This is a genomic window from Aquisalinus luteolus (assembly GCF_009712425.2).
Taxonomy (GTDB): Bacteria; Pseudomonadota; Alphaproteobacteria; order Caulobacterales; family Parvularculaceae; genus Aquisalinus; species Aquisalinus luteolus.
The window spans coordinates 280,260-392,196 of the sequence record NZ_VCJR02000002.1 but is presented as its reverse complement, the minus strand read 5'-3'; the positions used below and the strand labels follow the sequence as shown (position 1 = coordinate 392,196).

Sequence of the window (111,937 nt, the reverse complement as noted above, 5' to 3'; positions counted from 1 at the left end):
ACCTGATCGTCAGCGGCATGGCCTGTCGCTATAAGTTGATCGATTCCGGGTGCCGGCAGATCCTCGCGATCTTCCTGCCCGGTGATTTCTGCGACCTGCATGTGTTCATTCTCGATCACATGGATCACAGCATCAGCACGCTGACGGACTGCACAGTGGTCGACATGCCGCGCAGTGCCGTTTTCCAAATGCTCGAACGACCGGCGATAGCCAAGGCCCTGTGGTGGGCGACGCTTGTTGACGAGGCGGTTTTGCGGGAACGGCTGGTCGATATAGGCCGCCGTCCGGCGCGGGAGCGCATCTCGCACCTGCTCTGCGAAATCTATGTTCGCATGCAGGCCGTTGGTCTCGTGGATGGACAGTCATTCGACTTCCGGCTGACCCAGACCGACATTGCCGACGCGCTGGGCCTGACAAATGTGTCCGTGAACAAGGTCATCATGGAATTGCGGCGCGACGGCGTTCTCGAGGCCTCGAACGCCCATATCTCGGTCCTGAAACCGGACGCGCTGCAGGCGATCGGCAAGTTCTCCGACGATTATCTTCACCTGACCTGATCCCTGCGCGCGCAGCCTCGCCGCCTTGTCTCTGGTTACCCTCTTTCGTTTGTCCCTTTGCGTTTACGAGCGGCAGGCGGCATAAGGACAGGATTGAGCAGACGACCGATCCAGGACCATGAACGACAATCACCTGACCACGCCGCATGGCGGTGCCGTACATCATTGCTATTTCGACAGCGCGCTTCTGGCGGACAACCTGCTGGGTGACCCGGCCCGGCGGCGCATTGATGTGTTCGTGCCCGAAGGCCAAACCGGCGAGGGCCTGCCTCTGCTGGTCGACATCGTCGGCTATACCGCCGGCGGCCCAGCCCACACCAACTGGAAGAACTATGGCGAGACCGTGCCCGACCGCGCCGCCAGGCTGATCGCCGAGGGCAAGATGCCGCCCTGCGTCATCGCCTTCCCGGACTGCTTCACCAGGCTCGGCGGCAACCAGTATATCAACTCCGCCGCCATGGGGCCGTGGGACGATATTCTGCGCACAGAGATCGTGCCTTTCGTCGAGCAGAAATACGGCTGCGGCGGCGCGGGGCACCGCGGCATCTTCGGCAAGTCTTCCGGCGGCTATGGCTCCATCGTCCATGCGCTGCTGCACCCGGATTTCTGGGCGGCGGCGGCCTGCCATTCCGGCGACATGGCGTTCGAGCTGTGTTACCTGCCGGAATTTCCCAAGGTCGTCCGTGCCCTGCAGAAAACCGATGGCTCGATCCGCAAATGGCTGGAGGCTTTCTGGGCCGCGCCGAAGGTCAAGGGCGATGATTTCCATATCCTGATGAGCCTTGCCATGTGCGCAACCTATGACCCCGCGCCGGACCAGCCATACGGCGTACGCCTGCCGGTGACGATGGACACCTGCGAGGTGATCGAGGACCGCTGGGCCAACTGGCTCGCCTGGGACCCGGTGGTGATGGCACAGGGAAAAGCCGCCGGGCTGAAACAGCTGAAGGCATTGCATATCGAATGCGGGGATGTCGACCAGTATGACCTCGTCTATGGCGCGCGCCGCCTCGCCCGCGTGCTGGAGGCTGCCGGGGTCGAGCACAGCTATGCGGAGTTCCCGGACAATCACTCCTCCATCGACTATCGCATGGATGTGAGCCTGCCGCTTCTTGCAAAGGCCTTGTCGGCATGAGCGAAAGCGACACCACACACCGCATGATCCCGCCCGTCTCGGCCTATATCCGCACCCTGAACGAAAAGCGGATGATCGCCGAGGTCGTACGCGCCGCCCTGACCGTAGCGCGTGAGGTGATCGTGGTCGATTCCGGCTCGACCGACGGCACGATAGAGCTGGCGCGCGGGGCAGGCGCCACGGTCGTCCATCAGGACTGGCTCGGCAATGGCGGCCAGAAGCGCGTCGGCGAGGACAGGGCGCTCTATGACTGGGTGCTCGACATAGATGCCGACGAGGTAGTGACGCCCGAGTTCGCCGACGAGGTCGCCGCCCTGTTCGAAAAGGGCGAGCCGCCACACGCCGTCTACAACACGCCGCTTGTCAACGTGCCGCCGGTGGGCGCGCCATGGTATGGCTACGGACAATCGGTCCGCCACAAGCTCTACAACAAGACGAAGATCCGCATTCCCGACCACAAGGCGTGGGACCAGTTCAAGATCCCCTCGGACATGAAAATCGGCAAGCTGAAACATGCCATCCTGCATTATGCGTTCGACGGGGCGGAGCTTTTCATCACCAAGGTGAACAAGAACTCCTCCACCCGCGCCGAGCACGTCAAGGACAAGCCGCTGTTCTGGCTCTATATCCGCATCCTGCTGGGATTCTGGATCTATTTCGGCAAGCGCTATTTCGTCAACGGGTTGTGGCGCGGCGGGCTTTACGGCTTTGCTTTTGCGTTCATGTCAGGCTTCGGCAAATGGCTGCGCGACGTGAAGATGTATGAGCGCATCATGAAGGAGCGCGGGCAGTCGCTCTATACGGACGAAGAGCCGGACTGAAACTTTCTTTGTCAAAAATTCTTGACATGTCAAAAATCTTTGACCATATGGGTGGTGTAAGATATTTTTGACATGCCTTGCCACCCTTGCGTGGCTGGCCTTGAAGGGAGAGTTTTATGAGCCTGAATGAAAAATCCGCCCTCGCCATGGGGATATTGAGTATCGTTGTACTCGGATGGTTTGCCTCGATGATCGTGCCGCCCGTGATCGCTGGTGGCGGGGCGCCGGGCCCGGCGGAGTTGCCGCTGATCCTCGGCTCGGTCCTGTTCATTATCGCGTCTATCGTGATCCAGGCCGTGCTGCGCGGCTTTTCGCCGAAAGATGCCGCACGCGGCGAGGACGACCGGGACATGATGATCATGTACAAGGCCGGCGCCTATGCCGGGTCGTTCTTCGGCTTCGTCGTCGTGTGGGGACTGTTCCAGTATGCGACCACCGGCAATGCCGATGCCATGTTCGCCACCTGCCTGATTGGCCTGTTGGCGGCGACGGCGGCGAGTTTCGCCCTGCAGGTCGCGTTCTACCGGATGGCGCATTGATGGCGAAGCGACCGCCCATCACCAACAAGGTGCGGCAGCTGCGGGAGGCCCATGGCAATATGAGCCAGTCGGCCCTCGCAGATGCCATCGGCGTGACCCGCCAGACGGTGATCGCCATCGAACAGGGGCGCTATTCGCCGTCGCTGGAAAGCGCCTTCCGCATCTCCCGCACCTTCGGGGTCGGTGTGGAAGACGTGTTCGGCTGGGAGGGTTGATCTCTCAGTTAACGGACGAACAGGAACCCTGTAATCGACATTTAGCCGAGGACGAAGACCGCGCCTTCCCATCGTTCGATCTTGCGGCCGGCCCAGGCAAACAGGATAAGCGCCAGCACCGCGACCAGCATGATCCAGCCATCGGCCTGTCAAGAACCGGGCCTTTGTCGCAAAACGGCGCTCTGCGCATGTTCACGAAGAAAACATCTAACGGCAGCACCCGCCGGTCCGGGGATTGGCACCGCGCCAGAAATCCATCTTCGTACTGTCGATGTGTCAACCGAGAGGGCGGCGGCAAGTCTTGTTTGCCAACCACGCTCACCATACAGCTTTACCGCCGCATCACGCAGTTCGTTCGGCTTCATGGATGTACCTTATGACGGATTCGGAGAAACCATTGATGCGCGTCCATGGGCCATAGGATATGCCAGGCTCATATGAAGCGACATTGATCATGTAGGCTTTTGGCGCAACAGGATCGCACAGACCATCATGAGATTGCTCGTCGGTCACGACGATTATCCTGTCATACGGAACCCTGGCGTTGATGTCCTGCAATGCACCGCGCAAGTAGGTGCTGTAGTGCACTTGTGAGTTGATGATGGCGTCGACCCCGGCCATGCCCCGGCGCGGCGCAACCTCAACCAGTTTTCCAGAGAAGGTAAACACACGCAGATCGCCATGAACAATGGCACCGAGCGCCGCCGCAGCATCCAGGCGGGTCATGTCGGACCGCCGAGAAAGCGCGCACTCCATGGAAGCGGAAACGTCTACCAGCACGACCGTCTTGCCATCGAGGGGTGACATTTCTGCCATGGCCTCGGAAAGAGCTTGATCGAGATAAGGTTCGAACGCCGGAGCATGGCGTGCAGCCGCGACATAACGGAAGGGCAGCACGTGTTGCGCACCCCTTCGCGCAAGAATGGCATCGCGCACGAGGCCGGCATCAACACCAGCCTGGCTCATGTTTCGCAGATTGCGCAGCAAGGCCAGATAGCCAAGTTTGCCTTCTCTGAGCAGTCGCTCAAAGGTCTCGCGCTTGTCAGCCCCGGCCGACAGAGAAACCTCCCACGTGTCCGGACTGGCAAGCGTGCCATCTACCAGGCTGTTCCACACTGCTTGCTGGGCTGCATCCTTTGGTTTCGGGTGAACCAGAAACAGAATGTCGCGTAACTTCACAGCGCTGGCCCGATTGTATTTTGCAAGCTGGTATGCGTCGAACTTGACGAAAGTTTCGCGGAGGCCGCGCTTGATCTGTGCCGATATTGGCTGTTTGCCCTTGCGCCAGTAGATCGAAAGGAACTCGCCCATTTCATCTGCCCGCAGCATAACACGGGGCATGGTGTCGGCCAGAATGGACGTACCCCTGGCGGTTCGCGCAAGTGCGGACAACAGCATTAGCGGGGCATGACGCAAATTGAACCTGTCACGGGCTTCGATTGCCAGCGCGGCAACTTCGCTGGCGGGCCGCTCAAGGGCCAGCCGCTCTATCCTGTCGGCGATGTGCTCACCGGACTCATAAAACTGGTCTTCCCAGAGCAAGCAGGACAATACAGCGCGTCGCAACTGATCAGAATCAGCAACGTGATGTGCTTGCCCGCCTGCATGGGTTTTGCCCCGGAAACCGGGGGGAGTATTCAGCTTCACAAGTTTCTCCATCTAAGCCGAACACAACAGGAGCGCGGGGGAACAGGCGAACACGGAATATCGAGCGCTCTTCCGGACTGAGCTACCACCTGTGAAGGTGAACGGGATTCGAACCCGCGACCTCTCGCTCTCGAAGCGAAGTAACCGTACTCTACACCACCCGCAAAATTCCCGGTGCGTCAGGGAGAAATCGACACGGCGTGCTAATTTCCAGTGAACCAGCCGTCATCTTCACCATGACTGTCTGCGGAATACCGTGCAGAATGCACTGTTGTCAACATGAGCACTTCTCAGCGCACGAACAGGAAGCCGGTGAAGGCGGCATAACCGAGGACGAAGACCGCGCCTTCCCAGCGCTCTATCTTGCGGCCGGTCCAGGCAAACAGGATCAGCGCCAGCGACACTCCGAGCATGATCCAGCCATCGGCCTGCAGGATCATCGGCGGCACGGCCAGCGGATGGACCATCGCGGTGATGCCGAGGATCGCCAGCAGGTTGAAGATGTTCGATCCGATGACGTTGCCGATGGCGATGTCGGCTTCCTTTTTCAGCGCCGCGGTGACCGAGGTAACAAGCTCCGGCAGGGAGGTGCCGATGGCGACGATGGTCAGGCCGATGATGGTTTCGTCGACCCCCATGTCGGAGGCGATCTCGATGGCACCACGCACCAGCATGTTTGCGCCGGTCAGGATGCCAATGAGCCCGGCAAGGAAGAACAGGCTGGCCTTGAGATAGCCTTCAGGGGCAGCGGGAATTTCCTCCTCCAGCGAGGCGGCGCTTTCATCCGTCTTCCACGCAAGAAACATGAAGGCAAACAAGCCGATGACGAGCACGAGCCCGGCAATCCGCCCGATCTCGCCGGTGAAGAACAAAGCGAGCACCATGAGGGTCGCCAAGATCATGACGCTGCCATCGCGCTTGAGCGCCCGCAAATCCGTCGCCAGCGGAAAGATCAGCGCGGCACAGCCGACGATCAGCAGCACATTGGCGATGTTGGAGCCGACCACATTGCCGATGGCGATGCCGGGCGACCCGGCGAACGCGGCGTTGAGCGAGGTCAGCAGTTCGGGCAGCGACGTGCCGAAGCCGACCAGTGTCAGGCCGATCAGCATGGGCGACATACCAGCCCGCCGAGCGATGGCGACGGAACCGCGCACCAGCGCATCACCGCCGAAAATCAAAAGAACGAGGCCGACGGCAATAAGGATGAAACTGATCATGGGGTTCCTGGAATAATGGCCGGGGACACCACGCACCCCGACAAGGCGCTATATTGGATTGCTCAGGCGGTCAATGAAGGACCACGACCGGAATTATTTCGTTCTCCCGCCTTTTCAAACGCGGCTTTCGGGTCACACAATTGCGGCACTGCAGCACACCGGCTTGCCCGTGGCAGTTTCTGCCCCTAGGGTCTCGCGGTAATTGTCCAGTTTTATCAAGCCAGTCCAGTATAGAGAGTGCTGATGTTTTCATCGCTTCGTGCCGTCTTCGCCCTTCCCTTCATCATCGCTGCGGGGAGCCTGATTGCTCCGGCCAATGCCGAGATTGGCGACGGGGCGAAGAAATTCCGCCAGCTTGAAGACGACCTGATGCCGACGCCGAACGTCTATCGCGCAGCGACCGGCGAGCCGGGGCCGCAATACTGGCAGCAGAAGGTCGACTACGTGATCGACGTGACGCTGGACACGGAAAACAAGCGCATCCTTGGCGAGGAAGAGATTACCTACACCAACAACTCGCCGCACGCGCTGAAATGGATCTGGGTGCAGATGGACCAGAACCGTTTCACCGATGGCTCGGTCGCCCGGGAGAGCGAAACCTCGTCGACTGCCGGCCAGCGCTGGGACCCGTCGGGCGATGGCGACACCCTGTCCTTCTCGGCGCTCGCCCGCCAGCAGGCGCTGTCGGACAGAGATTTCGGTTTCAAGATCCAGTCGATTACCGCCCGAAACGGCAGCGATCTCGACTACAGCATCGTCGACACCCATATGCGCGTCGACCTGCCCCGGCCTCTCGCGCCCGGCCAGTCGACCGAGTTTACCATCGAATGGCAGCACGAGATCATCCAGGAAACGATCGTCGGCGGGCGCGGCGGCTATGAGCATTTCGAAGAGACGGATACCTATCAATATGCGCTGGCGCAGTGGTATCCGCGTGTCGCCGTCTTCTCCGACTATGAAGGCTGGCACACGAAGAACTTCCTCGGCCGCGGCGAGTTCCCGCTGGAATTCGGCGATTTCGATGTCTCAATCACCGTACCGTCGGACCATATCGTCTCGGCGACCGGCGTGCTGCAAAATCCGGGTCAGGTGCTGACAGCGACCCAGCGCGACCGGCTGGAAGAAGCGCGCACGGCGGACATCCCGGTCTTCATCGTGACGCCGGAAGAAGCAAAGGCGAACGAAGCCGAGGAAGCAAGCGACACCAAGACCTGGCGCTTCTCCGCCGACAATGTACGCGACTTCTCTTTCGCCTCCTCCAACAAGTATATCTGGGACGCGCAAGGCTATACCCAGGAGGGCGGGCCGGACGTGATGGCGATGTCGTTCTATCCGAACGAGGCAGAGCCGATCTGGTCGATGTATTCTACCGACGCCGTCATCCACACGATGGAAGTCTATTCCCGCTTCTCCTTCCCCTATCCCTACCCGACTGCGCAATCGGTCAATGCGTGGGAATCGGGCGGCATGGAATATCCGATGATCACCTTCAACGGATATCGTCCGACCAAGGATGAAAAGTCCGGCGAGATCACCTATTCCCGCCGCACGAAATATGGCCTGATCGGCGTGATCATCCACGAGATCGGCCATATCTACTTCCCGATGGTTGTCAATTCCGACGAACGCCAGTGGACATGGATGGATGAGGGGCTGAACTCTTTCCTCGACTATGTCGCCGCGATCGAGTGGGAAGAGAACTACCCGGCCTATGGCGACAACACCAATGTGCTCGACTACATCACCGGCTACATGACCTCAGAGGACCAGGTGCCGATCATGACCCAGTCGGACTCGGTGCTGAACCTCGGCCCCAATGCCTATTCCAAGCCGACGGCGGCGCTGATCGTGATGCGCGAGACGGTGATGGGCCGCGAGCTGTTCGACTTCGCCCTTCGTGAATACTCCCAGCGCTGGAAATTCAAGCGGCCTACGCCTTACGACTTCTTCCGCACCATGGAAGAAGCCTCCGGCGTCGATCTCGACTGGTTCTGGCGTGGCTGGTACTACTCCACCGATCACGTGGATATCGCGATAAAGTCAGTACGCGAATATCAGATCTCGTCGCAGGAGCCGGAAGTGGAATTCGCGCTCGACCGGATCGAGGCTGGCGAGAACGAGCCTGAACCGCTGATCCAGCGCCGCAACCGCGAGGAAGGCATGGAGACCTATGTCGAGCGCAATCCGCGCCTGCGCGATTTCTATAACGAGAACGACCGCTTCACGGTGACGAACAAGGACCGCAATACCTACCAGTCCTTCCGCGAAGGACTGGTAGACTGGGAGGTTGACGCGCTCGACCGGGCACTCGCCGACGGCACCTATGTGTACTTCATGGACTTCGCCAATATTGGCGGCCTCGTCATGCCGATCCCGCTGACGATCACCTATGCCGATGGCAGCGAGGAATACATGAAGATTCCGGCGGAGATCTGGCGCCGCGATGCCTCCAACGTCACCAAGTTGATGCTGTCCGACAGGCAGATCACGTCCATAGTGCTCGACAAGAACCACGAGATTGCCGATGCCGACCGCTCAAACAATGCGTTCCCGGCGACGATCTCCTCGTCGCGGATCGAGCTGTACAAGTCCAACCGCTCGCACAGCAACATGATGGCCGACATGCTGGTTGAACTGAAGGGGCAGGACAAGGATGCCGCCCAGACTGAAAGCGAGGGCAACGCCGTGCCATTGCAGCCGACGGGGAACTGATCCATGCGCATTGTTTCAGGATTCTTCCTTGTACTGATTGCCATTGCTGGGCTCACCGGCCCGGCGGCGGCGCATCGCCAGCCGACGACGGAGACGACCATCGCGCCGCTCGACGATGGCACGCTCGGTATCACCCACCGCTTCCATACACATGACGTGATCCGCATCCTGCTGGCCGACCCTGATATCGGCCAGCCGGACCCGACCGACCTCGAACACCAGGCGCGGTTCGCGCTTTATGTGGCAGAGCATTTCGAGATCGCCCGGCCGGGCGAGGACGGTCTGCAGGGCCAGCCGCTCAAGGCCGGCATTCTTGGCGCGGAGATGGCCGGTGATTATTTCTTTGTCTATCAGGAGCTGCTCTTGCCGGCGGAGGTCGACGCGCTGTGGTTCCGCTCTACCTTGCTCAGTGAACTGGGCGAACAGTGGAACTCTCGCCTGAACATCGAAACGGATAGTGGTAATGGCGATGGCGAGACAATCAGGTCGGCGAGTTTCAGCAGCCGCTCGAAATGGGAAAAGATTGAGTATTAGGGCCCTCCTGTTATCGACCGCCCTCGCTGCGTTTGCCGTGCCCGGCATGTCCGTGGCCGCGCAGGAGAACCAGCCCGGCGATGACGAGATCATCGTCATCACGACCGAGCGCAGAGGCACCCTGCTGGAAGAAACCCCCGCCGCCATTTCCACTTTCAACGACATCGACCGCATCGATGCCGATCACCCGTCTGAAATTCTCGCCCGCGTGCCGGGTGTGATGATCGACCGCAATTCGGGGCAGGAGAGCCTGACCGCGATCCGCTCGCCGGTGCTGACCGGCGGTGCGGGCGCCGGCTCCTTCCTCTACCTCGAAAACGGCGTGCCGATCTATGCGCCCGGCTTTGCCAATGTGAACGGTCTGTTTCAGACCAATACGATGCTGGCCGACAGGATAGAGGTGATCCGCGGACCATCAGGGGCGTTCTATGGCGCCAATGCGATCCATGGTGTAATCAACGTCCTGTCGCCGCACCCGTCCGCCAACGGACAGTTTGCCGAAGTCTCCCTGTCGGAATATCACCGCAAGGGCGAGACCGGGGTTTCCCGCATGACCCGGGGCAAGGGTTTCTTCATCGGCCTCGCCGTCCATGATGATTTCGGCTATCGCACCGATTCCGGCGTCGACCAGCAGGAGCTGGTGCTGCGACAGGTCGATGAGACCGGGCCATGGCGGCGCGACACGATCCTGACGGTGAACAACCTCAACCAGGAAACGGCGGGCTATATCGAGGGTGAGGACATCTACAAGGATCGTGAGGCAGCGCGGATCAACCCGAACCCGGAAGCCTTCCGCGACGTCAAGTCCATCCGCCTGCAGAGCACGTTCGAGCGCGACACCGATGACGGCATGGTCTCGATCACGCCCTATGCCCGCTGGAGCGACATGGACTTCAAGCAGCACTTCCTGCCATCGCAATCGCTGGAAGAAAACTCCCACTGGTCGCTCGGCGCACAGAGCGCCTTCTATGCCAATCCCGGAGAACGCTTCACCCTCACCTGGGGTCTCGATGCGGAGTACACCGAAGGCTGGCTGACAGAGGTGCAGGAAGCGCCGGACATCTTCTCCTACCGGCAGGGCGTGCATTACGACTATGACGTGACGGCGGTCAGCCTGTCGCCCTTCGCGCAGGCAGAGACGGCGCTGACCGAACGCCTGTCCCTGATCGCTGCGGCGCGGGCCGACTGGACGCGTTATGCCTATACCAACAACACCGAGGACGGCCTGTTCGGACGCAATTTGCGACCAGCCGACCGGACCGACGAGTTCCTGACCGTCAGTCCGAAATTCACCCTGCAGCGCCGGGGTGACGATAACCTCCTCTGGGCATCCTATTCGCGCGGGGCCCGCCCGCCGCAGACAAGCGATCTCTATCGTCTGCAGTCGAACGAAACCGTTGGCCTCGCCAAGGAAGAAACCATCGACAGCATCGAGGCAGGCTGGCGCGGCCAGCTGGGCGAGCGCATCAGCGCCACCGCCATCGCCTTCTGGATGGACAAGGACAATTACTATTTCCGCGATGCCGACGGCTTCAACGTCGCCGACGGCAAGACGAGGCATGTCGGCATAGAGGCGGAAGTGACGGCGCGTCTGTCCGAGACGCTGAGCCTGTCGGCCAATGGGACTATCGCGGAGCATACCTATCGCTTCGACCGGCCGGTGACGAGCCAGGTCAGCGAGGCGATCTCGAAAGGCGACGAGGTCGACACCGCACCGGGCACGATCGGCGGCGCACGGCTGTCATGGCAACCGGACATCCTGTCCGGCGTCTCCTCGGAACTGGAATGGGTCCATGTCGGGGAGTATTATCTCGATGCTGCCAACACCACCAAGTATGAAGGCCACGATATCTTTCATCTGCGGGCGCAGAAACAGTTCGGCTTCTTCACATTGCGCGGCACGGTGCGCAATATCCTCGATGAGGAATACGCCACCCGCGCCGATTACGCCTTCGGCAATTACCGCTATTTCCCCGATGAAGGTCGCACGCTGACGATTGCGCTGCGGCTGGAAAACTAGACGCCCAAGGGTCAATACCAATGGCTGAAGAGAAACCCGATTGCACGGGCGACCGCCGGGAAGACTGCCCCGACGATGAAGCCGGCAGCCGTCGCGCTGCATACGACAATGATCTGACATGTCGGCACGGGAATGTGCAATCCGCCGTATAGCACTACGATCACCATAGCCAAGAGACAGACGGGAATCGCGACGACACCCCCTTGGATAAGGCGCTTGAAGATTTCGAGCACCATGACCCGGCTGTCCCTAATCCCGCTTTGGACGGGCAAGCTCAAAGACAAGCCCGCCGATACCCGCCGCGACAAGCTGTAAGATATAGCCGGTCGTTCTCTGGGCAGAGGAAATCGGGATTTCATTGCCCGGCACGAAAACCTCCATCAGGAACAGCGCCAGCGCCAGCGACGCGACACCCGCAACGATATAGGCAATGGGCGAGAGGAACGGCAGCAGCGCCTTGACCAGTGAGGCGACGAAAAAGCCGATGGCGAACCCGGTCGCGATGACGATGCTGTAGAGCCACAGCCCGGCAAGGTCGCTTAGCGTCGTCTCCAGCCGCGTATCGAAGGTGATGGTGGCACCGAGGTCGGCAAGCTGGGCCAGCACCATCTGGGTCTGGAAGATGCTCGCAAACGCATAGGCAATGGCAGACGCCAGCACCCAGGCAAAGATATTTCCGAAAAACCGCATGACACCCCTTCCGTCACAAACGCGTCAGCAAGGCCGACAGGAACACTTATCGAATTCATAGAATATTGTGCCACGCCCCGCCAGCCTCTAGGGTGGGTCCGCTACGACATCATCACCGGAATATGATCAAGGGGATCCACCATGCGCTTTCTGACCGCCATCTCTGCCACCGCCCTCCTCTTCGGCCTGTCTTCCGGTCTGGCGCTCGGCACCGCGAATGCCCAATCCACGCTGATCGAGGACAATATCCCGGCGGCCCCGGTCAATTACGAACTGGAGGTCCTCGCCGAGGGTCTCAATACTGCCTATTCCATCGCCTTCCTGCCGGATGAGGGCGGGTTTGACGGCGACATGCTGGTGGTCGAGAAATCCGGCGCGCTGCGTGTCTTCCGCGACGATGAACTGCTGCCGGACCCGGTCGAGGGCATGGCGCCTGTGCACTTCAACAGCCAGGCCGGTTTCCTCGAAGTCGCCCTGCACCCGGATTTCGAGGAGAACAGCAAGATCTACCTCGTCTATGCCCATGGCGATGAAGATGCCAACGGCACGCGCCTTGCCATGGCGACCTTCGTGCCGACCGAAACCGGTGGCATGCTGGAAGACTATGAGGTGCTGTTCACCGCCGATCCGCTGAAAGCAGGCAGCGCCCATTATGGCGGCCGCATCGCCTTCCTGCCGGACGATACGCTGCTGCTGACCATCGGCGAAGGCTATACCCAGATGCAGCGGGCCCCCAAGCTGGACAACCATTTCGGCAAGATCATCCGCCTCAATCTCGATGGCTCGGTGCCACAGGATAATCCGTTCGTCGGACAGGACGATGCCAAGCCGGAAATCTGGTCCTATGGCCACCGCAACCCGCAGGGGCTGATCTATGATCCCGCCTCGGACACGGTCTATGAGCATGAGCACGGGCCGAAAGGCGGCGACGAGATCAACATCATCGAGCCGGGCAATCACTACGGCTGGCCGGTCATCACCTATGGCATCGACTATTCCGGTGCCACGATCTCCCCGTTCAAGGAAATGGACGGCATGGAGCAGCCGGTCATGTATTTCCTGCCGTCGATCGCCCCCTCGGGCTTCACCATGTATCGTGGCGACAAGTTTCCCGAATGGGATGGCGACCTGTTCATCGGCGCGCTGGCCCATGAGCATGTCCGCCGCATCGACATGGGCGAGGATGGCAGCTTCGGGAACCAGCAGGAACTGTTCACGGAACTGGGCGAGCGCATCCGTGACGTGCGCACCGGCCCGGACGGCTATCTCTACGTGCTGACGGACGGTTCCGACGGCAAGGTGATCCGCGTGAAACCGGCGCAGTAAGCCGGTTTCAGCACACCCTCGACCGGATTAGCGATCCGTAACTTCCCCCTGTCCTCAGGCTATTTGGGTTGCAAAACGCCCCGTGTTGGGCGAGACATTAACCTTCTGAAAAGGACAGGAGCGTCCGGAAACCTGACAGCACCGATCATCGCCGCCCGCAGGCCGCGGTGTTCCTGTGTCAGAGCTTTCCCGGCGCGAGGAAACAAACGGAGTTATTATGGTAACGGGTATCACTCAGCCGACCGGTCTTCCGAGCAAGCGTACCTTGCGGGCGATCCTTCTTGCAGGCGTCGCCACCAGCCTGCCTCTCTTTGCTATGGGCGCACAGGCACAGGAAGTCACGATCGACGATGATCGCACGACGCCGGTGGAAACTGCGACCGCAAGCAATGGCAATCCTGCCGATGTGACCATCGATACCGACGGCTCGATCACCCTCGACAATGGCGGCACCGCCGTAACCGTTAACTCCGACAATGACTTTACCCTGCAGGGCGACCTTGTCCTCGGCCATGTGGATGACGCGATCGGCGTTTTGATCGAGCCCGGCAATACTGGCGACATCATCATTGGCGGCCGCATCCTGATGGAGCGCACGGAAGCGCAGGAAGATGCCAACGCGGACGAGGAAGTTACCGACTATGCAGACGACCGCTACGGCGTTCTGCTGCAGGCAGGCGGCACGCATACCGGCGATATCAGCTTCAGCTCCACAGGTGCCATCAGGCTCTATGGCGACAATTCGGTCGGCATGGACCTCGCCGGTGGCCTTGACGGCAACCTGTCCATTGCCGGTGACTTTACCGTCGGCGGCGAGAATGCCGTCGGCCTGGCGATCCGCGACACCGTGACCGGCGATGTGACGATCAGCTCGTCCAGCATCAGCTTTGTCGGCGGCACGGGCGCCACCGGTTACCTGATCGAGGGCGATATCGAAGGCAGGCTGCTGCATGCTGGCAGCATCACAGTGACCGGCTATTTCGACAGCACGGTCGATTCCGAGGCCGATCCCGACAATAACAATGAAGAACAGGCCGCGCTCCAGGGCGGGTCTGCAATTGATCTTTCCGGCAATGTTGATGGCGGCTTCCTGATCCAGGGCCCCGTGCCAGTTGCCGACCGTCCCACGGATTATACAGCACCGGCGACGGCAAGCGTTCTCGTCGATGGCAGCGCCCCGGCGCTGTGGATTCATGGCGGCGCCGTGCTCGGTGAGCTTGATACGTCTGATTTCGGGGCCGGCTACGGCTCCTGGGGCTTCGTCAACCGCGGCAACATCACCGCTCGCGGGCTTTACTCCCAGGTGAATTCGACCGGTGCGCGGATCGAGGATGCGACCATCTTCGGCGGCGTGCGCAATGACGGTACCATCCGCGCTTCATCCTATAACGGCAATGCAACGGCCCTGCATCTCGGCAATATCACGCTCGACACGCTGCGCAACGCGGGCACGATCCAGGCAGTCTCCAATGCCGACGATGCGACACTCGGCACGGTCAATGCCACGGCGCTGCTTATCGACGCTGACGCAACAGTGCCCAGCCTGCGCAACGACCTGCGGATCGAATCCGCCGTCACCGCTGACAATGGCAATGCCATCGGCATCAACGATGAAAGCGGTACACTGACGGAAATATACAACACCGGCGGCATCTTCGCCACTGTCATAGACTTTGCCGACGACGATGGCGAAGACCCGACAGGCGAAGCCATCGCCATCGACGTGTCGGCGAACACGACCGGCGTCACCATCCGCAACACAGTGTCGGACACCTTTGACGAGGATACAGGCAATCGCGCCAATTTCGGGCAGGTTCGCGGCAACGTGCTGTTCGGCACCGGCAACAACAGCTATCTGGCAGAGTCGGGCGTGACCCAGGGGGATATCTTCTTCCAGGGTGGCGATGACACCGCCAGCTTCTCCCAGTCAGCCCACATGTTTGGCGATATCGATTTCGGCATGGGTGCGGACCTTTTCGATCTGGACGATGCCAACTTTGTCGGGAATGTCGAATTCGGCGGCGGCATGGATGTGATGAACATCCTCGGCGGCGGCTTCTTCAGCGGTGACGTGACGGATTCCGACGGCATGCTGGACATCACGGTTTCCGGCGGCTCGACATTCTATGAGACGGGTGCGGAAGACACCAGCATCAGCAACCTGTTCATCGGCTCTGCATCGACGCTTGGTATCGGTATCAGCGAGAACGGTGCCGGCGCGACCAGCTTCATCGTCAGCGATACGGCAACTCTGGAAGACGGCGCAACGATCCAGCCGGTCTTCATCGGCGGCGCGGTCGAGACAGTTACCGCAGAAATCATTATTGCCGACATCCTGAACGTGGACCCGACGCAGCTGGTCATCGGTGATGCCGAAGGCAACACACCTTACCTGTTCAACATCACATTCGATACGACAACTGATGCGACAGCCGGTACGGAAAGCCTGATCCTGAACGTACAGCGCCGCACGGCACAGGAGCTGGGCCTGCAGGAAGGTCTTGCACCCGCCTATGTCCCGACGCTGGAAGCACTGGCGACCGATGACAATCTCGGCCCGCTGGTCCTGAACTTCACCCAGGAAGCCGATTTCCGCGATGCGCTGAGCCAGTTGCTGGCCGGTCCGCTGGACGCACCGCTGGCTTATGCCCGTGCACAGAACAATTCTGTCACCTCGATCGTGACCCAGCGCCTCGACCTTGCGCGAAACGCTGGTGCCTATCCGCGTACGTTCTGGATCCAGGAAGAGACCTATTTCCTCAACCGTGAATCCGACGACGTTTCCAACGGCTTTGACGGCGGCGGCTTCTCGCTCGCTGCCGGTGTCGACGCCGGTCTCGACAATTATGTCGATGCCGTGGGCCTGTCGCTGAGCATTTCTTCGGCCAAATATGACGAGAAGAAAGGCGGCGACTTCCCGTTCGAACGCCTGACTTATGGTTTTGGTGCCTATGCAGCCTTCTCTACCGGTCCCGTCCAGCTCGATACAAGGGCCGAATACGCGATCACCAAGAGCGAGTCCGAACGCAACATCTCCATTGGCAGCGTCGATCGCACGGCCTTTGGCGAATGGGATGGCTCACAGATCGCCGCGAGCGCGCGTGTGCGCTACTCGGCCGAGGTGCTGGGCCTGACGACAGAGCCCTTCGTCAGCGCTGACTTCGTCAGCATCACCGAAGACGCCTATGAAGAAACAGGTGGCGGCAATGGCGTGAACCTCGCGGTCGAAGAGCGCACCTATGAGAGCCTGCGGGCCAATGTCGGCCTGCGCGTCGGCAAGGTCTTCGAGATGCGCCCGTCGATCTATGACACCGGCATTCCGGGCACGATCCACCCTCAATTCACCCTCGCCTGGTCGCAGGAGCTGAATGACGACCCTCTGACGGCGGATTACCGCTATCTTTCAGGTGGTGACGAATTCACGCTGTTCACCGACCCGGAAGAAGGGGCCGCTATCGTCGGTGCCGATGTCGCCTATGAGAACGAGTATGCCAAGCTGCATCTCGGCGTGTCGGGCACATTCGGGGACACGACCGAAGCGCTGATCCTGCGCGCCGGGGTCGGCCTGAAATGGTAGGCTGACAAATAAGGAGTACAAAAAAGCGGCCCCGGGACGGGCCGCTTTTTTTATGTCCAAAGCTGCAACACTCAGCTGAAGTCGATGGCGCGGCCGGCCTTTTCCCAGTCGCCATAGCGGGTCGCCTCGGCCCTGTCTGGGCCATCGACTTCCCTAGGCAAGTCTGCCCTTGCATCCATTGCCGCACGCCGGTCACGCGCCTCGCGCAGCGCAGCGATCTGGGTTTCGTTCAATTCGACACCATTGACGATCAGCGGGATACCATCCTCGGTCGTCGGCACCGGCATTTCTGTCTCGTCTTCCCCTGTCAGGGCCGGGTTTTCATCCTTGGCTCCGGTCATGGTTCAGGCCTCATATCCTTGTAATGCCGTGGGCTTTCCCTATCTCATATAGGTCTCAACCAATGGAGTGGAAAGCCATGAGTTCGGTATTGCGCACCGGCATCCTGATTGCTGCCATGACGGCGTTATTTGGCGTCATAGGCCTCTTGCTGGGCGGCAAGGCGGGCATGCTCATCGCCCTTGTCATCGCCGCTGGCATGAACGTGTTCAGCTATTGGAACGCCGACAAGATCGTGCTGAAAATGTACAATGCCCGCCGGATAGACCCGGAGACGGCGACAGGTCGCATACTGCGCTATGCCGAGATGACGTCTGAGCTTGCCCATAGGGCGGGTATGCCGCAGCCGAAAATCTATATAATCGAGAACGACCAGCCGAACGCATTCGCCACGGGCCGCAACCCGGACAACGCCGCCGTCGCCGCGACGACCGGCCTGCTCGCCATGCTCAGTGACGAGGAGATCGCCGGCGTGATGGCGCATGAGCTGGCCCATGTGAGAAACCGCGACACGCTGACCATGACAGTCACCGCGACGCTGGCCGGTGCGATCTCCATGCTTGCCAATTTCGCACTGTTCTTTGGCGGCGGGCGCGACCGGGGCGGCCTGATCGGCTCTATCGCGATCATGATCTTTGCGCCGCTGGCCGCCGGCCTGGTGCAGATGGCGATCAGCCGCACGCGCGAATATGAGGCGGACCGCATCGGCGCGGAGATTTGCGGCCAGCCGCTGTGGCTCGCCTCGGCGCTAGCCAAGATTTCCAACGGCGTTGCCCGCATTCCCAATCCGACGGCGGAGCGTTTTCCGGCTTCAGGCCAGATGATGATCATGAACCCGCTTTCGGGCAAGGGCGCGGACAATCTGTTCTCCACCCACCCGGGCACGCAGAACCGCATCGACCGGCTGGTCGAGCTCGCCCGCTCCATGGGACAGACACCGGCCTATAGCGAGGAAGCCCCGCAGACACAGCGCGGGCCATGGGGATAGTCGACGGGATAGTCGATCTGAAATGACTTGTCGGAAAGCCCGCCATTGTGCGGGCTTTTTTGAAGGGGATGGAACAATTGGCAGACATGCCTGTAAGGCAAAGTCTGCCTTGCAGGCACTTGGCGGAAAACTCTTAAGTGCACCATCGCGCATGTGTTAGAGATACTGGATGACCGCCTTCCGCCACACGCCCTATGACGGCACTGCCCTGCCCTTTACCATGGGTCTGGCGCCGTGTGCGGAGGAAGACTGGATCGAGCAGGATGATCACATGACCGATCACCTGCTGCAAAAAGATCGCTTGCTGACGCAGCGTCCCGCGGCCGTCTATCGAACGACCGACGGGATGCACACGGCGGAATCCGAACTGCTCGACCTGCTGAGGAAGCACCTGCCCCACACCTTTCCCCATCTCTATGAAAGCGATGGCGACATCATCACCATCAAGCCGATGGGCGTCACCTACACCGTCGCTGACTTCGCCGACGCACCCCTCGCCCTTGCCGGGCGGCTGGTGCAGGAGGATTTTTGTCTGATCCGTCCGCGCGATGACGGCACTCACGAACTTGCAGCCGCCTGCCTGGGCTTCCCGTCTTCCTGGCGACTGGCCGACAAGATCGGCAAACCACTGGAGGCCGTGCACGGACCGGTTCCGGATTACAAGGGCGACCTCGCACCACGCGTGAACCGGCTCTTCACGCGCCTGCCGGACAACCAGATACTCTGGCGCATGAACTGGTCGCTTGATGAAGGCAACGCCCTGCATCGCCCGCAACCACACAGCCATGATGCATGGCTCGATACCGGCGGCGATCCGCTCGACCACCTCAGCATACGGACAGAACGTCAGACCGTGCGCCGCCTGCCGCAAACCGGGCTTATTGTGTTCACGATCAAGATCGGCCTCGACCCGCTGGGCGCCCTCGCCCATCACCGTAACGCCGCAGCACTGGCTCAGGGGATGCATGATCAGCTGAACGCGATGACAGAGGCGCAAGCTGCCTACAAGGGCCTCGCCCGCGCCCGCCCCGTTATTCTCAAACGCCTTGCCGATATCGCTTCAGGCGGCCTAAGCTGACAATCAGTCGAGCCAAGGAGAGTTTCATGTCACTGCGTCGTTGCCTGCTAATCGTGGGGACACTCTGCTTCGGCTTTTCTGCCTGCACGGAAGACAAGGTACCCGATGAAGGCCGTATCGTCGGTGAGCAGCAGGCGCGTGCGGCTGCCGATATTCAGGGCGCTACCAAAGCGGAGCAACTGGACGCCGTCTTCACCCGCGCCATGGAAGAAAACGGCTTTATGGGCCATGTCATCGTTACGCATCATGGCGAATTGATGTTCGCCAAAGGCTATGGCTTTGCCGACATCGAAGCAGGGCTGGAGCATGGCATCGACGTGCCTTTCCCGATTGCATCGGTGACCAAGCAGTGGACAAGCGCTGTTGTGTTCCTGCTTGCCCAGAGGGGCGTCATCGATCTCGACAACACGGCAAACCAGTATCTGGGCGAGACCTGCCCCCTGCCTCAGGGCAGCGCGACACTGCGCCAGCTGATGTCCCATACCAGTGGCCTCGTACGGGATGACGAGTTCAACCGGGCGATTACCGACACCGGTATTCTATATGGTCCCGCCGCGCCCTTTGCCGCTTTCGTATGCTCCCTGCCGCAGTCCGATGACCCGGGTACGGAGTTTTATTACAAGAATACCGACACGATGGTGTTACAGGCCGTGCTTGAGCAGGTGACCGGCAAGCCCTTCGCCGAACTGCTGGCTGAGGAACTGCATGAGCCCCTTGGCATGACGGCGTCCGGCATGGTCGCTGCCGCTATACGACCCGACGGCATGATGGTCGGTTATGTGCGCGACGGCGAGACCTATGAGCGGGAGGACTATCCGCTCTATGTCACCGCTGCCGGTGGCGGTCTTTCGACCCCGCGCGACATGGCGATATGGAACAATGCGATCATCGAGGCGCCGCTCTTCGATTCGATCCGCGATGAGTGGCTGCGCGGCGATGGTGCCATCGGCTATGCTGGCGCCGGGCACTGGGTATTCCCCTATTCGACGGGCGAAGGCGAGTGGCTGATGACCGTGGAGCGGCAGGGCCATATCGGCGCGATCCACAATGCCAACATCGTGCGCCCACAGGACGGCTATACGTTCAACCTCGTCAGCAATGTCGGTGGCGTCGACATGAACAATATCTACAACCAGCGCGGCCTCGCCTATGAGACGATCCGTATCCTGCTCAGCGAGAACACGAGTACGCCGGAATAGGTAGCGAGGTTAGTGCGCCTCGTCCCAGTTCAGCCCGGCGCCGGTTTCGACCACCAGCGGGACGCTGATCTTCAGGACCGGATCGCACGCCGTCTCCATAACCTGCTTTACCAGTTCACGCGTGTCATTGGCCTGGTCCGCCGGACATTCAAAGATCAGTTCATCGTGGACTTGCAGCAGCATTCTTGCCGACAGCTTTGAACGCGCCAGCGCATACGGCATACGGATCATGGCGCGGCGGATGATGTCGGCGGCAGAGCCCTGGATCGGGGCATTGATCGCCTGGCGTTCGGCATAGGACCTCTGCGCCGGAATCTTCGCCTTGATGTTCGGCGTGTGCGTCTTGCGCCCGAACACGGTCTCGACATAGCCATGGGTCATGGCCGTCTTCTTGGTGTCGTCCATATACTGACGGATACCGGGGAATTTTTCGAAATAGGCGTCGATATAATCCTTGGCTTCACCGCGCGGAATACCGAGCTGGTTGGCAAGCCCGAAAGCGGAGATGCCATAGATGATCCCGAAATTGATCGCCTTGGCCTTGCGCCGGACCATCGGGTCCATCCCCGCGATCGGAACGCCGAACATTTCAGATGCTGTCATGGCATGAATGTCGACACCGTCGGAGAAGGCCTGCTTCAGCGAGGTGATGTCAGCGATATGAGCAAGTAGCCGCAGCTCGATCTGGCTGTAGTCGGCGGAGACAAGCACATTGCCCTCCTCGGCGATGAACGCCGTGCGGATCTTGCGACCATCTTCCGTCCGTATCGGGATGTTCTGCAGGTTCGGATCGTTGGAGGAAAGACGCCCCGTGGTGGTCGAGGCCAGCGAATAGCTGGTGTGGACCCGGCCGGTATCCTTGTTAAGGTCCTTTTGCAAAGCATCCGTATACGTGCCGACGAGCTTTGAAAGCTGCCGCCAGTTGACGATTTCGCGGGCGATCTCATAGCCCTGCGCGGCGAGATCATCGAGCACATCGGCGCTGGTCGACCACGCGCCGGTCTTGGTCTTCTTGCCGCCGGGCAGGCCCATCTGGCCGAACAGGATATCGGAAATCTGTTTTGGGCTGCCGAGGTTGAAGTCCTCCCCTGCCAGTTCGCGTGCCGCCGCCTCGTGCGCACCCATGCGCTGGTTGAACTCTGACGACAGGCGCGAGAGAACATCGCAATCGACCTTCACACCTTCGCGCTCCATTGCGGAAATTACGGCAGGCATCGGTCGCTCCAGCGTTGCATACAGCGTTGCCATCCGCTCACTGACGAGACGCGGCTTCAGCGCCTGCCACAGGCGGAAGGTGACATCGGCATCTTCGGCGGCGTATGGCGCAGCTTCCTTGATGACCAGCTGGTCGAACGTCTTCTGCTTCTTGCCAGTCCCGGCAATGTCGGTGAACTTGATACAGGTGTGACCAAGATGCTTGTCGGCCAGCTCGTCCATGCCGTGGCCGTTGATCCCGCAATCAAGCGCATAGGAGATCAGCATCGTGTCATCGATGGGCGCGACATCGATGCCATAGCGCGACAAGAGCAGCATGTCATATTTGAAGTTCTGGCCGATCTTCAGCACACTGGCATCTTCCAGCACCGGCTTGAGGATCGCCAGTGCATCCTCCAGCTTCATCTGCTTGCCAACATCTTCGTCATCGAAGGCCAGCCCTTCGCCGCCATGGGTCAGCGGCACGTAACAGGCTTCCCCGGGCCCGGTCGACAGACACACCCCGACGAGCCTTGCCGTCATGCAGTCAAGGCCGGTCGTTTCGGTATCAACGGCGAGATGGCCGCGTTCGCGAGTACGGGCCATCCATTCGCGCAGGCGTTCAGGCGAGAAGACGGTCTCGTAGGCATCCCGGTCGATGGGCTTTGTGTCCGGCGCAGGGGCCGCAGCGGGCGCGGACGGTTCAGGCACATCCGCGCCGGCCTGATCCGCCTTTGTACGCACCCGTTTCGTCAGTGTGGTGAATTCCATCTCCTCGAGGAATTCGATCAGCCGCGCATGGTCGAAGGGCGTAACGACGAAGTCGTCGATCTCAGCCTCGATAGGCACATTGCATTCCAGCGTGACGAGTTTCTTCGACAGCCTTGCATTGTCTGCATGCTCGATCAGACTTTCGCGGCGCTTGTTCTGCTTGATCGCCTCTGCATTCTCCAGCAGGTTTTCCAGCGTGCCGAATTCCTCCAGCAATTGCGCCGCCGTCTTCGGTCCGATGCCGGGCACGCCTGGCACGTTGTCGACGGAATCGCCGATCAGCGCCTGCATGTCGATCATCTTTTCCGGCCCGACACCAAATTTCTCGATCACCTCGTCGACACCGATGCGGCGAGACTTCATCGTGTCATACATGATCGTATGCTCACTGATCAGCTGCATCAGGTCCTTGTCGGAGGAGATGATAATCGTCTCCGCCTCAAGCTGCTCCGCCTGCCGTGCATAGGTGCAGATCAGGTCGTCTGCCTCATAGCCCTGCAGCTCGATACAGGGCAGGCCGAAGGCGCGCACCGCATCGCGGATCATCGCGAATTGCGGCTTCAGGTCATCAGGCGGCTCGTCGCGATTGGCCTTGTACTCAGTATACATCTCGTTGCGAAACGTCTCGGAGGAATGATCGAAGATCACCGCGAAATGGGTTGGCGTGCCCATCTCTTTCACCGCATCGTCATTCACGTCGGCGAGCAGCTTCCACAGCATGTTGCAGAAGCCGGAGACGGCGCCGACGGGCGCGCCATCGGACTTGCGGGTCAGCGGCGGCAGGGCGTGATAGGCACGGAAAATATAGGCAGACCCGTCGATCAGGTAGAGCCTGTCACCTTTTTTCAATGGAGCTTTCTGGGATGCCTGTTGCGGGGATTTGTCGGACATGGCTCTTGGTTTCCTCTGGTCAGACAGACATAGACGGCCCGGCCAGAAGTCGCAACAAGGCGGCAGGTGAAGGAAGCGAAAGGATCAGAGGTTCATCGGCTGGCGGTCGAACTTGCCGGCCTGATAGTCACGGATCGCCTCGTTGATCTCCTGATGGGTGTTCATCACGAAGGGCCCGTGGGCGACGACCGGCTCGCCGATCGGGTCGGCATGACCGAACAGGAAACGGCAATCGCTCTTGGCCGTCAGCGTCACATCGTCCCCATCGCCGTTGAATTCGACGAGATACCATTCCTTGATCTCGGTGCCCGCAACCTCCGCCGCACCGGAGACCAGATAGAAGAAGATGTTGCGTGCCGCCGGGGCTGGCAGGGTGATGCTCGCGCCCTCCTTCAACTCGACCCATGACATGAAGACGTCGGTAAGCGAGTCGACCGGGCCACTCTGGTCGCCAAACTCGCCCGAGACGAGATGCAGCGTACCCTCGCCATCGGCGACCTGAATCTTGGGGATGCCATCGGCCTGCACGCCGGTATAGCGCGGCTCGGTCATCTTCAGCTTCGACGGCAAATTGACCCAGAGCTGCAGGATTTCCATGTCCCCGCCCTCGCGCTTGAAGGCGGCGGGCGACAGTTCAGCATGGACAAGGCCCGAGCCCGCCGTCATCCACTGCACGCCGCCAGCCTCGATGATGCTTTCATGGCCGCCCGTATCGTGATGGGCGAGCGAGCCGTCGAGGATGAATGTCACCGTCTCGAACCCGCGATGGGGATGCGGGCCGAAGGGCAGGCCGTTATTGCCCGGGCGATAGGTCTGCGGCCCGTGATGGTTCAGGAACAGGAACGGGTCGACCTGCGAGACCTTCTGGCCCGGCAGCGGGCGGCGGGTGACGAGGTCCGCGATATCGTCGCGATAGGACGGATGCTGGCGGGCGATGGTGCGGGTCATTAGCCAAATCTTTCCTGTTGTCTTATCAACAAGATAGCCTGTGACAGCGGCTTTGCCACCTGCATGGAAGGGAATTGATTATTGCGTCTTTAAGACCTCAATACCGGCTGTAGACCAGATCGCCCGCACTGTTTATCCCGGCGCAAGCATCGTCCCCGTCAGGCACCCGCCCTGACAGGATTGCGCTCACGCCTGCAACGGCCAGTGACGTCCAGAGTGTCTCCCGGTCGAAATCTTCATAGGCATCAATGTCCCGGCCTGCGGCCCTCTCGAAGTCATCGGCCATGTTATTGGCGGCAATGACCGAGCCCGCCGTCGCGGCACATTCGATGCGTTGCGCCTGACGATAGTCATATCCGTAAGGCGACGCTGCGCACGCAGACAGGCAAAGAAGCCCTATGGCACTTGAAAGGGCAGTCCTGAAAATATCCATCATATCTCTCCCGCAGGGAAAGTATCATGGATATATGCAGACAGAAAGCATCGTATACAGATGAGTGAACGCTTACACCCTCATATGGGTGGTGGCCCTGGCTATCTGAGATCAATGAAGCACCCATCTATTACCCTTGTTGACCCGGCAAAATAGTCCGATCATCTTTCACAAGAGCTTTTACCGAAAAGGATTTTGGAGAGTGCGCAACCTGGAGAGGCAATTACTTCTGCTTCACCCTATGTGGATTTTAGGTTACGCAATAATCGCAAGCCTTTTTGCCGGACTGGTAGAATTGTCCTATCCGGAGTCACGAGGACTGGAACGCGACCTGATTTAACACCTGATTCTTTTCCCGATCTGGTGCTATCCATTCGTCTTTATTGATTATTTCTCGGTGAAGCTCAGAACACGATTAATCAACTCAGTATTCCTGGCGATCTTTGCGATGGGGATACTGACAGCAATCATCTCGCCAGTAGTTGTAGATCAGCATACGGCAGACCTGATCAAGCTCTTCGTGGATGTCATTGCTTCTGGAAGCTTCTTTGGCTTGGCCATCACCGCAGCATGTGTTCTGAATGCGCGAGAAACCGCCTCGCCAAACAACGTTGCCAGACAGGTTTTCTATTTTTTCTGCTTCGGCATGCCCTATGTCGGCGCTTTCGCCATCAGGCCGAAGATACTTTTACTCCTGGAAAATCCTGAATAGATCGAAATCACTCCGCTGCGATGGCGGCGCGGGTCGAAGGGCAGGCCTTCATGTTCAGCCTGTAAGGCTGCGGCCCGTTGTTGCGTAAAGAGAATGACGCCTAGCCGCAGGTAAGCCCGGCTGATTTTGCCTTCATATCCGGTTTCACATAAGCCGTTGCGGCGACAAGGTCCTCGACGACTATCATGCTGTGTTTCTCGTAATCCTCCTGATTAGCGCCATAGCGGTCGTAACCACGGACGGACTCGCGCAGGGTCTCGCTATCGGCGATCACGAACCGCACATTGCCGCCATCTTCCGCATTGCTGAATACCCTGTTCATCTCCGACCGCTCTACCGTGCCCAGAAGTGAAAAGGTCGCACTGTCCGGGCTGCCGCTATAAATCGGTACGTAAGGGGAGAGATAGTCATATTCTCCGTCATAGGTGACCTCCGCACCGAAGAGCGCGGTATATCGAAACCCCTTTGCTTCACCTTGCGATTCCGACCAGTCGATGGTCTCCTTACCTCTTTTCAACTGGGGCACGATTACATTGACGGTCTGCAGCCAAGGGTCACCAAAATCATCGGAATCATATCTGAAGGAAAAGATGACATTCATCTTGCTCTTTCCCTTGAGGGTCTTGAGTCCCTTTGGCAGGGCAACCTCGCGGATCGCATCGGCCTGCCAGTGGTCACGCCACGCGGTTATCGTCCATCCGTTTTTCTCGAAGGTCGCCTTGCAGGTATCGGGTGTGAAAAAACCCTGTGCATTGGCGGGGCCGGCACCCGACACAAGCATGACCGCCCCTGCCGCCAGAAGTTTTGTTGTCGCCAATGGCAAGAAGGTACAGATTTTACGCCGCATTTTTTCTCTCCCGTTTTGGGAAAGGATACGTCAAAACCATCCGCACGCAAACAGATAAATCGTTAGCCTGCATCCCCTGAACAGGGGAGATTCATTCCGCCGCGATGGCCGCGCTCGCCCTGCTGTCGAGAAATTCTTTCTCTGCCGCCTCGTCGTAATGCGCCTTGATGAAGCCGGCGAGTTTCGGCTGGATCTGTTCGCGCCATTTGGAGCCGTTGAAGACGCCGTAATGGCCGACGCCCGGCTGGACATAGTCGATCTTGTCATCCGCCGGAATGCCCGTACACAGATCATGGGCAGCCTGTGTCTGGCCGATGCCGGAAATGTCGTCGAGCTCACCCTCGACCGTCATCAGCGCGACATCGGTGATCAGCTCAGGACGCACGGTCTCGCCGTGATGCTTCAAGAGGCCTGTCGGCAGGCGGTATTCCTGGAACACGTCGCGGATCGTCTGCAGGTAGAACTCTTCCGTCATGTCGCATACGGACAGATACTCGTCATAGAACGTCTCGTGCTTGGACGTGCTCTCGCCATCGCCCTTCACCAGGTTCTCGAAATATTTGTAGTGCGCATCGACATGGCGTTCGGAGTTCATCGACATGAACGACATCAGCTGCAAAAAACCCGGATAGACGCGGCGCAGGAAGCCCGCATAGGGCGCAGGCACTGTCTGGATCATGTTCGACTCGAACCATTCGAAGGGCTGTTCCTCGGCCAGCAGGTTCGTCACCGTCGGCGATTTGCGTGCATCGATGGGGGAGCCCATGAAGGTCATGGTCGATGGCAGGTTCGGATCGTCATGGGCACTCATGTGAGAGATCGCAGCGAGAAGCGGCGGGCCCGGCTGGCAGACAGCCATGGTGTGCGCCTTCGGCCCGACAACGGCCATGAAGTCGATCAGGTAATCGATGAAATCGTTGAGGTCGAACCGCCCGGCGGCCAGCGGCACGTTGCGCGCATCGGCCCAGTCGGTGATATAGACATCATGCTCCAGCATCATCTGCAGCACCGTGCCGCGCAGCAGCGTCGCATAGTGGCCGGACATCGGCGCGACGATCATCACTCGCGGCTGGACCGGCGCTTCGTCAGCCTTGTTAGCCTTGGCCAGCGCTGCTTCATCGCGGCGGAAATGGATGAGATTGCCGAAGGCCTTGCGACGGACAACTTCGATCGTCACCGGCACGTCGACGCCATTGATCTCGACGGAGTCAAAACCCCATTCCGGCTTGCCATAGCGGCGCGTGACACTCTCGAACAGGTCGAGGGATGCAGCGGCGGTTCGGCCGATCCAGTTATTGCTGGCCGGGTTGAACGGCGATTTCCAGAATTGGGCGCTAATCTCGGCGGCTGCGCGGAAGGGTGTCAGCGCCGTATGGCCAAGTTCGTAGGCAGTATAGAGCATGAACCCTCACAAATCCGTTCCAGCCGATAATTCCGACCGGGAGACGGAGCCTATAATGAAATTCCTTAAAATCCAAGGTATCGTTATATTATTCAGATACCGCTATCATAAAGAACATTGTGCACCGCACAATGGTTCATGATATCCACAATTTTAAAACAGATGCAATATCCTTGGGGGTCATGGAGGTCTCCAGCGCCAGTACGGGCGTGCCTTCGTCGTCCAGCACATAGAACAGGTCCTGGTGGTTCATGGTATAGCCCATGGCCGAGTCTTCCAGTTCCACCTTCGCTGCATAGACTTTCATGCTTTTGCGGGCCTCTTCTGCGGCTTCCGGCGTGCCGGTCAGGCCCAGAATGCGGTCATCGAAAGCGAGATGGGCCTTCAGCACCTCCGGGGTGTCGCGCTCCGGATCGACGGTGATAAACAATGGCTGGACCTTGTCCGCATCACCGCCCATGGCATCGAGGCTGGCGGACATCACCGATAGCGCCGCGGGGCATACATCCGGGCAGCTGGCAAAGCCGTAATAGGCAAAGACGGGTTTGCCTTCGAACCGGTCATCGCTGGCTGGCTCGCCATTATGGTCAACCAGCTCGAATTCGCCCTCGAATGCCTCGGACAGCTCTATGACGCCCGGATTGCTCAGCGGGTCTTCCTGCGAACAGCCGCCGATCCCGGCAAGCATGACGACGGTGGCGGCAAGAAAGCCCAGCTTGCTGGTCTTCACGGGACGGGGTGGCAACATATCCGATTATCCTCGTTGACAATTTCTGCTCTATGTAGGGCCGGTATAGCCCCGTCGTAAGATGACGGGCATAAATTGACCACCCGCGCGGCCCATTTGCCGCAGCAAGCAGGAGTAATGGGAGCGCCATGGCGATCACGCCACCACCACAGCCAGTCAGCTATATGGGTCGTTACCTGCGCCTGCGCACGCTGACGAATTTGCGCTGGATGGGCGCGGCCGGGCAGATGGTGACGATCCTGATCGTCTATTTCTTCCTCGGCTTCCACCTGCCGCTCGGGTGGTGCCTCGCCGCCATCGCCGCCAGTCTGTGGCTGAACCTGTTCACCGTGTTGCGCACCGAGAGCGGGGCGACGCTGAGCCCGTTGGAAGCGGCGGGCCATCTTGCCTTCGACCTTGTCCAGCTGGCGACCGTTCTGTTCCTCACCGGTGGCCTGTCGAACCCGTTCGCGGTGCTGATCCTCGCGCCGGCGACGATTGCCGCGAGCGTGCTGCCGCGCAAGTTTGCATGGAGCCTGCTCGGCCTTGCCTTTGTCCTGATGAGCCTGCTTGCCCTGTTCCATCTCGACCTACCCTGGCGGGAGGGGACGGAGGTGGTGCTGCCCCGGCTTTACGCGATCGGCGTCTGGATCTCCCTCGTGATCGCGCTTGTCTTTCTTGCCATCTATGCCCGCCAGGTTGCGTCGGAACATTCGAAGATGACCAATGCCCTTGCCGCGACGCAGATGGTGCTGGCGCGCGAAGAACAGGTCTCCGCCCTTGGTGGGCTCGCCGCGGCCGCCGCCCATGAGCTGGGCACGCCGCTGGCCACGATCCAGCTGACGGCCAAGGAGATGGCGGCAGAGCTTGAAGATCACGAGCTGAAGGAAGACGCGATGCTGGTCGTCGCGCAAGCCCGCCGCTGCCGCGATATCCTGACCCGCCTTTCAGACGATGCCGCAGCCGGTGATGCCCGCCACGACAACATGTCCCTGCGCGCCCTGATCGAAGAGGCGGCGGCACCCTTCACCGAGTTCGGCGGGGTACAAATAGACCTTTCCCTGCGCGGACCCGACCCGGACCTGCCCGACATTGACGGGCTGAAGCGCCGGCCGGAGCTGATCTACGGCTTGCGCAACATCATCGAGAATGCAGTGAAATACGCGCAAGGCTCCGTCACGGTCGAAGCCCGCTGGACCGAACGCGACCTGTCCATTTATGTGCTCGACGATGGCGAGGGCTTCTCGTCGGAAATGCTGTCGCGGCTGGGCGAACCCTATCTCGCCCGGGGGTCAGAACGCCGCCACGCCGCCCGTCGGCAGGAGGGCAATGTGGAGCGGGACGGCCTCGGCCTTGGCTTTTTCATCGCCAAGACGCTGCTGGAGCGTACCGGCGCGCAGATCAGCCATGGCAATCGCCCGCGCCGCAACGAGGAAACCGCAGAGACTGCGCCAAAAGGCGCATGGGTGCGGCTGGACTGGCCGCTGGCAAATCTGAAAAATTCGCCTAAATCAGGCTCATAAGGTTTGCAGGAACAAGAAACGACCAATCATGAACGATACGCCACAGACCAGCGACACCCCGACAGACCCGGCAAAAAGCCTGTTGATCGTCGATGACGACATGCCCTTTCGCACGCGCCTTGGCCGGGCGATGGAAAAGCGCGGCTATGCCGTGACGCTGGCCGAGGGCGTGGAAGAGGCCAAGGCGATCCTGCGCAAGGAAGCCCCCGCCTTCGCCGTCGTTGATTTACGGCTGGAGGATGGTGACGGCATCGAGCTGGTCAACCTGATCCACGATATCCGCGAGGATTGCCGCGCCGTGATCCTGACCGGCTATGGCAACATCACCACCGCCGTTGCCGCGGTGAAGGCCGGTGCCATCGATTACCTCGCCAAGCCCGCCGATGCGGATGACGTTGAAAAGGCGCTGCTCGCCCCGCCGGGCCAGATGCCGGAGCCGCCGGAAAACCCGATGTCCGCCGACCGCGTGCGCTGGGAGCATATCCAGCGGGTCTACGAGCTGTGCGACCACAATGTCTCCGAAACCGCCCGCCGCCTCGGCATGCATCGCCGCACGCTGCAGCGCATTCTCGCCAAGCGCGCACCGCATTAGTCTTCAAACGACCTCAGCGTCGATAATCATGAAGGACGGCTCCCGGCTGAACTTCTTGTATTTGCGCGGGTCGATCTCCCGCAGTTCAGGTGCGGGCTCCACATCCTTTATTTGATTGAGCCTGAACCCGGCAGCGATCAGGGGGTTCATCATTTCGGCGAAGGATCGATAGTGATCGGGTACGGTCACGGGGTTTTCTGTGAAGCCCTTCCAGACTGCCTTGCAAAGATGAACGCCATAGGCCGTCGGCGGACCATACCATTCCCATGCGGCGGTCGGATGCTGAACGGAAAAGACGAGCCGTCCGCCTTTGACCAGCACTCTCCTGAATTCAGCCAGCGGCACCGACCAGTCGCGGATATAGTCGATGGCGAGGGATGAAACGATGAGATCGCAACATCTGCCCGGCAGAAAATCGAGCGGCTTGGCCATATCTGCCACATGCAACGCCACTTTGTCGCCGACACGCTTCCTGGCCTCGTTGATCATCGCCGGGCTAATATCGAATCCGACAACCTCCCCTGCCCCCTGATCAAGCAGATAGCGCAGCAGGAACCCCGGACCGCAGCCGGCGTCCAGAACTTTCAGTCCGCTGACATCCCCGATCTGCGCCCGCATGGCGGGATGTTCCATATGGCCGTTTTCTGCCTTGGTCGCGGCGATCGCCGAATAGGCGCTGGCCAGGGCTTCATAAGCCTCAAAAGCAACCGGCTGGTCGTCAGTACTCATGTCAGAACTCCGATTTCGGGGTTGTCGCTCTTTAGTCGCCTATTTCGGCGGCAGGGCCCCGACATAGTCAAGCGCCATCAGGGCGAGCGTTTTCAGCGGCCCGTCACGCGTTTCCTCGTTCAGGAAGATGAAACCGCCCATCTTGCGCCCGCCATGGATCATCGGCTCGGTCAGCGGCTCACCCAGCGCTTCTTCCTCTTGCTCCTTGCCAACGCGGAACATGAAGCGCCCGACGCCATCCTTGTCACGCCGCACCCCGCCCAGCATGTTGCCGTTCAGCATGTAACAAAGCCCGCCCATCATCGCCTTCTCACCCACGGCGACCGTCTCCGGCAGGGCAGACATGAACCGCCGCTCCATTTCCTCGTCCCGCGCCATTTTCGTCTCTCCCGATAGCGTTCTGCGCGATAGTGCTGCACGGCACGTGTCGCAGTTAATGAACTTTCCGTTAGGGTCAAACGGCCCGCTTGACGTGTGTCCCGCTATCCGCGTTCTATCTTTTTAGTTTTTATGACAGAGGTAACGCACAGCATGAAGAATATCCCTCTTCCCAAGCCCTTTTCGAGCATCCTGGCCGCCGCTGCCGCCAGCGTCGTCACCGCACTTCCGGCTTTCGCCCAGACGGATATCGAGCTCGATTATGAACAGTTCACCCTCGACAACGGCCTGACCGTCGTCGTCCACGAAGACCGCAAGGCGCCCGTCGTCGCGATGCAGGTCATGTATGGCGTCGGCTCCAAGGACGAGCCCGCAGGCAAGACCGGCTTCGCCCACCTGTTCGAGCACCTTATGTTCAACGGGTCGGAAAACTACGACAAGGATTTCTTCTTTGCGCTGAAGGAAATGGGCGCGACCCAGTATAACGGCACGACCAATACCGACCGCACGAACTATTACCAGACCGTGCCCGTCGGCGCGCTGGAACAGATCCTGTTCCTTGAGTCCGACCGCATGGGTCATTTGCTGGGCGCGGTGACGCAGGAAAAGCTCGATAACCAGATCGGCGTCGTCCAGAACGAGAAGCGCCAGCGCGAAGGCGCGCCGTTCGGCACCGTGTTCGAGAAGATCTTCGAGGGCGTCTACCCAGCCGACCACCCCTATCATCACTCCGTCATCGGATCGATGGAGGACCTGCAGGGCGCGTCGCTGGAAGACGTGAAGCAGTGGTTCCGTGATTATTATGGCGCTGCCAATGCCGTGCTGGTGCTTGCCGGTGATATCGACGCCGCAGAGGCCCGGCCGCTGGTCGAGAAATATTTCGGCGATATCGAGGCCGGCCCGCCGCTGACCAAGCCAGCCGTCAACGAAGTGCGCATGGACCGCATCAAGCGCGTGACCATGGTGGACCGTGTCGCCAAGCCGCGCGTCTATCGCGTCTGGCCCGCCCCGCGCACGGGCACGGCCGAATCTCCCATCCTCGACCTGATGACCCGCGCGGTCGGCTCCGGCAAGACATCGCGCCTCTATCGCGAGCTGGTCGATGAGCGCCAGGTCGCCAATGGCGTTTCGATGTTCTATTACGAGCAGCTTCTCTCCGGCATGGTCATCCTGTCGGTCGACGCGAAATCCGAGGAGGATCTCGACGAGATCAACGAGGTGATCGACGCCCAGCTGAACGAGTTCCTGCGCAAGGGTCCGACGGCTGATGAACTCGACCGTGCCAAGACGCTCTATGCCTCAAGCGAGATCCGCGGCCTTGAAGAAGTTGCCGGCAAGGCATCGACGCTTGCCCGTGGTGCGCTGTTCCTAGGCGATCCTGATTTCTACGTCGAGGAAAACCTCGACATGCTGATGGCTGCCTCGCCAGAGGATGTGCTGGATGTCAGCCGCAGCTGGATCACGCCTGCCTATTTCGAACTGACCGTACTGCCCTATCCGGAGTACGAAACCAGCGCGGGCGTCGACCGGTCCGCCGGCCTGCCGCCGCTAGGCACACCGGGCGAAGTCAGCTTCCCGGAGATCACGACATCGACCCTGTCTAACGGGATCGAAGTCGTCATCGCCCCGCGTCCGACCGTGCCGGTCGTGCAGCTTGCCCTGCAATTCGATGCGGGCTCTGCGACAGATGCGATCCCGCTGCCGGGCAATGACACCGGCCTGCCGGGTGTCTCCGAAGGCGTGATGACCCTGCTCGACGAGGGTACGGAAAATTACTCCGCACAGGAACTGGCAGAGATGGAAGAGAGCCTCGGCGCGATCCTCAACCTCTATAGCGGCGATGATGACAACCGCATCTACCTGTCGGCGCTGAAACAGAACCTCGACGACAGTCTCGACCTGATGGCCGAGGTGACGTTCAATGCGACCTTCCCGGAGGAAGAAGTCGAGAAGACGCGCAAGCGCCAGATCGATGGCGTGTTGCAGGAGCAGGCCGACGGCCAGTCGCTCGCCTTCCGCGCCTTCTACCCGGCGCTCTATGGCGAGGATCACCCCTATGCAAACCCGGCGACCATCGACGAGGCCGTCGCCGCGATCGAGGCGATCGACCGCGAAGACCTGATCGCCTGGCGCGATGCGTGGCTGCAGCCGGGCAATGCCAAGCTTTTCGTCACCGGCGACACGACGGCAGAGGAAATCCTGCCCAGGCTGGAAGCGACCTTCGGCAGCTGGCAGGCCAGCGGTTCGACGCTGGAAAAATCCCTGCCTGACGTTGCCGTGCCGTCATCGAGCCGCGTCATCGTCATCGACAAGCCGGCCTCGCAGCAATCGGTGATCATAGCCGGCATCCTGACCGACCCGACGGGTACGGACAATGACACCGCCATCGCAGCGATGAACGATGCCTTTGGCGGCAATTTCCTTGCCCGCCTGAACATGAACCTGCGCGAGGACAAGGGCTGGACCTATGGCGCCCGCTCGATCCTGCCGGACCAGGTCGGCCAGCGCCCGTTCATCCTCTATGCGCCTGTACAGACTGACCAGACCGGCCCGTCGATCCAGGAAATGCAGGCGGAAATGGCCGGCATTCTCGGCGACGAACCGGTCAGCCAGGAAGAGCTTGACCGCATAGTCGCAGACGAGGTTGGCAGCCTGCCCGGTGCATTCGAGGCGGCGGATACGGTCCTGTTCAGCATGATGAACAATGACCAGTATGGCCGCCCCTATGACTATGCGACCGGCCGTGCCGAACGCTTCCAGTCCCTGACAACGGAGCAGGTCACGGCCATGGCTGGCGACATCATCCAGCCGGATCGCCTGACATGGGTGATTGTTGGCGACTGGTCCGTCATTCAGGACCAGGTCGAGGCACTGAACCTCGGGCCGATCGAAATCAGATCGACCACATCCCGCTGATTTTTAAATCAGTATAAAGATGAGCATCGAAAGCGCCCCTGCATGGGGCGCTTTTTTCTTGTGACGCAGCTTAGGCAAAAAACGCGCGTTGATCACAAAACATAACAGGGGAGCTAGGCGGCAGCGTCCAGAAGAAAGTTCATTTCGGGGGAGAGAGTGAACCTCTTTACGCCGAAGCGTAAGGACGCTGCCATAGATATGATAATAGTCATGTAACTGTCGTGCTGGCAATAGCGAGCGCTCACTATTCCGCTCTTTTGCGATGAATTACGCGTGAGCGACCCAGCTCGCGATGCACATATTCCCTGTAGGGTGATCCCCATACGGATTGGGGCGGAAAGGTCGCCGAAGTCTTTACACCGTCAACCTGAATGCCGCCTGCCGGGCGAAGCTCAGCGTCATCGCCTTGCGGCGTGATCCGGCCAGCGTGCGGACCTCAGCATCGGCGATGATCGCCCCGCCATAGGCGTCGGCGACGATGCGCCCCTCCCCCTCCGGCAACAGCCCGGCAGGGAAGCGCGTGTCGGTGGCGAAGTAGAACTGGTCACAATATTCCAGATAGGAGGGCCACTTTGCATCCGCGGTGAAGTCTTCGCGGCAGGACTTCACCTCCACGATCACGATGCGCCCCTTTCGGCTGAGCCCGGCAAGGTCGGCACGGCGGCCATTTGGCAGTGTAAATTCCGGTACTAGGGCAAAGCCCATATCGGTCAACAGCCGGCTCGCCCCCCGCGTAATGGCCAGTGTCAGATCAGGGCGGGTACCATTTTGCACCGCAGCATCCGGTACGACATCTGCCGCAGCTGCCACCCAGTTGAATGAGGCAAGATCGTTCTTCATTTGTTCACTAAACAACGGGGCGCTGCCTTCGTCAAGCAGCCATGATCATGTCGCTTCGATTATCCCTGGAATTCGGGCAGGCGCACCGTCAGCCCGTCAAGATCGTCGCTGACCTTGATCTGGCAGGACAGGCGCGAATTGTCCTGACGCTCGGTTGCGAAATCGAGCATGGATTCTTCCATCGGGTCAGGATAACCGACCTTTTCCTGCCAGGCCGGGTCGACATAGACGTGACAGGTCGCGCAGGCACAGGCACCACCGCAATCGGCATCGATGCCCGGCACATTGTTCTTGATCGCCACTTCCATGACCGACAGGCCATTTTTCGCCTCGACCTCATGCGTGGTGCCATCATGTTCGATATAATGAATTTTCGCCATGGCGCTGTCTTGCCCTGTCTATGCGTGTCACTGAAACCGTCAAGGGAAGCACTTAGGGCCTCGCGCCCCATTTGCCAAGCGCGGGGTATTTCCTCAAGCCTTGTCGCATCACTCACGGGGCGATAAACAGAAGGCGATGTCAGCGCAAGTCTCCCCTTTTTCAGACAAGCCAGTGTCCGGTCCGTTCGAGGTCACCGGAGAAATGGCCATGACCTCTCTCGGCGCCAGTCTGGCTAGTTTGCTGTCATCCGGTGATGTCGTTCGGCTGGAAGGGCCACTCGGCGCCGGCAAGACGGTCTTCGCCCGCGGACTGATCCGCGCGCTGACGAGCGAAGGGGAAGAAGTGCCGAGCCCCACTTTCGCCCTCGTGCAGGTTTATGACACCAAAGCCGGCCCGCTATGGCATATGGATCTCTATCGTCTTGAAGATGAAGACGAGATCGTCGATCTGGGTTTTGAGGAAGCGCAGGACGATGCGATCTGCCTGATCGAGTGGCCCTCCAGGGCAGAGAGCTATATGCCTGACAACGCCCTGACCGTGAAGATTGCGGTCGATGCCAGCGACGCATCAAGACGGCAGGTGACGCTGACCGCCATCGCCGGGCACGAGGCGGCGTGGCGTGAGAGGCTGGCGACCATGGACGCAGGACAGGTGAAAGGATCCGAGTGACTGAACGCGACAATCTCGAAAAGGCATTCCTGGAACAGGCCGGCTGGCTCGCCGCCCATCGTGCGCCGATCACCGGCGACGCCTCGACGCGCAGCTATCAGCGCCTGACGCTCGGCGAGCGCAAGGCGATACTGATGAATGCGCCACCCGCTGCCGAGGGCGCTTCCTGCCCGCCCGACGCGACACCATCGCAGCGCGCCTCGCTCGGCTATAATGCGCAAGCCCGCCTTGCCGGACCGAACCTTCATGCATTTACAACGCTTGCCGGTATCCTGCGAGAAGCAGGCCTGCATGCGCCAGAGATATATGCCGCAGATGCCGATCACGGCTTTGCCCTGCTGGAAGACCTCGGCGATGATCTCTACGCCCGCGCCATCGACAAGGGCGCAGATGAGGGCACGCTCTATGCCCGCGCGGTCGACGTACTTTCTCATCTCCATGCAACACGCCTGCGCCAGCCGATTGCCGTTGACTATACATTGCTGGACTATGACGACACCGCGCTGATGGCCGAGGCGAACCTGCTGGTCGACTGGTACTGGCCCTGGCTGCGGGGAGAGAAAGCACCGGCAAGTGCGGTCGAGGCCTATCGCACCGCATGGACGCAAATGCTTTCCGGGCTCAGTACGCCGCACACGCTGGTGCTGCGCGACTATCATGCCGAGAACATTCTCTGGCTGACCGATGAAGGTGAAAGTCCGCTGCAGCGCGTCGGCCTGATCGATTTCCAGGACGGTCTTTACGGCCATGGCGCCTATGATCTCGTCTCCCTGACGGAAGATGCCCGCCGCGACGTCAGCGAGGAAACGGTGGCGATGATGCTGGCCCGTTATGCGGAGGGCCGGGAAAAAGCAGGCGATTTCGACAAGGCGGCGTTCGAGCGCGACTATGCGATCCTCGCGGCGCAGCGCAACGCCAAGATCCTCGGCGTCTTTGCGCGCCTCGTCGTGCGCGACGCCAAGAAGCGCTATGAGAGTTTCATGCCGCGCGTGCGCGGTCATTTCGCCCGCGACCTTGCCCGGCCTGAGGCGGCACCGCTGAAGGACTGGATCGCCGAACACATGCCGGAGCTGATATCGTCATGACACGGATTCATACCGCCATGGTGCTCGCCGCCGGTCTCGGCACCCGCATGCGCCCACTGACCGACAATTGCCCCAAGCCGCTCATTCCGGTCGCGGGCAAGCCGCTGATCGACTATGTGCTCGACCGCTTCTTCGCTGCAGGCGTGGAAAAGGCCGTCGTCAACGTGCACTATCTCGCCGAACAGCTGGAAGACCATCTCGACAAGCGCACCGTGCCGCGGACGATCATTTCCGACGAGCGCGCCGCGCCGATGGAGACGGGTGGCGCGCTGATCCAGGCCGCGCCCGTGTTGGGCACCGACCCGATCTATTGCACCAACACCGATGCGATCCTGCTAGACAGCGGCGAGGAAGAAGCCTGCTCCCGCCTTGCCAATGGGTGGCGCGACGACGAGATGGATGTGATGTTGCTTCTTTGCCCGGTCGAGCAGGCAAGCGGTTATGACGGCGATGGGGACTTCATCCTCGATGAAGAGGGCCGCGTGCATTGGCCAAGCCATGATCCGTCTGCGGTCAAATATGTGTTTACCGGGCTGCAGGTGATCCACCCGCGCCTGTTCGCCGAAGAAGCCCTGCGCAAGGTTTCCACCCGCGCGTTCTGGGACAAGGCGATGGCCGAGGGCCGCATGTTCGGCCTGATCCATGACGGGCCATGGATGCATGTCGGCGACCCGGAGGGCCTGAAACAGGCGGAAAAACGCCTGGCTCAAGGCAGTAATGACGAAAGGACCGTGCACTGATGGTGGTTCCAGCGCTGGACGAGCTCTGCGCGCGCAGCCCCGCGCTCTACACCATCGCGCCGACGCGATCCTTCCTCGACGGTCTCGCCGCTTATCTTCTCAAGCAGCATGAAGGCAATCCGGCAGGCCTTGCCGATGTCACGATCTTCCTGCCGACCCGCCGGGCCGGGCGATCGCTGGCTGAGGCCTTCCTTCGACAGGCAGGGCCGTCGCCTGCGGCGACATTGCTGCCAGTCATCAGGACCCTCGGCGATATCGGCGAAGATGACACGCTGCTTGCCGACCTGACCGTGCCCCAAGCCGATCTGCCGCCGCCGCTGACGCCAATTGAACGGCGGCTGACGCTGGCCCGTCTCGTTTTCCAGCGGCAGGCCGCAGAACAGGCCAATGGCGGCCCGGCACCATCATGGACCACGGCACTTGCCGCCGCTGACGAACTATCGCGACTGCTTGACTCTTTCTATACGGAGCAAGTCTCTTTCGACGCATTGGAAACGCTGGTGCCGGAGCGGTTCGCCCATCACTGGCAGCTGTCCATCGATTTTCTCAAGATCGTCACCGACCTCTGGCCTGCGCACCTTTCCGCGCATGGCCGCCTCGACCCGGCTGACTACCGCCGCCGCACCATCGATGCGCTTACCGCATTGTGGGACGGGGACGCGGGCGGCACAACGCCGTCGCATCCGGTCATCCTCGCTGGTTCCACCGGCTCCATGCCCGCCGTTGCACGGTTGATGAAAGTGATCGCCGCCATGCCGTCCGGCTGCGTCATCCTGCCAGGTCTCGACACACAGCTGGACGAAGCGGCCTGGACGGAGATCGAGGATCCGCACCCGCAGGCCGGCCTGAAATACCTGCTGGAACGGCACTTTACAGAGACGCCATGGTATGACGTGCCTGACTGGCCGGATGCCAATAATGGCAGTGAAAAAAGAGCTGACCGTCGAGCCCTCATCTCCCTCGCCCTGCGCCCGGCCGAGGCGACTGGCGACTGGCTGGAACGGCTAGAGGCCTTCCGCTCACGGACGGATATTGCCGATGCCCTTTCCGGCCTGTCACTGTGCGAGGCGATGGATGAAGAAGCAGAGGCGCAGGCCATCGCCATCGCCTTGCGCGAAGCGCTGGAGACAGAGAAAAAGACCGCCATTCTCGTCACGCCCGACCGCCCCCTCGCCCGCCGCGTCAGCGCCCGGCTCGCGCGCTGGGATATCGCGCTCGATGACTCCGCCGGTGTGCCTTTTGCCAACACCCCGCGCGGCAATTTCCTGCGCCTGACTGCTGCATGGCTGGAAGCCCCGCATGACCCGCAGGCATTGCTCGGCCTGTTGAAACACCCACTCGCCCGGGCGGGAATGGCGGCAGAAGAATACCTGCCTGCCGTCAGCGCCATCGACCGGGCCTTGCGCGGCCGACCGCCGGGGCGTGGGTTTGCCAGCCTGAAGGAGCGCCTGCGCAATGGTGCGGAGTGGGATGCGCTGTCTCGTGACGATGACGGCGAAGAGCGCGAGGCCGACCACTGGCCGGTGATCCGCCCGCTGATCGAAAGACTGGAAGAAATCGCCGCCCCTTTTGCCGAAGAACGCCTGCCGCTGCAGGAACGGATAAGCCGGCACATCGCTGCTGCCGAAGCACTGGCTGAGCGTCCAGACGAGCCGGGCACGGACATTCTCTGGGCCCGTGCCGATGGCGAGGCAGGCTCGCAGCTTCTCACCGCGTTGCACGAGCAGTCGGGGCTTTTGCCGGACAGCGAAAGCGCTGCCTATAGCGACATCTTTACCGCGCTGATCACAGGCACACCCGTGCGCCCGCAGGGCCAGGGCCATCCGCGCCTGCGCATCCTCGGCCCGCTGGAAGCTCGCCTGCAGCAGGCCGACCTCGTCATCCTTGGCGGCCTCAACGAAGGCATCTGGCCCGATGACAGTGAGACAGACCCGTTTCTCTCGCGACCCATGCGCCGCGAGCTCGGTCTGCCCTCCCCCGAACGCCAGATCGGCCTCGCCGCCCATGACTTTGCCCAGCTCGCCTGCGCCCCTGAAGTGCTGCTGACCCGCGCCCGCCGATCCGGGCGCGCCCCGGCCAAGCCATCGCGCTGGATCGTCCGCCTCAAGAACGTCCTGACCGCGACGAAGACACTGGAGAGTGTTGACGTCACTCACAAGCTGGAGGGCTGGAGCCATGCACTGGACGATGCGGGTTTGCCACAGCCTGCAACAGCACCGAAGCCTACGCCGCCGACAGACGCCCGACCAGACACGTTTTATGTCACTGCCATCGAAAAACTGTTGCGCGACCCCTACTCTATCTATGCCAAATATGTGCTCGGCCTGCGCAAGCTCTCGCCCCTGTCAGACGACCAGATGCTGGCGATGCGCGGGCGCTTCTATCACCACCTGTTCGCGCGGTTCGCCATTGAGCATTCTGACGGCATGCCTGGAAACCCCATTGCCATTCTCACCGCCTATGCCGATGAATTATTTGACAAGGCCGGGCTGGAGCCTGCCGTGCGCGCTTTCTGGCAGACGCGGATGGAGGATAGCTTCAACTGGTTCATTGGCTATCATGAAGAGCGCCTTAGCCAAGGCACACCGCTGATCATCGAGGGGCAGGGCGCAGCGAGCCTCGATATCGCAGGGCGCACCATGACCCTGAGGGCCCGCGCCGACCGGATCGATCAGCTGGCGGATGGATCGCTATTCATCCAGGACTACAAGACCGGCGAACCGCCGACCGATAGGCAGGCGGAGAAATTCTCCCCGCAACTGCAGCTGACCGGCCTGATCGCCGAGCGCGGCGGCTTTGGGCTGTCGCCCAAGGGCGAGCCACGCATCAGCGGCTATGCCTATGTGAAGGTGCTGAACCGTACTGCCCGCACGAAGGACACGATTGCCACGGGCGACGATGCCCGCGAAAAGCTGGAAGAGGCCGAAAGCGCGATCATCGAGCTGCTGACGCAATTCAATAATCCGGACCAGCCCTATCTGTCGCAGCCGCGCCCGTTCTATCGCGACGACTATGGCGATTATGACCACCTCGCCCGGCGCGGCGAATGGTCAACCGGGGGAGAGAGCGAATGAGCGAAACCCTCGACCAGCTCCTCGCCCGCACCACGGCGAGCCAGCGTAGCGCCGCAGCACCCGGCACTTCCGCCTGGGTGGCGGCCAATGCCGGTTCCGGCAAGACCAAGGTGCTGACCGACCGTGTCATGCGGTTGCTGCTGGCCGGTCATCAGCCCTCGAAGCTTTTGTGCATCACCTTCACCAAAGCGGCGGCGGCAGAGATGGCCGACCGCCTGTTCAAGCGCCTCGGCAGCTGGGCGCTGATGGATGATGCCAAGCTGCAGGAGGAATTGCAGAAGCTCGACGACGCACCGCGCACGGCGCAGGAGCTGTCCGAAGCCCGCAAGCTTTTTGCGCGAGCGCTGGAAACGCCGGGCGGGCTGAAGATCCAGACCATCCACTCCTTCTGCGAAAGCGTTCTGAAGCGCTTCCCGCTGGAGACCGGTATATCCCCCGGCTTTTCGGTCATGGAGGAGGCAGACGCGACCGCACTGATCGATACCATCATCGACACCCTCGCCGAACGGCTGTGGCGCGATGGCGGCGAAGAGCGCGACGATTTCCTGTTGCTTACCGACCGGCTGCAGGAAGAGGACATCCGCCGGCACATCTCCTTCCTCGCCAATCGCGGACGGGAGATCAGCGAGGCGATCCGTGTAGCTGGCGGGCTCGACGTATTCTTTGGTCAGCTGGCGGAGTATCTCGGCGTAGACCCTGAACAAGGTCGTGAAGTTATCCTGACCGGCCTCATGACAGCCTGTGAGGCATGGCACGGCTTCATCGATGCCAGCGTCGATGCCCTTGATGAAGGCGGCAAAGACGACAGGACTTCCTCAGCGAGCCTCCGGGCCATGCGCCACTGTACCGATGCCGAGACCCATTTCGAGGCAGCGAAAGCCTTCGCCTTCACCAAGGCAGGCGATCTGCGCAAACGCCTGACCAACAAGGCTGGTCAAAAGGCCGTGCCAGGGGTCGATAAAACCCTTCAGGACATCGCCGAAGCCATTCAGCAGGCATCCGAAACGCTGAAGGGCGTGGAGATTTTCCAGTCGACCCGCGCGCTCTATCGTCTCGCTTTGTTCGTATACGACGCCTATGAGGCGGACAAGGCGCGGCGCGGAATGCTCGACTTCGACGACCTTATCGCGCGCACGGCGGCCCTGTTCCATGACCGCGCCGCGACATGGGTGTTATACAAGCTCGATCAGGGCATCGACCATTTGCTTGTCGACGAGGCGCAGGACACGAGCGGCAGCCAGTGGAGCGTGATCGAGGGCCCGCTTCTGGAGTTCTTTGCCGGTGACGGCGCACGGGAAGACGAGCGCACCGTCTTCGTCGTTGGTGACGAGAAGCAGTCGATCTATTCCTTTCAGGGAGCCGATGTCGGCCTGTTCCAGTCGCAGCAATTGCGGCTCAACGAGATCATCACCACGGCGGAACGGCCTTTCAGCGTGCAGGAGCTGACCGTCTCCTTCCGCTCGACCGCGCCGGTGCTCGGTTTCGTCGACGAGCTGTTTACCGATGCACTGGCGGCAAGCGGGGTCAGCGAGCTTGCCCCCATGCGCCATCAGGCCGCGCGCATCGGCCATGCCGGCCATGTTGAGCTGTGGCCGCTGGTCCAGAAGAGCGACAGGCCAGAGATCAAGCCGTGGGATGTGCCGGTCGACACGCCGGGACAAGACGACCCCCCACAGGTTCTCGCACGGCACATCGCCCGCACAATCAAGGACTGGCTGGAAAAAGACGAGATGCTGGCAGCACGCGGACGGCCCGTGCGGCCAAGCGATGTCATGATCCTGTGCCAGAGCCGCGGGCGGGTGTTTCAGGAAATCGTCCGTGCCCTGGTCAATGAGGGTGTGCCGACCGCCGGGTCCGACCGGGTCAAGCTGATGGATCACATTGCCGCGCAGGACATGCGTTCGGCGACCCGCTTTGCCCTGCAGCAGACGGATGATCTCAGCCTCGCTGAAGTGCTGAAGAGCCCGCTGTTCGGCTTTAGCGAAGTCGACCTGTTCACCGTGGCTCATGGACGGGGGCGGCGCAGCCTGTGGCATGTGTTGCAGGACAAAGATGACGAGAAAAGCCGCGCGGCAGTCGAGCGCCTTAAAGAGGCGATCCATACAGGACGCAATCGCGGGCCATATGCCTTCTATACCCAGCTTCTGGAAACCGGCTCGCCATCCGGCTGGAAACGCTTCTATGCCCGGCTCGGCACCGGGGCCCGCGACGTGCTGCAGGAACTGCTTTCTGAAGCACTGAACTTCGAGAACGGCAATCCGCGCTCGCTGCAGGGCTTCCTTGCCCATCTGGAAGCGTTGGACACCGACCTGAAGAAGGAAATCGGTGGCGACGAAGACCTCGTCCGTATCATGACGGTTCATGGCGCCAAGGGGCTGGAGGCGCCAATCGTGTTCCTCGCCGATATGGGTTACGCCAATTATGCCAAGATTTCAGGCCCCGTACCGGCTGGCTCGCTGACGGGCACGGCGGCCACGACCGGATATGCCCCACAGCCGGGATGCTATTACCTGCTGCCATCAAAGGAAGGCGACAATGACGCCAGTGCGGCAGCCCGCGATCACGCCATTGCGCTGAGGGCGGAGGAATATCGCCGCCTGCTTTACGTCGCCGCCACGCGGGCCGAGGACCGGCTCTATCTTTGCGGCACACTGGGCGGCAATATCGGATTGGACAAGTTCCTCGCCAAGCCGGGGAATGAGTGCAGCTGGTATGCGCTCGCCGATGCCGCCTTCCGGCGCATGACGGACAACGGAACAGTTGCAGAGGGAGAAGAGAAGCCCTGGGGTGGGAGAACACTCATCTTCTCCTCCGACCAGCAAGAACAACCGAAAGACGAAGATCAACATACGGCCAAGCCTGCCGTGGCCTCGCCGGACTGGCTCAGCCGCCCGGCCAGGAAAGAACAGCCGCCGCGCATGATCAGCCCGTCTACCCTCGGCGGATCGCTCGAGAGGGACTCGGATGCCCCGGCTGAAGAGCCTGCGGCCTATACGCCCCTCGCCGCGCCCGATACCTCCGGCCTGACGCCATTTACCCGCGGCAATGCCCTGCACCTGCTGCTGGAGCGCCTGCCCGATGTGCCCCCGCCAGATCGCGAGGCCGCGGCCTCCCGCCTGCTCATCCGCAACTATCCCGACCTCTCCGCCCATTTCGAGGGCTGGGCGGCTGAGGCAATGGGTGTGCTCACTGACCCCGCTTTCGCGCCGGTCTTCGCTACCGGCTCTCGCGCCGAAGTACCGGTGATGGGCTCCATTGAAGGAGTAATCATCAGTGGACAGATCGACCGCCTCGCCATTGCCGGTGACCGTGTCCTGATTGTCGATTACAAGACCAACCGCCCGCCGCCGGAAAGGGTGGAGGATGCACCGCAGGCTTATGTCACGCAGCTTGCCGCCTATCGCCACCTTATGCAGGAAATCTATAAGGATCATCAGGTTGACTGCGCCCTGTTATGGACATGGGTGCCGCGCCTGATGCCGATCCCCGCGGAAATGCTGGATCACGCCCTTTTGCACAGCCTGAAACTGCCGGACACGGCGGAAAAGGCTTGAACGGGCCGTGGCACCGCTTATGTTAGCCATCTGACGCGCTGCCCGCAGGCGCGGGAGCACGAGAAAGGATTTAGTCATGGCGTTGAAAACCATAACCGACGACAGCTTCCAGGATGACGTGATCGATGCCGGCACACCGGTGCTGGTCGACTTCTGGGCCACCTGGTGCGGCCCGTGCCGCCAGATCGCCCCGGCCCTGGAAGAAATCGCCAAGGAATATGACGGCAAGATCACCGTCGCCAAGATCGATATCGACGACAACCCGGAAACCCCGGGCAAATACGGCGTGCGTGGCGTGCCGACCCTGATGATCTTCAAGGACGGCGAAGTCGCCGCCACGAGCGTCGGTGCCAAGCCGAAGGGCCAGTTGGTCCAGTGGATCAACGAGACGGTTGGCGTCAGCGCTTAAAGGCGTCGCCATCACAGAGAATACGAACCGGCCGCGGCACTGCCCGGCCGGTTTTTCTTTTGCCCGCTGTTACGATAGGCTGGGGCAAAAGGAGGCCGAAATGGCTATAGAGGAAACCCGCGAGGAGACTGCAGATCCAGCAGAGGAAAATGGCCGTATCGCCAGCTTTGCCGCCTTCTTCCCGTTTTACCTGCGCGAACATTCAGAGCCGACCTGCCGCCGCCTGCACTATATCGGCACCGGGCTGACGCTGATCGCCTATGCCGCCGCCGTGCTGGTCAATCCATGGTGGCTGCTCGCCGCGCCGCTGGCCGGTTACGGCTTTGCCTGGTTCGCCCACTTCAAATATGAGCGCAACAAGCCCGCCACCTTCAAATATCCGCTGTGGTCACTGATGAGCGATTACCGGATGTTCTTCCTGTGGGTGACAGGCAAGCTGGAACCGTATCTCGACGCGGCAGGCGTCCCAGCGGACAAGCGGTAGAGCCACTAATCACTGCCAGATGCAAAAAGCCCCGCCGAGGGACCGGCAGGGCTTTTGATCTCTTGTCTCTTTTAACCCTTACAGGGCGCGGGTGATCTTCTCGACCGAGAAGCACTCGATCGTGTCGCCCACTTTCAGGTCGTCATAGTTGGCAAAGCTCATGCCACATTCCTGACCGCCCGGGACTTCGTTGACGTCGTCCTTGAAGCGCTTCAGCTGCGACAGCTCGCCTTCGTGGATCACGACCTCGTCGCGGATGAGGCGGACCTTGGCACCGCGGCGGACCATGCCTTCCGTCACACGGCAACCGGCAACCTTGCCGACCTTCGACACGTTGAAGACTTCCAGGATTTCGGCATTGCCGAGGAAGGTCTCGCGCAGTTCCGGCTCGAGCATGCCAGACAGGGTACCCTTCAGGTCGTCGAGAAGGTCGTAGATGACCGAGTAATAGCGGATCTCCGTACCCGACTGTTCAGCGTGGTCGCGCGCCTGCTTGTTTGCGCGGACGTTGAAGCCGATGACCGGCGCGGAAGAGGCTTCCGCAAGGATGATATCGCTCTCTGAGATACCGCCGACACCGGAATGCAGCACGCGCACCCGGACCTCGTCATTGGCCATTTTCTCCAGCGCACCGATGATCGCCTCGACCGAACCCTGCACGTCGCCCTTCAGGACGATCGGCAGTTCCTTGATCTCGGAATCCTGCAGCTGTGCCATCATCTGCTCCAGCGAGGTGCCGGAGGATTTGGCATTGGTGCGTTCGCGGCGCTGGCGCTGGCGGAATTCGGCGATCTCGCGGGCGCGTGCCTCTGAATCGACGACCACGAACTGGTCGCCCGGTTCCGGCACGCCATTGAGGCCGAGCACCTCGACAGGCTCCGTCGGGCCGGCTTCCTTGACCTGCTGGCCTTTATCGTCGTTCAGTGCACGAACCTTGCCCCATTCTGCGCCGCAGACGAAGATGTCGCCGCGCTTGAGCGTGCCTTTCTGCACCAGAAGCGTCGCGACCGGGCCACGGCCCTTGTCGAGCTGCGCTTCGACCACGGCACCAGATGCCTCGCGGTCAGGGTTGGCTTTCAGGTCCAGAAGCTCTGCCTGCAGAAGGATTGCATCCTGCAGACCATCGAGGTTCAGCTTGTTCTTGGCCGATACTTCGACATCCTGGATGTCGCCGCCCATGCTTTCGACCTGGATTTCGTATTGCAGCAGGTCGGTGCGGACCTTTTGCGGATCGGCGTCCGCCTTGTCGATCTTGTTGATCGCGATGATGATCGGCACACCAGCCGCCTTGGCATGGCTGATCGCTTCCGCCGTCTGCGGCATGACCGAGTCATCGGCAGCAACGACGATGACGACGATATCCGTCACCTTCGCCCCGCGCGAGCGCATGGCGGTGAAAGCCGCGTGGCCCGGCGTGTCGAGGAAGGTGATGCGGTTGTGATCCTTGCCGACGGTGATCTGATAGGCGCCGATATGCTGGGTGATCCCGCCTGCCTCGCCGGCGACCACATCGGTCTGGCGCATGGCGTCGAGCAGCGACGTCTTGCCGTGGTCGACATGGCCCATGATGGTGACGACCGGCGGACGCGACTTCAGGGAACCCTCGTCATCCTTCGGCCCTTCAAGACCCTCTTCGACATCGGCCTCGGACACGCGCTTGTAGCTGTGGCCCAGCTCCTCGACGATCAGCTCTGCCGTATCGGCATCGAGCGTCGCGTTGGCGGTGACCATCTGGCCCTGCTTCATCAGTTCCTTGATCAGGTCGACCGCGCGCATGGACATGCGCTGCGCCAGTTCGGTGACGGTGATCGTTTCAGGAATAATGACTTCCCGGCGAACCTGCTGGCGGTCGCGGCCACGGGCCTGGCGGGCCTGCTTCTCGCGTTCGCGGGCACGCTTGACCGAAGCGAGCGAGCGCTGGCGCTCGTCGTCTTCCAGTGCATTGGCGATGGTCAGCTTGCCGCTGCGGCGCTTGGCTTCCTTCGGCTTGGACTCGCGCTTGCTGTCATCGGCAAATTCGCGCTTCTGCTTCAGGCGGCCGCCGAGCTTGGCCAGCGGGTTTTCGGCATCATCGGCAAATTCCTTGCCGGATTTCGCGTCACGGGTTTCCTTGCCCTTGTCACGAGCCTCTGCCTTGCCGGCATTCTTCTTGCGGCGCTCTTCTTCTTCCTGCTCGAGAGCAGCGGCGGCTTCGGCTTCTGCCTTGGCACGGGCTTCGGCTTCGACCTTGCGCTTTTCGTCCTCTTCAGCCTGGCGCTTGCGCTCGGCTTCCAGCTTGGCGCGCTCTTCGGCTTCACGCTTTTCGCGCTCGGCACGTTCTGCCTCCTCGCGTTCGCGTTTTTCCTGCTCGTTCTTGCGGGCAACGGCGAGGGCGGCAGCGCGGGCTCTCTTCTCATCTTCCGAGAGGGTACGCAGCACAGCACCTTTCTTGGCAGGTGCCTTTGCCTTCGGCTTTTCAGCCGGCTTCTCTTCCTTCGCCGGGGCCGCGTCGGCGGGTTTCGCCGTCGCGCCGGGTTTCGCCGGACCGAGGGTGCGGCGTTTCTTGGTCTCGACGACGACGGTCTTTGACCGGCCGTGGGAGAAGCTCTGCTTCACCGCACCGGTTTCCGTCTTGCGCAGCGTCAGGGGCTTGCGCTTTGATTTCGTCTCGTTGTCAGCTTCTTCGCTCATTCAGTCTCCAACTGCATATCAGCAGCCTTGGTAAATTCTTGTCACCGATCCGGCAGCGGCCTTTAATACTATCGGCGCCGCGCCAAATGCGCGGGTGAGGGCAACGACATAGCGCTACTGGCGCTCAGGGTCTACACCGGTGATGCCTATATTCTCTGCAACCGCCGCTTTTTTCAGGCCTCTTTGCCGCCATAGGCGACAAAGCGGGCCGCTTCCCGGCCAAATCGCCGGGCCATGCCGGGGTCTGTCAGGGCCATATGCACGATATTGGCCTCGCCCAGCGCCCCGTCCAGGTCGCTACCGGGAAAAGGATGCCAGACCGGCAGGGCCGGGTTCGCCACCTGACGGATCTTGTCCGTTCCGTCAGATGCAGCATCCGAAGCATGTATATAGGCGCTGGCGGCCCCTTTTTGAACCGCTGCACGGGTTTTTTCATAGCCGATCAGCAAGAACCCTGCCCGGCGGGCAAGGCCGAGAGCATTCAGCGCCCGGTCGGCGAGCGCGCCGGCAAGTGCCTCGACAAAGGCGTCCGGCCCGCCATCGGGCAATTTTGCCTGTGCCTTGAACGCCCGCGAGAACAGGCCCTTCTGGGCCGCTTTCAGCACCAGCGCCCTGTCCGCCGTCACCCAGGCACCACGCCCGGGCAGTTTTTCAGCCAGATCGGGCACGACAACGCCATCTGGCGAGAGCACAAAGCGGATCGCCGGATCATTGCCACCAAGAGACACGCCGCTGGCAATGCAGCGGCGGTCATTCTTGCGGGCTCGACCCTCGACCTGACCAGTTTCCCCAGAGGGTTCATGGTCAGGATCAGTTTGATCAGACGGTTTCAGCGGTGTCCTCGCCTTCTTCCTCTTCGCCTTCCGGGGTGTCCCAGCCGGCATCGATACGGGCACGGTTGATCAGCTCCTGGGCCTCGTCCGGCTTGACGCGGAAGCCTTCCAGCATGCCGTCATAATGCTTCTTCTCGCCATCGACACGCTCGGTCCAGCCGGTCAGGTCGTCGCTGGCACAGCCTGCGAGATCCTCGACGGACAGGACGCCCTCTTCGGCGAGCGCGATGATCATCTTCGCGGACAGGCCTTCGAAGTTCCACAGATCGTCGGCAACACCCATTTCGAGACGCTTCTCGTTGAGTGCTTCGGCTTCCTTCTCCAGATAGTCGTTGGCGCGGGCCTGAAGCTCCTCGGCGGTCTCCTCGTCGAAGCCTTCGATATCGGCAACCTCGTGCACGTCGACATAGGCGATCTCCTCGATGCGGGAGAAGCCTTCGGAAACCAGCAGACCGGCGATGATGTCGTCGACATCCAACGCTTCCATGAACAGCTCGGAGCGCTGCTGATACTCGGTCTGGCGCTTGGCGCTTTCTTCTTCCTCGGTCATGATGTCGATCTCGAAGCCGGAAAGCTGTGCGGCGAGACGCACATTCTGGCCACGACGACCGATGGCGAGCGACAGCTGCTCGTCGGGCACGACAACCTCGATACGCTCGGATTCTTCGTCCAGAACAACCTTGGCGACCTCTGCCGGGGCCAGCGCGTTGACGATGAAGGTCGCGACGTCATCAGACCACGGAACGATGTCGATCTTCTCGCCGCCCAGCTCGTTGACGACGGCCTGAACGCGTGAACCACGCATACCGACGCAGGCGCCGACAGGGTCGATGGAGCTATCGTTCGACATGACGCCGATCTTGGCGCGCGAGCCCGGATCGCGGGCGACGGCCTTGATCTCGATCACGCCATCATAGACTTCCGGCACTTCCTGTTCGAACAGCTTCGCCATGAATTGCGGATGGGTGCGCGACAGGAAGATCTGCGGACCGCGGACTTCGCGGCGGACATCGGCGATGTAGGCGCGCACGCGGTCGCCCTGGCGGATCGCCTCGCGCGGCAGTTGCTGGTCGCGGCGGATGATCGCCTCGGCGCGGCCAAGGTCGATGATGACATGACCGTATTCGATGCGCTTGACGACGCCGTTGACGATCTCACCAATGCGGTCCTTGTACTCATCATACTGACGGTCGCGCTCTGCATCGCGCACCTTCTGGGTGATGACCTGCTTGGCGCCCATGGCGGCCTGGCGACCGAACTCGATCGGCGGCAGCGGGTCGGACAGGAAGTCGCCGATTTCCGCTTCCGGGTTGCGAGCGCGGGCTTCTTCCAGCGTGATCTCGGCGGAGTCGTTCTCGACTTCCTCGACGACTTCCATCAGGCGCCACAGCTTGGTTTCGCCGGTCTTGGGATTGATCTCGGCACGGACATTCGTCTCGTGACCATAGCGCGAGCGGGCCGCGCGCGACAGCGCGTCTTCCATCGCCGCGATGACGATTTCCTTGTCGATCGTCTTCTCGCGGGCCACCGCTTCGGCGATCTGCACCAGTTCCAGCTTGTTATGGCTTACGGCCATGTCTCGTCTCCGTTTCCAGGTCTGTGAATATTCTAGTCGTCTTGATAGTTGTCGGGGACCTGCCCCGCCTTTTCAGCATCCTTGCCGGCCTTCAGGCTGGCGCGGATCAATTCGTCGGTCAGCACCAGCTTGGCCGCGCCGAGCATGGTAAAGGGGATAAGCGCCGTATCGTCTTCACCGTCGAGATCAATACAGATATTCTCCCCTTCCGTGCCGGCAAGCACGCCGCGATAGCGTTTCTGGCCCTCGATCGCTTCTTTCAGCTCGATCTTGGCCTCGAAGCCCTCCCAGTCGTCGAAATCCTTCATACGCGTCAGCGGCCGGTCGATACCGGGCGAGGAAACCTCGAGATCGTAATTGCCCTCGATCGGGTCGCTCTCGTCCAGCACCGGCGACAGGGCGCGGGACAGTTTCGCGCAGTCCTCTGCCGTCATCGTGCCGTCCGGGCGTTCGGCCATGACCTGCAGTGTCGGGTTCTTCGCGCCGGTCACGCGCACGCGCACGAGGTCGAAGCCTTCCTGCCTTGCAACAGGCTCGATCAGCGCGGTCAGTTTCTCGGTCAGAACGTCCATTAAAGTCCGGTTTCAGGTAACAAAAAAGCGGCCCTCGCGAGGCCGCTTCCGATTTTCTCGAAATGCAATTTCAATATTATGACACACCGGGAACCGGCTTGTCACCAAGAATCTGCTTCGCGCCTTTATACCAGCCTTTCAGCAGGCGTTGGGCCGGACGCTCGATGAGATAGGTCATGCCCGTGGCAAGCACCAGCGACACGGCAATCGCCGCGATGACACTAAGACCATAACCAACACCAGCCTGTTGCAGCGAATACATGATGCGAAAGCCAATCATCATGTGGACCAGATAAAGCGAATAGGAAATGGCACCGAGCCACAAGAGCGGCTTGATCGCGATAAAGCGCAGGCGGCCAGCGACCGCAAGGTAAAAGACGAGCCAGGACGCGCCCGTCAGCAATGCAAACCATGGCGCGAAAGCAAGAAAGTTCACCGCGAGCGACGCGCCGAGCAGATACGAAGTCTGTCGGTCTCCGTCACCGGTTGCCATGCGATAGAAGCAGATGCCGGCGAGGAAATAGTGCGTGAACGGCGCATTCATCGCCCAGTATAGTGCCATGGGCAGCTCGAAACCCGCTGCCTGATTGACCAGAAACACCACCTCAAGCGCCAGCCAGATGGCGCAGACCAGCCGCAGGCGGGCCAGCAGGCCCGTGACCGCGATCAGCGCCATCCAGCCATAGAATTGCAGCTCGAACAGCAAGGACCAGTAGACATGGTCGAGCGGCATGACACCGGCATAGCGCGGGACCATGGTCAGGTTACCGACCAGCTGGGTGATCGTGTGGTCCTGATCCGGCAGGGGCGCGATGAGACCGACCGTGAAAGTCAACGCCGCCGCCGCCCAGAACACGGGGAACAGGCGCGAGAACCGCGAAAAGGCAAAATCGGCAATCGGCTTGCCCGCCTCCTCCCGCCCGCGCAGGGAATTGAGAATGACGAAACCGGAGATCATGAAGAACAGGCAGACAGGTGCCGTGCCGATCAGGTCCCGCGTGACCGGCGCATCAGCAAAGGGCTGCCAGCCGAGCCCAAGCACCTCGCCATAGAATTTCGGGAATGCAATGAGGAAATGATAGAGCATCACCGCCGCAGCAGCGATGCCGCGCAGGGCATCGAGTTCTTCAAAACGGCTGCCAGGCTTCATGCGATCTCCCATTACGAGGACACGCTAGCCAGCCGGGCTTTCGATAAACTTAATGTCTTCTATTGCCTGACGAAGGTGAGATAGGTCGCCTCGCGGCCCTCGCGCAGGGCCTTAGCCTCATAGCGGGTCTGCGGCCAGTCGTCGGGGCGCTCGGTCCAGTCGTCTTTGGTCTCGGCCGTCCACCGGAACACCTCCCTGCCAGTCGCGTGGTTATGCATCTGCACCTGCATCAGCGCCCAGCGGATATAATCGGAAATATCAGAGGCTATGCGCATCTGGCTGCCGGGCTTCAGCAGGCGCGCGGCATGCCCCAACAAGAGCGGCGAGACGATGCGGCGCTTGTGGTGGCGCTTTTTCGGCCATGGGTCGGGATGCAGCACGAACAGCCGCGACAGGCAGCCCTCGGGCATCGCCTCCAGCAGCGGGCGGACATCGCCATGCAGGATGCGGACATTGGCAAGATCCTGTTCCTCGATCTGGGTCAGCAGCTTGGCGACACCATTGATGAAGGGCTCGGCGCCGATCATCTGAATGTCAGGGTGATGCTCCGCTTGCCAGGCGAGATGCTCGCCACCGCCAAAGCCGATCTCCAGCCAGGTCTCGCGTCTTTCGCCCTGCACCGCCGCCAAGCCATCGACGACATCGCCAGGCAAGATGGCGACCTTCGGCAACAGCCCGTCCATCAGCCGTTGCTGGCGTGGTTTCAGCGGCTTGTCCTGCTGGCGGCCATAAAGGCGGTAATCTGGATACTGATCGCTCATACGGACCTTCGCTTCGTCCCTTAAAAGATCGTTACACCGATAAACCAAGCGGTTACCAAATCTCGCTAGCATAAGGCAAGGCGGCGTTGAGTTTTCGCATATCTGGACTTTTACGGGGGCATATATGGCAGGAACGAAAACAGCATTTTGCGTCGGCGCGCTGGCGCTGGCGGTTTGCGCAACGGGTAACGCGATTGAGCCGCGACTGGCGGCCACGCCCGCCCAGCAGGGAAGTAGCCGCAATTTGACCATTGAAACCGTCAAGGCGAGTTCGGCGCAATTGACTGGCCAGATGATCGCGCCCTACCTGACTGAGTCCGCTGCAAAAGAATAAGGGCGGCACAGCGCACCGCCCTTTTCGAAGATCTGATTGACCCAACGTCTCAGAACGCGGATTTCAACGCATCGACGAGATCCGTTTTCTCCCAGGAAAACTCGCCATTTTCACCCGGCGTACGGCCGAAATGGCCATAGGCTGCCGAGGAGGCATAGATCGGGCGCGACAGCTGCAAGTGCTCGCGAATGCCGCGCGGTGAAAGGTTCATCACTTCAGGCAGGACTTTTTCCAGCTTCGCGACATCGACCTGCGCGGTGCCGAACGTATCGATAAAAATCGACAGCGGCTTTGAAATGCCGATCGCATAGGCGACCTGGATCAGGCATTTGCGCGCAAGTCCCGCTGCAACGACGTTCTTGGCCAGATAGCGGGTGGCATAGGCTGCCGAACGGTCGACCTTTGTCGGGTCCTTGCCGGAGAATGCACCACCGCCATGGGGCGCTGCGCCGCCATAGGTGTCGACGATGATCTTGCGGCCTGTCAGACCGGCATCACCATCGGGACCGCCGATGACGAACTTGCCCGTGGGATTGACGTAGAATTCTTCATCCGGGCACATCCAGCCTTCCGGCATGACATCCTTCACATACGGCGTCACCAGCGCACGCACATCGGCCTGTGAAAGGCCGTCGCGGTGCTGGGTCGACACGACGATGGAGGTAACGTCGACCGGCTTGCCGTTTTCATATTTCAGCGTGACCTGGCTTTTTGCATCAGGCTCGAACTCCGGCTGACGGCCTGAATGGCGGGCCTCGGCCAGCGCCTTCATGATCCGGTGGGAATAGGCGATCGGGGCCGGCATCAGCTCCGGCGTTTCATCGACGGCAAAACCGAACATGATGCCCTGGTCGCCGGCGCCTTCATCCTTCTCGCCTGCGGCGTCGACACCCTGGGCGATCTCTGCGGACTGACCGTGGACGTAGTTCTCGATATCCGCCTTGTCCCAGTGGAAGCCGTCTTGCTCATACCCGATCCGCTTGATGACCTGGCGGGCGACCTCGTTCATCTCTTCCTTAGAAACGTCGACGGCACAACGCGTTTCGCCAGCCAGCACGACCTTGTTGGTGGTCGTCAGCGTTTCGACAGCCACGCGGGCCGACGGGTCCTTGCCCAGGAACAGGTCAACGATAGCGTCGGAAATCTGGTCGGAAACCTTGTCCGGGTGGCCTTCGGAAACGCTTTCGGAGGTAAAGAGATAGGAACTGGTCATGCGCGGTCGGCCTTTCTTTCTGCAGCCATATAAAGAAAACTTTATATAGGTGTGGATAGAGAAAGACGACGGTAATGTCCATCACCCGCCCATGCAAATTTGCATGACGCCACAAAAAACGTCTTCGCAACCAAGGGAATGACTGATCAGTTTTCGCCTGCAGCAAGGGTTCGGACAAGATCGACGATCTTGCGTCGAACCTGCGGATCCTTGATTGAAGCGAAGGACTTGCAAAGCTGCACACCCTCAGGCGTGGAAAGCAGGTCCATGAACTCACTGCCCGAGGCCGCGGGAGCAGCGCTTTCTTCCCCCTCGGCAAAGCCGAGCCCCAACCCGGCCTCGTCACCGAAGTCGTCATAGAAGAACTGGACGGGCACACCGAGAATTTTGGATATATGGAACAGTCGGCTGGCACCGATACGGTTGACGCCCTTTTCGTATTTTTGGACTTGCTGGAATGTCAGGCCCAGCGCTTCACCCAGCTTGTCCTGGCTCATTCCGATCATCATGCGCCTCATCCTGACCCGGCTGCCAACGTGACAGTCGACTGGATGTGGTGATTTTCTGTTGGCATCGGCCATGATGCTGTCTTCCTATCGTAATGTTACTAACTGCCGCGAAACACTACGTGCGGCTCACTCACTTTAAATCATCTTAAGAGAAGCCTCGCCGATCAGGCGGATGGCTGTGAGCGGACGCCCACGTTATAAGATGTTATAACCCAAAGTGCAGTGATTGCTAGAAGAATAAAATACACAAAATCACTGGTATAATGATATATTGTGGGTGGAATAGCGCCCGGAAGCTGTGAATTAATCACACCCCGCTCGTATAACGGGAGTTTTTTGACAATTCTGCCATAGGGATCGATCATGGCCGATATGCCCGTATTGGCAGACCGTGCCATCGGCAGGCCAGATTCTATCGCCCTCAATCTGGAGATATCGAAATGCTGGCGGGGGCCATTACTGTCGCCATACCAGGCATCATTTGTGATCGTAACCAGAAAGTCCGGCCGGTCGCCTCGCGGATAAAGCCGCCCGGGAAAAATCGTCTCATAGCAGATGACCGGTGACATTCGCGCCAGACCAAGATCGATGGTTTCAGGCCCCGCCCCGGGTGTAAAAGGCTGGCCGATTGGCACGATATTGCCGACACCGGTCGCCTGCAGCAGCCCGGCCAATGGCACATACTCCCCGAATGGAGCCAGATGATGCTTGTCATAGGCCCGGCGCACAGACCAGGGCGTCTCGGATTCCATCTGGTCGATGGCAGGGGTCTCCTCCCCCGGCAGGGGCGAGCGCGACAGGATCAGCAGGCTGTTGAAATAGTCATAGAGATCAGGCCCCACCGCATCATAGCGTGTGCCGCCAGCCATCAGCACGGCATTGGCCGGCAGGCGGTCCTGCAGCACATCGAGGGCTGACGGGTCACGCTGGAAATAGGAATAGGCCGCGTTTTCCGGCCAGATGACGTAAAGCTGACCATCTTCTGGCGCTTGGGCCTCCACCCCGCCGGACAGGTTGAGATTGGCCCAGAAATTATCGACCCAGAGGTCGTAGTTTATCTTGTCGCGCTGGAGAATATTGGGCTGGACGATCTGCACCCTGATATTGTCGGCCATGCTGACATTGGCCCCGGCAAGGCGGATTGCCCCCGCAATGCAGATGACGAGGACCATACCAGCCGCCGCTGCCAGGGGCATGGGGCTGATCTTCGACGGCATCGCCTCGCGATCTGCGGGGACACAGGCGGCAGGCAATGCGGATGCAATCAGGATGATGAAACCGAGACCATAGGTGCCAATCCACGCTACCGGCTGGGACAAGACTGCGAGTCCTGCGAAGGCCTGACCCGTCAGGTTCCAGGGCAGACCGGTGAACAGGTGACCGCGAGCATACTCAGCGAGAGACCAGGCAATCGCCAGCACCAGCACGCGCGCCCAGCCGGCTTGCCAGAAACGCTTCGCAACCAGCAGCGTGAGGCCATAGAAAACCGAGATGAAGGCAGCGAGTCCGAAGACGCCGCCAAAGCCGAGCACGGACAGCATTATCAGATGCCCCGGCCCCTCGGCATGGACGATGAAGGAAAACGCCATCCAGTAGAGTGACAAGCAGAAATAGCCAAAGGCGAACCAACAGCCGGTCCAGAAGGCGACCTTGCCGGGCCGCTGGTGGCGCACGGCATTGTCCATCAGCCAAACGAGGCCGGAAAAGCCGGTGACGAGGAAAGGCAACACATAATAAGGCGCCATCGACGCGGCGGTCAGGAAGCCAAGTACGAACGCGACGCCATAACGCTGCCAGCCGGCCAGCGTCATGAACCAGTCATTGAGGGAAGTGAAACGGCGGATCATCAGGGTGATTTATTCCGCCAGAACGGTCCGGCCTGTCAAATGACAAAGACACCAGCCTTTTTTCAAAATAGGTCAGTAGACCTCGCCGCCTTCGCTGGTATCTGGCCCTTCCACCTCTTCCGGTGCCAGCTTGCGCAGGCGTACCTTGCGGATGCGGCGCGGATCGACGTCCAGTACCTCGAACTCGTAGCCGGCCGGGTGGCGGATGATCTCACCGCGCAGGGGCACGCGGCCCACGAGGGAGAAGACGATCCCGCCGACAGTGTCGACATCCTCGTCCTCGAGATCGAGCTTTACGCCCGCTTCCTCTTCCAGCTCATCGAGCGGCAGGCGGGTCGACAGCTCCCATACACCGTCGGAGACAGGGGTCATGTAGACCTCGTCTTCCTCGTCATGCTCATCGGCGATGTCGCCGACGATTTCCTCGATCAGGTCCTCGATGGTGACGAGACCATCCGTGCCGCCGAACTCGTCGATGACGAGCGCCATGTGGATGCGGCTCGCCTGCATGCGCAGGAGGAGATCCGTCACCGGCATGGATGGCGGCACATAGATCAGCTTGCGGGTCAGCGTATGCAGCACCGGCTCGTTCGCCGCCTGTGCCGCCTTTTCAGGGTCGGCGAGAATGCCGACGAGGTCGCGGATATGAACCATGCCGACGGGATCGTCGAGATCACCGCGATAGACCGGCAGGCGCGAATGGCCGGCTTCGGCAAAGGCATTGAGAAGATCGGAAAGCGACAGGTCGCGGTCGACGGCGACGATGTCGGCACGCGGGATCATCACGTCAGCGACTTCCTGGGAGTCGAAAGCGATGACCCGCTCGATCATGTCGCGGCGGTCCTGCGACAGGCCCGCCATGCCATTGCCATTGGCAAGGGCCTGGGCCAGCGCATCCTGTCTTTCGGGTTGTCCCAGCAGACCCCTGAGGCGCTGGAACAGCGCCGGTCTTTCCTCGGGTCTGTCTTCGGTCTTGTCGGCGATATTCAGATCACCGGACGCGCTGCCCTGTCGGGGTTCCGCGCTATCGGCCCCATCGGCCATCTCGTCGTCTCCTGAAATTGGCTCTTTGCCCTCATTCGGCATAAGGATCATCTATCCCCATGTCGGCTAACAAATCCGTTTCCATCTTTTCCATGACCAGGGCTTCTTCCTCGTCCTCGTGATCATAACCGAAAAGATGCAACACTCCGTGGAAAATGAGGTGGGCCGCGTGATCTTTCAAGGCCACCTTCTTCTCTTCGGCTTCACGATAACACGTCTCCCAGGCAAGCGCGATATCGCCGATATGGATCGGGCCCTCATTATCCATGACGTCTTCGTCAGACGGGAAAGACAGGACGTTTGTCGGCTTGTCCTTTCCCCGGAAGTCCCTGTTCAGGCGCTGCACAGCCTCGTCATTGGTGAACAGCAGCGCAACCGTGCCCTTGCAGAATGTCTCCGGGTCATGGGCCATGACCGTCTTGAAACACGCATCGACCACTGGTTCGATATCGCCCCAGTCGTCATGCTCGATGATCACGTCATGAACCAGATGAACCGGTTCTGCGGGCGGCGTCGCGTCAGGCATCGCTGTCTGCCTCGCTGGAGGAACCCGCTTCCGGGGCAGCTTTCGACTTACCCTTCGCGTCTTCTGCCTTGCCTTTTTCATAGGCTTTGCGCCGTGCACTATCGCGCTTGTCATAGGCGTTGACGATGCGCGCGACGAGTTCGTGGCGCACGACATCTTTGGCGGTAAACTTAGCGATGGAGACGCCCTTCACGCCTGACAGAAGCCCGATGGCATCGGCAAGGCCGGAGCGTTCGGAAGGCGGCAGGTCGGTCTGGCTCGGGTCGCCGGTGATGACCATGCGAGAGCCCTCACCGAGGCGGGTCAGGAACATCTTCATTTGCGCGACGGACGCGTTCTGCGCCTCGTCCAGGATCACCGCCGCGCGCGACAGGGTGCGACCGCGCATGAAGCCGAGCGGTGCGATCTCGATATCACCGGTCGCCATGCGCCTGTCGACGAAATCCGTATGCAGCACATCGTAAAGCGCATCATAAAGCGGGCGCAGGTAGGGGTCGACCTTCTCCTTCATGTCGCCGGGCAGGAAGCCGATGCGCTCGCCCGCTTCCAGCGCCGGGCGCGACAGGATGATGCGCTCGACATCGCCTTTTAGTAAGAGGTGCGCCGCCCAGGCAACGGCGAGATAGGTCTTGCCCGTACCCGCCGGGCCGACGCCGAAGACCAGTTCCTGCTCACGCAGCGCCTGCAGGTAGGCGCGCTGGGCCTGAGAGCGCGGCGCGATCGTGCGTTTCTGCAGCGACAGGGTGAAATCGGTCGGGACTTTTTCGACCACCGGATCGACGCTGGGGTTCGCCAGCCGCAGTGCCGCATCGACATCACCGGCAGAGATGGCAAAGCCTTCCTGCAGACGGCGATAGAGGCTCTCCAGTGCCGAATTGGCCCGGGCGCGGGCATCCTCGCCGCCGGTCAACACCAGGCGATTGCCCCGTGCATCGATCCGTAGACGGAGGGTCTTTTCGATCATCAGGAGGTGGGAATCATGCGGCCCGCACAGATCCTTGAACAATTGCACATTGTCGAAGGTCAGCACGTCACTGCCGCTATCGGCGATCTCGGCCCTTTTGACCGGCGCCTTGCCGGGTTTGCGTGCCATCAGGAGACCTTTTCTTCTGCGCCTTGCGCAGAATGTACCGGGAGAGAGCCCGTGAGCGAGTTCGCCTTGATGCCGGTGATGTCGAGCTCGACGATCCGCCCGACCAGATGGTCCGGCGCGAGGACGTGTACGGATTGCAGGTATGGCGAGCGGCCGACAAGCTGGCCTTCATTCCGGCCCTTCTTCTCCAGCAGCACGGCCAAGCGACGGCCGATCTGGGCGCGATTGAAATCGTTCTTCTGATCTTCCAGCAGGCGCTGCAGGCGGGCCAGCCGCTCTGTCTTCACGTCTTCAGCAACCTGTTTCGCCATGCCGGCCCCGGGCGTTCCCGGGCGGCGGGAATATTTGAAGGAGAAGGCCGAGCCGTATTTGACTTCCTCGACCAGGTCGAGGGTCGCCTGAAACTCTTTCTCGCCTTCGCCGGGAAAGCCGACGATGAAATCACCCGACAGGGCAATGTCAGGCCGGGCCTTCCGTATACGCTCGATCAGGCGGATATAATGCTCGCCCGTGTGGCCGCGGTTCATCGCCTTCAGTACCTTGTCCGCACCGGCCTGAACCGGCAGGTGCAGATAGGGCATCAGCTTTTCTTCCTCGCCCAGCGCGGCGATCAGACCATCATCCATGTCGCGCGGATGGGAGGTGGTGAAGCGAATACGCTCGATCCCGTCGATTTTTGCCAGATGGCGGCACAGCTCGCCAAGGCCCCATGTGCCCTTGCCCATGTGATCGTCACCGACGGGCGGTGCCGAGTGCCAGGCATTGACGTTCTGGCCCAGCAGCGTGACCTCGCGCAGGCCCTGAGCGGCGAGCGCACGCACTTCTGACGTGATCGCATCGACATTGCGGGACACTTCCGCGCCGCGCGTATACGGAACAACGCAGAAGGTGCAGAACTTGTCGCAGCCCTCCTGGATGGTGACGAAGGCGGAATAGCCGTCCGCCTTGCGGCCCACGGCCAGCGTGTCGAACTTGTCCTCGACCTCGAAGCCGGTCTCCAGCACCTCGCCCTTGTCGCGGGCAGCGCGGGCGATCATCTCCGGCAGCTTGTGATAGGCCTGCGGCCCGAAGACGAGATCGACCTGCGGCGCGCGGGCGGTGATCTCCCCGCCCTCTGCCTGGGCGACACAGCCGGCAACGGCGATCTTCATCTCACGGCCCTGGTCCTCCACCGCCTGCTTGTGCGCCTTCAGGCGGCCAAGTTCGGAATAGACCTTCTCTGCGGCCTTCTCGCGAATATGGCAGGTGTTGAGGATGACGAGGTCGGCATCGTCCGGCACATCGACAGCCTTGTAGCCAAGCGGCTGCAACAGCCCGGCCATGCGCTCTGAATCATAGACATTCATCTGGCAGCCCCAGGTCTTGATATAGACCTTGCGGGCGCCCTGCGGCGTCTCGTCGATGGTTTTTGTCTCTGTCATCCAGTCCCGATAATAGCAGTCAAATGAGCGCGGTTCTATGAGGCAGACGCACCGTAAATGCAAGGTTTTTCGGGCCAGGGGTTCCTGTCCGCACCGGTCAGGCGAAGCAAATTCTGCTTGTGGCCCCCTCCCAAAGGAGCGCGTTAACCGAATTCTCGCGATTTGCGGCGACCTTGTCGCAAAAACCATTTTGAACACCGGACAGCGCCTGTGACCACCCCAACTACGCCTTATCTGTGCGAGATCCGCATCCCGACCTTCAAAAGGCCGGACATGCTTGAGCGCGCCATCGGCCAGCTCGCCGACCAGACGGTTGTCAAGGACGGCATGTCACTGCATGTCGTCATCTTCGACGACTCCCCGGCGCAGGAAGGCCGCATGATCTTCCGCAAGCTCGAGGAGAGCCATCCCGGCCTGACCCTGTCCTATCGCCCGAACCGCGAAAATCTCGGCATTTCCCGCAATCTTGGCCAGTGTTTCCGCACGGAGGCCTATGAGCCGTCGGAATACGTGTTTTGCCTCGAGGACGACAATTCCGTCTTCCCCGGCTTCATTGCCGCCAATATCAAGCTGCTGGAGGATACCGGCACGGCGATCCTGATCCGCAACCAGTATATCGAGACGACGGATGACGAGATCGACCACACCCGCACGACCATGCCCGATGCGTGGGTGGACGGCGTGCTGGAACCGGTCGACCTGCTGACCTGCCTGTTCACCAATCTCGGCATTTCCAACGGCGCGCTGTTCTGGCGCAGCGATGCACAATCGGAACTGATGATCGGCGAGGATTGCTCAGACCCGGTGCTGATCGAATATCTCCGCCCCTTCGCGATCCGCGAGCCGGTCGCCTTCGCCAACACGCCGCTCGGTGCCTGGCGGGACAACGAAAAGGAAAGCTTCCGCATCATCGCCAACCGGATGCAGGACCGGCTGACCAATTATCGCGGCCTGAAGGCCATCAGCGCCCTGCGCCGCGAAGCCCTCGCCGTGATGGCGGACAATGATCGCGCCGCGCTGTTCGAGCGCTCGGCGGAGACCCGCTGGGGCACGATCGACCGCGCCTATGCCCATGCGCTGATCGCCGCCCGCCCGAGGGTGACCGGCATGACGACCCTCGCCCGCCACTGGGCCAAGGGCCTCGCCTGCCATGCCCTGCCAGCGGCAGAGATCGGCCAGCGCTCCGCCGGTATAGTGCGCGCCCAACTTGCGTGGCTTCAAAACCAGCACTGATCGGTTTTCCCGGTATCGCTCATCTTTTACTATTGACAATCATTCGCATTTGCATCATCTGGAAAGCATGATCGTTTGTGTTTGCCGCCGCCTCAATTCCGCGAAAGTGTCCGCCGCCATCTCCGGCGGGGCGCGCACGCCCGCCTGTGTGCTTGCTCATCACGGCGAAAGGTTTAATTGTGGACGCTGCCGGGAAACGATTGCCGACATGATCGGCGACAACCGCCCCGCCACAGAAACAGAACAACCGGTCCTCGCCGCCGCGGAATGATCCTGCGGCCGAGCGGCCCGACAGGAAAGAGGCTTTCCCATGAAAGGCGACGCCAAGGTCATCGAGTTCCTCAACAAGGCGCTCAAGAACGAACTGACCGCCATCAACCAGTATTTCCTCCACTCGCGCATGCTCAATGACTGGGGCGTCAGCGAGCTTGGCAAGAAGGAATATGAAGAATCTATCGAGGAAATGAATCACGCCGACTGGCTGATCGAGCGCATCCTGTTTCTCGAGGGCCTGCCCAATTTGCAGGACCTCGGCAAGCTGATGATCGGCGAGGACGTGAAGGAAATCCTCGAATGCGACCTGAAAATGGAGGAAAAGGCGATCCCGCTGCTGCGTGATGCCATGGAGCATGCCGAGACCGCCCGCGACTATGTCAGCCGCGACCTGTTCGGGAAGATCCTCCACAATGAGGAAGAACATGTCGACTGGCTGGAAACCCAGCTCGGCCTGATCGACCGCATCGGCATCGAGAACTACATCAAGCTGCAGTCGAAACCGAACGCGTCCAGCGCGGGGGCGTGACCGACTGCCCCGGCAAGCCGCCACTGGCTTCCCGACGTCTGGATATTCCCTGATTTTGTCAGACAAGGCCTGTAAGGCATAAAGTGCCTTACAGGCCTTGGTCGATTATCATTTCAGTGGACTGAGCAAGTCAAGGCCGCCCCTCCGGGGCGCCGCGCAGCGGTTACAGCCTTGACTGGCTCAGACCGCTGAAATACTCCCCGAGTCTTGTTCTTTCAGGCAGCATCGCCCTAAGTTGAGCGCAGCTATCCAAGGGGCAGGACCATGCTGGAAAACATCTCCGAGATCATGCGGCAGCTTGGCATGCCGGGCGCGCAGAACATCTATGTCGTCGCCGGCCTCGCGCTCGCCGCCATCGCCATCCTTGCGTTCCTGGCCAATTTCATCACCAGGCTGATCATCCACCGCATCGTCAAGACCGTGATCAAGGGCACGGCAACCACGCGCGATGATATCCTGCTGCGCCACCGCGTGTTCGAGCGGCTGTCCCAGCTTGCCCCGGCGCTGATCATCTACTGGCTGGCACCGCAGGCGCTGGCCGGCTTCCCGCAGGCTGCCGCCCTCATTGTCACGCTCAGCTTCATCTACATGGTCGTCATCGGCGTCCTGTTCCTTGACGGGCTGTTAAACGCAGGCCTTGAAATCTACCGCACCTTCCCGATGTCGCGGCAGATGCCGATCCGCTCCTTCGTGCAGGTCGGCAAGCTCCTGATCTATCTCGGCGGCTTCATTTCCGTCCTGTCGCTGCTGCTCGGCGAGAGCCCTGTGACCTTCCTTGCCGGTCTCGGTGCGCTCGCCGCTGTCTTCATGTTCGTGTTCAAGGACCCGATCCTCGGCTTCGTCGCCGGCATCCAGCTGTCGTCGAACCGCATGGTCGCCATAGGCGACTGGATCACCATGAAGAAATACGATCTCGACGGCGACGTGGAGGAGATCGCGCTGACCACGGTCAAGGTGCGCAATTTCGACAAGACGATCACCACCGTGCCGACGCAGGCGCTGATCAATGAAAGCTTCCGCAACTGGCGCGGCATGCAGGAGACAGGCGGGCGGCGCATCAAGCGATCGATCCATGTCGACCTGTCGACCATCCGTTTCCTGAGCGATGACGACATTGCCCGCCTGTCCAGGGTGCAACAGCTCAAACCCTATATCGAGGAAAAGACCCGCGAGCTTGCCACCCATAACGACAAGCACGGCATCGACCCGGCGAGCCTGATCAACGGCCGGCGCATGACCAATGTCGGCACCTTCCGCGCGTGGCTGGAATTCTATCTGAAGAACCACCCGATGATCTCGAAGGACCTGACCTTCCTCGTGCGCCAGCTGGAGCCGGTCGCGACCGGCCTGCCGATCGAGATCTATGTATTCACCACGACGACGATTTGGACCGAGTACGAATCAATCCAGGCCGACATCTTCGACCACATCCTCGCCGCCGCCCGCGAATTCGACCTGCGCATCTACCAGCAACCGTCAGGCGCTGATATTGCGGGGTTGAAAATAAGCCCCCAAGTGGGGGCTTAAATCACAACAAGTCTAGCTGAGCCGGAGGTTCTTTTGGAAAGGTATGTCCATTGAGCACCTCGCTAATCCTACCTTGGTTTATCCCAAAGTGAGCGGCGATATCATGCTGTGTCATATCTGTTTGGGCGTATAGCGCTTTGATTTGCCTAGCCATCTCTTTGGTGACCGGCGGGGACTTTCGCTTTTGTGGAAAAGACTCCATGTCTTGGCTCCATATTGACGTCCTTTCCGCCTTGTCAGCCAAAATGATATACCATAATGGTATATCAACCTTGCGGGGTTGTTTTGACCTAGCTTGCTGACGGTCAGGACAATGACTGATACAAGCTAGACAAAATTTCCACGGAAGCCGCGACAACGGCTCCGTGGTTTTTGCCTTGCCAAGCATGAATCGTGGATTCTCCCTGCGCCTCAATCACTAGTTTTCCCCACTAGTATTTTAGCCCCTTCACCCCACATCCGCTCCAGCCGGTTCCACCGGGTTCAGTTCACCCTCATAGTCCGGCACCGGGCGCTCCTCAGCTGCGGCATCTGTCGTTGCCGGGCCGTTCTCGGCGATGTCGTCGATCAGCCATTCCATTTCCTTGATCTCGCGGCGCTGGGCTTCGATGATCCCGTCGGCCAGTTCACGCACGCGCACATCGTCGATATTGGCCCGCTCGCTGGTCATGATCGCGATGGAATGGTGCGGGATCATCGCGCTCATATAAGAGCGGTCTTCGACAATCACCTGGCTGCGCACGAGATAAAGCGCCGCGACCAGCACCACCACGCTCCCGCCGAATATGCCGAGATTGATCTTTTTATCTGCATACATGCCGAGCATGAAGGACAGCATGACGATCGCCATCGCCGCGCCCATGACGAACGTCATGTAAAACCGCGTCTCGCTCCAGCGTACATGCTCCAGCGCGTAAGTGTTGAAATACATGAGGGCGAACATGACGACCATCGACGTGCCGATCATCGCCGCAAACCGCCAATAGTTTGACTTTCCGTCTTGCATCGCTGATCTCCTGATAGCTGTTTCACAAAGGGAAACGGTCAGGAGAGCCGGCCGGTTCCGCCAGGTCGGGATTCGCAGCGGAGAGACCTAGAGCTTTTTCAACTCGGTCTCGTTCAGGTCGATAGAGATTCTTGTACCGCTATCGCCGCTCTTCACATCGATATCGGCTTCTAGCATTTGCGTCAGCCCCCGTACGATACTGCCGCCGAGACCGGAGCTGTTCTCGCCGCTCGTGGTGTCAAGCTCACCTTCTTCATCCTCCGTACGCCCACGCTGCTCGGGTATCGATGCGGATTCCTCCGGCCAGTTGCTACCCTCGGGCAGGCCGGTACCGTCATCCTCAACGACCAGCCGCACGACATCATCATCAATCCGGCAAAACTGCACCTCTACCAGTCCCTTGTCGCGTCCCTTGAAAGCGTGTTCGAACGTATTGGCCAGAAGCTCCGTCAACAGAAGGCCGAGACGGCCGGAAACATCCACGGGAAGCTTCACCGCATCGCAGTCAAGTTTCATCCGTATATCCGGCCGTCCGCTGATGCTGCCGATCACGTTTGCGACGCGGCTGAGATAGGCGCCGGCATTGACCTGGTCCCCGTCATCATCGTCATTTGCCGAAAGCATCGATTCATAAAGCATCGCGAGCGCCTCGACCCGGTGAGCAAGGGCCTCGAAGGACTCCTTCGTCAGCTCCCGGCGCGACTGCAACCGGATCAGGCTGACGATCATCGACAGGTGATTCTTCACCCGGTGCTGCAGTTCCTTCAGCATTATGCCGGGTGGCGTCTCATGATCGGGCCGCTCCGATTCACCGCCGGTTCCCCCTTCACAGTCATCGACCGCTCGCTGGACAGCAAAAAAGGCGGTCAGCTTCCCGTGCTCATCCTCGACCGGCGTAATCAGCAGGTGGTTGCAGAATTCGCTGCCATCGGCCTTGTGATTGATCAGCCTGATCTCGATTTCCTCGCCGGCTTCCACCGCCTCACGGATACGCCGAACATCATCCTTATGCGTGGCATTGCCCTGCAGAAACCGGCAATTCCGACCAATCGCGAACTCCCGCGTATACTGGGTGATGCTGACAAACCCTCTGTTCACATAGACAATGGGATTGTCATCGAGCGTTGGATTGGTAATGACGATACCGATCTGCGCATCCTGCATGGCAGATTGTATCTTCTGCGGCGTCGCTTCGAACGCTATATTTTTATCCATTTTAAAATTTCCCGTACACGGTCGATCTGACCGCACTCTCCCGATGCACAGCTATAGTACGCATTCTTCAGGTGATTGCCATAAAGCATGACAAGAAGTGGCAAAAAAGACCGTCGGGATTGCGCCGATGTTATCGGGAGTTACACCTCAGCGGATCAGCCGCGTCACCAGCTCTGCGGTATAATCGACCATCGGGATGATGCGCGAGTAATTCAGCCGTGTGGGGCCGATGACGCCAAGCACGCCGACGATCTTCTGGTCCCTGTCCCGGTATGGGGCGACGATGACCGACGAGCCGGAGAGTGAGAATAACCGGTTTTCCGAGCCGATGAAGATGCGCACGCCCTCGCCTTCCTGCGCGGCCCTGACCAGCTCGATCACATCCTGCTGGCGCTCGAGGTCCTCGAACAGCATCCGTACACGGTCTATATCGTCGAGCGTTTCGGCGGCAAGCAGGTTCGCCTGCCCGCGCACGATCAGGTTCAGCCCATCGCCACCGCCCATTTCGGCGACGCCCTGGCGGACAAGGTCTGACGTCAGCTCGTCGAGGGCTGCGCGCTTGGCCTCGACCTCTTCCAGCACCATGCGACGGGCCTCGGCGAGCGAGCGCCCCTGCAGACGGCGGTTGAGGTAATTGCCCGCCTGTTCCAGCGCCGAAGGCGGCAGGCCGGCGGGCAGGTTGATGACGCGGTTCTCGACATCGCCATTATCGTGCACCAGCACGACCAGCGCCTTGTCGGGCGCTGTCTTGACGAATTCGATATGCTTCAGCGCGCTGTCGCTCTTGCCGGTCAGCACGAGGCCCGCCGTGCGCGTCAGGCCGGAGAGCCGCCCGGCGAGCTGGCCCAGCACCTCATCGGCGCGGGCGCCCGGCCCTGCCTGCTGCTCCAGCGCGCTCCTCTCCTCCGCCGTCAAATCGCCAATCTCCATCAGCCCGTCCACGAACATCCTGAGGCCCTGCTCGGTGGGCAGGCGCCCGGCGGAGATATGCGGCGCATGCAGCAGCCCCATATCGGTCAGGTCGGCCATGGTATTGCGGATGGTCGCGGCGGAAACCTGCAACCCGCCTTTCTGGGACAGGGTGCGCGAGCCGACCGGCTCGCCGCTTTCAAGATAGGATTCCACGATCTGGCGGAAGATTTCGCGGGTTCGGCTGTCGAGGGTGGTCAGAACGCTCATATCCTTGAAAATATTCACTTTGCGCCGCGACGCCAAGGCATATCGGCGCATTTTTCGCGCCTCATAATTCTGGGGGCGTGCAAACCAGTTTTTAAGCTAATCAGCTGTAGGTTGCGGCCATGAGAGCCGAAGAAAAGAACATTCTCTACAGGGCAAACCTTACCAGCGCGCCGATCTGGCTGATCGCCATGACGCTGGAATATTTCATTTTCGACCTTGCCGGGCATTCGCCGTGGTGGACCGCGTGGCTGGCCGCTTGCTATGGCGGCGTTGCCCTGCGCATGGGCATGTCCTGGCTGGGACTGAAGAAGAAAACCACGCTTGTCCACAGTTTGATGATCGGTTCGCTCGTCCTGTGCGGCAGCCTGTTTGCCCTGCCGGTGCTGTTCGTCCATCCGCTGTCCGACCCGCACATGATGTTCCTGATCGCGCTCGTCCTGTCGATCGCAACGTCCGGTGCCCACACGCTGGCGCTATCGCGCATCGGGCTCCTGTTCTGGGTCGTACCCTCCTTCGGTTCCTTCATCTTCCGCATGGCGACGATGCCGGTCGAGCTTTATCCCGCCTATACGATGGATCTGCGTGTTGCGATGATCATCGGCTGTGTGCTTTATGGCTCGCTTCTCATCCTGCTCGGCCTCGGCAGCGCCCGGCGCATCCGCCATACACAGGATCTGCAGGAATCGCTTAAACAGGCGAACCGCGAGAACCGCCGCCGCGCCCGCGAGGCAGAGGCTGCGACCAGCGCCAAGTCAGACTTCCTCGCCATGATGAGCCACGAGATCCGCACACCGCTCAATGGCGTGCTGGGCATGGCACAAGCGCTGAGCCAGGAGAATCTGGGCGAGCGCCAGCGCGACCAGGTCGAGACGATCATCGAGTCTGGCAAGTCGCTGATGGGCATCCTCAACGATGTGCTCGACATCTCCAAGATCGAAGCCGGCAAGATGGAAATCGACCGCGCCCATGGCGACCTGCACCAGACGCTCGGCTCGGTCCACAGCCTGTTCCAGCCGATTGCCCATGACCGCAAGATCGGCCTGACCCTGACGCTGGAAGACACGCTGCCGCAACATGCCCGTTTCGACCCTGTGCGTGTGCGCCAGTGCCTGACGAATTTGATGTCCAACGCGGTGAAGTTCACCCGAGAGGGCGAGGTCGCGATCACCGCGTGGGCCGAACCGGCAACGCCTGGCCTGCGCCTCGGCGAAGGCGCGGAAGCCATCGTGAAGGTTCAGGTGCGCGACACCGGCATCGGTATGGACGAAGAAGCAATGGAACGACTGTTCAAGACCTTCAGCCAGGCCGATGGCTCCACCACCCGCAATTTCGGCGGCACCGGCCTCGGCCTTGCCATCTCGCGGCGCCTGTCGCGCATGATGGGCGGCGACATCATCGCTGAAAGCAAGCCGGGCGAGGGGTCCATCTTTACACTGACCTTCACCGCAACCATTGAAGCGGCCGCCAACGACGCCGAGGATATGCAGGCGGAAACCGAAACGTCTGGCGGGGAGGCCCTGCGCGTTCTTGTCGTCGACGATATCGCCGTCAACCGGCAGGTCGTGCGCGTCTTCCTCGAACCCGCCGGCTATAGAGTGACGGAAGCAGCCGACGGCGCGGCGGCACTGGAATGCCTTGAGGGCGACAGCTTCGATGTCGTGCTGCTCGACATCCACATGCCGGTCATGGATGGCTATGAAACCATCGCCCGCATCCGCGCCAGTGACGCGTCATGGGCGACTATCCCCGTCATCGCCCTGACCGCCGATGCCATGGCCGGCGACCGGGAGAAATTGCTGGCCCGCGGCATGGATGCTTATGTCAGCAAGCCCATCGACCGGCGCGACCTGCTGCGCCAGCTCTCGGTCATGGAACGCAAATCCGGCCAGCAGAATCCCTCGCGACAGAAATTGACCGGTACTGCCTGACCCTCCCGGCATTGCCAGGGGCCTTTTCCGATCTCTCCCCCCTCGACATTACCGGGCTGGACGTCTACTTCCTGAACGCAACTGAAAATCATGTTCAACAGGGAGTCCTACCATGCGTCCATCCGGCCGGTCCTTCAACGAAATGCGCGAGGTCACCCTTGAGCCCGGCTATGCCAAGCACGCCGAGGGCTCCTGCCTCGTCAAGTTCGGCGACACGCATGTTCTGTGCACGGCGACATGGGATGAGTCGACACCGCCATGGATGCGCGGCGAGGGCAAGGGCTGGGTGACCGCCGAATATGGCATGCTGCCGCGCTCGACCCATTCGCGCATGAAGCGGGAGGCCAAGAATATCTCCCAGTCCGGCCGCACCCAGGAAATCCAGCGCCTGATCGGCCGGTCCTTGCGCGCTGTCGTCGACATGAAAAAGCTGGGCGAGCGCCAGATCCTCGTCGATTGCGACGTCATCCAGGCCGATGGCGGCACCCGCACCGCGTCGATCACCGGCGCCTATGTGGCGCTGAAACAGTGCCTCGACTGGGGCGTTGCGCAGGGGATCATCAAGGAAAGCCCGCTGACGGATTCCGTCGCCGCCATTTCCTGCGGCCTCGTCAATGGCGCGCCGGTCACCGACCTCGACTATGCCGAGGATTCCACCTGCCAGGCGGATGCGAACTTCGTGCTGACGGGCAAGGGCGGCATCGTCGAGATCCAGGGCACGGCAGAGGGCGACCCCTTCTCCGAGGAGCAGTTCACCGCGCTGCTGACGCTGGCCAAAAACGCCTGCATAGAGCTGAAGGCCAAGCAGGATGCGGCGCTGTAGGCACCCCTATCATACCACCGGCAACCTGCGTTATCGTGGCCAATCAACAAGCCAGCAGGGATAGCCGGTGCCGGAAAAACCAGAGGAAACACCTCCAGTCGTAAAGACGCCGCGCGAGCATCGCCGCGATGCGCGTCTGGAGAAATATCAGCGCAAGCACACTCATATCGTCGATGTGCTGATCCGCGAGCGGGCGGAGAAACTGTCGCGCTCCAAGCTGTGGCCGCTTTATCGCCTGTGCCTTAACCAGCTGCTGGACTATCCCAAGGCTGTAAGGATGGTGAACGAGGCGGGCGAGTATCGCGCCCGCGACGCCTTTGACTATGTCAGCGAAAAGCTCGACCTGAAGCTCGACATCACCGGGCTGGAAAATGTGCCAACCGAGGGCACGTTCATGATGGCGCTGAACCACCCGACCGGCATTGCCGACGGCATCGCCGTCTATGACGCCTTGAAAGGCATCAGGCCGGATGTCGCCTTCTTCGCCAATGCCGACGCGATCCGCCTCAACCAGAACCTGACCGAAATGCTGATCCCCGTCGAATGGGTGGAGAAGAAGAAGACCCGCGCAAAGTCGCGCGAGACGCTGAAGGCGACGACCGAGGCATTCAAGGCCGAGCGCGCCATCGTCATCTTCCCGTCAGGCCGCCTCGCCTATATGGACGAGAACAAGAAGCTGCAGGAACAGCCCTGGATGAGCACCGTCTCGGCCCTGCCGAAAAAATATCAGTGCCCGGTCATTCCGGCGCATCTGACCTCGCGCAACTCATGGCTCTATTACTGGTTCTGGCAGGTAAACACCGAGCTGCGCGACATGACCCTGTTCCATGAGCTCCTGAACAAGAAGGGCCAGACCTATCGCATGGTCATCGGCGAGCCGATCATGCCGGACCAACTGCCGGAAAATAATGACGAGGCAGCGGCACTGCTTCGTACTTATGTCAGTGGCCCGCTGGTAGACGGGGTGAGCTGGGAGACGTTCCGCAAGCAAAACGGCCCAATCCTATCCTGATACCTGACCCACTGGGTCTTAATGCTGGTGAAATTTCTTCTTGTTTTTTCTCTCCTTGCCGCAAAAACTTTTCTTCGGCGGTCCATCCGTCAGGGGAGTATTTTCAGGAGAGAGACATGACCCGATTTTCACACCGGCTCGCGCTGGCCGTATCCGCCTGCCTGTGCCTTTCAGTTTTGCCTGCCACGGCACAGCAAACTCGTCCCAACCTGCAGGACTTTGCGGGCGTTGAAGTCCAGAAAGCGGAAGAACAGCAGAATTTCGCGCCGCTTATACCGGTCGCCGAAGATCTTGCCCGCCAGCGCAATACGACATCCTGCTTTGCCGACAGGGCAGATATCCTCCTGCTCGCCGAAGGGCTGGCCATCTATTGCGATGGCGATGTCGCGGACGGCTCGGGCAGGTTGCTGGAATACGGTAAATTCGTACCCCAACTTTATATCCTGGAGAACGAGGCAAAGGGTGCGCTGTCCATCGACCGTGTCCTGGACATCGCCCAGGCCGCCAGCCTGCGCAACATGACCGGCGACAGGCAGCTTGGCGAATCCCGCTTCCTCGTTCAGGGCATTGCCCCGAATGGCAGCACAGCATGTCCGGGATGGGCCGCGCCAGTCACCCTTGCTCGCGGTGACACGCAATGCCGCACACTGACCATGGCACAAAGCTGGGCGATGCCTCCGATACCGAAACAGGCCGTGGAGTTGCCACCGGCAACGGTTCGGTTCGAGGTACAGGAATCCAGGTCACGCCCACCGCTGCAATGTAAGCGAGCTGGGTGTTAGACCAATGAGTGGGCAGGCAGGGCTCCCCTGCCTGCATCATTTTACCATCAAGCGATATCAGTCCTGCCTGATGGTGCCGCCACCGATGATGGAACGGTCGATGGATGGATTACCGCGATAGGTGATTGTGCCGCCACCAATGATGGCAACGTCCAGCTCTTCCTCCGCCGTGACCATGATCTCGCCGCCGCCGGTAATCGCGATACTCACCTCGTCAGCCGGCGCACCGAACGCATCGATCATGCCACCGCCCGTGATCACGATATCGAGCTCATCGACCTTGTCGAACGTGTCCAGAACCTCGATGTCGCCACCACCGGCAATGACGATGGCCTCGACGCTCGATGTCGTCACCTCGACCTCGAGTTTGGTGCCACGCGGACAGGGTTTCTTGCAGCTGATTGACAGTGCTTCGTCATCGACCTCTATCTTCATCGCTTCGCCGCCATCGATGATGCGCACCGACGGCGTGTCGCCGCGGCGGATGGCGATGTCGCCGCCACCGGCCAGCACCACACCCGTGAACGGAGCGGTCTCGACGACCTGGCCGTTCTCATAATCGGCAGCAAAGGAAGGGGAAGTGGAATAGGCAAAAAAGCCGACGCCCGCCGCAATCGACAGGCACAGCGATCCAAGCGTGGATGCTCTCATGGTAATCCTCGTTCGTGTCGCGCCCTCGACAAGAGGAAACATGGCGACGCGGACGGGAAATGTAAAGAGGCGTGCGGCTGTTTTGAGCCTACCCGTCGCTGCCATAGGTCATCTGCATGAAGACGTCTTCGAGGTCGGCCTCGACGGTGGACAGGTCCTTCACATGGATGCCAGCGGCGTTGATCGCGTTGAGGATATCGGCGACGCGGGTCTGGCTCGGCTTGTAGGAGACGTAGAGCGCGCCATCCTCGCGGATTTCCGCGCCGCACAGGTCGCCCAGCGCCGGCACGGTTTCCAGCGGTTCTTCCGGCACGATCATCAGCATTTTCTGGTCGAGCGAGGCGATCAGCTCATGCTTGGGCTGGCTAGTCACCACATTGCCCTGGTGGATGATGGCGATGGTGTCGCACAGCTCCTGCGCTTCCTCCAGATAGTGAGTGGTCAGGATCACCGTCACGCCCTGCTCGTGCAGCTCCAGCACCTGTTCCCACATCTGCTTCCTGAGCTCGATATCCACGCCGGCGGTCGGCTCGTCGAGGATCAGCACGGGCGGTGAATGCACCATGGCCTTGGCGACCAGCAGGCGGCGCTTCATGCCGCCGGACAGCATGCGCACATAGGCGTCGGCCTTGTCCTCGAGGCCCAGCCGCTTGAGGATCTCCATCGACCGGCGCTCGGCCTTCGGCACGCCGTAAAGCCCGGCCTGGATCTCCAGCCCTTCGAGCGGCGTGAAGAACACGTCGGCGGAGATTTCCTGCGGCACGACGCCGATGGAGGCGCGCGCCATGCGCGGGTTCTTGTCGATGTCAAAGCCCCAGATGGAGGCCGTGCCCTCGGTCTTGTTGACGAGACCGGCAAGGATGTTGATCAGGGTCGACTTGCCCGCACCATTGGGGCCGAGCAGCCCGAATATCGACCCGCGCGGGACCAGCAGGTCGACGCCCTTCAGCGCTTCCTTCGGCGGGGATTTCTTGGTGCCGGCATAGGTCTTCTTCAGGCCGCGCACCTCGATCGCCCAGTCTGAATTCCCGGCAGATGCCTGCGCCTTGGGTGCGTCCTGTCCGTCAGCCATGATCGGTTCCTGTCTGTCGCTTATGAGCCCTGCATATCGGCCCGCGCCCCCACATCCGTCAAGGCGTGCAACAATACCCCCTTGACGAGCGGGACCATAAATAGTCATTCACGAGGAGATATAGCGCATTCAGGAGACCCGTCATCATGGCCGCAACCCCAGTCGTCAAGGTTGAAGACATTCTGGAAAAACTCGGCCCCGTGCCGGAAGTGGTCTATGTCGCTTCGACCCGTGTCATGTGCAATGGCGGCGGCGGGGCGCTCGGCCATCCCAAGGTCTGGTACACGATCGGCGATGATGGCTATGCCGAATGCGGCTATTGCGACCGCGCCTTCATCTACGCGCCCGACAAGGCGTAAGAGACAAGGCCTGACAGCCCCCATCTCTAAAAATCAGCTACCTAATCCCTATCTCTTTTTCAGAGGGTTCTGAAGAAGAGGAGACTATCCATGTGGTTATGGCTTTTATGGTGGTGTGTCGATGACCATCTGGCGGCGGCGCTGGACGCACCCGGCCTCGGCGAATTGCCGATCTGGGTCCCGCTGATCCTGTCGCTCGCCTTTGCGTTCACGCTCGATTCCACGATGAAGAAGAACAAGTCCTGATCTGAAAAGGGCCTGACCGGAACCGGGAATGGCCCGAACAGGGGATTGCGAGCCTGCCGTTTCCGGCTAGTCTCTCCCGACAATCGGGAGAAACAGTGCCATGCGTATACTCATCATCATCTGCATCAGCCTTGCCGCCATCATGCCTGCACGGGCACAAGGCAATACGCAGGGGGATATTCCGCAGATCGAATGGAAGACCAGCTATGCCAGCTGGGTCGCTGCACTGGAGCTGGAGCGCCGATGCGCCACCCTGTATCTTTACGAGGCCCGGGAAATACACCGCCTGATCGCGGAAAGCGAAAAGACCCTGCCGACCTGGTACAAGGCTCACGGCACCAATCGCAGCACCCCGCGCGAGATGGAGCTGCATACGGAGGAAGTCGCCGCACAGCGCAAGACCGCCATTGATGCAGTCTCGTCCTTCACCTGCGAGCAGGCCAACGCGTCGATGCTCACCTCCGCCCGCAGCATTATCAGCAATCGCCTCCTGAAAGACCTGCTGCTATCCGAATATGTGTTTAACGGCACGGTATCGGACATCACCCTGAAACCCACCGAAAAACAGGTCGAGTTGCGCAACCGCCTGGTCCAGGTTCTCGGTGGCATCTATGGCGAGGGCTGGCAGGCCGCAAAAGACAATGCCGAGCAGGAAATGAACAAGGAGCTGGAGGCCCAGATGCCCCAGTACCAGCGCAGCGTGGTTATCGACGCCTATCGCCGCGTCGAGGACGCATTGCAGCAATTGCTGGTGGAACTGGCCGTCCTGCAGGCCGGCCACCGCATCGACGTCAACGTGAATGACGCATCCCTCTATGCCATCGCCCCGTCGGAAGGGGACGGCATGGTAACCGTGGCACCGGTAGACATGCTGAAACTGCATACCAATGGCAAACGCTATGTGCTTGTACCGGGCCTGAAAGGGATCGACGAGGCCGGGCGGCTGGTGATCATGATGTTCGATGATGGCCAGAAGACAAAGGAACTCGACGCCCTATCCGCCGCACGACTGCTGGTGCAGGACGCAGCATTGACGGGCGCAACATATAAGGACAACTGGCGCAGCATGACCACGAGCCACGAGGGCACGCCCCTCGCAAATTGTCCGGCCACAGCCTGTTACGCCTTTCCCGCCGAAGCGACGCAAAAGATCGCCCGTCACCGCATTGAGTATGACATAAACGGCTACAGCTATAATGCCGAATACTATCTTGGCACGGCAGAGGCGTTCCCGATCCTGATGGACGATGGCGGCGACAGGCTCGGCAGGGAACACCTGGACATCGAAGTGATCGATTACTGGATCGCCCGGCAGGAAACTGCCGGTCAGTGATCCTGGCAGTTACCGTGCGCGGAGGATTTCATCGCGCACGCTGCCCGGCGTGCGGGAATGATAGCGCTGCATGAAATAGATCACGATGACGATCCAGAACCCCAGCAGCCCGAAGAAATAATAAAACCCGCCCAGATCCTCTATGTAATACATGGTCGCTTCGGGCGGTATATCGCCGAAGACCCGCGTCTGTCCGGCATCGTCGATGAAGATGTTCGTGCCCTCGATATCCTCGGGCGGCACGAAAACATGTTCCGTCAGCAGATAATCGCCACCGGTCAGCAGCGCTAGAAAAATCGGTGTGCCAAGCAGGAAGACGATCAGCACCGCCACCGCATAGCCGGGAAAGCGCGGCATCTCCACCCGGGCATAGATATCAGAAAAGCCCTTGCGGTCGAGGCCCTTCAGCAGGTCAGGATCTGCCCGCTCCAGCCGCTCATATTCGGCGACCGCACCCTCGGCGAGATCGGCATCGATGCGCCGCTTCCAGAACCAGTAGGCGCCATAGGCTGCTGCGCTGAGCAGGATGATGGTGGCAAGAAAGGCTATCACGTGAGCTTTATCCGTTAACTGTTCCGTCAGCCCTCTTGCCCGGCAGAGGGTGCAGGGTCAAGGGGCTGCTCTTGCGTCGGCGCGCCCGTGCGCGCCTTGTTGAGCGCGGTGCGCAGGGCATCTGCCAGCTCGCCGCGCTCCGCCGGGGACAGGAAGGAGCCGAGCACCAGCCGCCGCCCGCCGCTTTCCAGCACCAGCTGGCTTTCATGGTGCACCGGCCGGTCGATCGACAGCCGCGTCCAGAAAGGCTGCAGCCGCCAGCGCGTCTCATGGCCCGACGGCAGGACGCGCGAGACCCAGAGGTGGTCTTCGGTCAGCATCACCCTCTCATGCAGCCGGCCCTGCCGATAGGAAATCCGGAACGCGACATAGACGGCGATCACATCGAGCCCGGCAAAGAATATCACCGGCCAGGCCCCCAGCACGGTGTAATAGATCGCCGAGAACAGGTTGACCGCAATGATCACTGCCATCACCGCAATGAACCCGCCATTGGGCAGGGAGCGGTTGGGATAGAGCAAGGCGTTGAACAACAGCCCGTCATCATCATCCTGACCCGCCGACTCAGGTGCGGCGAGGGCCCGGCCCTTTGCGACCGGTGCCATGTCCTCAATGACGTGATTTTGTACCATGGGCGGACAATAAAGGGCCGGACCCGCCCGCGGCAAACCAATTTCCCGTAAGGTGACAATTTTGCGCGGGCCTTTTACGGCCCCCGTGTTAGGTAGGGCCCATGCCGAAGAACATGACCCGCGCGGCGATTGCCGACTTTTACGAACGCCTCAGCGTGCACATGCCAGCCCCGAAGACGGAGCTGGACTATGCCAGCCCCTACACGCTGCTTGTCGCCGTGACCCTGTCGGCGCAGGCGACCGATGTCGGCGTGAACAAGGCGACGAAGCGCCTGTTCCCGGTTGCCGACACGCCGGAAAAGATGGTGAAGCTCGGCGAGGAGAAGCTGGGCGAATACATCCGCACCATCGGCCTGTGGCGGAATAAAGCCAAGAACGTCATCGCCCTGTCGCAGATCCTGCTCGACGAGCATAACGGCGAGGTGCCGGAGACCCGCGAAGAGCTGGAAAAACTGCCCGGTGTCGGGCGCAAGACGGCCAATGTCGTGTGCAATGTCGCCTTCGGCCAGCCGACCATCGCCGTCGACACACACATTTTCCGCGTCTCCAACCGCACCGGCCTTGCCCGTGGAAAGGATGTGGTCAAGGTCGAGGAACGGCTGGAAAAGGTGACGCCCGAAGAGTATCTGCAGCACGCCCACCACTGGCTGATCCTGCATGGACGCTATGTCTGCAAGGCACGCACACCGGAATGCTGGCGCTGCGAAGTGGCGGATTTGTGCCTGTTTACCCCCAAAACACCGGAAGGCGGCTTCCCCAAGAAGAAGAAGCCTGCCAAAAAGGCTAAACGCACACTCCGCTCGAAACCGCCGCTGAAAAGCGCGGCAAGCCGAGCTCGCAAAGTGGGTGACAAGGGGGCTTGAGATGAGTGAAACACGCCAGATAGACCTGATCGACCGGCTGATCGTGCCGCTCGACGTGCCATCACCGGAAGAGGCGGAAACGACCGTCGCCCTGCTCGGCGACCATGCCCGCTTCTACAAGATCGGCCACCAGTTGCTGCCCGTCGGCGGCGCGGGTCTCGCCCGCCGCCTTTCGAACCGCGGCAAGAAAGTCTTTCTCGATTTCAAGTTTCTTGATATCGGCGCGACGGTCGAAAAGGGCGTCGCCAGCGCGGTCAAGCTGCAGGGCGATTTCATCACCATCCATTCAGACCGCGATGCCCTGAAGGGTGCTGTGGCCGGGCGCGGTGACGACCCGCGGCTGAAAATCCTCGCCGTCACCGTTCTGACCAGCTGGGACCAACAGACGATCACCGACAATGGCATGAACATGTCCGTACATGACCTCGTCCTGTTCCGCACCGAGCTGGCCGCCGAGAATGGCGCCGACGGTGTCGTCGCCTCGGCACAGGAGGCTGCCTCCATCCGCGCGCGTTTCGGCAATGACCTTGCCATCGTCACGCCCGGCGTGCGCCCCCATGGCGCGTCCTCGAACGACCAGAAGCGCATCGTCACCCCGGCAGAGGCGATCCGCGCCGGTTCCGATCACCTCGTCATCGGCCGCCCAATCCTGAACGCGCCGAACCCGTCGGTCGCGGTGAAGGATATCATGGACGAAATGGAAGAGGCCCTCGCCGACGACAAGGGCGTCTAGGGGCGTTAAACCCCTACTCGCAATGCCAGCATGGTTCGTGGACGAACTGTCCAGAACCATAAGGTCCTGTGTCATATGATCCGATCGGGCTGCCCGGCGGCGTTTCAGGGCCGGTAACCGGCAGGGCGCGCTCCGGCGCCTGCCGCAGCAGGTGAGCCGTGATCTGGTCGGCGAGCCAGGCATCATGGGCACCGCGCTCCCCGCCCCGGCTACCCGACGCAACAAGCTGGTCCTCCAGCAGCGACAATTGCCGGCGCACTTTTGCCTTGACCAGTTGCGAGGTCGATCCCTCATCCAGCGCCATAAGCGCGAACACATACCGTCCGCGCACGGCATCGGCAATCAGTGCCTGTCGCCCATCAGGCGCGGGGGCGAGGACCACACCCTCCAGCGCCTCGAACACATCCTGCAGCGACGGCAAGGATGCATCCCGCGCGTGGAACTGCACCAGCCGCTCAGCCCGCTCCGGTGCCAGCACCGCGCCAAGCGTGACATCGGCGGCGGTCTCCACCGCGGCAACGAGATCGAAGGACGGGTCCGCCCGGCTTTCCAGCCGCTCGCTCGGGGCAGCAAACCAGAGCTGGTCATTTGTCGGCTGCATCAGCACCAGCACATTTTCAGGTATGTCGAGTACGGAGGGCCTGAGTGTCTCGGCAAGCACCGCCAGCGCCCGGCGCTGTTCCGCCGCCGGGGCAATGCGCAGGTCTGCCCCGTCAATGCCTGTGCGGGCATAGTTATAATAGGCGCCGCCCAGCGTCTTGGCCGCCGCGGCGACCTGATAGCGGTGATAGAGATAGACGGGCGTGAACACGTCGGCGAGGGCCGATTGCGGGCGGCCAGCGGCCAGCGCATCAGCATCGAAGCCGGCAATCGCGATACGCCGAACGGCCATGACATTCTCCAGTTCCATCACCGGATCGGCGCCATTGTCCCAGACCGCCGCGAGCGGATGCATCGTCCCGGCGGAGCGGCCATGCTGGTCGGCAATATAAAGCAAGCCCCTGTCACGGGCATCCGCGATGATGGCGTTCAGCTCTTCTTCCTCCGTTTCCGGATCGAATTCGCCATAGAGCCATTCTACCGTCACCTTGTCCCACTCCCCTATGCCGCTGTCATAGACTTGCGAGAAATCGAGCGTGCCATTGCGCCGGGCAACCACCCATGGCGCGGGATAGTCTGTGACAGACGCCCGGTCGTTTACAGACGCAGCAAAATTGTGCCCGAAGCCGAGCGCATGGGCGACCTCGTGGGCGGACAACTGGCGAATGCGGGCAAGCGACATTTCCACCGGATCATCGGCATCGCCGCTACCGCTCTTGCCCGCACCGGCCAGCCCCTCGAAAATCATCCGGTCCTGACGTACACGCTGGGAGCCGAGGATGACATGGCCCTTGACGAACTCCCCCGTACGCGGATCGATGATCCCCCCGCCGTAGGACCAGCCCCGCGTCTGGCGGTGCACCCATTGCACGACATTGTAGCGTACATCGAGCGGGTGCGCGTCTTCGGGCAACAGCTCGACCCGATAGGCCCCTTCCAGCCCCGCCGCATCGAAGGCATCGGCCCACCAGCTCGCGCCCTCGACCAGCGCATCGCGGATCTGTTCCGGCGCGCCGGGATCGATGTAAAAGACGATTGGCTCTACGAAAGCACTGTCGGGATCGGCCGGATCGACGCGCTGCAGCCGGTGGCGCATGGCCCAGGTCGTGATGATTTCCTCGTTCAGCGGTGCGGAGTAATCGTAAAAGCCGAGGGTGAACGTGCCTGTGCGCGGGTCGGCCTTACGCGGCACATAGCCATCATCCGGCAGGCGCACGAAGGAATGGTGCACGCCCAGCGTCACGGCCCCGGGATAGGGCGCCGTTGCCTGAACCTCCGCCCCCGGATTACCCGACGTGAACGTCATCAGCGTGTCGACCTCGACATTGTCCGGGAAGGCCAGCACGCTGCCGGGCTCGATCATCGACAGGTCGGACGATAACGAAAAGCTGGACCCCTCTTCCGCCAGGGCATCGGCGAGGCCGAGGATGTCCATGGTCAGCAGCCCGGTGAGATCGACCAGCACCCGGCCATCATCCGCCACCGCATTCACCGGCCCGGACCAGATGAAGGATGTCGCGAAGGACTGCGCCACTGCCTCTTGCTCCAATGGATTATTCGCCGTGGCGCGATAGCGATGGTTCTCGACCTCCGCCACCACCCGGTCACCGACCTGGCGCAGGCGCACAATCTGGCCGGAATTCCCCCAGCCGCGATCGAGCCCGATCGGGTTGGACCCCAGCCCGGAGGTCAGCCGCATGGCATGGATGAACCGGATCAGTGTGCCGCCCTCGTCCGGCGCCGGCAGTGTCACCAGCACCTTGCCATCGCCTTCATGAACCTCGAAAAAGCCATCGACAGTCTCCAGCCCCTCGACCTGGCTGGCATAGCCCGCCTCGCTGGTCGATGACCCCTCTGTCGCCGGTTCGACGCAGGCGACAAGCGACGCGACCAGGACAGCAGGCAAAAGGGCATTTCTCAGAAGGCGCATGATCTCTCCAGTGTTCCTCGTTCACCGGGAAGCCTAGCCTGCAATCGCTTCAGATCAATGGGGAAATCTCTGCCTGCCAGACTTGCAGGTTATTTCATTGCGCGTCGAGCGCATCGAAAAATTCCGGATATGTTTCTCGCAACACCCTCTCCGCATCCCAGACCCGGGTCCGATAATAGCGACTGAAGGGCACCCCGCCGACATATTCGACATACATTACCGTATCATCATCACGCCACAGCGTCTTCGACCTTTCGCGCGCGCGCGAGAAATCAGCGACGCATTCGCGCAGTGCCAGCTCATAACCGAAATCTTCCGACCGTTGCTTGTTCCCATTGCGCCAGTAAGCGGGCATACGGATCAGTTCATACGTGCCATCTGTCCGCAGGATGATATCATATGCACGGTCTGGATAAGGTCCGGTTCGGATTGCCTCATAGGCCGCCTCCCGCAAACGCTCCACCTCGGGCGGCAGGGCCCGCTCTACATAGACGGCTTGCTCATTGTGCAGATATCGTGGCTGAGTTGCCTCGATGATGCCCGCCAATGTCCGCCCCGGGAAAGAGTCCGGATAATACCAGCCATACTGCGCACCGACGTGAAGCGCTGTCCCGACCAGCATGAAGGACTGGAAAAACAGGCCGAGCGCCGCATTGCGCCACCGCTTCTCGGTCAGGACTGACAGCACCATGACGGCCACTGACAGCACGACGATGTAGAGCATCAGCTGCAGATAGCTGGTCCCCCATGGCCAACCACCGACTCAGAACAGGTCGTAATTGCAGTATGGCATGATCACTATCATCAGGATGTTCAGGATCCAGTAGAGCCCGAATAACAGCCACAGGAAGATGGAAAACGGCGCAAAGCCGGCGAGCTTTGATATCAACCCGCCCTGCGTCCGTCTTTCACGGTGTCTTTTGACGAATGCCCTTGAACGCATACCACCCTCGCGTGCAGCTTAACCCCTCCGGGTAACTCATGCCAGCCGGAAAGGCCTCTCGTCCGTCTCTATTGCCACCACCCGCTCCCCGGCATAGGATGCAATAAAACTAGAGGATTAGTATTTATGAAATTCAAATCTTTCCTGCTCGGCGCTACCTGCGCCGCCGCAGCCGTATTGACACCGGCTTTCGCCAGCGACGATGTCGACGCCTTCATTTCCACCCTGGCCATCGCGCCGGAAAGTCCCGCTGCCCTGACAGAGCGCTGCGATGCAGCAGTCGCCAAGATCGGCGAGATGAAGACGGCGCTGGAGGAAAGCACCGACGCGCCGGGCCTCGACACGACACTCGCGGATTTCGATGAACTCTACCTGATGACGGTCAGCGCCTTCCTCGAAGGCTATCTCCTGTCAGAAACCCATCCGGATGCGGATATGCGCGACGCCGGCGCCATGTGCCTGCAGAAGACCTATAATTTCTACAGCGGCCTGTCCCTCTCCCGCCCGATCTATGAGCAGCTGTCCGCTGTTGACCTGACAGATGCAACCGAAGAACAACGCTATCTGGTGAACAAGCAGATCACCCAGTTCCGCAAGGGCGGTGTCACGCTGGATGACGAAGGCCGCGCCGCCGTCGAGGCCCTGCAAAACGAGTTGAATGACCTCTCGCTCAAGCACTCCCAGAATATCCGCGACGAGGATGCCGTGGTGAAGGCCTTGCCGAGCCAACTGGCTGGTCTGCCACAGGATTATATCGACAACCACCCGGTCGGTGACGATGGTGCAGTGACGATCACCATGGCCTATCCGGATGTTTCTCCGGTATTCACGTATGCGGAGGATGAGAGCCTGCGCAAGGAAGTCTCGCGTGTCTTCTCCAACCGCGCCTGGCCGGAACAGACGGACGTCTTCCGCGCCATGCTGGAAAAGCGCTATGAGCTGGCACAGATGCTGGGTTATGAAACATATGCGCATTTCGATCTCGATGGTCGCATGATCGAGACACCGGAACGCGCCCGCGACTTCATCGACTCTCTATCCGACGTCGCGCGCCCTGCCGCGCAGAGATATCACGACCGCCTGCTGCAGCGCCTGCAACAGGATAATCCGGATGCAGAGCAAGTGCCCGGCTGGTCGGCCAGCTATTATGGCGAGTTGGTGCGTCAGGAAGATTACGCCCTCGACAGTCAGGAAGTGCGCCAGTATTTCGCCTTCGATAATGTGCAGGAGGGCATGTTCACCCTTGTCGAGGACCTGTTCAATGTCGAGATCACACCGTGGGAAACGGAAGTCTGGCATGACAGCGTCGGTGCCTACGAGATGCATGACGCAGACGGCTCGCTGATCGGGAAATTCTATCTCGACCTGCACCCGCGCGAGGGCAAGTTTTCCCACGCCGCCATGTTCCCGCTTCGCGTCGGCCTGACGGATCGCTCCGTACCCGTTGGCACACTCGTCACAAATTTTCCGGCGGGCGATCACTCAACCGGCCTGATGGAGCACGGCCAGGTTGAGACCTTCCTGCATGAGTTCGGCCACCTCATTCACTGGCTGTTCTCTGGCAATCTCGACTATGCCATGCAGAACTTCTCCGAGATCGAGAGCGACTTCACCGAAGCGCCCTCGACCATGCTGGAGGAATGGGTCTGGGATTATGACAATCTCAAGCAATTCGCCGTCAACGCCGATGGCGAGGTGCTGCCGAAGGACCTGTTCGACAAGATGGTAGCGGCCCGCCTGTTCGGTCAGGGCTCCGGCGTCATGAGCCAGCTGGCCTATTCGGATATTTCGCTCAGCTATTACGATCAGTCCCCGGAGGGTATGGATCTCGATGCTGTCTATAACGAGACCTTCCGGTCCTATTCGCCATTCAAGCAGATGGACGGCACCCATAGCTGGGCATCTTTCGGCCATCTCGATGGCTATGGCGCGGCCTATTACACCTATCAGTGGTCGACCGCCATCGCCCTCGACATCTTCTCCGAGTTCGAAGCCAATGGCCTGCGCGATCCTGAAACGGCTGCGCGCTATCGCAACCTGGTGCTGGCGCCCGGCGGCAAGGCATCGGCCAACGACCTGTTGGAAGATTTCCTCGGCCGCGAGTTTTCCGTCGAAGCCTATGAAAAGCGCCTGATGGAAGAAGAATAATCCGCGTTTCTCTATAAAACTGAAAAGGCCCGCCAGAGCGATCCGGCGGGCCTTTTTTATTTGCGTGTGCAGGAATGATTACATCCGCTCGACGACACCGCAGGCGATGCGGTCACCGGCGGCACCGCTCGGCTGGGACTGGTAATCATCCGGACCCGAATGGATCATCACGGCTGACCCATCCTCATCGAACAGCGTGCCGGTCTCGTCCGCGAGCAGCGAGATGTTTGTGTTCAGCACTTCGGTGACCAGCGTGCCGTCTTCACTGACGAAGATATTCGGCATATCGCCAGCGTGAAGACCGTTTTCGCTGAGCGCGCCATGGTCATTTCCGCGCGGCGCATAATGACCGCCTGCGGCACCGAAGTCAGGCGAGCAGGCGCCGGTCTCGTGAATATGGAAGCCGTGTTCGCCAGCGGGCACATTGGTCAGCCCGGCGCGTATCAGCACGCCATTGGGTGTCTGGGTGAAGCTGACGGTGCCGACCTCATTACCCTCGGGGTCCATCAGCACGGCCTGTGCCTCTGCCGGGCCTTCATCGGTCATTTCCGTCTCGCCCATATTGGCGCGGCGGGCCTGTTCGGCTGTCATGGTGCTATCGCTCGCCGCGTCGACCTCGCGGTTTTCTTCGACAGTCTGGTCCTCGACTGTCTGGTCGGCGCAGGCGACGGAGCCCGCGGCGATGATGCTGGCGGCGATGGCGGCGGTGATGGATCTGTACATGGAGTCCTCCGGGAGTTGCATGAATTGGTCATGGGGTGAACGCGCCAGCATTCACTCAGGTTCCAGTATCTACATAGAGCCGGCATGGCGTTTGTCAGGCGCCAAGGCCGCTTGACCGGCTTCGCCCGGCCCGACACAGTACGCCCTGACAGGAGGAACGAGACATGACCCGCACGATTATTGCCCTGACGGCAACAAGCCTGATGGCGCTGGCCACGGCACATGCTGAAACCACGGCGCTGACTGGCACCACAGTCATCGACGGCACCGGCGCCCCCGCTATCGAGAACGCGAATGTGATCGTCGAAGACGGCCAACTCGCCTGCGTCGGCACGGCGGATGCCTGCCCCGTGCCGGACGGCGCGACGGTGGAAGACCTCTCCGGCCACTTTATCACCCCCGGCCTTGTCGATGCCCATGTCCATTTCGGCCAGACAGGCTGGCTCGACGGGAGGCCGGACAGCGGCATTCTCGGCGATGTCTACCCCTACGACGAAACCGTCGCCTGGGCCAAGGCGAACCCCGGCCGCTGGCACGAGGCCTACCTCTGCACTGGCATCACCGCCGCCTACGATGTCGGCGGCCAGGCCTGGACCGTGACCGGCGAGCATGCGACGGACACGGATCGCCCGGACCGCGTCCATGTGCGCGCCGCCGGACCGCTGACGACCCATGTCGAGAACAATGCCGGTTTCATGGTCGGCGATGTCGCCGACGAAGCCCTGTTCCTGCCCATGCAGGAGAGCACTGACCTTGCCGACAATATCGCCTTCCTGCAGGCGATTGACGCTGCGGCGATGAAGGTCTGGTACCTCGCGCCGTCTGACGAGGACCGCGAGCGCCTCGATGCGCTGATGATGGAGGCAGGCGCCGCTGCCGATGAAGCCGGCCTGCCACTGATCGTCCACGCCACTTCTCTTCGCGAAGCCAAGATCGCTCTGAAAGCTGGCGCGGAAATGCTGGTCCACTCCGTCGACGATGCGCCGGTAGATGAGGAATTCCTTTCCCTGCTGACGGAGAACAATGTCGCCTACGCCCCGACCCTGCAGGCAGGCCGCAACTGGGGCCGGGCGCTCGCCAGCGTCGCCGTCGACAGCCCGGCGCCGATCGACGACCCGAACAATTGCGTCGATGCCGCGATCCGTGCCCGGATCAACGACACTGCCGTGCTGAAGGGCAACCTGCCGCCACGCCTTGGCTTTGCTTGGGCAATCAACCGGCTGGAAGGCTCCGGCGCGGAAGTCCTGCAGATGCAGCAGAACCTTCTCGCCGTGCATGAGGCGGGCGGCTTCATCGCAACGGCGACCGACGCCGGCAACCCGATGACGCTTCACGGCCCCTCGATCTATGAGGAGATGGAGCTGATGGAAGAAGCCGGCCTCGACCCGGCGGAGATCATCACCCTCTCCACCCGCAACGGCGCTATCGCCATGGGGCTGGGTGAGGAGACCGGCACGCTGGAGGCAGGCAAGACCGCCGACCTGATCGTGCTGGCCGAGGACCCGCGCGAGAGCACCTCTGCCTTCCGCAGCCTGACCCATGTCATGCGCCTCGGAGAGCTGAACTCCCAATCTGACCTGCAGGTCTATGACGGCGAATAACTTTCGTTAGTTTTGACAACCCGCAGGCCGGGCTGTAGACAGGGCGCATCCGGGCGGCATCAGCCGCCCGTTCGCATATCCACCTGACAGAAACCGACCGAGCATGTCCGCCACCACACAGCCAGAATGGCAGCGCCGCCGCACTTTCGCGATCATCGCCCACCCCGACGCGGGCAAGACCACGCTGACCGAGCGCCTGCTCCTGGAGCATGGCGCCATCCGCATGGCCGGCGACGTGAAGGCCCGGGGCGAGCGTCGCCGCACCCGCTCCGACTGGATGGAGATGGAGCAGAAGCGTGGCATCTCGGTCTCGTCCTCCGTCATGACCTTCGAGTCCGACAAGGCGACCTTCAACCTGCTCGACACGCCGGGCCACGAGGATTTTTCCGAGGATACCTACCGTACCCTGACGGCTGTCGACAGTGCGATCATGGTCATCGACGCCGCCAAGGGCATCGAGAGCCAGACCCTGAAACTGCTCGAGGTCTGCCGCCTACGCGATATCCCGATCATCACCTTCATCAACAAGATCGACCGGGAGGCGCGTGACGCCTTCGAGCTGCTCGACGAGATCGAGGAAACCCTCGCCCTCGACCTGTCGCCCGTCACCTGGCCGGTCGGCATGGGCCCGGATTTTCAGGGCTGTTACGACCTCGTGCGCAACCGTTTCGATCCATCGGCGGCCAGTGAAGACGGCACCCGCCGCAAGCTGGTCGAGTGTTCTGGCCCCGACGACGAAAAGCTCGACGCCATGGTCAAGGACCATGTACTCGAAAAGTTCCGCGAGGATGCGGCGCTGGCCGTCGAGGCCTACAAGCCGCTCGATGCCGAAGCCTATCGCCAGGGACATATGAGCCCGGTCCTGTTCGGCAGTGCCCTGAGGAAACAGGGTGTCGCCAGCCTGCTGAACCTTGTCGAATCCATCGCCCCGGCGCCGCGCCCGCAACCGGCAGAACCCGAAACGGTCGTGCCGGAGGCTGATTATGTTTCCGGCTTCGTGTTCAAGGTGCAGGCGAACATGGACCCGAACCATCGTGACCGGGTCGCCTTCCTGCGGCTGTGTTCGGGCAATTTCAAGCGCGGCATGAAGCTGAAGCACATGCGCACCGGCAAGCCGATGGCGATCCAGAGCCCGATCTTCTTCTTCGCGCAGGATCGCGAGATCACCGAGGAAGCGATGCCCGGCGACATTATCGGCATCCCCAATCACGGCACGCTGCGCGTCGGCGACACGCTGACCAGCGGCCCGGACCTGAAATTCACCGGCATCCCGTCCTTCGCGCCGGAGATCTTGCGCCGTGTACGTCTCGATGATCCGCTGAAGGCCAAGCAGCTGAACAAGGCGCTGACGGACCTCGCCGAAGAAGGCGTCGTGCAGGTCTTCTCGCCCATGCTGGGCGCGGACCAGCTGATCGGCGTCGTCGGCCAGCTGCAGCTCGACGTGCTCACCTCCCGCCTCGGCGCGGAGTACAAGATCGCCGCCGGTGTCGAGCCCAGCCGCTATCAGGCCGCCCGCTGGCTCGCCTCCGACGACAAGGCGGCGCTGAAGAAATTTATCGAGAAGAACCGCGCCAACATGGCCGAAGACCGCGATGGCGCCCCCGTCTTCCTCGCCCCCGGCGCCTGGGAAATTCAGTACGCGGCAAAGAACGCGCCGGAGATCCGGTTCTCGGCTTCGCGCGAAGTGGCGTAGCCCCCTCCGCCCCTGTCGGGGCACCTCCCCCGTACACGGGGGAGGAATGACATCGCACATAAATTGAGACGCTCGCTCTTTCTTCCCCCGCTTGCGGGGGAAGTGCCCTCGAAGAGGGCGATGGGGGCATTGTACGCACGGTGTCTGTTTCACCGGATCAGGATTAGTCAAGGAGCGTAGCCCGGCTCCGCCGGCGGCCCTTTGGGCCGTCCTTGACAAATCCTGACCGGTAAAACAATTGGCAGCCGAGCCATTAAGGCTTCAAAGAGCCTTAATGGCTCTTGGCTGATAGATCGTGAGTCTGATGCTCCACCTTTAAAATCAATGCCTTAATTGTAAACGGAAAAAGGTTTTTTTAAAAAGCAGCCCCATGAGGGCAGCAGAATAGTCGCGAGCCCCAATACGGCGATCACAAATTCCATCAAAAGAAGAGTAAACTCCATACAACCAAAATAGACGAGTCGAAGAGAAACCCCTACCCCTTCTCGAACGGGTTCAGCTTTTTCAGGAACAGTTGGAAGCCGCCGCGGTTTTCCTTCCGCGCCAGTTCTTCCTCGTTGATCAGGAACGTTGTCTGGATGACATAGCGCTCGCCCTGGAAGGGCGGGTGGCCGTGCCAGCTAGTATCAGAGCGCGCAAACGCGAAGACATTGCCGGCAAGCGGCGAGACTTCCTCGGCGAAATCGTCCATCGACCCCTCACCGTTCAGCGCACGGATCGCCCCGCCGGCGGCATTGTCCCAGCCCTCGTTGAGATAGATCAGCATGGTGCAGATTTTCGAAACGCTGTCATTGTGCACGCGCCCGTCACCCAGTTTCGAATGCTTGCGCACGGTGATCATGCGCGGCTTGTCGCGCAGCTCTAGCCCCAGCTTGTCGGAGAGGACGTCGGCGAGCTCCGGCGATTTCAGGTCCTCGATAAGCTCGGCGAACTTGCCCTTCGCGTCCAGCTGCGACAGCGGCAGGTAACCGGTCTTGTCGATCTTCGGATAATCGGCACGGACCTCTGCCGCCTCGTCCTCACTCACCGCGCCCTCGGCGACGATATAGGTGAAGGGAGAGATGCGGGTGTCGGCGGCCCTCAGGGCATCGAAATTCAGCATGTCAAATCCAGCATGGCTGGCCTCTGGCGATTGATAACTGCCCTTCCATACCGCATCCGCGGGCGGGCTGACAACTCAACGTGCAGCGGCGATAATGTCTGGACATTTCAGGTGCCAGCGGCTTTGCTTCGGCAACGCTCAATGGACCGGGTATGGACAAGACGATCATCTGCATGAAATGGGGCACGCGCTACGGCCCTGAATATGTGAACCGGCTCTATGGCGCGGTGACGCGCAACATTACCGGGCCGTTGCGCTTTGTCTGTTTCACCGATGACCGAACCGGCCTGAACCAGGGCATCGAGATCCAGCCGTTGCCACGCATCACCCTGCCCGAGCCATATACCTGGACGCCGTGGCGCAAGATCTCCTGCTGGCAGTACCCGCTGGCCGACCTGTCGGGCGATGTCATGTTCCTCGATATCGACCTGATCATTACCGGCCCGCTGGATGACCTTTTCGCCTATGCGCCGGGGGAATATTGCGTTATCGAGAACTGGACGCAGAAGACGCGCGGCCTCGGCAACACATCCGCCTTCCGGTTTCCGGCAGGCAAGCACACCGGCCTGTTCGAGATTTTCGAGGCGAACCCGCAAAAGGTGCTGGAAGAACACCGCACCGAGCAGCATTACATCTCGAAATATATCCCCAACCAGAAATTCTGGCCGGTGGAATGGTGCGTGTCGTTCAAGCACGATCTGGTGCCACCCTTCCCGTTCAACTGGTTCCGCGAACCGGCGCTGACGCCGGAGGCGCGTATCGTTGCCTTTACCGGCCGTCCGGACCCGGATGAAGCGGCGGTCGGGGTGTGGCCTGCGCCGCTGCACAAGCGTTTCTACAAGCACGCACTGCCCGCGACCTGGGTCAACGAGCACTGGAAAGAGTAAGGACCGCGAGCAAGGGCGGGAACTTCTAAAGAGCGTTGGCGTCGAACGTGTCGCAGGCTTCCATCTCGCCGGAGCGATAGCCGCGCTGGAACCATTCCATGCGCTGGGCCGAGGTGCCATGGGTGAAGCTGTCGGGCATCGGGCGCTGGCCGGCCTGGCGCTGCAGCGTGTCATCGCCGATCGCGTTTGCCGCCGTCAGCGCTTCGTCGATATCGCCATCATCGAGCCCGGCAAGGTCGTTTTCGTGATGGGCCCAGACCCCGGCAAGGCAGTCGGCCTGCAACTCGACCTTCACCTGCAGCGCGTTCTGCCCCGGCCCGGTCAGGCCCTGCTTGGCCCGCTGCACATCCGACAGCGTGCCGGAGACGTTCTGGATGTGGTGGCCGACCTCGTGCGCCACCACATAGGCCTGCGCGAAATCGCCTGGCGCGCCGAAACGGCGCGACAGCTCGGTGAAGAACTCCGTGTCAAGATAAAGAGCGTTGGTCGCCGGGCAGTAGAATGGCCCGACGGCGGAGGAGGCGTAGCCACAGGCCCCGGCGCTGACACCGCCGGAGAAGATGTGCAGTTCAGGCTGGGGATAGGTGCTGCCGCGCCGGGTGAACTCGCCATCCCAGACATCTTCCGTCGAGGCAAGGACGACGCACATGAATTGCTCTGTCTCGCTGCCGCTTTCGCACAGGTCCGCCTGGCTGGCGGCTGATTGCCCGGCAGGTGCGCCCTGCCCGCCGCCGGACAGCATCTGCAGCGGGTTGAGGCCCATTGCCTGCAGCGCAAAATAGCCGACGACGAGGATAGCGATCCCGGCCAGCCCAAAACGCGTCATGACGAGGCGCAACAGCATGAAGATGATGAAGTTGCCGCCGCCACCGCCAAGCCCGCCAAGGCCCTGGCGCCCTTCGCCCTTGCGGTTGACGACATTGGTGCTCTTGCGGCGGCCGGTTCTGCGCATGAAAAATCCTCCCGGACTGGTTTGGAAGTCCGGGAGGATGTGAGCACGGGCCGTGCGGTTTTTCAATCAGGCAGTCGTCGTTTCCGTGGCAACGGCAGGCGCCGCCTTTCGACGTCCGAAATACCAGAAGGCAAGCGCCAGCGGGATGGCACCACGGGACAGCAGGTCGATGATGGTGACCGGCGTGAACTCGAATGTCGGCAGGTTCTCCATATCAAGCGCACCTGCCAGCGCCGCAAACACATCGCCATCCTCCGATTGAGCCAGTAGATAGCCGACACCCAGCGTGATCAGGGTGAAGTTATAGCCTGTATGCATGCCCGCCGCCGGCAGGACAGACCGCGCCGCATAGGACAGGGCCGCGAACAGCACGCCGATGGAGCCGACAGCGATCAGCGTATAGACCATCCACATGAACCCGGCGACGACCCGGTCCGCATGAAGCAGCGAAAAGACGATGCTGGAAAAGACCAGCGCGACGACCAGACCATGGCGCCATGTCAGGGCACTGAGCAACCAGCCGCGAATGAAGATTTCCTCCGCCGGCGCCTGGATCATCACGAAGATGAAGATGCCGAGCACCATCAGCGCAAACTGGCCGGACAGGACATGGTCGAAGTTCAGCGCGGCCTCCGTTGCCTCCGGCATGCCGAACACGGCCCCCGCCAGCGCGGCCGGGATACCGAGTACGATGGCAACAAGGATACCGCCGCCAAAGCCGCCCCAGAACTTACCCCCATAGAGGAAGCCGGTGATGCCGGCGGATGCCAGCGAGCGTTTCTCCATCTTTATCTTCATGATGGAAACAAATGTCAGGCTGATGAACAGCCCCAGCATGGCAGCCGCGATCAGGACACCCATCGTCCAGCCCGGCGGCTCGGCGGATGCGGCGGGATCCCAGCTGCCCCCCAGAATAGCGATGGAGAACACCGCGATGGCCACCAGTGCCGCAACCACGGCGGCCCCGACCAGCGCCAGCATGAACAGCAGTGGCACCTGCAGGATCGCCCACCATGCGGCGACCGGTCTTGCCCCCTCGGGCAATGGTTCGTAGATATAGGACTTGCTCATGATCTTCCCTCCTTGAGCGTTTAATCACTTCTCTCCGTCATCGGAGAATATTTCCTCGATCTTCAGGTCGAACAGCCTGGCGATCTTGAACGCCAGTGGCAGTGATGGATCATAACGGCCTTTCTCCAGGGCATTCACCGTCTGGCGGGAAACGCCGAGCCGTTTTGCAAGCTCGCCCTGGCTCCAGCCATGCCGGTCACGCAACTCATTCAGATTGTTGTCCATCGATCAGATGCCTCCCCGGCGCTTGCCGAGTTGCCATTTGCCGATCATCAATCCGAGGATCGTCAGGTAATAGAACAGGTAGTAGTGCCAGAACCGCGCCTCGCCAAAGCCGAGCGCCTCTTCGCCCAGCGTCCACAGCGTGACCGCCATGAACAGGATGGCGCCGGCAAGCGCCGCCGGTCCGATGACGATCCGTGTCCAGAATTCATCGATCCGGTGAAAGCGGATGCACTCGATCACGATCCAGACAAGCGTCACGAGGAACACCGCATAGCTGCCGATGGTAATCAGTTCCGGTCGCTCCAGCGGGCCGTCGCCAAACGTTACCGGCACAGCCGACCCGTCGAGGAAATTCACAAGCATAATGCCATGAATGGCGCTAGCGACGGCGACGCGCAGGATGATCCTGCGCTGCACCGGATCGGACATATCGCCCAGCAGCATGTCGATGTCGCTGACATCCGCCCCATCATCGGCCGCGGCGGCTTTCCTGCGATAGCCCCAATACATGGCGGCAGCGCCACCGAAGAAGAGTATCGCGCCAACCACAGGGAACCAGAACGACCCTTGGCCGCCATCGCTCGTCCACCCGACGAACAACCCAACGCCTATCCCGGCGAAGAAGAGGCCGCCTATCATCTTTAGAAAGAAAGTCCATGTACGCATTATCTTGTCTCAATCCCTTTGCACCGGTTTCAGCATGTTACTTCCAGTCTGATGGCATGACCTTCGCCCCGATGGCCAATGCCAGACAGATTGACATGACGGCATAGACGCCGAGATTCTCCAGCCCTTTGCCCTGCATGATGTCGACGACCAGTAGGGCGACATAGACAAGGATCAGCGCAACCGCGACGATCGAGATGATGTGGCGGCGCCAGTCAAACCGCATTACGCCTTGCCCCCGTTGCCTTCGCCCTGGCAGGTGTGGCGCCCGGCCTGAAAGCACCAGGCACCGGTCGCGACCAGCGGTATGGCGGCAAGTCCCCACATGAGTGCTGCCTGCAGATCATTGTGCTCGAAGATTTTTGCCAGCATCGCACCGACGGCATATCCGCCGCCCAGGCAGAATAGGCAGGTGAGACCGAACAGGGTCAGAATACGGGTCATTACTTTTTCCCTTGCTGTCACGCTCGGCCTGATGACACCCCTTGTGTCAAGCTAGCTTTACGTGTAAAGACACCTTTACAAGCAGAAAATATGCCTGTCAAGCACCCTTTACAACCCTCTCCATAAAAAAACCGCCCTCGGGCGGTCTTCTCACTCATGTTGTGAAGGATAGCGGTCAGCTCTTGTCCTCGCTGTCACCGTCCATGCCTGTCACGTCAGCGAATACTTTCAGGACGATCCCGACCACGCGGTTTTCTGCAAGGCAAGGCAGCTCGACATCAAGGCCGATCATCTGGCTGACCTGGTGACGGACCGAAATGCCTTCCGTCGCCGGGGATGTATGCGCCATCAGGCTGTCATAGGCAGACACGCTCAGCGCTGCCCCGGCCAGAATGCCGACCAGACCAATTCGCATGTCCTTGTGATGATCGCGGTGCATAAGCTCCCTCGCCCACTCTCTCTTTCAACTTAACCCATAGCACATTTGGTGACAGATTGTCGCGCTCGCAAGAGAAAATTCGCGATTTCGCCCATCATTCCTTGCCAAGGCTTCGCTTTACACGGCCACTATCGACAAAAATCACCACGATAGTTGCCAGATAGATCGCGGAAACCGAAAGCGGCAGCCATGTCAGCCGCTCGTCGGGAAACAGGAACCACAGCGCCGTGGGTACGATCGCCCGCAGCACGGCATGGGCAGAGAACAGCGCCGTGCGGCCATAGCTCCACCCGATAACAGGCCAGTGGATGGACATGCCCACCGCCAGGATAAGCGGGATCATCGACGGCGCCTCACCGGCTGCTACCACGATGAAGGCCCAGAAAAGCAACATGCTGAGCATGGCAGGCAGGATGACCGAGCCCACCGCGGTCCTGCTCTTCATGAAGTCGTTACGGAAAATTTTTGCGTAAAGAAGCGCCAGCGGAAAGATCGACCCGGAACCGAAAAAGGCGATCATGGACCAGGTCGAAAGATCGAGGAAATATCCGGCAATGCCAAGAACCGCCCAGTATGTCGCCCCGGCCAACGGGATGGGGAACCCGCCCCTCAGGCGTGCATAGGCTGAAAGCCGTTCCGCATTGACGGCAGCGCGAAGGTCTTCCGTGGTGAATTCCTGCATTAACATCCCCCTGTTCGAAGCTGCTTTTGCCTGAGATGAGGCATCCTGATCCCTGACATCATGTCAGGGGCAAGGGCTTTCTCGCGCCACCGACGCAGGACATCAACTTTTATTTACGAGCCGGTCTGGGCCGCATTCATTTCGCGCAGGAAATCAGACACGATACCCTGCCAGCGCCCGAGACGGGACTGGATGTGCGCCGGGGTCACCCCGCCGGTCAGGTCGATGATGAAGTCGACGCCGATCTCGCCGGAATCCTCCAGCACATAGGCGCGGCCATCATAGCTTGAATCGTTGAAATCATTGACCACGCGGTAATCGGCATTGGTGATCGTGCGACCAAGATCGAAATTGGCAAAGAACAGCAATTGCGAGCAGCGCGCTGGCGCGCCTTCGCAGCTCAGCGCCCTGACGACGAAATTGACCTGGCCCAGCCGGGCAACAGCGACGGGCGTGCCCTCACTCTTGTCGGACATGAGGGTCGTATTGAACCCGGCACCGGAGAGCAGGCTGTCGATTTCCTCTGCCGACATGTCCTCTGCGATATCCGCCGCAAAGGACGGCACAGCCCACCCAGCCATCACCGATGCAGCCAGCACCAACCCGATCTTGCGCAAATTCCCCAGCATCACATTACCCCACACTCTGCTTTGCATTTATCGTGCTTCATAATCGCGCGTCTGTCCATTGTGCCTTGCAAAAAAGCCCGCCAAACCATATCGCTGTGACACAGAGGCGGACTTGGATGACAACCGAGGGGAAGCTGCGGCAAAGCGCACAGATTCGTTGACTTGTCACCGACCCACGATATTTTCCGCTCAAACGAGACCACGAGGCAATTGATGAGCGACCAGAGCGCGAGCACCCCGCTTTCCCCCCATCTGCAGATCTGGCGATGGACCGTCACCCTGTTCTGTTCGATCACCCACCGCGCCACCGGCATGGCGATGTATGCAGGCACGATCCTGTTGACCATCTGGCTCGCCGCCGCCGCGACCGGCGAGGCCGCATTCAACACCGTGCAGGGCATCTACACCTCGCCCTTCGGGCTGATCGTGCTGTTCGGCTATACCTGGGCCTTGTTCTTTCACCTGCTCAACGGCATCCGCCACTTCGTCTGGGATGCGGGCTATGGTTTCTCCATCCCGGCCTCGCGCGGGTCGGCTTGGGCCGTTGTCGGGGGATCGCTGGCGCTGACCGTCGCCGTCTGGTCCGCCGTCTTCATGCTGGGAGGCAATTGATCATGGCAAAACACGGCACCACCCACTTCATCGCACAGCGCATCACCGCGCTCGCCCTTGTCCCGCTTGCCATCTGGTTCGTCTTCGCGCTGCTTTCCCATGGCGGCGACAATCGCGCGGAGCTGATGGAGTGGATCGCCGGCCATCCATGGTCGGTCGCGATCCCGCTCGCGCTCCTGATCCTGATCGGCTTCTATCACATGCGTATCGGCATGGAGGTCATCATCGATGACTATATCCACAAGCCCGACCTGCGCGGCTGGCTGCATTTCCTCAACACTTTCGTGGCGCTCGTCGCCGGCGCCATCGCGCTGTGGTCGATCATCGCCATCACCCTGATCGCATAAAGGCAGTATCCTATGAGCACGTCCTACGAGATTATCGATCATGCCTATGACGTCGTCGTCGTCGGCGCTGGCGGCGCGGGCCTTCGCGCCACCCTCGGCGCGGCACAGGCCGGGCTGAAAACCGCTTGCGTGACGAAAGTCTTCCCGACCCGGTCGCACACCGTTGCGGCGCAGGGCGGCATCTCCGCGTCGCTCGGCAATATGGGCGAGGATGACTGGCGCTGGCACATGTATGACACGGTCAAGGGCTCCGACTGGCTCGGCGACCAGGACTCGATCGAGTATCTTTGCAAGCACGCGCCCGCCGCCGTGTACGAACTGGAGCATTGGGGCGTGCCGTTCTCGCGCACCGAGGAAGGCAAGATCTACCAGCGCGCCTTTGGCGGCATGACGAAGAATTTCGGCGAAGGCCCTGTCCAGCGCACCTGCGCCGCGGCCGACCGTACCGGCCACGCCATCCTGCACACGCTCTATGGCCAGGCCGTTCGTCAGAAGGCGGAGTTCTTCATCGAATATTTCGCCCTCGACCTGATCATGGACAATGGCGAGTGCAAGGGCATCCTCGCCTGGAAACTCGATGACGGTACCATCCACCGCTTCCGCGCCAAGAACACGATCCTCGCAACCGGCGGCTATGGCCGCGCCTTCTTCTCCTGCACCTCCGCCCACACCTGTACCGGCGACGGTAATGCCATGGTGCTGCGCGCCGGCCTGCCGCTGCAGGACATGGAGTTCGTGCAGTTCCACCCGACCGGCATCTATGGTGCCGGCTGCCTGATCACCGAGGGCGCCCGCGGCGAAGGCGGTTACCTGACCAACTCGGAAGGCGAGCGCTTCATGGAGCGCTATGCGCCGAGTGCCAAGGACCTCGCCTCGCGCGACGTCGTCTCCCGCGCCATGACGATCGAGATCCGCGAAGGCCGTGGCGTCGGCTCGGGCAAGGACCACATCCACCTGAACCTGAACCACATTCCCGCAGAAACACTGGCAGAGCGCCTGCCGGGCATCTCCGAGACCGCCCGCGTCTTCTCCGGCGTTGATGTGACGAAAGAGCCAATCCCGGTCCTGCCGACAGTCCACTACAACATGGGCGGTATACCGACCAATTATCATGGCGAGGTCATCACCAAGAAGGGTGAAGATAATGACGCCATCGTACCGGGCCTGATGGCCATTGGCGAGGCTGGCTGTGTTTCCGTACACGGCGCCAACCGCCTCGGCTCCAATTCGCTGATCGACCTCGTCGTGTTCGGTCGCGCCGCAGGCCTGCGCTGTGCGGAGATCGTCGACCCGTCAACGCCGGTGCCGGAAACACCGAAAGCCGCTGACGATTTCGCCCTGCAGCGCCTCGACCGCTTCCGTCATGCGTCCGGCGGCACGCCGACGGCCCAGCTGCGCCTTGCCATGCAAAAGGCGATGCAGGAAAACTGCGCCGTCTTCCGCACCGGCGAGGTTCTCGCCGAAGGCCAGGAGAAGATGGGCAAGGTACACACGGGCGTCGCCGACATCTCCGTCACCGACCGTTCGATGATCTGGAACACCGACCTCGTCGAGACCCTGGAATTCGACAACCTCGTCGGCCAGGCAACGGTGACGATGGATGGCGCCGCCAACCGCCAGGAGTCGCGCGGCGCTCATTCCCGCGAAGATTATCCGGACCGGGACGACAATGAGTGGATGAAGCACACCATCGCCTGGTACGAAGACGGCAAGTCGGTGATCGACTACCGCCCTGTCCACACATGGACCATGTCGAACGACATCGCCTATATCGAGCCGAAGGCCCGGGTGTACTGAGGCATCGCATACTGACCATCAGAGAGTGTTTCGACCAGAGACAGAAAGAAAGTCATTTCCATGGTAGAGCTGACACTACCCCGTAATTCGAAGATCAATTCCAAAGGCAAGAGCTACAAGGGCGAGAAATCCGCGTCCTCCGACAAGGCGCCGGAGATGCGCACCTTCAAGATCTATCGCTCCGATCCGGACAGTGGCGAAAACCCGCGCGTCGATACCTATGAAATCGACGTCTCGGATGTGTCCATGGTGCTCGACGCGCTGATCCGCATCAAGGATACGCTCGACCCCACCGTCACCTTCCGCCGCTCCTGCCGCGAAGGCGTGTGCGGTTCATGCGCGATGAACATCAACGGCGCCAACACGCTTGCCTGCACCAAGGGCATGGACGAGTGCGGCTCCGGCGATGTCGCCATCTATCCGCTGCCGCACCAGCCGGTGGTCAAGGACCTCGTGACGGACCTGTCCAAATTCTACGAACAGCATGCAGCGATCGAGCCGTTCCTGCAGTCCGACGACGAGCCGGAAAAGGAACACATCCAGAGCCATGAGGACCGTGAGAAACTCGACGGGCTGTATGAATGCATCCTGTGTGCCTGCTGCTCGACCTCCTGCCCATCCTACTGGTGGAATGGCGACAAGGATGACGGCAATGAATATCTCGGCCCCGCCGCCCTGTTGCAGGCCTATCGATGGCTGCAGGATTCCCGCGACGACGAGAAGAGCAAGCGCCTCGACTATCTCGACGACAATTTCCGGCTTTATCGTTGCCACACGATCTTCAACTGCACATCAGTCTGCCCCAAGGGCCTCAACCCTGCAGAGGCTATTGCCGGGATCAAGCGCATGATGGTAGAACGGGCGAAGTAGTCTCGTTTACGGGACCACCACGTGTCCCATCTGACAACTCAAAAAGGCGGCTGCCTGTACAGCCGCCTTTTTCTTTGGACGGCGTTTGGAGCGATGGGTGTTTCGCGGGATCGGCTTTTGTCAAGGCTGCAACCGCTAAGCGGCGCGCCAAAGGCGCAGCTTTGACAAAAGTCGACCCGCAAAACGATTGTCCGCCATGCCTGAAAGGCACAAAGTGCCTTTCAGGCCTTGGCTGACTATTCAAAATCTCATTCTCAACGGATTTCAGAATTACTCCGCCTACCCCGCCACGATTCCGGCGACCAGGTACATCACGCCCGCTATCCCCGCTGCGACCAGCGCATAGGGCAGCTGTGTGCGGACATGGGACAGATGCTCCGACCCCGCCGCAACGGAGGCGATGAGCGACGTGTCGGAGATCGGCGAGCAGTGATCGCCGAAGACACCGCCGCCGAGCACGGCAGCCAGCGCCAGCGATGGCGGGATGCCGAGGGCGATTGCAAGCGGCATGGCGATGGGCACGAGGATGCCGTATGTGCCCCAGCTCGTCCCGGTCATGAAGCTGGTCAGCGCCGCGGCGGCAAACAGGATCATCGGTACGGTGAAGGCCGGCAGGTTCCCGGCGGCGACGCCGGCGACGAACTCCCCCGTGCCGAGCGCGCGCAGGGATGAGCCGAGCGCGATGGACAGGAGCAGCACGGTGACGAGCGGCACCATCTCGCCAATGCCTTGGAACGCTTTCTCCTGCAGGTCGCGCGTGGTGAACAGCCGGTCGAGCCACAGCATCGTGCCCGCGACGACCACGGCCAGCGTGATCGCCCAGAGGATCGACCGCGCGCCATCGCCATCGGTGATGTTGCCATTTCCGGTGATGGTCATGAAAGAAAGTGCACTGACGATCATGATGACCAGCGGCAGCCACATGTAGCGCGGCCGTGTCGGCGCCGGGCCTGCCTCCTCGATGCCGCCCGCAACCCGCGCATCGGCCTTTGCCATCGGCCCGAACACACGGCCCGTAATCGCGGTGAGGTAGACACCGGTGACCGTCAAGAGCGCATAGAAATTCCACGGCACCGACCCCATGACCACGTTCAGCGGATTGGCGAAGTCATACTCCCCGACAAGGCTGAGCGCATAGGCGCCCCAGCCATTGAGCAGCAACAACACGCTGATGGGCGCAGAGGTCGAGTCGATGATATAGGCGAGCCGCTCGCGCGACAGTCCGTGGGCGTCGTATAGAGGCCGCCCCAGCACCCCGGCGGACAGCAGCGAGACATTCGTCTCGATGAAGATCACCGTGCCGGTGCCCGCCACCGCCAGCTCCGCCCGCCGCCGCGAGCCTGCGAGGCCGGAGCGGATCAGCGCCTGCGCCATCGCCGCGACGCCGCCGGATTCGCGCATGAAGGCGATCAGCGCGCCGATCAGAAGGCAGAAGAGCAAGATCTGCGTGTTGTACGAACTTTCGAACACCGCGACCGAGCGGTCGACCGTGCCGACCAGCCCGTCGAACAGGAAGAACCCGCCCGGCGTGCCGAAGCCGATCAGCGCCTCCGACAGGAACAGGGCGACGATCAGCGCCGCATAGACATTGCGCGCGACCACTGCGACGAGGATCGCCATCACCGGCGGCAACAGGGTGAAAGCATCCATGAATAAATCCCGTTCCTGGTTCGAAGCGCCCACCATTACCGATTTTGCGCCTATCGACCAGTCGGGCTTTTCTTGCGGCAGACCCGCCCTTTATAACGATGTCATGAGTACACCTTTCATCACCCGCGCCTTCCTTCTCGAACACCGCCCCGTCACCATGGCCATGCTGCGCGAGGCGCGGCCCGACCTCGAGATCATCGACGCCTCGGATGGCAACATTACCCCGGACGGCGACGCGCCCTATGCCGTCATCACTTTCGGCCCGGACGGTCGCATCAACGACTTTTCGGAGGCCGCCTGGGTCCATTGCGCCGGGGCAGGCTATGACAAGATCGTCGTCAATGCCGATTTCGACCCGCCGGTGCTGACGCGCACCATCGGCACGCTCGGTAACCAGCTTGCCGAATATGTGCTCGCCTATTATCTGCGCCACACCCAGAACATGGCTCTGCGCGAGCGCCTCGCCGCAAACCGTGACTGGCAGAACAAGCAGGCGCTGGGCGACTACGCCTTCACCCACCGGGCGCTGATCTTCGGCACCGGCCCGATGGGCGCAACCATCGCAAAATACCTGAGCAATCTCGGTCTCGAAACGATTGGCGTCGCCCGCTCGGCACGGGCAGTCGATGGCTTCGACAGGGTCATCACACTCGAGGACCTGCAGGGCCATGCACCGGAGCGCTTCAATCTTGTCGTTCTCGCCCTTCCGGACAATGACGCTACACGCGGGCTGATTGACCTGTCCGTTCTTACGCAGTTCAGGAACAGCCTGCTCATCAATGTCGGGCGCGGCACGGCACTGCCTGAAGCTGACCTGTTCAAGGCCCTCGATGCCGGGCATATCGTCCATGCCGTTCTCGATGTTCAGGAGACCGAGCCCCTCCCCGCCAGCTCGCCCCTATGGGATGACAGGCGCATCACCATCACGCCCCATGTTTCCGGCGGCACCCGGCAGGAAGACATCGCAGAGGCATTTCTGGAGTGTCTGAAGGCGCTTGAAAACGGCGAAAAGCCTGATCTTTTGGTCTGGGACAAGGGCGAAAACCAATAGCACTTGCTTAAATTTCTATATTTCTATAATTATGGAAATATGGAAACGAAATCGGCCGTTAACGCTTTTGCCGCCCTGTCGCAGGAAACCCGCCTCGACATCTTCCGCCTGCTCGTCAAGGCAGGCACCGGCGGCCAGCCCGCTGGCGCCCTGGCTGAAGCGCTGGGCATCGCCTCCTCCACACTCTCCTTCCACCTGAAGGAGCTTGAACAGGCGGGCCTCGTCACCTCCGACCGCGACGGGCGGCGCATCTTCTACAAGGCGGATTATGCCGGTATCCGCGAACTCATCGATTTCCTGATGGCCGATTGCTGCAATGGCGACCCGAGACTGTGCGGCCCCTACATCGTCACCCGTTCGAAAGAGGAGTGCTGCTGATGCGCAATATCCTGTTCCTGTGCACCGGCAATTCAGCCCGCTCCGTCATGGCGGAGAGCTATATGACCCATGCTTCGGATGGCGCTTGGCGCGGCTGGTCAGCTGGCTCCAAACCCACCGACACACCTAATCCTTTCGCTCTCGAAACGCTGCGGGCACACGGCATCGAACCTGTCTCCGGCGATGGCGGGGCGGTGCGCTCGAAAAGCTGGGACGAGTTCGCTGCGGAAAATGCGCCAATCATGGATGTTGTCGTCACCGTCTGCGACAACGCCGCCGGGGAAGTCTGCCCAATCTGGCCGACACGCCCCGGCGCCCCCGCGCCGCGCAAGCTGCACTGGTCCTTCCCGGACCCGGCCGCCGCAACAGGCAGCGATGCTGACAAGCGCGCAGCCTTCAAGGCTATCTTTGCCGATATCCGCGCCCGTATCGATGCCTTCCTCTCTGGAGAGGCTGACTGATGGGCTACACCACCGGCCAGCGCCTGACCGCCGAGTTCATCGGCACGGCTCTCCTCCTCGCCATCGTCGTCGGCTCCGGTATCATGGGCGATGCCCTATCGGCGGATGACGCCGTTGCGCTGCTCGGCAACACGATTGCGACCGGCGCAGGGCTGGTCGTGCTGATCCTAATTTTCGGGCCCATCTCCGGCGCCCATTTCAACCCTGCCGTCACCCTCGCCTTCCTGCTGCAAAGGCAAATCAGGCCAGGCGAAGCCGCCCTGTTTGTCGCTGTCCAGATCGCGGGCGGGCTGGCCGGTGTCGCGCTGGCGCACGCCATGTTCGACATGGACCTCGTCCAGACCAGCGTGAAGGCCCGCTCCGGCCTCGGCCAGGCACTGGGCGAGGCGACAGCGACCTTTGCCCTCGTCTTCACCATTCTTGCCACTGTCAGGTTCAGGGCGGAGGCCGTGCCCTACGCCGTCGGCCTGATCATCACGGCAGGCTACTGGTTCACCTCCTCGACCTCATTCGCCAACCCGGCGGTGACCATCGCCCGGTCCTTCACCGACACGTTCGCCGGCATCGCCCCGGCAGACGCACCGCTCTTCATCGCCGCACAGCTGATCGCCGCCGTTGTCGCGACCAGCCTTGCCTTATGGCTCTTGCAGCCGCGGCGGACCACAAGCCAACCCGAAAGCCTGACATGACCGACCCGACTGACATGCCCGCCCTGTCGCAGGAGCATATCCGCCCCATCGACGCAGACAGCCTCGCGCCCGCGGGCGACCTCGGCCATCGCCCGCGCATCCTGTTACTCTATGGCTCCCTGCGCGAGCGCTCCTACAGCAGGCTGCTGACCCTCGAAGCCCAGCGATTGCTGGATATGTTCGGTGCCGAAACGAAACTGTTCGACCCCACCGGCCTGCCACTGGCAGATGGCGCGCCCGCCGACCATGAAAAGGTCTCGGAGCTACGCGAATTGGCCGCCTGGTCTGAGGGAATGGTCTGGTGCTCACCGGAACGCCATGGGGCCATGACCGGCCTGATGAAGACCCAGATCGACTGGATCCCGCTCTCTCTCGGCGGTGTGCGCCCGACGCAGGGCAAGACCCTTGCCCTGATGCAGGTCTGCGGCGGCTCCCAGAGCTTCAACACTGTCAATCAGATGCGGGTGCTCGGCCGCTGGATGCGCATGATCACCATTCCCAACCAGTCTTCGGTGCCCAAGGCGTTCCTCGAGTTCGAGGAGGATGGCCGCATGAAGCCGTCGCCCTTCTACGACCGGGTCGTCGACGTGATGGAAGAGCTGATGAAGTTCACCTGGCTGACCCGGGGGCGCAGCGACTACCTCGTCGACCGGTATTCGGAACGCAAGGAATCCGCCGCCGACCTGTCGGCCCGGGTGAACCAGAAATCGCTCTGACGCGAAATTGACCCAGGTCATGCGACAGCCGGGATGACCTGCTAGGGTTCCGCAATAAAAGAGGAAGGAACCAGCCATGCGCCCGCTCATTGTTATCGGCTTGATCGCGGCCATCACCGCCTGCGCAACACCCGCTTTCAACCCTGACCCGAAACTCGATGCGTCCCTTGTCGGCACGACGATCGAGATCATGACCGGCGAGGAAAAGCGCATCGTCAAGGTGAAGAAGATCGAGGATGGCGTGATCTATACGGAGGCAGGTGAGACCTTCACAAACGCCCACATCATCGATACGGCCCCGGAACGACCCTGATATCTAGACATATTTGACCCATATAGGCGCAAACAGTCCCGCTATCGCGCCTACGAGGCCCCACAGGATTACGGTCTGCATATCCGCCGTCCGGCTTGCCGCTATTGCCGCACAAGCAACACCGGCAAGTATCCCGCACACTATCGGGCGCGGCTTCCATTTCCCTGAATCGAAAAATGGCAGACCTGCAAACCCTACATAGGCGCCGAAAAGACTGCCCATTATGAAACCGTGCAGATTGGGAACGCTGAACAAAGCCATCACCCCGAGAAGCAGGGCGAGCGAGCCAATGATGAGTACCGCTTCCACGGTGTTTTTCATGGTCAGCCTACCGCCCCTGGATTACCTCGGCGAACAGGGCCGCGTCGACATTGCCGCCGGTCGCGATGACGGCGACATTCTTGCCCAGTACGTCGATCCGCCGCGACAGGATGGTGGCGAGGGCCACAGCCCCGCCCGGCTCCAGCACCAGCTTGAATTCCTCGAACGCGATCCGCATCGCGCGGCGCACATCGTCATCATCGACGACCAGCCCGCCGGCGATATGCTCCGAGAGGATCGGGAAGGTAAGCGAGCCCGGCGTCGGCAACAGGAGCGCATCGCAGATCGATTTCACCCCCGGCTTGTTCGATACCCGCCGCCCGGCAGCAAGGGATCGCGCCGTATCGTCAAAGCCTTCCGGCTCGGCCGTCCACACCGCCGTCTCCGGGCTGCGATCGGCCAGCGCCAGCGACACGCCGGAAGACAGCCCGCCGCCGGAACAGCAGATCACGACATCGTCGAGGATGACGCCGGCTTCTTCCGCCTGCTCGGCGATTTCCAGCCCCGCCGTGCCCTGCCCGGCGATGATATGCGCATCGTCATAGGGCGGGATCAGCACCGAGCCGCGCTTCTCGGCGATCGCCTCGCCTATCTCCTCCCGGCTTTCGGTATCGCGGTCATACAGAACGACCTCGGCGCCATGGCGCTCGGTGTTGGCGATCTTCACCTTCGGCGCGTCTGACGGCATCACGATGACCGCATTCACATGGTGGATCTTTGCGGCCAGCGCGACGCCTTGGGCGTGATTGCCGGAGGAGTATGCGACGACGCCGCGTGCCTTTTCCACTTCGCTGAGCGCCGAGATGCGGTTGGTTGCCCCGCGCAGCTTGAACGAGCCGGTCTTCTGCAGGCTCTCGGCCTTGACGAACAGCCGCCCGCCGAGGCGCGCATTCAGCGTCTCGCTTTCCAGCAGCGGCGTCTTCAGCACATGCGGCGCGATCCGGTCTGCTGCCTGCTCGATATCGTTGATGGTAACCATGCCAGCTACATGCCCCAATTCACCTCATTGCTTTGCCCTTGCCACAATATGGGGTAGGGGGAAAGTCTTTATCGGCACGACGAAGGACGCCCATGACAGGACCGCTCGACAGGTATGACGCACTGGTTGCGGCAGGCACGCTCACCGCCGATCCGGCCCAGCGCGAGGCCGCTGGCCACTTGCAGGACCTGCATGAAAAGCTGGATGACTACACCCCCGGCAAGAAGGGATTTTTCGGCTCCCGTTCCACGCCGCCGCGCGGGCTCTACCTCTGGGGCGGCGTCGGGCGCGGCAAGAGCCTGCTGATGGACCTGTTCTTCAACAACGCGCCGGTGACGGAAAAGCGCCGGGTCCATTTTCACGAGTTCATGGTCGGCATCCACGAACAGATTGCGCAGTGGCGCAAGATGGACGATGCCACCCGCAAGGCGCAGGCGAACCGGGTGCGCAAGGCCAGCCTCGATGACCCGATCCCGCATATTGCCCGTGCCGCCTTCAATGAAGGCTGGCTGATCTGTTTCGACGAGTTCCAGGTGACGGACATTACAGATGCCACCCTGCTCGGCCGGCTGTTCGGATACCTGTTTCAGGAAGGCGCGGTCATCGTTGCCACATCCAACCGCCATCCGGACGATCTGTACAAGGATGGCATCAACCGCGAACTGTTCCTGCCGTTCATCGATCTGTTGAAGGAGACGGTGGATATTCACGAGCTCATAGCCGCCCGCGACTATCGCCTCGAACAGCTCGCCGGGTCGCCGGTCTATCACTGCCCGCTCGGAACGCAAGCCGATACGGCGATGGACAAGGCGTGGACACGGCTGATCGCCGGCGGCACGGAACGGGAAGCCATCCACATGGTGCGGGGGCGCAAGCTCACCCTGCCGCGCACCGCACGCGGTGCCGCGCGGGTCAACTTCAGGGCCATGTGCGGACAGGCGCTGGGCGCGGAGGATTATCTTTGCGTCGCCCGCAACTATCACACTGTGTTCATGGACCACATCCCGCAGATGACGAAAGAGCAGCGCAACGAGGCAAAGCGCTTCGTCACCTTCATCGATGCGCTTTATGAGCATCGCACGAAATTCGTCTGCTCCGCCGATGCGCTGCCCGATGATCTGTACCCGGCAGGTGACGGAAGTTTCGAATTCGCCCGCACGGCCAGCCGCCTGAGCGAGATGCAGTCGGAAAAATACCTCGCGCTGGAGCATGCGCAGCAGGAAGCGAAAGAGTAAATCACACAAATGTGACCGGGCAAGAGATGACGAAAGATCAATGGACCCCAGATTGTAGCTGCAAGCGATAAACTACTGGAGGAATAAAATGATCTATCGACGCTCCCTGGGGATTGGCGCACTGGTAGCCGTTGCAGGCTTTGCAACATCAGCCGCCGCGCAAGACTATTACGTATCGGGCACATTTGGCGTGAACAGCCAGGAGAATTCCGACAATTCCGGCGAGTTCACCCGCCCCTTCTTCATCACCGGCACCGGCACGGCGCTGGATGGCGCAAGCCTGCCGGAAGGCACTGAAGTCGGCTGGGAAACCGACTTCGATGACGGCTACACATTCGGCGCTGCCGTCGGCAAGGATTACGGCATGTTCCGCCTCGAGGCAGAGCTCGCCTACGCCAAGAATGATGTTGAAGCCCACCGCATGGTCGAGGCTGCGGGCATGAACATCATGCCGGTCGATGCAGCCGTGCTCATCCAGGGCCAGACCTCGCCGCTCGGCGCCAGCGTCGGCCAGATCGTCGCTGACGGTCAGGGCGACATCAGCACGACCTACATTCTCGCCAACGCCTATCTCGATTTCGAGAACAACACCCGCCTGACGCCTTATGTCGGCGCAGGCCTCGGCACCGCCTTCGTTGATGTCGACTACTCGCCGTCGGGTGTCGCCATTGCCAGCGACAGCGGCAACGTCTTTGCCTATCAGTTCATCGGTGGCCTCGACTTCGCCCTCAACGACACATCCTCACTGCTGACCAATGTCCGCTATCGCGGCACTGGCGACGTCGATGTCGAGGTTGATCTGTTCCCGGCCGAACTGCAGGTCCAGAACTCGAGCTATGTCCTGGAAGCAGGCTACCGCTACAAGTTCTAGGGTGATGCGTTCGATCGAACGTCATCCATGACTTCCCCCCTGGGCCGTCCGTGTGCGTAATGCACGGGCGGCCTCTTAATGTCATGTCTTGCGATAGCGTCCCTGCTGCGCCCTGGCGATACCTTCCGTCAGCCAAAGCGGCATGATCCGCGACAGGGCGACGATCGTCTTGTATTGCCAGCCGGGCACATGGACCGTATGCCCCCTGTCTGCCGCCTTCAGTGTGCCTGCAACGACATCACCTGCCTGCAGCATCATGAAATCAGGCATCGCCTTGTGCAGCATCTCGCGCGTGCCGTTGACGTCGTGAAACTCCGTATAGGTAAATCCCGGGCAGACAACGCAACATTTCACACCGTCCTTCTCAGTCTCAGCCGCCAGCGCCTGCGTGAAGCTGATGAGGAAAGCCTTGCTCGCCCCGTACAGGGTATGCCCGGCGGAAGGCGGCACCAGCCCCGCAACTGACGACACGTTGATGACCCGCCCCCAGCCGCGTTCTCGCATGGCGGGCAGGCATTGATGGGCGAGCTCCGCACAGGCTGTGACCATCAGCTGGATGAAATCGCCCTGCTCCTGCCAGCTGCGATCGGCATATTCACCGGTCAGTCCGAACCCGGCATTGTTGACCAGCACATTGGGGCAGATCCCCTTCGCGGCCATGGCCGCCATGATGTCACCCGGCGCATCGCGACGGGAGAGATCAGCCGGGATGCTCGCCGTCTGAACGCCTGTCCTTTCCAGCTCCTCCGACAGCACAGCAAGGCGATCCTCCCTTCGGGCGGTGAGGACGACATTGCAGCCACGGGCGGCAAGCTGGCGGGCAAATTCGGCACCAAGCCCCGCCGATGCCCCGGTCACCAGTGCCCATTTTCCCTGATACTCGTCCATCAACAGCCCTCCACGGTTAACATCGGCTTAGGACAGCCGCGCTATCCTCTGATCGATCGTCAACGACAACCGGACCGACCCTACCATGAATTCCATCGCTTTCCTGATGATGCTGGGGATATTTGCCGTCCTTGCCTACTGGTATGTCCGCAATGCCGAGGCTGGGCGCGATGGCGGCATGGCGCCATTGGCGCTGCTTGACGACGATGAACAGGGTCGTGCCGAAGACAGCGCCGCCCATCTTACCGGGGCGGCCGCGATCAGGGCGAAAGTCGCGGGCACTGACGGCGACAGGGAAGACATCCGGACACGGAAAGCCGATGACACTGACGAAACCCCCGCATCCCCTCTGCGAACATCCGCGACACGGACGCCGCAAAAACAGAAGGCCTATCGCGTAAGGAAGGACAACTGAGCGGCCTAGCGCTCATCATCCTCATACATGCCGCCGCCCATGCCGGCAGCGGACAGGGCCGCTTCCTTTTCCTTGAGTTCTTTTTCCTGCTCTGCGCGTTTGCGCTCCTCGGCAGTGGCACTATCTTCGGCCCTCTTCTCGACCGGCTTGTCGGCAGGGTGTTCAGTTGGCGCTTGTGTTGGCGGCGCAGGCTGGTCGCCTTGCCCTGCTGCGGGTGATGTCAGCGGCGTCTGATCAACCGTATCGCTATCCGTCGAGATGACCTCTTTCACGTCAGGTTCAGGCTCGGGTTCGGGCTCGGGTGCCGGTGGCGGGGCTGCCAGCAGCAGCACCTCATCCTGCGACATGGCGGCGGTCACCTCCTCCAGCGGCGGCGGCGACAGGCGATGATGATCGCCGAACTCCATGACCAGGCGACGCCAGCCATCAGTGGTGAAATGAAACGTGCCATCGGCACCGGGGCCGGGCTCCGCCGGGGCATGGGCTGCCTTTTCCAGCCATGGCTCGGCGGCTTCCTCTCCATACTGAGCTTTCATCGCCTGCGCCATCAGGGTGAAGGTGCGCACGGTCGGGCGGCGCGAGAACAGCGGCTGCAGGATATTCCGGGCCTTGTCGTAATTGCCATCGGCTATGGCGACCTCTGCCTCCAGATGGTGGCTCTGCTGGTCATCAGGGTTCTGCTCGGCGAGACGCGACAGCGTTGCCACACGCTCCTTCGGGGCAAGGTCGGAATACACGTCCAGCCATGCCTGGCGCAGGGCCGGGTGCGGTCGCGCGGCCCAGGCCTGCTCCAGGATCTTCACGGCCTTGCGGCGGCTCCTGGCACCCTCCAGCCGCGCGGCGAGAACGGCGGCAGGCGGAAAGTCCGGTGCCAGCTTGACCGCGTCTTTTGCATCCGACAGGGCATCGTCCTTCTCGCCCGAAGCATCTGCTGCATAAGCCCGCGCCGTAATCAGCGCCGCCTCATGCCGCTTGACGTGGTCACCATCCTCAAGCCCGTTGCGGCTGGCCAGCTTCAGGGCCGATTGCGCATCGGACCACGACCCGCGCTCGACCGATAGCTGGTACACGGACTCATACGCCCAGCGCGCATTGGGGCGCAGCTTGAACGCCCGATCGGCATAGCCCTTGGCCGCCTTCATGTCGCCAGCCCCCACCGCCTGCAGGTAAAGCCCGCGCAGGCCAAGAAACTCCGTCTCCGGCGCTTCCAGCATGGCAGAGAAGCTCTCCTCAGCCGTTACATGGTCACCCGCCAGCTGCGCCGCCTGTGCCGTCAGCAGTCGCGTCAGCGCCGGTTCTTCAAGTTGCTTCTGCGCATTCTTTGCGTGGCGCTGGGCATCCGATGCATCACCGGCGGCAACGGCCTCCAGCCCGCGCGTCAGCGAGATGATCCCCTTCTGGCGCTGGGACTCACGACGCCTGGCGCTCAGCTTCTCCGGCAAGCGCATCAGATAGCTGATGATCAGCACGGTAACGATCAGCAGCGCCAGCAGGATGAAAAACCCTATCAGCGTCGGGGCCGCCGGGTTGAAATAGACATAATCGCCGAACTGGATGTGGATATTGCCATCGACGGCCAGCAGGGCCGTCAGCCCGGCGGCGGCCAGCGTCAGTATCAGAATGAATATCAGGATCCGGATCATCGGCGGGCCTTGTCATTGTGTATCTGTGTGGGCAGGCGCTTGACCTGGCTATGGGCGTCTTCAGCCGGCCTGGCTAAGGACGTTGTTGGTCAGATTGTCCAGCGTCTGATCAGCCTCGACCCGGGCACGGGCTTCCTCGATCCACGGCTCCATCGCGTCAGCCGGCTCGCCTTCCAGCGCTGCCAGCTCGCGCAGGGCTGCTTCGAGATCACCATTCTCCAGGCTTGCCTCGGCACGGGAAATGATCGCAGACGGACTATCGCCGCTCCGGGCACCGACCTTGCGGACAGAAAACAGGCCGACGAAATTCGCCCAGAACTTGCCGAGCGGGCTCGTCGCTTCCTCACGGCGCGCCGCCGCCAGCGCAGAGCGCGCCGCATCGAGGAAGGAATATTGCAGATAGCTCATCGGCGGCAGGCCATCTTCGGCATTCTCGCGCAACTTGCGCACCGGTGCGTTGGCCCCGGTCAACCGCTCCAGCACGGCCAGCTGGTCACCATACGGACGACCGGAATACATCTGCCGCTGAAGGTTGGAGACAGCGAGCGCAATTGCCGCCTGTTTCGTTGCCGC

110 protein-coding genes and 1 tRNA gene (2 of these 111 only partly in view) are annotated in these 111,937 nt (G+C 61.1%); 55 read left to right on the top strand and 56 right to left on the bottom strand.

The features are described 5' to 3' along the window. The 5 genes from FF098_RS10395 to FF098_RS10375 all read left to right on the top strand — a co-directional run. Positions 1-557: the 3' portion of a Crp/Fnr family transcriptional regulator gene (locus FF098_RS10395; RefSeq protein ID WP_205967469.1), read on the top strand. The gene continues 199 nt to the left of window position 1, outside the view; 557 of the gene's 756 nt are visible here — the last part of the coding sequence; its start codon lies off the left edge, out of view; it ends in the stop codon at positions 555-557. A gap of 118 nt (positions 558-675) precedes the next feature. Next, entirely contained in the window at positions 676-1,692 is a 1,017-nt protein-coding gene (locus FF098_RS10390) for an alpha/beta hydrolase (protein WP_155140212.1), read from the top strand. Next, positions 1,689-2,513 carry a glycosyltransferase family 2 protein gene (locus FF098_RS10385; protein WP_155140210.1) on the top strand — a complete coding sequence of 275 codons (825 nt, stop codon included), beginning with the start codon at positions 1,689-1,691 and terminating at the stop codon, positions 2,511-2,513. Before FF098_RS10390 ends, FF098_RS10385 begins: the two co-directional genes overlap by 4 nt. Before the next feature lie 116 nt (positions 2,514-2,629). Continuing rightward, entirely contained in the window at positions 2,630-3,052 is a 423-nt protein-coding gene (locus FF098_RS10380; RefSeq protein WP_155140208.1) for a hypothetical protein, read from the top strand. Beyond that, positions 3,052-3,267: a helix-turn-helix transcriptional regulator gene (locus tag FF098_RS10375; protein WP_155140206.1), complete on the top strand. Its 216-nt coding sequence runs from the start codon at positions 3,052-3,054 to the stop codon at positions 3,265-3,267. The genes FF098_RS10380 and FF098_RS10375 overlap by 1 nt, the downstream gene beginning before the upstream one ends. A gap of 342 nt (positions 3,268-3,609) precedes the next feature. On the opposite strand, the gene FF098_RS10370 is transcribed toward FF098_RS10375, so the two are convergent. The 3 genes from FF098_RS10370 to FF098_RS10360 form a co-directional block, all read right to left on the bottom strand. Then, positions 3,610-4,914, bottom strand: a complete 1,305-nt coding sequence (locus FF098_RS10370; RefSeq protein WP_205967468.1) for a TROVE domain-containing protein — start codon at positions 4,912-4,914, stop codon at positions 3,610-3,612. A gap of 93 nt (positions 4,915-5,007) precedes the next feature. Continuing rightward, a tRNA-OTHER gene (locus FF098_RS10365) sits at positions 5,008-5,077 on the bottom strand. Positions 5,078-5,204: 127 nt separating this feature from the next. Then, complete coding sequence (locus tag FF098_RS10360; protein WP_155140202.1) at positions 5,205-6,134, bottom strand: calcium/sodium antiporter; 930 nt, start codon at positions 6,132-6,134, stop codon at positions 5,205-5,207. A 243-nt stretch (positions 6,135-6,377) separates the two neighbouring features. Here FF098_RS10360 and FF098_RS10355 point away from each other — a divergent pair, with 243 nt between their 5' ends. From FF098_RS10355 to FF098_RS10345, 3 genes are read left to right on the top strand one after another with little or no spacing between them, the layout of a single operon-like run. Next, positions 6,378-8,846, top strand: coding sequence for a M1 family metallopeptidase (locus tag FF098_RS10355; protein ID WP_155140200.1), 2,469 nt, complete (start codon positions 6,378-6,380; stop codon positions 8,844-8,846). 3 nt (positions 8,847-8,849) lie between these two features. Beyond that, positions 8,850-9,380, top strand: a complete 531-nt coding sequence (locus tag FF098_RS10350; protein ID WP_155140198.1) for a DUF6702 family protein — start codon at positions 8,850-8,852, stop codon at positions 9,378-9,380. Then, complete coding sequence (locus FF098_RS10345; protein ID WP_166426473.1) at positions 9,370-11,400, top strand: TonB-dependent receptor; 2,031 nt, start codon at positions 9,370-9,372, stop codon at positions 11,398-11,400. The genes FF098_RS10350 and FF098_RS10345 overlap by 11 nt, the downstream gene beginning before the upstream one ends. 11 nt (positions 11,401-11,411) lie before the next feature. On the opposite strand, the gene FF098_RS10340 is transcribed toward FF098_RS10345, so the two are convergent. Both FF098_RS10340 and FF098_RS10335 read right to left on the bottom strand, forming a co-directional pair. Beyond that, positions 11,412-11,636 carry a hypothetical protein gene (locus FF098_RS10340; RefSeq protein WP_155140194.1) on the bottom strand — a complete coding sequence of 75 codons (225 nt, stop codon included), beginning with the start codon at positions 11,634-11,636 and terminating at the stop codon, positions 11,412-11,414. Between the two features lie 13 nt (positions 11,637-11,649). Next, positions 11,650-12,090: a hypothetical protein gene (locus tag FF098_RS10335; RefSeq protein ID WP_155140192.1), complete on the bottom strand. Its 441-nt coding sequence runs from the start codon at positions 12,088-12,090 to the stop codon at positions 11,650-11,652. Positions 12,091-12,231: 141 nt separating this feature from the next. On the opposite strand from FF098_RS10335, the gene FF098_RS10330 reads away from it, so the two are divergent. Beyond that, on the top strand, positions 12,232-13,416 hold the full coding sequence (locus FF098_RS10330; RefSeq protein WP_155140189.1) for a PQQ-dependent sugar dehydrogenase: 1,185 nt from the start codon (positions 12,232-12,234) through the stop codon (positions 13,414-13,416). 217 nt (positions 13,417-13,633) lie between these two features. Then, positions 13,634-16,993, top strand: a complete 3,360-nt coding sequence (locus FF098_RS10325; protein ID WP_155140187.1) for an autotransporter family protein — start codon at positions 13,634-13,636, stop codon at positions 16,991-16,993. 71 nt (positions 16,994-17,064) lie between these two features. On the opposite strand, the gene FF098_RS10320 is transcribed toward FF098_RS10325, so the two are convergent. Continuing rightward, positions 17,065-17,334: a DUF1674 domain-containing protein gene (locus FF098_RS10320; protein ID WP_205967467.1), complete on the bottom strand. Its 270-nt coding sequence runs from the start codon at positions 17,332-17,334 to the stop codon at positions 17,065-17,067. A 77-nt stretch (positions 17,335-17,411) separates the two neighbouring features. Here FF098_RS10320 and htpX point away from each other — a divergent pair, with 77 nt between their 5' ends. The 3 genes from htpX to FF098_RS10305 all read left to right on the top strand — a co-directional run bounded on the left by htpX (position 17,412) and on the right by FF098_RS10305 (position 20,597). Next, on the top strand, positions 17,412-18,320 hold the full coding sequence (htpX, locus tag FF098_RS10315) for a zinc metalloprotease HtpX (RefSeq protein ID WP_155140185.1): 909 nt from the start codon (positions 17,412-17,414) through the stop codon (positions 18,318-18,320). 169 nt (positions 18,321-18,489) lie between these two features. Continuing rightward, complete coding sequence (locus FF098_RS10310) at positions 18,490-19,398, top strand: heme-dependent oxidative N-demethylase family protein (protein ID WP_155140183.1); 909 nt, start codon at positions 18,490-18,492, stop codon at positions 19,396-19,398. 26 nt (positions 19,399-19,424) lie between these two features. Further along, complete coding sequence (locus tag FF098_RS10305; protein ID WP_155140181.1) at positions 19,425-20,597, top strand: serine hydrolase domain-containing protein; 1,173 nt, start codon at positions 19,425-19,427, stop codon at positions 20,595-20,597. A 9-nt stretch (positions 20,598-20,606) separates the two neighbouring features. On the opposite strand, the gene polA is transcribed toward FF098_RS10305, so the two are convergent. From polA to FF098_RS10290, 3 genes are all read right to left on the bottom strand, one after another. Further along, positions 20,607-23,453 (bottom strand): DNA polymerase I, encoded by a 2,847-nt coding sequence (gene polA / locus FF098_RS10300; protein WP_155140179.1) that lies wholly within the window; start codon positions 23,451-23,453, stop codon positions 20,607-20,609. 84 nt (positions 23,454-23,537) lie between these two features. Continuing rightward, positions 23,538-24,401, bottom strand: a complete 864-nt coding sequence (locus tag FF098_RS10295; protein ID WP_155140177.1) for a pirin family protein — start codon at positions 24,399-24,401, stop codon at positions 23,538-23,540. A 97-nt stretch (positions 24,402-24,498) separates the two neighbouring features. Further along, entirely contained in the window at positions 24,499-24,837 is a 339-nt protein-coding gene (locus FF098_RS10290) for a hypothetical protein (protein ID WP_155140175.1), read from the bottom strand. A gap of 394 nt (positions 24,838-25,231) precedes the next feature. Between FF098_RS10290 and FF098_RS10285 the strand changes: the two genes are divergently transcribed. Further along, a complete protein-coding gene (locus FF098_RS10285) occupies positions 25,232-25,546 on the top strand; it encodes a hypothetical protein (RefSeq protein WP_155140173.1) in 315 nt (104 codons plus the stop codon). 100 nt (positions 25,547-25,646) lie between these two features. Here FF098_RS10285 and FF098_RS10280 read toward each other — a convergent pair whose 3' ends face one another. From FF098_RS10280 to FF098_RS10270, 3 genes are all read right to left on the bottom strand, one after another. Beyond that, positions 25,647-26,393: a hypothetical protein gene (locus FF098_RS10280; RefSeq protein ID WP_155140171.1), complete on the bottom strand. Its 747-nt coding sequence runs from the start codon at positions 26,391-26,393 to the stop codon at positions 25,647-25,649. A 91-nt stretch (positions 26,394-26,484) separates the two neighbouring features. Beyond that, positions 26,485-27,795 carry a polyhydroxyalkanoate depolymerase gene (locus tag FF098_RS10275; RefSeq protein ID WP_155140169.1) on the bottom strand — a complete coding sequence of 437 codons (1,311 nt, stop codon included), beginning with the start codon at positions 27,793-27,795 and terminating at the stop codon, positions 26,485-26,487. Positions 27,796-27,931: 136 nt separating this feature from the next. After that, positions 27,932-28,543, bottom strand: coding sequence for an SCO family protein (locus FF098_RS10270; protein WP_155140167.1), 612 nt, complete (start codon positions 28,541-28,543; stop codon positions 27,932-27,934). 128 nt (positions 28,544-28,671) lie between these two features. On the opposite strand from FF098_RS10270, the gene FF098_RS10265 reads away from it, so the two are divergent. Beyond that, a complete protein-coding gene (locus tag FF098_RS10265; RefSeq protein ID WP_155140165.1) occupies positions 28,672-30,045 on the top strand; it encodes an ActS/PrrB/RegB family redox-sensitive histidine kinase in 1,374 nt (457 codons plus the stop codon). A 28-nt stretch (positions 30,046-30,073) separates the two neighbouring features. Then, positions 30,074-30,637 (top strand): ActR/PrrA/RegA family redox response regulator transcription factor, encoded by a 564-nt coding sequence (locus tag FF098_RS10260; protein WP_155140163.1) that lies wholly within the window; start codon positions 30,074-30,076, stop codon positions 30,635-30,637. Positions 30,638-30,640: 3 nt separating this feature from the next. Here the strand turns inward: FF098_RS10260 and FF098_RS10255 are convergent, their stop codons facing one another. Together FF098_RS10255 and FF098_RS10250 are read right to left on the bottom strand one after the other, a co-directional pair. Further along, positions 30,641-31,366, bottom strand: a complete 726-nt coding sequence (locus tag FF098_RS10255) for a class I SAM-dependent methyltransferase (RefSeq protein WP_155140161.1) — start codon at positions 31,364-31,366, stop codon at positions 30,641-30,643. 39 nt (positions 31,367-31,405) lie between these two features. After that, the gene (locus tag FF098_RS10250; RefSeq protein ID WP_155140159.1) at positions 31,406-31,744 is read right to left on the bottom strand and encodes a TfoX/Sxy family protein; all 339 of its coding nucleotides are present in this window, start codon (positions 31,742-31,744) and stop codon (positions 31,406-31,408) included. Positions 31,745-31,897: 153 nt separating this feature from the next. Between FF098_RS10250 and FF098_RS10245 the strand changes: the two genes are divergently transcribed. Continuing rightward, complete coding sequence (locus tag FF098_RS10245) at positions 31,898-34,660, top strand: M16 family metallopeptidase (RefSeq protein WP_166426471.1); 2,763 nt, start codon at positions 31,898-31,900, stop codon at positions 34,658-34,660. A 354-nt stretch (positions 34,661-35,014) separates the two neighbouring features. Here FF098_RS10245 and FF098_RS10240 read toward each other — a convergent pair whose 3' ends face one another. Next, entirely contained in the window at positions 35,015-35,500 is a 486-nt protein-coding gene (locus FF098_RS10240) for an MmcB family DNA repair protein (protein WP_155140155.1), read from the bottom strand. A 59-nt stretch (positions 35,501-35,559) separates the two neighbouring features. Next, positions 35,560-35,880, bottom strand: coding sequence for a 2Fe-2S iron-sulfur cluster-binding protein (locus FF098_RS10235; RefSeq protein WP_155140153.1), 321 nt, complete (start codon positions 35,878-35,880; stop codon positions 35,560-35,562). A 136-nt stretch (positions 35,881-36,016) separates the two neighbouring features. Between FF098_RS10235 and tsaE the strand changes: the two genes are divergently transcribed. The 7 genes from tsaE to FF098_RS10200 all read left to right on the top strand — a co-directional run bounded on the left by tsaE (position 36,017) and on the right by FF098_RS10200 (position 45,896). Continuing rightward, positions 36,017-36,550, top strand: coding sequence for a tRNA (adenosine(37)-N6)-threonylcarbamoyltransferase complex ATPase subunit type 1 TsaE (gene tsaE, locus FF098_RS10230; RefSeq protein ID WP_205967466.1), 534 nt, complete (start codon positions 36,017-36,019; stop codon positions 36,548-36,550). Beyond that, positions 36,547-37,635, top strand: coding sequence for an aminoglycoside phosphotransferase family protein (locus tag FF098_RS10225; RefSeq protein WP_166426470.1), 1,089 nt, complete (start codon positions 36,547-36,549; stop codon positions 37,633-37,635). Before tsaE ends, FF098_RS10225 begins: the two co-directional genes overlap by 4 nt. Beyond that, positions 37,632-38,375 carry a nucleotidyltransferase family protein gene (locus FF098_RS10220; RefSeq protein WP_155140151.1) on the top strand — a complete coding sequence of 248 codons (744 nt, stop codon included), beginning with the start codon at positions 37,632-37,634 and terminating at the stop codon, positions 38,373-38,375. The genes FF098_RS10225 and FF098_RS10220 overlap by 4 nt, the downstream gene beginning before the upstream one ends. Then, the gene (gene addB, locus FF098_RS10215) at positions 38,375-41,449 is read left to right on the top strand and encodes a double-strand break repair protein AddB (RefSeq protein WP_155140149.1); all 3,075 of its coding nucleotides are present in this window, start codon (positions 38,375-38,377) and stop codon (positions 41,447-41,449) included. The genes FF098_RS10220 and addB overlap by 1 nt, the downstream gene beginning before the upstream one ends. After that, positions 41,446-45,003, top strand: a complete 3,558-nt coding sequence (addA, locus tag FF098_RS10210) for a double-strand break repair helicase AddA (RefSeq protein WP_166426469.1) — start codon at positions 41,446-41,448, stop codon at positions 45,001-45,003. The genes addB and addA overlap by 4 nt, the downstream gene beginning before the upstream one ends. Before the next feature lie 76 nt (positions 45,004-45,079). Next, entirely contained in the window at positions 45,080-45,412 is a 333-nt protein-coding gene (trxA, locus tag FF098_RS10205; protein ID WP_155140145.1) for a thioredoxin TrxA, read from the top strand. A 100-nt stretch (positions 45,413-45,512) separates the two neighbouring features. Next, a complete protein-coding gene (locus tag FF098_RS10200; protein WP_155140144.1) occupies positions 45,513-45,896 on the top strand; it encodes an Mpo1-like protein in 384 nt (127 codons plus the stop codon). A gap of 78 nt (positions 45,897-45,974) precedes the next feature. Here FF098_RS10200 and infB read toward each other — a convergent pair whose 3' ends face one another. The 6 genes from infB to trmB all read right to left on the bottom strand — a co-directional run bounded on the left by infB (position 45,975) and on the right by trmB (position 53,458). Next, a complete protein-coding gene (gene infB, locus FF098_RS10195; RefSeq protein ID WP_155140142.1) occupies positions 45,975-48,566 on the bottom strand; it encodes a translation initiation factor IF-2 in 2,592 nt (863 codons plus the stop codon). A 173-nt stretch (positions 48,567-48,739) separates the two neighbouring features. Further along, a complete protein-coding gene (locus FF098_RS10190; RefSeq protein WP_235925771.1) occupies positions 48,740-49,450 on the bottom strand; it encodes an RNA-binding protein in 711 nt (236 codons plus the stop codon). Next, positions 49,386-50,975, bottom strand: coding sequence for a transcription termination factor NusA (gene nusA, locus FF098_RS10185; protein WP_155140139.1), 1,590 nt, complete (start codon positions 50,973-50,975; stop codon positions 49,386-49,388). The genes FF098_RS10190 and nusA overlap by 65 nt, the downstream gene beginning before the upstream one ends. A gap of 32 nt (positions 50,976-51,007) precedes the next feature. Continuing rightward, a complete protein-coding gene (gene rimP, locus FF098_RS10180; RefSeq protein ID WP_155140137.1) occupies positions 51,008-51,547 on the bottom strand; it encodes a ribosome maturation factor RimP in 540 nt (179 codons plus the stop codon). A 76-nt stretch (positions 51,548-51,623) separates the two neighbouring features. Beyond that, positions 51,624-52,697 carry an acyltransferase family protein gene (locus tag FF098_RS10175; protein ID WP_166426468.1) on the bottom strand — a complete coding sequence of 358 codons (1,074 nt, stop codon included), beginning with the start codon at positions 52,695-52,697 and terminating at the stop codon, positions 51,624-51,626. Between the two features lie 59 nt (positions 52,698-52,756). Next, on the bottom strand, positions 52,757-53,458 hold the full coding sequence (gene trmB, locus FF098_RS10170; RefSeq protein WP_155140133.1) for a tRNA (guanosine(46)-N7)-methyltransferase TrmB: 702 nt from the start codon (positions 53,456-53,458) through the stop codon (positions 52,757-52,759). 124 nt (positions 53,459-53,582) lie between these two features. Between trmB and FF098_RS10165 the strand changes: the two genes are divergently transcribed. Further along, positions 53,583-53,792 carry a hypothetical protein gene (locus FF098_RS10165; protein WP_155140131.1) on the top strand — a complete coding sequence of 70 codons (210 nt, stop codon included), beginning with the start codon at positions 53,583-53,585 and terminating at the stop codon, positions 53,790-53,792. A gap of 49 nt (positions 53,793-53,841) precedes the next feature. Here the strand turns inward: FF098_RS10165 and metK are convergent, their stop codons facing one another. The 7 genes from metK to miaB form a co-directional block, all read right to left on the bottom strand. Continuing rightward, complete coding sequence (metK, locus tag FF098_RS10160) at positions 53,842-55,005, bottom strand: methionine adenosyltransferase (protein WP_155140129.1); 1,164 nt, start codon at positions 55,003-55,005, stop codon at positions 53,842-53,844. Positions 55,006-55,151: 146 nt separating this feature from the next. Next, on the bottom strand, positions 55,152-55,586 hold the full coding sequence (locus FF098_RS10155; RefSeq protein WP_155140127.1) for a helix-turn-helix domain-containing protein: 435 nt from the start codon (positions 55,584-55,586) through the stop codon (positions 55,152-55,154). Between the two features lie 92 nt (positions 55,587-55,678). Beyond that, entirely contained in the window at positions 55,679-57,361 is a 1,683-nt protein-coding gene (lnt, locus tag FF098_RS10150; protein WP_155140125.1) for an apolipoprotein N-acyltransferase, read from the bottom strand. 72 nt (positions 57,362-57,433) lie between these two features. Beyond that, the gene (locus tag FF098_RS10145; RefSeq protein ID WP_166426467.1) at positions 57,434-58,405 is read right to left on the bottom strand and encodes a hemolysin family protein; all 972 of its coding nucleotides are present in this window, start codon (positions 58,403-58,405) and stop codon (positions 57,434-57,436) included. 31 nt (positions 58,406-58,436) lie between these two features. After that, entirely contained in the window at positions 58,437-58,931 is a 495-nt protein-coding gene (ybeY, locus tag FF098_RS10140) for an rRNA maturation RNase YbeY (RefSeq protein ID WP_155140121.1), read from the bottom strand. Continuing rightward, on the bottom strand, positions 58,924-60,024 hold the full coding sequence (locus FF098_RS10135) for a PhoH family protein (protein WP_155140119.1): 1,101 nt from the start codon (positions 60,022-60,024) through the stop codon (positions 58,924-58,926). Before FF098_RS10135 ends, ybeY begins: the two co-directional genes overlap by 8 nt. Further along, positions 60,024-61,445: a tRNA (N6-isopentenyl adenosine(37)-C2)-methylthiotransferase MiaB gene (miaB, locus tag FF098_RS10130; protein ID WP_155140117.1), complete on the bottom strand. Its 1,422-nt coding sequence runs from the start codon at positions 61,443-61,445 to the stop codon at positions 60,024-60,026. Before miaB ends, FF098_RS10135 begins: the two co-directional genes overlap by 1 nt. 210 nt (positions 61,446-61,655) lie before the next feature. Here miaB and FF098_RS10125 point away from each other — a divergent pair, with 210 nt between their 5' ends. From FF098_RS10125 to FF098_RS10110, 4 genes are all read left to right on the top strand, one after another. Then, positions 61,656-62,678: a glycosyltransferase gene (locus tag FF098_RS10125; RefSeq protein ID WP_155140115.1), complete on the top strand. Its 1,023-nt coding sequence runs from the start codon at positions 61,656-61,658 to the stop codon at positions 62,676-62,678. Continuing rightward, positions 62,653-62,949, top strand: coding sequence for a (2Fe-2S)-binding protein (locus FF098_RS10120; protein WP_205967465.1), 297 nt, complete (start codon positions 62,653-62,655; stop codon positions 62,947-62,949). Before FF098_RS10125 ends, FF098_RS10120 begins: the two co-directional genes overlap by 26 nt. Before the next feature lie 39 nt (positions 62,950-62,988). Beyond that, positions 62,989-63,480: a bacterioferritin gene (bfr, locus tag FF098_RS10115; protein WP_155140112.1), complete on the top strand. Its 492-nt coding sequence runs from the start codon at positions 62,989-62,991 to the stop codon at positions 63,478-63,480. A 264-nt stretch (positions 63,481-63,744) separates the two neighbouring features. Then, a complete protein-coding gene (locus tag FF098_RS10110) occupies positions 63,745-65,007 on the top strand; it encodes a mechanosensitive ion channel family protein (protein ID WP_205967464.1) in 1,263 nt (420 codons plus the stop codon). A 448-nt stretch (positions 65,008-65,455) separates the two neighbouring features. Here FF098_RS10110 and FF098_RS10105 read toward each other — a convergent pair whose 3' ends face one another. From FF098_RS10105 to hrcA, 3 genes are all read right to left on the bottom strand, one after another. Then, positions 65,456-66,013 carry a DUF305 domain-containing protein gene (locus tag FF098_RS10105; RefSeq protein WP_155140110.1) on the bottom strand — a complete coding sequence of 186 codons (558 nt, stop codon included), beginning with the start codon at positions 66,011-66,013 and terminating at the stop codon, positions 65,456-65,458. Between the two features lie 87 nt (positions 66,014-66,100). Beyond that, positions 66,101-67,228 (bottom strand): PAS domain-containing protein, encoded by a 1,128-nt coding sequence (locus FF098_RS10100; protein WP_155140108.1) that lies wholly within the window; start codon positions 67,226-67,228, stop codon positions 66,101-66,103. 147 nt (positions 67,229-67,375) lie between these two features. Then, the gene (hrcA, locus tag FF098_RS10095; protein ID WP_155140106.1) at positions 67,376-68,407 is read right to left on the bottom strand and encodes a heat-inducible transcriptional repressor HrcA; all 1,032 of its coding nucleotides are present in this window, start codon (positions 68,405-68,407) and stop codon (positions 67,376-67,378) included. Between the two features lie 119 nt (positions 68,408-68,526). On the opposite strand from hrcA, the gene FF098_RS10090 reads away from it, so the two are divergent. The 4 genes from FF098_RS10090 to FF098_RS10075 all read left to right on the top strand — a co-directional run bounded on the left by FF098_RS10090 (position 68,527) and on the right by FF098_RS10075 (position 72,952). Beyond that, complete coding sequence (locus FF098_RS10090) at positions 68,527-70,335, top strand: response regulator (protein WP_155140104.1); 1,809 nt, start codon at positions 68,527-68,529, stop codon at positions 70,333-70,335. A gap of 112 nt (positions 70,336-70,447) precedes the next feature. Next, positions 70,448-71,158, top strand: a complete 711-nt coding sequence (gene rph / locus FF098_RS10085) for a ribonuclease PH (RefSeq protein WP_155140102.1) — start codon at positions 70,448-70,450, stop codon at positions 71,156-71,158. Positions 71,159-71,225: 67 nt separating this feature from the next. Further along, positions 71,226-72,170 carry a 1-acyl-sn-glycerol-3-phosphate acyltransferase gene (locus tag FF098_RS10080; RefSeq protein WP_155140100.1) on the top strand — a complete coding sequence of 315 codons (945 nt, stop codon included), beginning with the start codon at positions 71,226-71,228 and terminating at the stop codon, positions 72,168-72,170. Positions 72,171-72,286: 116 nt separating this feature from the next. Continuing rightward, positions 72,287-72,952, top strand: coding sequence for a hypothetical protein (locus FF098_RS10075; RefSeq protein WP_155140097.1), 666 nt, complete (start codon positions 72,287-72,289; stop codon positions 72,950-72,952). Positions 72,953-73,009: 57 nt separating this feature from the next. Here FF098_RS10075 and FF098_RS10070 read toward each other — a convergent pair whose 3' ends face one another. Both FF098_RS10070 and FF098_RS10065 read right to left on the bottom strand, forming a co-directional pair. Beyond that, positions 73,010-73,603, bottom strand: a complete 594-nt coding sequence (locus FF098_RS10070) for a GIN domain-containing protein (protein ID WP_166426466.1) — start codon at positions 73,601-73,603, stop codon at positions 73,010-73,012. An 88-nt stretch (positions 73,604-73,691) separates the two neighbouring features. After that, the gene (locus FF098_RS10065) at positions 73,692-74,675 is read right to left on the bottom strand and encodes an ABC transporter ATP-binding protein (protein ID WP_155140093.1); all 984 of its coding nucleotides are present in this window, start codon (positions 74,673-74,675) and stop codon (positions 73,692-73,694) included. A 146-nt stretch (positions 74,676-74,821) separates the two neighbouring features. Here FF098_RS10065 and FF098_RS10060 point away from each other — a divergent pair, with 146 nt between their 5' ends. From FF098_RS10060 to FF098_RS10050, 3 genes are all read left to right on the top strand, one after another. Further along, a complete protein-coding gene (locus FF098_RS10060) occupies positions 74,822-75,034 on the top strand; it encodes a zinc-finger domain-containing protein (RefSeq protein ID WP_155140091.1) in 213 nt (70 codons plus the stop codon). Positions 75,035-75,124: 90 nt separating this feature from the next. Continuing rightward, positions 75,125-75,280, top strand: coding sequence for a hypothetical protein (locus FF098_RS10055; RefSeq protein ID WP_166426465.1), 156 nt, complete (start codon positions 75,125-75,127; stop codon positions 75,278-75,280). 100 nt (positions 75,281-75,380) lie between these two features. Beyond that, positions 75,381-76,613 (top strand): hypothetical protein, encoded by a 1,233-nt coding sequence (locus FF098_RS10050; RefSeq protein ID WP_155140089.1) that lies wholly within the window; start codon positions 75,381-75,383, stop codon positions 76,611-76,613. A gap of 9 nt (positions 76,614-76,622) precedes the next feature. Here FF098_RS10050 and FF098_RS10045 read toward each other — a convergent pair whose 3' ends face one another. Both FF098_RS10045 and FF098_RS10040 read right to left on the bottom strand, forming a co-directional pair. After that, the gene (locus FF098_RS10045) at positions 76,623-77,165 is read right to left on the bottom strand and encodes a hypothetical protein (RefSeq protein WP_155140087.1); all 543 of its coding nucleotides are present in this window, start codon (positions 77,163-77,165) and stop codon (positions 76,623-76,625) included. A gap of 26 nt (positions 77,166-77,191) precedes the next feature. Continuing rightward, complete coding sequence (locus FF098_RS10040) at positions 77,192-77,770, bottom strand: DUF2244 domain-containing protein (RefSeq protein WP_166426464.1); 579 nt, start codon at positions 77,768-77,770, stop codon at positions 77,192-77,194. A gap of 140 nt (positions 77,771-77,910) precedes the next feature. Here FF098_RS10040 and nth point away from each other — a divergent pair, with 140 nt between their 5' ends. Beyond that, positions 77,911-78,660, top strand: coding sequence for an endonuclease III (gene nth, locus FF098_RS10035; protein ID WP_155141326.1), 750 nt, complete (start codon positions 77,911-77,913; stop codon positions 78,658-78,660). 1 nt (position 78,661) lies between these two features. Beyond that, positions 78,662-79,393: an orotidine-5'-phosphate decarboxylase gene (gene pyrF, locus FF098_RS10030; RefSeq protein ID WP_155140083.1), complete on the top strand. Its 732-nt coding sequence runs from the start codon at positions 78,662-78,664 to the stop codon at positions 79,391-79,393. Positions 79,394-79,406: 13 nt separating this feature from the next. Here the strand turns inward: pyrF and FF098_RS10025 are convergent, their stop codons facing one another. The 3 genes from FF098_RS10025 to FF098_RS10015 form a co-directional block, all read right to left on the bottom strand. After that, positions 79,407-81,923: a zinc-dependent metalloprotease gene (locus FF098_RS10025; protein ID WP_155140082.1), complete on the bottom strand. Its 2,517-nt coding sequence runs from the start codon at positions 81,921-81,923 to the stop codon at positions 79,407-79,409. A 94-nt stretch (positions 81,924-82,017) separates the two neighbouring features. Next, positions 82,018-82,647 (bottom strand): hypothetical protein, encoded by a 630-nt coding sequence (locus FF098_RS10020; RefSeq protein ID WP_155140080.1) that lies wholly within the window; start codon positions 82,645-82,647, stop codon positions 82,018-82,020. A gap of 39 nt (positions 82,648-82,686) precedes the next feature. Further along, the gene (locus tag FF098_RS10015; protein WP_155140078.1) at positions 82,687-82,866 is read right to left on the bottom strand and encodes a hypothetical protein; all 180 of its coding nucleotides are present in this window, start codon (positions 82,864-82,866) and stop codon (positions 82,687-82,689) included. Positions 82,867-82,992: 126 nt separating this feature from the next. Between FF098_RS10015 and FF098_RS10010 the strand changes: the two genes are divergently transcribed. Beyond that, positions 82,993-85,014 (top strand): M3 family metallopeptidase, encoded by a 2,022-nt coding sequence (locus tag FF098_RS10010; RefSeq protein ID WP_155140076.1) that lies wholly within the window; start codon positions 82,993-82,995, stop codon positions 85,012-85,014. Between the two features lie 78 nt (positions 85,015-85,092). Here the strand turns inward: FF098_RS10010 and FF098_RS10005 are convergent, their stop codons facing one another. After that, positions 85,093-85,737, bottom strand: coding sequence for a superoxide dismutase family protein (locus FF098_RS10005; protein ID WP_166426463.1), 645 nt, complete (start codon positions 85,735-85,737; stop codon positions 85,093-85,095). Positions 85,738-85,901: 164 nt separating this feature from the next. On the opposite strand from FF098_RS10005, the gene FF098_RS10000 reads away from it, so the two are divergent. Then, positions 85,902-87,338 carry an amidohydrolase family protein gene (locus FF098_RS10000; RefSeq protein ID WP_155140074.1) on the top strand — a complete coding sequence of 479 codons (1,437 nt, stop codon included), beginning with the start codon at positions 85,902-85,904 and terminating at the stop codon, positions 87,336-87,338. Between the two features lie 103 nt (positions 87,339-87,441). Beyond that, entirely contained in the window at positions 87,442-89,031 is a 1,590-nt protein-coding gene (locus tag FF098_RS09995; protein ID WP_155140072.1) for a peptide chain release factor 3, read from the top strand. A 475-nt stretch (positions 89,032-89,506) separates the two neighbouring features. Here the strand turns inward: FF098_RS09995 and FF098_RS09990 are convergent, their stop codons facing one another. Next, a complete protein-coding gene (locus FF098_RS09990; protein WP_155140070.1) occupies positions 89,507-90,133 on the bottom strand; it encodes a 2OG-Fe(II) oxygenase in 627 nt (208 codons plus the stop codon). Positions 90,134-90,285: 152 nt separating this feature from the next. Here FF098_RS09990 and FF098_RS09985 point away from each other — a divergent pair, with 152 nt between their 5' ends. Beyond that, the gene (locus FF098_RS09985; protein ID WP_155140068.1) at positions 90,286-91,020 is read left to right on the top strand and encodes a hypothetical protein; all 735 of its coding nucleotides are present in this window, start codon (positions 90,286-90,288) and stop codon (positions 91,018-91,020) included. A gap of 25 nt (positions 91,021-91,045) precedes the next feature. Here FF098_RS09985 and ypfJ read toward each other — a convergent pair whose 3' ends face one another. The 9 genes from ypfJ to FF098_RS09940 all read right to left on the bottom strand — a co-directional run bounded on the left by ypfJ (position 91,046) and on the right by FF098_RS09940 (position 96,155). After that, positions 91,046-91,972, bottom strand: coding sequence for a KPN_02809 family neutral zinc metallopeptidase (gene ypfJ / locus FF098_RS09980; protein ID WP_155140066.1), 927 nt, complete (start codon positions 91,970-91,972; stop codon positions 91,046-91,048). 66 nt (positions 91,973-92,038) lie between these two features. Next, positions 92,039-93,043 (bottom strand): CPBP family intramembrane glutamic endopeptidase, encoded by a 1,005-nt coding sequence (locus FF098_RS09975; RefSeq protein WP_155140064.1) that lies wholly within the window; start codon positions 93,041-93,043, stop codon positions 92,039-92,041. Positions 93,044-93,067: 24 nt separating this feature from the next. After that, on the bottom strand, positions 93,068-93,268 hold the full coding sequence (locus FF098_RS09970; protein WP_155140062.1) for a helix-turn-helix transcriptional regulator: 201 nt from the start codon (positions 93,266-93,268) through the stop codon (positions 93,068-93,070). A 3-nt stretch (positions 93,269-93,271) separates the two neighbouring features. Beyond that, positions 93,272-93,934: a hypothetical protein gene (locus FF098_RS09965; RefSeq protein WP_155140060.1), complete on the bottom strand. Its 663-nt coding sequence runs from the start codon at positions 93,932-93,934 to the stop codon at positions 93,272-93,274. 37 nt (positions 93,935-93,971) lie between these two features. Beyond that, complete coding sequence (locus FF098_RS09960) at positions 93,972-94,160, bottom strand: hypothetical protein (protein ID WP_155140058.1); 189 nt, start codon at positions 94,158-94,160, stop codon at positions 93,972-93,974. Beyond that, positions 94,160-94,378 carry a hypothetical protein gene (locus FF098_RS09955; protein ID WP_155140056.1) on the bottom strand — a complete coding sequence of 73 codons (219 nt, stop codon included), beginning with the start codon at positions 94,376-94,378 and terminating at the stop codon, positions 94,160-94,162. Before FF098_RS09955 ends, FF098_RS09960 begins: the two co-directional genes overlap by 1 nt. A gap of 175 nt (positions 94,379-94,553) precedes the next feature. Further along, a complete protein-coding gene (locus tag FF098_RS09950; RefSeq protein ID WP_155140054.1) occupies positions 94,554-94,817 on the bottom strand; it encodes a hypothetical protein in 264 nt (87 codons plus the stop codon). 94 nt (positions 94,818-94,911) lie between these two features. Continuing rightward, positions 94,912-95,499, bottom strand: coding sequence for a DUF7010 family protein (locus tag FF098_RS09945; protein WP_155140052.1), 588 nt, complete (start codon positions 95,497-95,499; stop codon positions 94,912-94,914). Between the two features lie 113 nt (positions 95,500-95,612). Next, complete coding sequence (locus tag FF098_RS09940) at positions 95,613-96,155, bottom strand: YbjN domain-containing protein (protein WP_155140050.1); 543 nt, start codon at positions 96,153-96,155, stop codon at positions 95,613-95,615. A gap of 186 nt (positions 96,156-96,341) precedes the next feature. Here FF098_RS09940 and sdhC point away from each other — a divergent pair, with 186 nt between their 5' ends. The 4 genes from sdhC to FF098_RS09920 are packed head-to-tail and all read left to right on the top strand — an operon-like array spanning position 96,342 to position 99,754. Then, the gene (gene sdhC, locus FF098_RS09935; RefSeq protein ID WP_155140048.1) at positions 96,342-96,740 is read left to right on the top strand and encodes a succinate dehydrogenase, cytochrome b556 subunit; all 399 of its coding nucleotides are present in this window, start codon (positions 96,342-96,344) and stop codon (positions 96,738-96,740) included. 2 nt (positions 96,741-96,742) lie between these two features. After that, positions 96,743-97,087: a succinate dehydrogenase, hydrophobic membrane anchor protein gene (gene sdhD, locus FF098_RS09930; protein WP_155140046.1), complete on the top strand. Its 345-nt coding sequence runs from the start codon at positions 96,743-96,745 to the stop codon at positions 97,085-97,087. Positions 97,088-97,099: 12 nt separating this feature from the next. Further along, complete coding sequence (gene sdhA, locus FF098_RS09925) at positions 97,100-98,884, top strand: succinate dehydrogenase flavoprotein subunit (RefSeq protein ID WP_155140044.1); 1,785 nt, start codon at positions 97,100-97,102, stop codon at positions 98,882-98,884. Between the two features lie 60 nt (positions 98,885-98,944). Then, on the top strand, positions 98,945-99,754 hold the full coding sequence (locus tag FF098_RS09920) for a succinate dehydrogenase iron-sulfur subunit (RefSeq protein WP_155140042.1): 810 nt from the start codon (positions 98,945-98,947) through the stop codon (positions 99,752-99,754). A gap of 279 nt (positions 99,755-100,033) precedes the next feature. Here the strand turns inward: FF098_RS09920 and FF098_RS09915 are convergent, their stop codons facing one another. Then, on the bottom strand, positions 100,034-101,404 hold the full coding sequence (locus FF098_RS09915) for a Na+/H+ antiporter NhaC family protein (protein WP_155140040.1): 1,371 nt from the start codon (positions 101,402-101,404) through the stop codon (positions 100,034-100,036). Here FF098_RS09915 and FF098_RS09910 point away from each other — a divergent pair. From FF098_RS09910 to FF098_RS09885, 6 genes are all read left to right on the top strand, one after another. After that, entirely contained in the window at positions 101,403-102,455 is a 1,053-nt protein-coding gene (locus FF098_RS09910) for an NAD(P)-dependent oxidoreductase (RefSeq protein WP_155140038.1), read from the top strand. The two genes, FF098_RS09915 and FF098_RS09910, sit on opposite strands and share 2 nt — an antisense overlap. A 39-nt stretch (positions 102,456-102,494) precedes the next feature. Further along, a complete protein-coding gene (locus FF098_RS09905; protein WP_155140036.1) occupies positions 102,495-102,833 on the top strand; it encodes an ArsR/SmtB family transcription factor in 339 nt (112 codons plus the stop codon). Continuing rightward, positions 102,833-103,294 (top strand): arsenate reductase ArsC, encoded by a 462-nt coding sequence (locus tag FF098_RS09900; protein WP_155140034.1) that lies wholly within the window; start codon positions 102,833-102,835, stop codon positions 103,292-103,294. The genes FF098_RS09905 and FF098_RS09900 overlap by 1 nt, the downstream gene beginning before the upstream one ends. Continuing rightward, positions 103,294-103,983 (top strand): aquaporin, encoded by a 690-nt coding sequence (locus FF098_RS09895; protein WP_155140032.1) that lies wholly within the window; start codon positions 103,294-103,296, stop codon positions 103,981-103,983. The genes FF098_RS09900 and FF098_RS09895 overlap by 1 nt, the downstream gene beginning before the upstream one ends. Then, positions 103,980-104,699 (top strand): arsenical resistance protein ArsH, encoded by a 720-nt coding sequence (gene arsH, locus FF098_RS09890; RefSeq protein WP_205967462.1) that lies wholly within the window; start codon positions 103,980-103,982, stop codon positions 104,697-104,699. The genes FF098_RS09895 and arsH overlap by 4 nt, the downstream gene beginning before the upstream one ends. A 76-nt stretch (positions 104,700-104,775) precedes the next feature. Further along, on the top strand, positions 104,776-105,012 hold the full coding sequence (locus FF098_RS09885) for a hypothetical protein (RefSeq protein WP_155140030.1): 237 nt from the start codon (positions 104,776-104,778) through the stop codon (positions 105,010-105,012). Positions 105,013-105,015: 3 nt separating this feature from the next. Here the strand turns inward: FF098_RS09885 and FF098_RS09880 are convergent, their stop codons facing one another. Beyond that, the gene (locus FF098_RS09880; RefSeq protein WP_155140028.1) at positions 105,016-105,333 is read right to left on the bottom strand and encodes a hypothetical protein; all 318 of its coding nucleotides are present in this window, start codon (positions 105,331-105,333) and stop codon (positions 105,016-105,018) included. A 7-nt stretch (positions 105,334-105,340) separates the two neighbouring features. Beyond that, positions 105,341-106,312 (bottom strand): threonine ammonia-lyase, encoded by a 972-nt coding sequence (locus tag FF098_RS09875; RefSeq protein WP_155140026.1) that lies wholly within the window; start codon positions 106,310-106,312, stop codon positions 105,341-105,343. A 92-nt stretch (positions 106,313-106,404) separates the two neighbouring features. Between FF098_RS09875 and zapE the strand changes: the two genes are divergently transcribed. Beyond that, a complete protein-coding gene (zapE, locus tag FF098_RS09870; protein WP_155140024.1) occupies positions 106,405-107,547 on the top strand; it encodes a cell division protein ZapE in 1,143 nt (380 codons plus the stop codon). An 88-nt stretch (positions 107,548-107,635) separates the two neighbouring features. Then, entirely contained in the window at positions 107,636-108,418 is a 783-nt protein-coding gene (locus FF098_RS09865; protein ID WP_155140022.1) for an outer membrane beta-barrel protein, read from the top strand. An 81-nt stretch (positions 108,419-108,499) separates the two neighbouring features. On the opposite strand, the gene FF098_RS09860 is transcribed toward FF098_RS09865, so the two are convergent. Next, entirely contained in the window at positions 108,500-109,306 is an 807-nt protein-coding gene (locus FF098_RS09860) for an SDR family NAD(P)-dependent oxidoreductase (RefSeq protein ID WP_155140021.1), read from the bottom strand. A gap of 85 nt (positions 109,307-109,391) precedes the next feature. Between FF098_RS09860 and FF098_RS09855 the strand changes: the two genes are divergently transcribed. Then, positions 109,392-109,721, top strand: a complete 330-nt coding sequence (locus tag FF098_RS09855; RefSeq protein ID WP_155140019.1) for a hypothetical protein — start codon at positions 109,392-109,394, stop codon at positions 109,719-109,721. Positions 109,722-109,726: 5 nt separating this feature from the next. Here the strand turns inward: FF098_RS09855 and FF098_RS09850 are convergent, their stop codons facing one another. Both FF098_RS09850 and FF098_RS09845 read right to left on the bottom strand, forming a co-directional pair. Then, a complete protein-coding gene (locus FF098_RS09850) occupies positions 109,727-111,364 on the bottom strand; it encodes a heme biosynthesis protein HemY (RefSeq protein ID WP_155140017.1) in 1,638 nt (545 codons plus the stop codon). Positions 111,365-111,424: 60 nt separating this feature from the next. Further along, positions 111,425-111,937 carry the end of a mitofilin family membrane protein gene (locus tag FF098_RS09845; protein WP_155140015.1) on the bottom strand. The gene runs 1,089 nt beyond the window's last position, so 513 of the gene's 1,602 nt are visible here — the last part of the coding sequence; its start codon lies off the right edge, out of view; the stop codon is at positions 111,425-111,427.

What these genes read in the sequence shown, in the direction of transcription:
- FF098_RS10350 (WP_155140198.1), top strand. Translation starts at nt 8,850, where the DNA reads ATGCGCATTGTTTCAGGATTCTTCCTTGTACTGATTGCCATTGCTGGG.
- FF098_RS09900 (WP_155140034.1), top strand. Translation starts at nt 102,833, where the DNA reads ATGCGCAATATCCTGTTCCTGTGCACCGGCAATTCAGCCCGCTCCGTC.
- FF098_RS10295 (WP_155140177.1), bottom strand. Translation starts at nt 24,401, where the DNA reads ATGACCCGCACCATCGCCCGCCAGCATCCGTCCTATCGCGACGATATC.
- zapE (WP_155140024.1), top strand. Translation starts at nt 106,405, where the DNA reads ATGACAGGACCGCTCGACAGGTATGACGCACTGGTTGCGGCAGGCACG.
- FF098_RS10270 (WP_155140167.1), bottom strand. Translation starts at nt 28,543, where the DNA reads ATGTTGCCACCCCGTCCCGTGAAGACCAGCAAGCTGGGCTTTCTTGCC.
- FF098_RS09875 (WP_155140026.1), bottom strand. Translation starts at nt 106,312, where the DNA reads ATGGTTACCATCAACGATATCGAGCAGGCAGCAGACCGGATCGCGCCG.
- FF098_RS10055 (WP_166426465.1), top strand. Translation starts at nt 75,125, where the DNA reads ATGTGGTTATGGCTTTTATGGTGGTGTGTCGATGACCATCTGGCGGCG.
- FF098_RS09960 (WP_155140058.1), bottom strand. Translation starts at nt 94,160, where the DNA reads ATGCGGTTTGACTGGCGCCGCCACATCATCTCGATCGTCGCGGTTGCG.
- arsH (WP_205967462.1), top strand. Translation starts at nt 103,980, where the DNA reads ATGACCGACCCGACTGACATGCCCGCCCTGTCGCAGGAGCATATCCGC.
- FF098_RS10385 (WP_155140210.1), top strand. Translation starts at nt 1,689, where the DNA reads ATGAGCGAAAGCGACACCACACACCGCATGATCCCGCCCGTCTCGGCC.
- FF098_RS10250 (WP_155140159.1), bottom strand. Translation starts at nt 31,744, where the DNA reads ATGGCGCGGGACGAGGAAATGGAGCGGCGGTTCATGTCTGCCCTGCCG.
- FF098_RS10015 (WP_155140078.1), bottom strand. Translation starts at nt 82,866, where the DNA reads ATGCGTTCAAGGGCATTCGTCAAAAGACACCGTGAAAGACGGACGCAG.
- FF098_RS09990 (WP_155140070.1), bottom strand. Translation starts at nt 90,133, where the DNA reads ATGCTGAATTTCGATGCCCTGAGGGCCGCCGACACCCGCATCTCTCCC.
- FF098_RS10265 (WP_155140165.1), top strand. Translation starts at nt 28,672, where the DNA reads ATGGCGATCACGCCACCACCACAGCCAGTCAGCTATATGGGTCGTTAC.
- trmB (WP_155140133.1), bottom strand. Translation starts at nt 53,458, where the DNA reads ATGAGCGATCAGTATCCAGATTACCGCCTTTATGGCCGCCAGCAGGAC.
- FF098_RS09995 (WP_155140072.1), top strand. Translation starts at nt 87,442, where the DNA reads ATGTCCGCCACCACACAGCCAGAATGGCAGCGCCGCCGCACTTTCGCG.
- FF098_RS10360 (WP_155140202.1), bottom strand. Translation starts at nt 6,134, where the DNA reads ATGATCAGTTTCATCCTTATTGCCGTCGGCCTCGTTCTTTTGATTTTC.
- rimP (WP_155140137.1), bottom strand. Translation starts at nt 51,547, where the DNA reads ATGGACGTTCTGACCGAGAAACTGACCGCGCTGATCGAGCCTGTTGCA.
- FF098_RS10050 (WP_155140089.1), top strand. Translation starts at nt 75,381, where the DNA reads ATGCGTATACTCATCATCATCTGCATCAGCCTTGCCGCCATCATGCCT.
- FF098_RS10005 (WP_166426463.1), bottom strand. Translation starts at nt 85,737, where the DNA reads ATGTACAGATCCATCACCGCCGCCATCGCCGCCAGCATCATCGCCGCG.
- htpX (WP_155140185.1), top strand. Translation starts at nt 17,412, where the DNA reads ATGAGTTCGGTATTGCGCACCGGCATCCTGATTGCTGCCATGACGGCG.
- FF098_RS10060 (WP_155140091.1), top strand. Translation starts at nt 74,822, where the DNA reads ATGGCCGCAACCCCAGTCGTCAAGGTTGAAGACATTCTGGAAAAACTC.
- FF098_RS09850 (WP_155140017.1), bottom strand. Translation starts at nt 111,364, where the DNA reads ATGATCCGGATCCTGATATTCATTCTGATACTGACGCTGGCCGCCGCC.
- FF098_RS10235 (WP_155140153.1), bottom strand. Translation starts at nt 35,880, where the DNA reads ATGGCGAAAATTCATTATATCGAACATGATGGCACCACGCATGAGGTC.
- FF098_RS10010 (WP_155140076.1), top strand. Translation starts at nt 82,993, where the DNA reads ATGAAATTCAAATCTTTCCTGCTCGGCGCTACCTGCGCCGCCGCAGCC.
- FF098_RS09945 (WP_155140052.1), bottom strand. Translation starts at nt 95,499, where the DNA reads ATGCAGGAATTCACCACGGAAGACCTTCGCGCTGCCGTCAATGCGGAA.
- FF098_RS10260 (WP_155140163.1), top strand. Translation starts at nt 30,074, where the DNA reads ATGAACGATACGCCACAGACCAGCGACACCCCGACAGACCCGGCAAAA.
- metK (WP_155140129.1), bottom strand. Translation starts at nt 55,005, where the DNA reads ATGACCAGTTCCTATCTCTTTACCTCCGAAAGCGTTTCCGAAGGCCAC.
- FF098_RS10290 (WP_155140175.1), bottom strand. Translation starts at nt 24,837, where the DNA reads ATGATGGATATTTTCAGGACTGCCCTTTCAAGTGCCATAGGGCTTCTT.
- FF098_RS10240 (WP_155140155.1), bottom strand. Translation starts at nt 35,500, where the DNA reads ATGAAGAACGATCTTGCCTCATTCAACTGGGTGGCAGCTGCGGCAGAT.
- FF098_RS09920 (WP_155140042.1), top strand. Translation starts at nt 98,945, where the DNA reads ATGGTAGAGCTGACACTACCCCGTAATTCGAAGATCAATTCCAAAGGC.
- FF098_RS09975 (WP_155140064.1), bottom strand. Translation starts at nt 93,043, where the DNA reads ATGAGCAAGTCCTATATCTACGAACCATTGCCCGAGGGGGCAAGACCG.
- FF098_RS09895 (WP_155140032.1), top strand. Translation starts at nt 103,294, where the DNA reads ATGGGCTACACCACCGGCCAGCGCCTGACCGCCGAGTTCATCGGCACG.
- FF098_RS10090 (WP_155140104.1), top strand. Translation starts at nt 68,527, where the DNA reads ATGAGAGCCGAAGAAAAGAACATTCTCTACAGGGCAAACCTTACCAGC.
- FF098_RS10165 (WP_155140131.1), top strand. Translation starts at nt 53,583, where the DNA reads ATGGCAGGAACGAAAACAGCATTTTGCGTCGGCGCGCTGGCGCTGGCG.
- FF098_RS10390 (WP_155140212.1), top strand. Translation starts at nt 676, where the DNA reads ATGAACGACAATCACCTGACCACGCCGCATGGCGGTGCCGTACATCAT.
- FF098_RS10375 (WP_155140206.1), top strand. Translation starts at nt 3,052, where the DNA reads ATGGCGAAGCGACCGCCCATCACCAACAAGGTGCGGCAGCTGCGGGAG.
- FF098_RS10275 (WP_155140169.1), bottom strand. Translation starts at nt 27,795, where the DNA reads ATGCTCTATACTGCCTACGAACTTGGCCATACGGCGCTGACACCCTTC.
- FF098_RS09950 (WP_155140054.1), bottom strand. Translation starts at nt 94,817, where the DNA reads ATGCACCGCGATCATCACAAGGACATGCGAATTGGTCTGGTCGGCATT.
- FF098_RS10175 (WP_166426468.1), bottom strand. Translation starts at nt 52,697, where the DNA reads ATGAAGCCTGGCAGCCGTTTTGAAGAACTCGATGCCCTGCGCGGCATC.
- FF098_RS10310 (WP_155140183.1), top strand. Translation starts at nt 18,490, where the DNA reads ATGACCGCCTTCCGCCACACGCCCTATGACGGCACTGCCCTGCCCTTT.
- FF098_RS10200 (WP_155140144.1), top strand. Translation starts at nt 45,513, where the DNA reads ATGGCTATAGAGGAAACCCGCGAGGAGACTGCAGATCCAGCAGAGGAA.
- FF098_RS09865 (WP_155140022.1), top strand. Translation starts at nt 107,636, where the DNA reads ATGATCTATCGACGCTCCCTGGGGATTGGCGCACTGGTAGCCGTTGCA.
- FF098_RS10330 (WP_155140189.1), top strand. Translation starts at nt 12,232, where the DNA reads ATGCGCTTTCTGACCGCCATCTCTGCCACCGCCCTCCTCTTCGGCCTG.
- sdhA (WP_155140044.1), top strand. Translation starts at nt 97,100, where the DNA reads ATGAGCACGTCCTACGAGATTATCGATCATGCCTATGACGTCGTCGTC.
- FF098_RS09910 (WP_155140038.1), top strand. Translation starts at nt 101,403, where the DNA reads ATGAATAAATCCCGTTCCTGGTTCGAAGCGCCCACCATTACCGATTTT.
- trxA (WP_155140145.1), top strand. Translation starts at nt 45,080, where the DNA reads ATGGCGTTGAAAACCATAACCGACGACAGCTTCCAGGATGACGTGATC.
- FF098_RS10075 (WP_155140097.1), top strand. Translation starts at nt 72,287, where the DNA reads ATGACCCGATTTTCACACCGGCTCGCGCTGGCCGTATCCGCCTGCCTG.
- FF098_RS10100 (WP_155140108.1), bottom strand. Translation starts at nt 67,228, where the DNA reads ATGGATAAAAATATAGCGTTCGAAGCGACGCCGCAGAAGATACAATCT.
- addA (WP_166426469.1), top strand. Translation starts at nt 41,446, where the DNA reads ATGAGCGAAACCCTCGACCAGCTCCTCGCCCGCACCACGGCGAGCCAG.
- FF098_RS10135 (WP_155140119.1), bottom strand. Translation starts at nt 60,024, where the DNA reads ATGGCACGCAAACCCGGCAAGGCGCCGGTCAAAAGGGCCGAGATCGCC.
- miaB (WP_155140117.1), bottom strand. Translation starts at nt 61,445, where the DNA reads ATGACAGAGACAAAAACCATCGACGAGACGCCGCAGGGCGCCCGCAAG.
- FF098_RS09880 (WP_155140028.1), bottom strand. Translation starts at nt 105,333, where the DNA reads ATGAAAAACACCGTGGAAGCGGTACTCATCATTGGCTCGCTCGCCCTG.
- FF098_RS10190 (WP_235925771.1), bottom strand. Translation starts at nt 49,450, where the DNA reads ATGCCGGCTGGGACACCCCGGAAGGCGAAGAGGAAGAAGGCGAGGACA.
- FF098_RS10245 (WP_166426471.1), top strand. Translation starts at nt 31,898, where the DNA reads ATGAAGAATATCCCTCTTCCCAAGCCCTTTTCGAGCATCCTGGCCGCC.
- addB (WP_155140149.1), top strand. Translation starts at nt 38,375, where the DNA reads ATGGTGGTTCCAGCGCTGGACGAGCTCTGCGCGCGCAGCCCCGCGCTC.
- nusA (WP_155140139.1), bottom strand. Translation starts at nt 50,975, where the DNA reads ATGGCCGTAAGCCATAACAAGCTGGAACTGGTGCAGATCGCCGAAGCG.
- FF098_RS10380 (WP_155140208.1), top strand. Translation starts at nt 2,630, where the DNA reads ATGAGCCTGAATGAAAAATCCGCCCTCGCCATGGGGATATTGAGTATC.
- FF098_RS09970 (WP_155140062.1), bottom strand. Translation starts at nt 93,268, where the DNA reads ATGGACAACAATCTGAATGAGTTGCGTGACCGGCATGGCTGGAGCCAG.
- FF098_RS10145 (WP_166426467.1), bottom strand. Translation starts at nt 58,405, where the DNA reads ATGGCCGATGGGGCCGATAGCGCGGAACCCCGACAGGGCAGCGCGTCC.
- FF098_RS09885 (WP_155140030.1), top strand. Translation starts at nt 104,776, where the DNA reads ATGCGCCCGCTCATTGTTATCGGCTTGATCGCGGCCATCACCGCCTGC.
- rph (WP_155140102.1), top strand. Translation starts at nt 70,448, where the DNA reads ATGCGTCCATCCGGCCGGTCCTTCAACGAAATGCGCGAGGTCACCCTT.
- FF098_RS10110 (WP_205967464.1), top strand. Translation starts at nt 63,745, where the DNA reads ATGCTGGAAAACATCTCCGAGATCATGCGGCAGCTTGGCATGCCGGGC.
- FF098_RS10340 (WP_155140194.1), bottom strand. Translation starts at nt 11,636, where the DNA reads ATGGTGCTCGAAATCTTCAAGCGCCTTATCCAAGGGGGTGTCGTCGCG.
- pyrF (WP_155140083.1), top strand. Translation starts at nt 78,662, where the DNA reads ATGAGTGAAACACGCCAGATAGACCTGATCGACCGGCTGATCGTGCCG.
- FF098_RS10325 (WP_155140187.1), top strand. Translation starts at nt 13,634, where the DNA reads ATGGTAACGGGTATCACTCAGCCGACCGGTCTTCCGAGCAAGCGTACC.
- FF098_RS09855 (WP_155140019.1), top strand. Translation starts at nt 109,392, where the DNA reads ATGAATTCCATCGCTTTCCTGATGATGCTGGGGATATTTGCCGTCCTT.
- FF098_RS09860 (WP_155140021.1), bottom strand. Translation starts at nt 109,306, where the DNA reads ATGGACGAGTATCAGGGAAAATGGGCACTGGTGACCGGGGCATCGGCG.
- FF098_RS10355 (WP_155140200.1), top strand. Translation starts at nt 6,378, where the DNA reads ATGTTTTCATCGCTTCGTGCCGTCTTCGCCCTTCCCTTCATCATCGCT.
- bfr (WP_155140112.1), top strand. Translation starts at nt 62,989, where the DNA reads ATGAAAGGCGACGCCAAGGTCATCGAGTTCCTCAACAAGGCGCTCAAG.
- lnt (WP_155140125.1), bottom strand. Translation starts at nt 57,361, where the DNA reads ATGATCCGCCGTTTCACTTCCCTCAATGACTGGTTCATGACGCTGGCC.
- FF098_RS10320 (WP_205967467.1), bottom strand. Translation starts at nt 17,334, where the DNA reads ATGACCGGAGCCAAGGATGAAAACCCGGCCCTGACAGGGGAAGACGAG.
- polA (WP_155140179.1), bottom strand. Translation starts at nt 23,453, where the DNA reads ATGTCCGACAAATCCCCGCAACAGGCATCCCAGAAAGCTCCATTGAAA.
- hrcA (WP_155140106.1), bottom strand. Translation starts at nt 68,407, where the DNA reads ATGAGCGTTCTGACCACCCTCGACAGCCGAACCCGCGAAATCTTCCGC.
- FF098_RS10040 (WP_166426464.1), bottom strand. Translation starts at nt 77,770, where the DNA reads ATGGCACCGGTCGCAAAGGGCCGGGCCCTCGCCGCACCTGAGTCGGCG.
- FF098_RS10155 (WP_155140127.1), bottom strand. Translation starts at nt 55,586, where the DNA reads ATGGCCGATGCCAACAGAAAATCACCACATCCAGTCGACTGTCACGTT.
- FF098_RS10070 (WP_166426466.1), bottom strand. Translation starts at nt 73,603, where the DNA reads ATGAGAGCATCCACGCTTGGATCGCTGTGCCTGTCGATTGCGGCGGGC.
- tsaE (WP_205967466.1), top strand. Translation starts at nt 36,017, where the DNA reads ATGTCAGCGCAAGTCTCCCCTTTTTCAGACAAGCCAGTGTCCGGTCCG.
- FF098_RS10280 (WP_155140171.1), bottom strand. Translation starts at nt 26,393, where the DNA reads ATGCGGCGTAAAATCTGTACCTTCTTGCCATTGGCGACAACAAAACTT.
- FF098_RS10065 (WP_155140093.1), bottom strand. Translation starts at nt 74,675, where the DNA reads ATGGCTGACGGACAGGACGCACCCAAGGCGCAGGCATCTGCCGGGAAT.
- sdhD (WP_155140046.1), top strand. Translation starts at nt 96,743, where the DNA reads ATGGCAAAACACGGCACCACCCACTTCATCGCACAGCGCATCACCGCG.
- FF098_RS10220 (WP_155140151.1), top strand. Translation starts at nt 37,632, where the DNA reads ATGACACGGATTCATACCGCCATGGTGCTCGCCGCCGGTCTCGGCACC.
- FF098_RS10305 (WP_155140181.1), top strand. Translation starts at nt 19,425, where the DNA reads ATGTCACTGCGTCGTTGCCTGCTAATCGTGGGGACACTCTGCTTCGGC.
- infB (WP_155140142.1), bottom strand. Translation starts at nt 48,566, where the DNA reads ATGAGCGAAGAAGCTGACAACGAGACGAAATCAAAGCGCAAGCCCCTG.
- FF098_RS09940 (WP_155140050.1), bottom strand. Translation starts at nt 96,155, where the DNA reads ATGCAAAGCAGAGTGTGGGGTAATGTGATGCTGGGGAATTTGCGCAAG.
- FF098_RS10025 (WP_155140082.1), bottom strand. Translation starts at nt 81,923, where the DNA reads ATGCGCCTTCTGAGAAATGCCCTTTTGCCTGCTGTCCTGGTCGCGTCG.
- FF098_RS09955 (WP_155140056.1), bottom strand. Translation starts at nt 94,378, where the DNA reads ATGACCCGTATTCTGACCCTGTTCGGTCTCACCTGCCTATTCTGCCTG.
- FF098_RS09905 (WP_155140036.1), top strand. Translation starts at nt 102,495, where the DNA reads ATGGAAACGAAATCGGCCGTTAACGCTTTTGCCGCCCTGTCGCAGGAA.
- FF098_RS09985 (WP_155140068.1), top strand. Translation starts at nt 90,286, where the DNA reads ATGGACAAGACGATCATCTGCATGAAATGGGGCACGCGCTACGGCCCT.
- ypfJ (WP_155140066.1), bottom strand. Translation starts at nt 91,972, where the DNA reads ATGCGCAGAACCGGCCGCCGCAAGAGCACCAATGTCGTCAACCGCAAG.
- FF098_RS09965 (WP_155140060.1), bottom strand. Translation starts at nt 93,934, where the DNA reads ATGCGTACATGGACTTTCTTTCTAAAGATGATAGGCGGCCTCTTCTTC.
- FF098_RS10105 (WP_155140110.1), bottom strand. Translation starts at nt 66,013, where the DNA reads ATGCAAGACGGAAAGTCAAACTATTGGCGGTTTGCGGCGATGATCGGC.
- ybeY (WP_155140121.1), bottom strand. Translation starts at nt 58,931, where the DNA reads ATGCCTGACGCGACGCCGCCCGCAGAACCGGTTCATCTGGTTCATGAC.
- FF098_RS10255 (WP_155140161.1), bottom strand. Translation starts at nt 31,366, where the DNA reads ATGAGTACTGACGACCAGCCGGTTGCTTTTGAGGCTTATGAAGCCCTG.
- nth (WP_155141326.1), top strand. Translation starts at nt 77,911, where the DNA reads ATGACCCGCGCGGCGATTGCCGACTTTTACGAACGCCTCAGCGTGCAC.
- FF098_RS10000 (WP_155140074.1), top strand. Translation starts at nt 85,902, where the DNA reads ATGACCCGCACGATTATTGCCCTGACGGCAACAAGCCTGATGGCGCTG.
- sdhC (WP_155140048.1), top strand. Translation starts at nt 96,342, where the DNA reads ATGAGCGACCAGAGCGCGAGCACCCCGCTTTCCCCCCATCTGCAGATC.
- FF098_RS09915 (WP_155140040.1), bottom strand. Translation starts at nt 101,404, where the DNA reads ATGGATGCTTTCACCCTGTTGCCGCCGGTGATGGCGATCCTCGTCGCA.
- FF098_RS10335 (WP_155140192.1), bottom strand. Translation starts at nt 12,090, where the DNA reads ATGCGGTTTTTCGGAAATATCTTTGCCTGGGTGCTGGCGTCTGCCATT.
- FF098_RS10020 (WP_155140080.1), bottom strand. Translation starts at nt 82,647, where the DNA reads ATGCTCTACATCGTCGTGCTGTCAGTGGCCGTCATGGTGCTGTCAGTC.